The sequence below is a fragment of the Nostoc sp. DedQUE05 genome, from assembly GCF_034530955.1.
Lineage (GTDB): Bacteria > Cyanobacteriota > Cyanobacteriia > Cyanobacteriales > Nostocaceae > Nostoc.
This window is the reverse complement of the sequence record NZ_JAVRCB010000038.1, coordinates 1-85,141: the sequence shown is the minus strand read 5'-3', so window position 1 is coordinate 85,141 and position 85,141 is coordinate 1. Positions and strand designations below refer to the sequence as shown.

General features: G+C 40.5%; 57 protein-coding genes and 1 pseudogene. 25 read left to right on the top strand and 33 right to left on the bottom strand.

Annotated elements, in window-relative coordinates; all coding sequences use genetic code 11:
* Positions 1-191: 191 nt before the first annotated feature.
* The 6 genes from RMZ42_RS25055 to RMZ42_RS25030 all read left to right on the top strand — a co-directional run bounded on the left by RMZ42_RS25055 (position 192) and on the right by RMZ42_RS25030 (position 9,677).
* The gene (locus tag RMZ42_RS25055) at positions 192-599 is read left to right on the top strand and encodes a thiol-disulfide oxidoreductase DCC family protein (protein ID WP_322673958.1); all 408 of its coding nucleotides are present in this window, start codon (positions 192-194) and stop codon (positions 597-599) included.
* A gap of 385 nt (positions 600-984) precedes the next feature.
* Entirely contained in the window at positions 985-2,832 is a 1,848-nt protein-coding gene (gene treZ / locus RMZ42_RS25050) for a malto-oligosyltrehalose trehalohydrolase (RefSeq protein WP_322673957.1), read from the top strand.
* A gap of 636 nt (positions 2,833-3,468) precedes the next feature.
* Entirely contained in the window at positions 3,469-6,267 is a 2,799-nt protein-coding gene (gene treY / locus RMZ42_RS25045) for a malto-oligosyltrehalose synthase (protein WP_322673956.1), read from the top strand.
* A gap of 174 nt (positions 6,268-6,441) precedes the next feature.
* Positions 6,442-7,953 carry a trehalase family glycosidase gene (locus tag RMZ42_RS25040; RefSeq protein ID WP_322673955.1) on the top strand — a complete coding sequence of 504 codons (1,512 nt, stop codon included), beginning with the start codon at positions 6,442-6,444 and terminating at the stop codon, positions 7,951-7,953.
* Positions 7,954-8,122: 169 nt separating this feature from the next.
* Positions 8,123-9,046 (top strand): DUF6615 family protein, encoded by a 924-nt coding sequence (locus tag RMZ42_RS25035; RefSeq protein WP_322673954.1) that lies wholly within the window; start codon positions 8,123-8,125, stop codon positions 9,044-9,046.
* Positions 9,047-9,107: 61 nt separating this feature from the next.
* Positions 9,108-9,677 carry a Uma2 family endonuclease gene (locus RMZ42_RS25030; RefSeq protein ID WP_322673953.1) on the top strand — a complete coding sequence of 190 codons (570 nt, stop codon included), beginning with the start codon at positions 9,108-9,110 and terminating at the stop codon, positions 9,675-9,677.
* A 184-nt stretch (positions 9,678-9,861) separates the two neighbouring features.
* On the opposite strand, the gene RMZ42_RS25025 is transcribed toward RMZ42_RS25030, so the two are convergent.
* A complete protein-coding gene (locus RMZ42_RS25025) occupies positions 9,862-10,014 on the bottom strand; it encodes a hypothetical protein (protein ID WP_194041182.1) in 153 nt (50 codons plus the stop codon).
* A gap of 454 nt (positions 10,015-10,468) precedes the next feature.
* Between RMZ42_RS25025 and RMZ42_RS25020 the strand changes: the two genes are divergently transcribed.
* From RMZ42_RS25020 to RMZ42_RS25000, 5 genes are all read left to right on the top strand, one after another.
* A complete protein-coding gene (locus RMZ42_RS25020) occupies positions 10,469-11,884 on the top strand; it encodes a nicotinate phosphoribosyltransferase (RefSeq protein ID WP_322673952.1) in 1,416 nt (471 codons plus the stop codon).
* A gap of 4 nt (positions 11,885-11,888) precedes the next feature.
* Positions 11,889-12,488, top strand: coding sequence for a nicotinate-nucleotide adenylyltransferase (locus RMZ42_RS25015; RefSeq protein WP_322673961.1), 600 nt, complete (start codon positions 11,889-11,891; stop codon positions 12,486-12,488).
* Positions 12,449-13,195, top strand: coding sequence for an NUDIX hydrolase (locus RMZ42_RS25010; protein ID WP_322673951.1), 747 nt, complete (start codon positions 12,449-12,451; stop codon positions 13,193-13,195). Before RMZ42_RS25015 ends, RMZ42_RS25010 begins: the two co-directional genes overlap by 40 nt.
* An 87-nt stretch (positions 13,196-13,282) precedes the next feature.
* Positions 13,283-15,001, top strand: a complete 1,719-nt coding sequence (locus RMZ42_RS25005; protein ID WP_322673950.1) for an NAD+ synthase — start codon at positions 13,283-13,285, stop codon at positions 14,999-15,001.
* 462 nt (positions 15,002-15,463) lie between these two features.
* On the top strand, positions 15,464-16,357 hold the full coding sequence (locus RMZ42_RS25000) for a peptidoglycan-binding protein (protein WP_322673949.1): 894 nt from the start codon (positions 15,464-15,466) through the stop codon (positions 16,355-16,357).
* Between the two features lie 451 nt (positions 16,358-16,808).
* Here the strand turns inward: RMZ42_RS25000 and hemJ are convergent, their stop codons facing one another.
* The 4 genes from hemJ to psbQ form a co-directional block, all read right to left on the bottom strand.
* Entirely contained in the window at positions 16,809-17,390 is a 582-nt protein-coding gene (gene hemJ / locus RMZ42_RS24995; RefSeq protein WP_322673948.1) for a protoporphyrinogen oxidase HemJ, read from the bottom strand.
* 343 nt (positions 17,391-17,733) lie between these two features.
* Positions 17,734-18,585, bottom strand: a complete 852-nt coding sequence (locus tag RMZ42_RS24990) for an alpha/beta fold hydrolase (protein ID WP_322673947.1) — start codon at positions 18,583-18,585, stop codon at positions 17,734-17,736.
* Between the two features lie 199 nt (positions 18,586-18,784).
* Positions 18,785-19,897, bottom strand: a complete 1,113-nt coding sequence (locus tag RMZ42_RS24985; protein ID WP_322673946.1) for an FAD-dependent oxidoreductase — start codon at positions 19,895-19,897, stop codon at positions 18,785-18,787.
* Positions 19,898-20,005: 108 nt separating this feature from the next.
* Entirely contained in the window at positions 20,006-20,473 is a 468-nt protein-coding gene (psbQ, locus tag RMZ42_RS24980; RefSeq protein ID WP_322673945.1) for a photosystem II protein PsbQ, read from the bottom strand.
* 359 nt (positions 20,474-20,832) lie between these two features.
* Between psbQ and RMZ42_RS24975 the strand changes: the two genes are divergently transcribed.
* On the top strand, positions 20,833-21,261 hold the full coding sequence (locus tag RMZ42_RS24975; protein ID WP_322673944.1) for a hypothetical protein: 429 nt from the start codon (positions 20,833-20,835) through the stop codon (positions 21,259-21,261).
* A 377-nt stretch (positions 21,262-21,638) separates the two neighbouring features.
* Here the strand turns inward: RMZ42_RS24975 and RMZ42_RS24970 are convergent, their stop codons facing one another.
* The 22 genes from RMZ42_RS24970 to RMZ42_RS24865 all read right to left on the bottom strand — a co-directional run bounded on the left by RMZ42_RS24970 (position 21,639) and on the right by RMZ42_RS24865 (position 62,566).
* Entirely contained in the window at positions 21,639-23,321 is a 1,683-nt protein-coding gene (locus tag RMZ42_RS24970; RefSeq protein ID WP_322673943.1) for a GUN4 domain-containing protein, read from the bottom strand.
* A 30-nt stretch (positions 23,322-23,351) separates the two neighbouring features.
* Positions 23,352-25,382 (bottom strand): ABC transporter ATP-binding protein/permease, encoded by a 2,031-nt coding sequence (locus RMZ42_RS24965; RefSeq protein ID WP_322673942.1) that lies wholly within the window; start codon positions 25,380-25,382, stop codon positions 23,352-23,354.
* A 306-nt stretch (positions 25,383-25,688) separates the two neighbouring features.
* A complete protein-coding gene (locus RMZ42_RS24960; RefSeq protein WP_322673941.1) occupies positions 25,689-27,083 on the bottom strand; it encodes an MFS transporter in 1,395 nt (464 codons plus the stop codon).
* A 76-nt stretch (positions 27,084-27,159) separates the two neighbouring features.
* Complete coding sequence (locus RMZ42_RS24955; RefSeq protein WP_322673940.1) at positions 27,160-31,797, bottom strand: non-ribosomal peptide synthetase; 4,638 nt, start codon at positions 31,795-31,797, stop codon at positions 27,160-27,162.
* 188 nt (positions 31,798-31,985) lie between these two features.
* Entirely contained in the window at positions 31,986-32,348 is a 363-nt protein-coding gene (locus RMZ42_RS24950) for a hypothetical protein (protein WP_322673939.1), read from the bottom strand.
* Positions 32,349-32,380: 32 nt separating this feature from the next.
* Positions 32,381-32,884, bottom strand: a complete 504-nt coding sequence (locus RMZ42_RS24945; protein ID WP_322673938.1) for a hypothetical protein — start codon at positions 32,882-32,884, stop codon at positions 32,381-32,383.
* 61 nt (positions 32,885-32,945) lie between these two features.
* The gene (locus RMZ42_RS24940) at positions 32,946-34,295 is read right to left on the bottom strand and encodes an MBOAT family O-acyltransferase (RefSeq protein WP_322673937.1); all 1,350 of its coding nucleotides are present in this window, start codon (positions 34,293-34,295) and stop codon (positions 32,946-32,948) included.
* A 185-nt stretch (positions 34,296-34,480) separates the two neighbouring features.
* Positions 34,481-35,590 (bottom strand): hypothetical protein, encoded by a 1,110-nt coding sequence (locus RMZ42_RS24935; protein WP_322673936.1) that lies wholly within the window; start codon positions 35,588-35,590, stop codon positions 34,481-34,483.
* 9 nt (positions 35,591-35,599) lie between these two features.
* Positions 35,600-36,088, bottom strand: coding sequence for a GtrA family protein (locus RMZ42_RS24930; RefSeq protein WP_322673935.1), 489 nt, complete (start codon positions 36,086-36,088; stop codon positions 35,600-35,602).
* A gap of 25 nt (positions 36,089-36,113) precedes the next feature.
* Entirely contained in the window at positions 36,114-37,757 is a 1,644-nt protein-coding gene (locus tag RMZ42_RS24925) for a glycosyltransferase family 39 protein (RefSeq protein ID WP_322673934.1), read from the bottom strand.
* A 138-nt stretch (positions 37,758-37,895) separates the two neighbouring features.
* Entirely contained in the window at positions 37,896-38,828 is a 933-nt protein-coding gene (locus RMZ42_RS24920) for an isopenicillin N synthase family dioxygenase (RefSeq protein WP_322673933.1), read from the bottom strand.
* A gap of 16 nt (positions 38,829-38,844) precedes the next feature.
* Positions 38,845-40,638: an ABC transporter substrate-binding protein gene (locus tag RMZ42_RS24915; protein ID WP_322673932.1), complete on the bottom strand. Its 1,794-nt coding sequence runs from the start codon at positions 40,636-40,638 to the stop codon at positions 38,845-38,847.
* Positions 40,639-40,660: 22 nt separating this feature from the next.
* Positions 40,661-41,827 carry an aldo/keto reductase gene (locus RMZ42_RS24910; protein ID WP_322673960.1) on the bottom strand — a complete coding sequence of 389 codons (1,167 nt, stop codon included), beginning with the start codon at positions 41,825-41,827 and terminating at the stop codon, positions 40,661-40,663.
* 29 nt (positions 41,828-41,856) lie between these two features.
* The gene (locus tag RMZ42_RS24905; protein WP_322673931.1) at positions 41,857-42,873 is read right to left on the bottom strand and encodes a fatty acid desaturase family protein; all 1,017 of its coding nucleotides are present in this window, start codon (positions 42,871-42,873) and stop codon (positions 41,857-41,859) included.
* A gap of 52 nt (positions 42,874-42,925) precedes the next feature.
* On the bottom strand, positions 42,926-47,875 hold the full coding sequence (locus RMZ42_RS24900; RefSeq protein ID WP_322673930.1) for a non-ribosomal peptide synthetase: 4,950 nt from the start codon (positions 47,873-47,875) through the stop codon (positions 42,926-42,928).
* Between the two features lie 231 nt (positions 47,876-48,106).
* A complete protein-coding gene (locus RMZ42_RS24895; RefSeq protein WP_322673929.1) occupies positions 48,107-48,901 on the bottom strand; it encodes an SDR family oxidoreductase in 795 nt (264 codons plus the stop codon).
* A 13-nt stretch (positions 48,902-48,914) separates the two neighbouring features.
* On the bottom strand, positions 48,915-49,601 hold the full coding sequence (locus RMZ42_RS24890; RefSeq protein WP_322673928.1) for a cupin domain-containing protein: 687 nt from the start codon (positions 49,599-49,601) through the stop codon (positions 48,915-48,917).
* Positions 49,594-50,202 carry a LysR family transcriptional regulator gene (locus tag RMZ42_RS24885; protein WP_322673927.1) on the bottom strand — a complete coding sequence of 203 codons (609 nt, stop codon included), beginning with the start codon at positions 50,200-50,202 and terminating at the stop codon, positions 49,594-49,596. Before RMZ42_RS24885 ends, RMZ42_RS24890 begins: the two co-directional genes overlap by 8 nt.
* 141 nt (positions 50,203-50,343) lie before the next feature.
* Positions 50,344-55,278, bottom strand: coding sequence for a non-ribosomal peptide synthetase (locus tag RMZ42_RS24880; protein ID WP_322673926.1), 4,935 nt, complete (start codon positions 55,276-55,278; stop codon positions 50,344-50,346).
* Positions 55,279-59,511 (bottom strand): SDR family NAD(P)-dependent oxidoreductase, encoded by a 4,233-nt coding sequence (locus tag RMZ42_RS24875; RefSeq protein WP_322673925.1) that lies wholly within the window; start codon positions 59,509-59,511, stop codon positions 55,279-55,281.
* 266 nt (positions 59,512-59,777) lie between these two features.
* On the bottom strand, positions 59,778-60,173 hold the full coding sequence (locus tag RMZ42_RS24870; protein WP_322673924.1) for a hypothetical protein: 396 nt from the start codon (positions 60,171-60,173) through the stop codon (positions 59,778-59,780).
* Between the two features lie 266 nt (positions 60,174-60,439).
* Positions 60,440-62,566: a patatin-like phospholipase family protein gene (locus RMZ42_RS24865; RefSeq protein ID WP_322673923.1), complete on the bottom strand. Its 2,127-nt coding sequence runs from the start codon at positions 62,564-62,566 to the stop codon at positions 60,440-60,442.
* 1,380 nt (positions 62,567-63,946) lie between these two features.
* On the opposite strand from RMZ42_RS24865, the pseudogene RMZ42_RS24860 reads away from it, so the two are divergent.
* Positions 63,947-64,225, top strand: a pseudogene (locus tag RMZ42_RS24860) (AMP-binding protein); the annotation flags it as partial.
* 53 nt (positions 64,226-64,278) lie between these two features.
* Here RMZ42_RS24860 and RMZ42_RS24855 read toward each other — a convergent pair.
* Positions 64,279-64,500 (bottom strand): hypothetical protein, encoded by a 222-nt coding sequence (locus RMZ42_RS24855; protein ID WP_322673922.1) that lies wholly within the window; start codon positions 64,498-64,500, stop codon positions 64,279-64,281.
* Between the two features lie 234 nt (positions 64,501-64,734).
* On the opposite strand from RMZ42_RS24855, the gene RMZ42_RS24850 reads away from it, so the two are divergent.
* Together RMZ42_RS24850 and RMZ42_RS24845 are read left to right on the top strand one after the other, a co-directional pair.
* Positions 64,735-66,000, top strand: a complete 1,266-nt coding sequence (locus RMZ42_RS24850) for a bifunctional sterol desaturase/short chain dehydrogenase (RefSeq protein ID WP_322673921.1) — start codon at positions 64,735-64,737, stop codon at positions 65,998-66,000.
* A 465-nt stretch (positions 66,001-66,465) separates the two neighbouring features.
* Positions 66,466-66,849: a nuclear transport factor 2 family protein gene (locus tag RMZ42_RS24845; RefSeq protein ID WP_322673920.1), complete on the top strand. Its 384-nt coding sequence runs from the start codon at positions 66,466-66,468 to the stop codon at positions 66,847-66,849.
* A 230-nt stretch (positions 66,850-67,079) separates the two neighbouring features.
* Here the strand turns inward: RMZ42_RS24845 and RMZ42_RS24840 are convergent, their stop codons facing one another.
* A complete protein-coding gene (locus RMZ42_RS24840) occupies positions 67,080-68,420 on the bottom strand; it encodes a cytochrome P450 (protein WP_322673919.1) in 1,341 nt (446 codons plus the stop codon).
* Between the two features lie 48 nt (positions 68,421-68,468).
* On the bottom strand, positions 68,469-69,110 hold the full coding sequence (locus RMZ42_RS24835) for a TetR/AcrR family transcriptional regulator (RefSeq protein ID WP_322673918.1): 642 nt from the start codon (positions 69,108-69,110) through the stop codon (positions 68,469-68,471).
* A gap of 115 nt (positions 69,111-69,225) precedes the next feature.
* On the opposite strand from RMZ42_RS24835, the gene RMZ42_RS24830 reads away from it, so the two are divergent.
* The 6 genes from RMZ42_RS24830 to RMZ42_RS24805 all read left to right on the top strand — a co-directional run bounded on the left by RMZ42_RS24830 (position 69,226) and on the right by RMZ42_RS24805 (position 77,968).
* The gene (locus tag RMZ42_RS24830; RefSeq protein WP_322673917.1) at positions 69,226-70,689 is read left to right on the top strand and encodes an HlyD family secretion protein; all 1,464 of its coding nucleotides are present in this window, start codon (positions 69,226-69,228) and stop codon (positions 70,687-70,689) included.
* Positions 70,686-72,683, top strand: a complete 1,998-nt coding sequence (locus RMZ42_RS24825; protein ID WP_322673916.1) for an ATP-binding cassette domain-containing protein — start codon at positions 70,686-70,688, stop codon at positions 72,681-72,683. The genes RMZ42_RS24830 and RMZ42_RS24825 overlap by 4 nt, the downstream gene beginning before the upstream one ends.
* A 93-nt stretch (positions 72,684-72,776) precedes the next feature.
* Complete coding sequence (locus tag RMZ42_RS24820) at positions 72,777-73,883, top strand: ABC transporter permease (protein WP_322673915.1); 1,107 nt, start codon at positions 72,777-72,779, stop codon at positions 73,881-73,883.
* A 39-nt stretch (positions 73,884-73,922) separates the two neighbouring features.
* Positions 73,923-75,044 carry an ABC transporter permease gene (locus tag RMZ42_RS24815; protein WP_322673914.1) on the top strand — a complete coding sequence of 374 codons (1,122 nt, stop codon included), beginning with the start codon at positions 73,923-73,925 and terminating at the stop codon, positions 75,042-75,044.
* Positions 75,045-75,404: 360 nt separating this feature from the next.
* The gene (locus tag RMZ42_RS24810; RefSeq protein WP_322673913.1) at positions 75,405-76,472 is read left to right on the top strand and encodes a DMT family transporter; all 1,068 of its coding nucleotides are present in this window, start codon (positions 75,405-75,407) and stop codon (positions 76,470-76,472) included.
* Positions 76,473-76,792: 320 nt separating this feature from the next.
* Positions 76,793-77,968 (top strand): peptidoglycan-binding protein, encoded by a 1,176-nt coding sequence (locus tag RMZ42_RS24805; protein ID WP_322673912.1) that lies wholly within the window; start codon positions 76,793-76,795, stop codon positions 77,966-77,968.
* 306 nt (positions 77,969-78,274) lie between these two features.
* On the opposite strand, the gene RMZ42_RS24800 is transcribed toward RMZ42_RS24805, so the two are convergent.
* Together RMZ42_RS24800 and RMZ42_RS24795 are read right to left on the bottom strand one after the other, a co-directional pair.
* Entirely contained in the window at positions 78,275-78,730 is a 456-nt protein-coding gene (locus tag RMZ42_RS24800; protein ID WP_322673911.1) for a DUF2141 domain-containing protein, read from the bottom strand.
* A 256-nt stretch (positions 78,731-78,986) separates the two neighbouring features.
* A complete protein-coding gene (locus RMZ42_RS24795) occupies positions 78,987-80,540 on the bottom strand; it encodes an ammonium transporter (RefSeq protein ID WP_322673910.1) in 1,554 nt (517 codons plus the stop codon).
* Positions 80,541-81,351: 811 nt separating this feature from the next.
* On the opposite strand from RMZ42_RS24795, the gene RMZ42_RS24790 reads away from it, so the two are divergent.
* The 4 genes from RMZ42_RS24790 to RMZ42_RS24775 all read left to right on the top strand — a co-directional run bounded on the left by RMZ42_RS24790 (position 81,352) and on the right by RMZ42_RS24775 (position 84,572).
* Complete coding sequence (locus RMZ42_RS24790) at positions 81,352-81,837, top strand: glutathione peroxidase (protein WP_322673909.1); 486 nt, start codon at positions 81,352-81,354, stop codon at positions 81,835-81,837.
* A gap of 146 nt (positions 81,838-81,983) precedes the next feature.
* On the top strand, positions 81,984-82,808 hold the full coding sequence (locus tag RMZ42_RS24785; RefSeq protein ID WP_322673908.1) for an SDR family oxidoreductase: 825 nt from the start codon (positions 81,984-81,986) through the stop codon (positions 82,806-82,808).
* Positions 82,809-82,830: 22 nt separating this feature from the next.
* Complete coding sequence (locus RMZ42_RS24780) at positions 82,831-83,760, top strand: alpha/beta hydrolase (RefSeq protein ID WP_322673907.1); 930 nt, start codon at positions 82,831-82,833, stop codon at positions 83,758-83,760.
* A 77-nt stretch (positions 83,761-83,837) separates the two neighbouring features.
* Entirely contained in the window at positions 83,838-84,572 is a 735-nt protein-coding gene (locus RMZ42_RS24775; RefSeq protein ID WP_322673906.1) for a glutathione peroxidase, read from the top strand.
* Positions 84,573-84,950: 378 nt separating this feature from the next.
* Here RMZ42_RS24775 and RMZ42_RS24770 read toward each other — a convergent pair.
* A partial coding sequence (locus RMZ42_RS24770) for a hypothetical protein (RefSeq protein ID WP_322673905.1) occupies positions 84,951-85,141 on the bottom strand: 191 nt, incomplete at its 5' end.

The window sequence follows — 85,141 nt, the reverse complement described above, 5'->3', positions numbered from 1 at the left end:
GATATAGCAGTTGCCAGGTAGATTAGGACATAATGACAAGCGTAAATCTCAGGAATAGCAAGGTTTTTACCTCCTGCCTCCTGCCTCACTTCTCTACGAGAGGCTGCGCCAACGACTACGCTCAGTGACCACCTGCCTCCTGCCTCCTGCTATACATCCGATAATTCAATTGCCAAAGAGCCATTATTTTTATGAATTACTTTGTAATCTACGACGGGAATTGTAATCTCTGCGTTACCCTAGTGCAATTGCTAGAAACCTTAGACCAAGGAAAGCTGTTTCGCTACAGTCCCATGCAAGATGAGCAGACAATTTTACAGTGGGGAATTTCAGCCCAAGATTGCGAACAGGGAATGATTTTAATTGATGGCAATGCCCCTCAAAGACGTTGGCAAGGCAGTAATGCAGCAGAAGAAATTGGGCGGTTATTGCCAGCAGGAAGTATATTTGTAGACGCTTATCGAGCATTACCGGGGATGAAATGGGCAGGCGATCGCTTTTACGAGCAAATCCGCGATAACCGCTACGCAATCTTTGGTAAACGTTCTAATACATATCAATCATCGTACTGTGCAGATGGTAGCTGCAAGCCAACTTAAGCTCAAATGCTTGCCCCACATACGCTTTACCCCACCCCAACCCCTCCCCTTGGCAAGGGGAGGGGCGGTTTTGGCTTTAGATAAAACCGGGGTGGGGTGACGCGGATATTGATGGTAAACGAGTGGATTTAATATCAGGTGATTATAGAGCTTTCACGTGAAGTTGACACCAATGCTTCTGCCCCCTGCCTCCTGCCTTCTGCCCCTTTGGTCATTAGACAGAGTTTATTTTAGTCAAAAATCCCCCTCCAGATGCTAGCAAAATGTCTGCTAGACCAACCATTATGCTATCTGGCGTCTTTGTAAACATTGTGCAATCAATGACATTTGCGATCGCGCCATACCATAATTTGGCACAACAAAGAATCTGACGGGAGGATACTGCGTGAAAATTGGTGCTCAATACTTAGGTAACGGAGAGTGTGAATTTACAGTTTGGTCTCCGCTATTAGATAGCGTCACGGTAAAAATTTTGACGCCAGAACAGCAGTTAATTCCCCTCAAGCCTCAATCTGAGGGATACTGGCACACGAAAGTCAACGATGTGTATCCGGGTACGCTTTATCGGTATGTCTTGAATGGCCAAGACAACTTTGCCGATCCGGCGTCGCAGTATCAACCGGAAGGGGTACATGGGCCGTCGCAAATTGTCGATCATGACTTTGAGTGGACTGATGAAGGATGGGCGGGCATTCCTGTAGAGTCGATGATTTTCTATGAAGTTCACGTTGGGACATTCACGCCGGAAGGAACTTTCACCGCCATTATTCCCCGTTTACCAGAACTGAGAGAACTGGGAATTAACGCCATTGAAATCATGCCGATCTCCCAGGTTCCGGGAGACACTCATATTGAAGCATCTCTGGCATACCGCAACTGGGGCTATGATGGCGTTTATCCTTATGCTGTCCAAAATTCCTATGGTAGTCCAGCCGAACTCAAGCAACTGGTAAATGCTTGCCATCAAAATAATATCGCCGTTGTGCTGGATGTGGTGTATAACCACTTTGGGCCGGAAGGCAACTATATGAGTCAGTTCGCGCCCTACTTTACTAAAACCTATAAAACGCCGTGGGGCGAAGCAATGAATTTCGATGATGCCCATAGTCAGGGTGTGCGAAATTATTTTATCGAAAATGCGCTTTACTGGTTGGGCGAATTTCACATTGATGCATTGCGGCTGGATGCCATTCAAGCAATTTATGACTTGGGAGCCAAGCATTTTTTATGGGAATTGGCGGAAGCAGTTCATCATTTCTCACAACAAGGACAAAGATGGAAACGCCATCTGATAGCCGAAAGTGACTTGAATAATCCGCGAATAATTCGTCCAGCAGAATTGGGTGGATATGGACTCGATGCTCAGTGGAGTGATGATTTTCACCACGCATTGCATACACTGTTGACAGGCGATCGCCAAGGATATTATCAAGATTTTGGGAAATGTGCCGATCTAGCAAAAGCTTATAGCGATACTTTTGTCTACGATTGGAAATACTCGCCCGATCGCAAACGATTTCATGGCTTATCTTGCCGCGATCGCCCTTTGTCACAGTTTACAGTCTGTATTCAGAATCACGATCAAATCGGCAATCAAATGAAAGGAGAACGCCTCGGCCAGAAAATCTCTTTTGAGGGATTGAAATTAGGTGCTGGGGCTGTGCTGCTATCGCCCAACTTACCCCTGTTGTTCATGGGAGAGGAATACGGCGAAACTGCACCCTTTATTTACTTTGTCAGTCACTCCGATCCAGATTTAATTCAAGCAGTTCGAGCCGGACGCAAACAAGAGTTTGAAGCATTTCACTTCGCAGACGATCCCCCAGATCCAGAATCATCAGAAACTTTCCTCAAGTCTAAACTTAATTGGGAATTACGCAATCAAGGAAAACACAAAATTCTCTGGGATTGGTATCGTCAGTTAATTAATTTACGGAAGACACATCCAGCCCTGCTCAACCAAGACCGCAATTTCATCGAAGCAACTAGCGATGAAGAGAAAGAGATAGTCATCGTGCGGCGTTGGTGCGAATCGAGTGAAATAATATTTGTGATGAATTTCAATTCGTCGGCAGTGACAGTAACTTTGCCGTTTGAGCAAAATGCTAATAAATTGTTGGACTCTGCTGATACCTCATGGTCTGGGCATGGTTCTGAAGCTGCTGAACATCTGTCTGCGGGCCAAGAAGTGAAATTGCAACCTACTAGTTTAGTACTCTATGAAAAAGGATGAGGGAGATAGTTAGAACTTAAAGTTTCAGCCTTATAACCTCAAGGTTCGAGCAAAAAGGCTTAATGTTTGAGCATAAAGGCTTAAGGTTCGAGCATAAAGGCTTAAGGTTCGAGCATAAAGGCTTAAGGTTCGAGCTAAAAGGTTGTTTGAATAATGGTTGGCTGCGATCTTAGGCACTTATCGATCTCCCCTAACCCCCCTTAAAATTTACCCCACCCTAACCCCCTTTAAAATTTACCCCACCCTAACCCTCCCCTTGTAAAGGGGAGGGAACTAGATTTTCTGTTTCCCCCCTTTACAAGGGGGGATTAAGGGGGGTAACACCTTTTTGCTACCGAGAAGAGGACTTTTCAAACATCCTCTAAACTCGACTTTATCCAAAATTAAGAACTTGCTTATCTTGATACGGCAAAAACCCTAGCTTTTTGGCAAAAACTTTTTCCATGTCACTGATTATCGGTTAAATCTAAAAAGTAAAACTACCGTCCCACAAAGGTTTCAGTGTCAGGTTTTGGGTTTCGTAAAAATGGATAAAGTCGAGCTAAAAGGTTCAACGTTTAACCTCAAAACCTCATCTTCCACCCTGCGGGAAGCTAAAGCTACATCCCCCTTACTCCCCACTCCTACTAAAAAAATATGCGAATTCCCACCGCCACTTATAGAATTCAGTTTACACCTCAGTTTGGCTTTGACAACGCCAAAGCGATCGCAGCTTATCTAGCAGATTTAGGTGTTTCCGATTTATATGCTTCCCCCATTTTCAAAGCACGATCCGGGAGTACGCACGGCTACGATATAGTAGATGCGACTCAACTTAACCCAGAACTGGGAACTAATGAGTCCTTTGATGCATTAGTTGCTGAAGTTCAATCCCTTGGTATGGGCTGGTTACAAGATATTGTGCCCAACCACATGGCCTATAGCAGCGAAAACGATTACTTGATGGACGTATTGGAACACGGCCCGGATTCCAGCTATACCGACTACTTCGATCTTTCTTGGAATGCTCCCTTTGGCGATCGCCAAGAGCGAATTCTGGCTCCTCTGCTGGGAGATTTCTATGGTACATCCCTGGAAAACGGACACATTCAACTGCAATACGAACAAAACGGTTTAACCGTCAACTATTACAGCTTAAAACTGCCACTGCGGCTAGAATCTTATACAAAATTTATCAGCCATAATTTAGGTAAACTCACGCGCACACTGGGACGCAATCATCCCGATTTTATTAAACTATTGGGGATTCTCTATATTCTCAAAAGTGTACCCTCAGAAGTTGCCGGAAAACAGCGACAAGACCAAATTGCATTTATTAAAGGATTGCTTTGGGAACTCTACACCACAAATGATACCATCCGCGAGTTTATTGACGAAAATCTCCAAACATTCAACGGAGAACCCGGTAATTCAGAAAGCTTTAACCTCCTAGATGAATTACTGAACGACCAGTTTTACCGCCTCGCCTTCTGGAAAGTTGGGGCGGAAGAAATGAATTACCGTCGTTTCTTTACTGTCAATGAACTGATTTCCGTTAAGGTTGAAGAAGTGCGGGTTTTTAATAATACCCACAGCCTAATTCAGAAACTAGTTGAAGAAGGCAAATTTACTGGTTTACGGATTGACCATATTGATGGACTTTATAACCCAATCCAGTATCTCGAAAGACTGCAAGAAAAGATGGGAGATGTTTATATCACCGTCGAGAAGATTTTAGAACTCACCGAAGAGTTGCCGGAAAACTGGGAAATAGAAGGTACGTCTGGATATGACTTTTTAAATTATGTAAATGGCGTATTTTGTCAAACGGAAAATGAATCATCCTTCGATAAAATTTACCAAAACTTTATCAGTTCCAGAGCAGATTATGCATCGGTAGTAAAAGATAAAAAGCACCTGATTTTAGAAAAGAATTTAGCAGGTGATATTGACAATCTGGCTCTTTTGTTAAAGAACGTTTCCAGCAAATATCGCTATGGCAATGATTTTACACTGAATGGATTAAAAAGAGCGATCGCCGAAGTTTTGACACTGTTCCCAATTTACCGCACCTACATTACGCCCGATGGAATTGGAGAAAGCGATCGCGCTACCATTCAAGAAGTAATTAGCCAAACCAAAGAACAAGTGCCACTGTTGCAGAATGAACTGACCTTTATTGAAAAGTTAATGCTGCTAGAGTTTGATAATTCTCTGACTCAAACAGAACGCGAACAGTGGATATATTTTGTCTTGCGAATGCAGCAATACAGCGGCCCGCTAATGGCCAAAGGCGTAGAAGATACCACATTATATGTTTACAATCGGTTGCTGTCGCTGAATGAAGTCGGCGGAAATCCCGGCCACTTTGGCATCGAATTAGCCAAATTCCATGCCTTTAACAAACAGCACCAAGCAACCTGGCCTCACACAATGAACACCACAGCCACCCACGACACCAAGCGCGGCGAAGATGTGCGGGCAAGGTTGAATGTCCTCTCAGAAATCCCCGATGAATGGGATCAGCAGGTAAATACCTGGAGTGCCATGAATCGAGGACATCGTAGCCATCGCCACGGGTTTGCGATGCCCGATCGCAACGACGAGTATTTTCTCTATCAAACCCTAGTAGGGGCGTTTCCCTTTGCCGAACACGAACATGCATCCTTCGTGGAACGGGTGAAAGACTATATAATAAAAGCAATACGAGAAGCGAAGGTGCATACAGCCTGGTTACGACCTGATAGTGAGTATGAAGAAGCTTGTACCTCCTTCATTGAGAAAGTACTCGATCCTGCTATATCCGGGGAATTTCTAGAAGCGTTTCGTCCATTTCAACAGCGAATTGCAGATTATGGGATATTCAATTCCCTTTCCCAAACTTTACTGAAGATTACCGCACCCGGCGTACCCGATTTATACCAGGGAACAGAACTTTGGGAACTGAGTTTAGTCGATCCAGATAATCGCCGTCCTGTGGATTTTGAACAGCGACGTACTTACTTAAGCGCCATCCGCGAACAGGTCAAAACAGACATTTTGGGACTAATTCAGGAGTTACTAAACGACAAAACAGACGGCAGAATCAAACTGTTTTTAACGGCTCAATTACTCCAAGCCAGAACAAACTATGTCTCATTATTCCAGGACGGCGATTATTTACCGTTAGAAGTTCAGGGAACCTACGCCAATCATATTATCGCCTTTGCACGGCGGGAGGGGAATCAAACAGCGATCGCGATCGCGCCCCGCTTTTTAACCAGCCTCATCCAGCCAGGAGACAATCCTTTAGGCGAGTCAGTTTGGCAAGATACGCACCTGCAACTACCCCCTGGAACTTCCCCCACTTGGAAAAACGTCCTAACTCAGCAACCCTTACAAACTACAGAAACCCTATCAATCGCAACAGCCCTTACCCATTTCCCAGTTGCCCTCTTAATTAGCACTGCCGAGTAAAAACAAAAATCTTGTCCCACGCAGAGAGAACCCTGTAAAACCTCAGCGTTCCTCTGCGCTTCCCTTGGCATAGATACGTAATCGAGTACTCAAATCACTCCCACCTGTAAAACCTCAGCGTTCCTCTGCGTTTCCCTTGGCGTTCCTTTGCGTTAAAAAAACAATTCTGTAATTATGACCCCAACACTTACCACAGCACAGATTGAAGCTGTGCGCCTCCACATTAAAAAAATGTGGAAAACTTTAACGCGATCGCACGAACACTTATTACAATCTGCCAAGGATACCAAACTAGACCATAAAAGAGAAACTCCCTGGATTGTCTACATTTCCCCTTCAGAAGATTGTCCCAACATTCAGACTGTATTGGAGCGATCGCTATCTCCAAAAGATATGCAACAGCTAGAAATTCGCACTTTGCCAGCAGAAGCAGAAGCGATTAAACAGCATGGGTTACTATACCTACCAGGGCCTTATGTCGTACCAGGTGGTCGCTTCAACGAAATGTATGGCTGGGACAGCTACTTTATATTGCTAGGACTTTTGCACGATGGAGAATTGGAGCTAGCACAAAGTCAAGTCGATCAATTGTTGTACCAAGTACAACATTACGGCATTATTCTCAACGCCAACCGGACTTATATGCTGTCGCGATCGCAGCCCCCTGTCCTGAGTATGATGGTCTTGGCGTTATTCCAGCACACCCAAGATGAAGAGTGGTTAAAAGCAACCGTACCTCTGTTAGAGCAATTTTATTATTACTGGGTAGTACCGCCCCACCTGAATGCTGCAACCGGCTTATCCAGATTTTATGCCTTTGGGGAAGGCCCAGCGCCAGAAGTTTTGTTTTCCGAGCGAGATGAAGAGGGAAAAAGCCACTACGATCGCGTCAAGGAATATTACCAAACCTTTGAGGTTGAAGATTACGATGTCAATCTTTACTACGATCGCGAAAATGACAAACTGACCAATCTATTTTACAAAAGCGATCGCACCATGCGCGAGTCTGGTTTTGATATCACCAACCGATTTGGCCCTTTTAGTGCTGATATTCTCCACTACGCTCCTGTGTGCCTCAATAGTTTCTTGTATCAGGTGGAACAAGACATGGCGCAAATTAAGCATATTCTGGGGAACGAACAATTGGAACAAAAATGGAGCAATCGCGCAGATATCCGCCGCGACCGGATCGATCAATTTCTCTGGGATGAAGAACAAGGATTATATTTCGACTATCATTTCCAGAATGGAAAACGCCGCCGCTACGAATTTGCTACCACGTTCTATCCTCTCTGGCTGGGAATTGCTTCTCCAACTCAAGCCAAACGCGTCGTAGAAAATCTCTCTTTGTTTGAAGCCCCAGGCGGAATTTTTACCAGTACTCGTGTCACCGGCAATCAGTGGGATGCTCCCCTTGGCTGGGCACCATTGACATTAGTTGCAGTCCTTGGACTTCACCGCTATGGGTATCATACAGAAGGCGATCGCATTGCCAACAAATTTTTAGCTATGGTAGTTAAAGAATTCGAGCGTCACAATACCCTAGTTGAGAAATATGATGTTGAACGCTGTTCTGCCAATGTTTCTGAAGAAATCTGTTTTGGATATAGTTCTAACGAAGTTGGTTTCGGCTGGACAAATGGAGCGATTCTGGAACTCTTAGCAATCGGCGATCGAAAAGTTTAAATAAAAGGGTGTGAGAAAAACCTCACGCCTTAAACTTACTTGCTTTTTTCAATGTCATTTTTTTGCCCACCATAGCAAACACCCTACAATGAATCTCCAAATATAAATGATTAAGTTTAGGCTTGTTTAGGGAATACTAAAACTGTCTATTACTTTTTGAATTTTAAATATGCTCCCAACCTTATGTGATACTTTCAGAAACTGCTCAAAAGAAACATGGGATATGCTTGCCAAAGGACGTGATTTAGATCATCAGATTGGAGAAGAAACTTTAACAGATATAAATATTCTTAAACTAAAATCTGAGAAAAAACTGGAAATTTATAATCATAAATTTACTAAACATAAAGAAGGATCAAACGGTGCAGATTGGGAGTGGTGGTTTACTGGTGCTAGCAATAAATGGATAGGTTTTCGAGTGCAAGCTAAAGTTGTAGATTTTAAAAACAATTCTTTCAATCATCTGTATTACTACAAAAAAACTAAAAGTAAAAATAAGGTATATCAATGCGATCTTCTTATAGAAAATGCTTCAAAAGAAAAGAATTCACCTATCCCTTTATATTGCTTTTACTCTAACTGGAATGACTCAAAATCTAGTAAAGAGTATCTAAAATACAACCCTATAGAAAAAGAAAATAGCTATGGTTGTTCCATTATTTCTGCTTTCATAATTCAACATTTACGGAGCAAAAAAAAAGAACCAAAACATCTTACAGATTTACTAAAATATATGCAGCCGTGGCATTCTTTAGTATGTTGTCATGGAGATAGCTCAGACGATTTACCAAGTAGAGTTTTGGAATCTTGGAGAAACTCTATTCTCCAAACTGAGAGTTTATTTCTCAAAAGATTTGACGTAAGTATTTCTCAAAAATTGAAGAGTATGCCAAATAATTATCAAAGAATTTATGATGATTTGCATCTAAGTGATGTGCCACCTAAACATGTACAACTACTGCTTAATAACGATTTAGTAGAGCTACCTGACTCCAATCTGGGACAGGTTACAATCATAAAAGAACGGAAGCAACTAACATATAGTAGATATGAGGGAGAACGTATACGAAAGGAGCTACTTGAACTACTTTAATATGTTGGGTGAAAGAATTACTTGGGAACTAGCAAGCACCAAATCATGAGGAATAATCACAATGGTTCAATCAGTCTCAAAAGTTCTAACCGTTGATGAATTTATTAGCCTTTACAGTGAGTGCGATCGCTATGAACTAATTGATGGTGAATTAATCGAGATGGAACCAACCGGGCCACACGAGCAAGTATCTGCATTGATTGGGCGAAAGCTGAATGTAGAAATCGATCGTCAGGATCTAAGCTACTTTATTCCCCATCGCTGTCTAATCAAACTCTTAGGAACAGAAACCGCTTTTCGTCCCGATGTGATTGTGTTAGACCAAACTCAATTAATTAATGAACCATTATGGCAACAACAACCTGTAATTACATCAGGAAACTCAATAAAACTGATTGCTGAAGTTGTCAGCACAAACTGGCAGAACGATTATGCCCGTAAAGCCGAAGACTACGCCCTGTTAGGAATTCCTGAATATTGGATTGTTGATTATTTAGGTATTGGTGGCAGAGAATATATTGGTAAACCCAAACAGCCAACGGTGACAATTTGCAGCCTAAGAGAGGATGAGTATCAAAAACAATTATTTCAAAACAACGATCGACTTATCTCTTTAATCTTTCCCAACTAGCAACTAACGGCACAACAAATATTTTCGGCTGGACAATCTGTTATTAAGTAGTTTATGTCAATCGCAACGCAACTATAGCAATCCTATTTGATTGCTTCTCCACCGAGAAAATCAGATCCCCGATTTATTGAAGAAGTCGGGGATCTTTTTGTTCATAAATATTTTTCACATACCGGATCGGCATCTACCAATTATCATCTCTATCTTCGTCGTAAGGCTCACCTGTAAAAGGTTGTACGCCAACAGCAGGATAAGCATCATCCGTAGGGCCAAAAATCCGCATTGCAGCTTCAGAAATATACTGGGTTATGTTCGCAATGATTTTGGAAATATCCATAATATTGGACTCCTTCTTTTTGAGTCGCTTTAATAGTGATGCTTATACTCTAATCCTAATACTCAAGCCTTGCTCATATTCTCAATATATTGAGAATATATGCAATGTTTATTCAGATAACTTTGCAATACTTTAGCTTGTCAAAAAGTCAAACTTTTCTCTTCGATTCTAATTGTAACATATTTGTTTCTTTCAACCCATTTGGAAAAAGAGCGAAGCAAAACAAACTTTCTCTGACTGGATATTATTTCCCTTGATTAGCCACCCGATTTAATTAACATTATTGCTAGCCATTACTATTAAAAAATATTAAGTATTTGATGAAGTTAGTATTAAGCTACCGATAAATCTACTGTTATACGGCAATCTCAGACAATATACTTGCAGGGAGTTGACATTATTTATGGTAAATATTACCATAAATAAAAGAAGCATCTTGTAAGGAAGCTCTTGCATGACCACTTTGCCAGATTTGGACTATGTATATAAACAGCAAAGCCAGCAGAACCCGGAACTTAACCTTTCTGCCGATGACTACAGCTTGCTGACCGACCTTTACCAGTTGACGATGGCAGCTTGTTACACAGGCGAAGGTATAGAACAACGACGGGCAAGCTTTGAATTGTCTGTCAGACGGTTGCCAGAGGGTTTTGGTTATTTAATTGCAATGGGGCTGACGCAGGCATTGGAATATTTAGCCAAAATCCGCTTTAGTTCCGCGCAAATTGCGGCATTACAGGCAACGGGAATTTTTGCTCACGCAGGCGATCGCTTTTGGTCGCTTTTAGCTGAGGGAAAGTTCACGGGTGATGTTTGGGCAGTACCAGAAGGGACAGCTGTGTTTGCCAATCAACCACTGTTGCGGGTGGAAGCACCCCTTTGGCAAGCGCAACTAGTAGAAACTTACCTGCTGAATACGATTAATTACCAGACTTTGATTGCCACAAAAGCAGCCCGGTTGCGGGATATAGCAGGGGAATCAGCAACACTTTTAGAATTTGGCACCAGACGAGCATTTAGTCCCCAAGGGTCTTTGTGGGCAGCACGGGCGGCGTTGGCGGGTGGGTTAGATTCCACTTCCAATGTGTTAGCAGCGCTACAACTGGGACAACAGCCAAGTGGTACGATGGCACACGCCTTAGTGATGGCATTGTCAGCAATAGAAGGCACTGAAGAACAAGCTTTTATTGCATTTCATCGCTATTTTCCGGGCGCGCCATTGCTGATTGATACTTACGATACCATTGCTGCTGCCCAGCGCTTGGCCGAAAAAGTAAATTCCGGGGAAATGCAATTAACAGGAGTGAGATTAGACTCAGGAGATTTAGTTACCTTATCAAAACAGGTGCGATCGCTCCTTCCCGGTGTGCCAATTTTTGCCAGTGGTGATTTGGATGAGTGGGAAATTGCCAGATTAAAAGCTGCTGGGGCGCAAATTGATGGTTACGGATTGGGGACGCGATTAGTTACAGGTTCGCCTGTCAATGGAGTTTATAAACTTGTAGACATTGATGGCATCCCAGTCATGAAGCAATCGAGTAGTAAAGTTACTTATCCAGGACGCAAGCAGATTTTTCGCTCGTTTACGGGAGGTAAGGTAAAAGCAGACAGGTTGGGACTCTTAGATGAAAGTTCCCTGGAAGAAGAACCTTTGTTGCAGTTGGTAGTGCAAGAAGGTGAACGGGTGCAGCCGTTGGAATCGTTGGCAACAATTCGTCAGCGTACCGCCGCCTCAGTTGCTAGTTTGCCACAGGAAACACGGCGTTTGCACGATCCTGTCTCGGTGCAGGTGGAAATTTCTGAGGGGTTATGGGTGTTGACGGAGGAGACTAAGAAACGAACCGCAAAGGACGCAAAGGACGCAAAGTAAGATGATGAGAGTTGCTTTGTTTGGTACTAGTGCTGATCCACCAACTGCTGGACATCAAAAAATTCTGAGTTGGTTGTCTGAGCGTTATGATTGGGTAGCGGTTTGGGCGGCGGATAATCCGTTTAAGTCTCATCAAACACCCTTGGAACATCGGGCGGCAATGTTGCGACTGTTGATTGCGGATATAGACACGCCACGGCACAATATTGCTTTGGAACAAGAATTGAGTAGTTTCAGAACGCTGGAAACAGTGGAAAAAGCCAAGCTTACTTGGGGTGAAGACGCTGAATTGACGTTGATCGTTGGTTCAGATTTACTGACTCAGCTACCACGTTGGTATCGCATTGAAGATTTGTTACAGGAAGTGCAACTACTGATTGTACCGCGACCCGGATATGTAATAGATGAGTCTAGTTCAGAGGTAGTGCAAAAGCTGGGAGGGAAAATTGCGATCGCTAGTCTGACCGGTCTAGATGTTTCCTCAACAGCGTACCGCGAACATAGAGATCCCCAAGCCCTCACAGCCCCTGTAGTTGCCTATATTAATCGAGAGCATTTGTACGAATGCCAGGACGTTCACCAAAAAAGATACCAACTCCGTTAAACCAACAACCTTTGGCCGATTTCAAGGTTGGTGTGGATAATGTAATTTTTTCTGTAGATACTGTACAAAATCGGCTGTTAGTTCTACTAGTAATGCGGCAGCAAGAACCATTTTTAAATCATTGGAGTCTTCCCGGTACTTTGGTACGTCCAGGAGAGTCTTTAGAAGATGCCGCTTATCGCATTATGGCGGAGAAAATTAAGGTCAATAATCTCTATTTAGAACAACTCTATACATTTGGCGGGCCACATCGCGATCCACGGGAAGCAACTGATAGTTATGGTGTGCGTTATTTATCAGTTAGTTACTTTGCCCTAGTGCGATTTGAAGAAGCCGAATTGATTGCCGATCGCATGACTGGCATCGCTTGGTATCCGGTCAAACAAGTGCCGCAATTAGCTTTTGACCATAACGAAATTCTGGCTTATGGGCATAGGCGGTTACGAAATAAATTAGAGTATAGCCCAGTGGCTTTTGAAGTCTTGCCAGAGATGTTCACATTGAATGATTTATATCAGTTATACGCCACAGTTTTAGGTGATAACTTTTCCGATTATTCTAATTTTAGAGCGCGTCTACTCAAGTTAGGTTTTTTATGCGATACCGGAATTAAGGTATCACGGGGTGCTGGTCGTCCGGCTAGCTTGTATAAGTTTGATGCGGAAGCTTTTGCTCCCTTAAAAGATAAACCTTTAGTGTTTATTTAATCAATCACTTTTCAGAGTCAAAAGTCCTGAGTAACCTATTTTGACCCTTGACTAATGACAAATGACCAATGACTAATAACAAATAATATGAAAATTGCGATCGCTCAAATTAATCCGACAATTGGTGATTTGCTTTTAAATGCCCAAAAAATCCTGGAGGCGGCACAACGAGCAGCATCTAGCGGTGCGCGTTTGTTGTTGACCCCAGAACTTTCTCTATGTGGCTATCCACCAAGAGATTTATTACTAAATCCTAGTTTTGTGGAAGCGATGGGCATCACTTTACAAAATTTGGCTGAGGATTTACCACCAAATTTAGCTGTGTTGGTAGGAACTGTTGAATCGAATATCAAAGCAGATATTAGTGGCGGTAAAAGTTTATTTAACAGCATGGCTTTGTTAGAAAATGGTACAGTCAAGCAAGTTTTTCACAAGCGACTTTTGCCTACTTACGATGTCTTTGATGAACGCCGTTATTTTGAAGAAGGCTTGCAAGCCAATTATTTCACTCTCGATAATATCCATATTGGCGTAACTATTTGCGAAGATTTATGGAACGATGAGGAATTCTGGGGCAAACGTAGTTATGCAGTAAATCCGATTGCTGACTTAGCAATTTTGGGTGTAGATTTGATTGTAAATTTGTCTGCTTCTCCCTACACGGCTGGTAAGCAACAGTTTCGTGAAACCATGCTTAGGCATAGTGCAATACGTTTTCAACAACCAATGATTTACGCTAATCAGGTTGGCGGAAATGACGATCTAATTTTTGATGGGCGTAGTTTTGCCTTAAATCGTCAAGGTGAAATTATCTGTCGCGCCCGTGGTTTTGACACTGATTTAGTAGTAGTAGAATTTGATGAAACGCTGCGTGATTTGCAGTTGGGTTCTGTAGAACCGATGTATGAATCGGAAGATGAAGAAATTTGGCAAGCTTTGGTTTTGGGTGTGCGAGATTACGCTCGTAAGTGCCGCTTTTCTAAAGTAGTGTTGGGTTTAAGTGGCGGGATTGACTCGGCCATAGTAGCTGCGATCGCCACGGCTGCACTTGGTAAAGAAAATGTCCTCGGTGTTCTCATGCCTTCCCCTTACAGTTCCGAGCATTCCATCAGTGATGCTGAAGCATTAGCCGAAAATTTGGGAATTAAAACTCATCTTTTACCAATTGGCGAGTTAATGCAAGGCTTCGATCGCACTTTAGATGATTTGTTTGCGGGTACGGAGTTTGGACTAGCTGAAGAAAATATCCAATCTCGGATTCGCGGTAATTTATTAATGGCGATCGCTAATAAATTTGGCTATCTGCTTTTATCTACCGGTAACAAGTCAGAAATGGCAGTTGGTTACTGTACTCTCTACGGCGATATGAATGGCGGTTTAGCAGTAATTGCAGATGTACCTAAAACCCGTGTGTATTCACTTTGCCATTGGTTAAATCGCCATAATGAAATCATTCCGCAAAACGTCTTGACTAAAGCACCCAGCGCCGAACTCAAACCAGGCCAAGTCGATCGAGACTCTCTACCGCCTTACGAAGTTTTGGACGATATTTTGCAACGCCTGATTCACAACCACCAATCAGCAGCACAAATTGTTGCAGCCGGTCACGATGCGGTAATTGTAAACCGAGTAATTCAAATGGTGGCGCGGGCTGAATTTAAACGGCGACAAGCACCCCCCGGTTTAAAAATTACCGATCGCGCCTTTGGAACCGGTTGGCGAATGCCAATTGCTAGTAACTGGGTTGGTATCAAAAATGCTTACCAGACTAAAACCACAGCTACACCTAACCTTAGTTTGTTGTGATGGACAAAATGCTCATCCACAAATCAAGTAATTAGTTATCAAACCTCTTCCTGTCTTGAACTTTTATTAAAGTCTGTCCTTCTCTGAGGCGAAGAGGGACAGGTTTTACATTCTTCGTTAAAAGTCGTGTGATTTATCCGTAAACGGTAATGATTTTGATTAATGGACGAGAGGGATAGCTACATTGAAGGTGAAATTGTCTAGTTAAAAGGGCGTAAATCTAGCTGTCGGAGACATTGCTCAACCTCTGAACTCGAACCATATTACCGAAAAAAATTTAATAGATGTCGCCAATAAATAGTTTTTTCTTCAGTGTAATATCTGTGAATTTTTGTGTGCTTAATCATAAATTAATAGTAAAAATTGTGACATCATCTTTTAGTCAAGAGTATAGTTTCAAACAACATCAATTTTAAAAATGATGTTTATACTTAGAAGTAAGTAAATGAAAGCAGGTGCATAATGAAACTACAAGATTTCTTGGGAAAAGATGAGAAATGGTCATTTGATGCGATCGCAGAAGATGCAGACTTGGCTCGTCAGATTCAGATATTGTTAATCGGCTTAGGTTTGCTGGAACCTCCAGCTGATGGTAAATTTGGCCCTGTTTCTGTCATATCTCTCAAAAAATTTCAAGAATTAATAAAGACTGAAGAGAGTGGTTTTTTAGGAGCAGTCACAGCCAAGAAACTAATCGAAACCAAAATAGACGATCTTCCTCAACCCCCCTTAAAACTAGGCAATGACATCGCTAGTAAGATTGTGAAATATATGTTAGCCAAAGGTTATCAAGTATTTACCAATCCCAAAGAATACAACATTGTTTATGTAGAGGGTATCAATGGAGACTGGACTCTCAACAGTGATACACCCAATCAATTTAACGATCGCCGGATTGTAATTGAAGTAGTAAATGGCGTTCCCAAAATCGTAGATCACTGGGAAGCTACTACAGAACCAGGGAAGTACTACACTTACAATCCGATGAATCCCAAAGGAGCAGCTAGGATTCAGTTTGGACAATACAAAGCTTGGGCTGTGGGTACTCACGGTACAGCCGAGCCTCATGAAGCATTAGTGCAAGTTGGAGATATAACAGTTTGTAGAGATTTCAACCAAGATTTTAAACGGACTGGCGACAAACTTGATACAGGTGATAATTTTTATGTGAATCAACACTACGGCTTTGATTTCCCCCGAAATGATATTCGCCTTGCTAGTGCAGGTTGTTTAGTGGGACGTAGCCGTGAGGGACATAGAGAGTTTATGGCAATTATTAAACAAGACCGACGTTATGTCGCTAATCGCAAATATACTTTTTACACTACCGTCATTCCTGGAGATGATTTACTGTAAACGTTTACAGGATGAGGTAATGATTATATTAGTAGCATTCATTAGACCTGCCTTGAAAATAAGGCAGGAGGCAGGAGGAAAAGACATTTTCATTGTTCCTTGTGAGCGCAGATCATGAAGTTTCTTGCAAAAATCCTTGAATCACGCCCTACAGTGTACACAACAAGTCTAAAATAGCTGAAAAACCCAAGGTTTTACCCCACCCTAACCCTCCCCTTATAAAGGGGAGCCACTGCGTTGGACGGGTTTCCCGGCTTGAAGCAAGTGGCGTGAGGGAACGAGATCAACGAGAAAACAATGGAAAATCAAGCTTTTTTCGACTTGTGTGTACACCGTAGGGATAAGGGGAGGGTTAGGGTGGGGTATTTTTGTACTTCATTAATTTACAATCTGCTGTATTGTTGTGATGCGAGATAAAGTAAGGTAGCACAGCTGGGCTACCTTACTTTGTCTAACTTTGTTCTTGTGGTTGCCCTATCTGTGCCGTCAATTTCTCTTTATCCTGCCTGCGTTTTTTGGCGTAAAGTTGAATAGTGACTGCCATCAAAATAATCATGGCGAAAATAGCCCAAGCAGCCATATCTGTAGGTAGATTATTCTTAAACACAGCCAACAAAACGATCGCTACTAACATAACTGTAGGCGCTTCATTTAAAGCACGTAATTGCTGACTATTCCAGCGACATTCATCTACTGCTAATTTCTTCATCAGCCGAGCGCAGTAATGATGATAGCCAATTAAAAGCGCCACAAACAGCAGTTTGATATGCAACCAACCCTCTTTTAAAACGTCCGGTTCAGTGGTTAATAAACCGATGGCCATTGCGATCGTCACAAACATTCCTGGGTTAGTGATGATAGAGTAAAGGCGCTTTTCCATAATTTGATACTGATTTTTCAGTATCGTTCGTGCTGGTTCAGGTTCTTCGTTCGCTTCAACGTGATAGATAAAAAGACGTACTAAGTAGAATAAACCAGCAAACCAAACTACAAATCCGACAATATGAAAGGCTTTAAACCATGAATAAGCCATGAATCATAATTTCCTTTACTTGTAATGGTAATAACAAAGTAGTCAGGAGCCAGAATTCAGAATTCAGAATATTCCACCTGAAAAAGGATGGACTTTTAACAAGAAATAACATTTGAATTCTGCCACTCAATCTTCTATTTAGTGGGCTACAATGATGATTTTGCATCCTCTACTAATTAATTCTGACTCCTGAATTTTGACATTCATTTTTATAATATCCATTTTTGCCAAAGCTATAGCAATCCTAAATCATTCGTAAGACAAAACCAAGAACAAATGACCAATTGACAAAGGACAGTCAACACCAAAATTCTCACAAATCAAATAGAATTGCTATATATTGTCAATGAGCATCTTTACGACGCACAAAGGGTAAAAGGTCTTGCAAAATCGTCTCGTGGTAGTGTTCTTGAGGATAATGTCCGACGTTATTAAGTTTTATTAATTCGGTATTTGGTACGGAATTGGCAAAGTTTTCGGCAATGTCTATAGGTAGCCAAGGGTCAATCATACCCCATTGAATCAGAATTGGTTGTTGCCATTCTTTAAAGCCAGTTTGGATTTCGGTCATGGCTGAATCAAGCTGTAAATTGCGAATACTTGCTAAGAGACTTCGACCAGACGAAGAAGCAGTTAAAAATGGTTTTCGATAAACATCTAAATCCTTGTCTCCTATGCGATAACGGCTTCCGCCTTCTAGCGTTCGATCGACTAATAAGGGGTCTTGGGTCATGACTTCACCTGCTAAAGGTAAACCCATTTGTTTAATTTTCCAGGGTAATTTAGCAGCAGTTGAAATTGGTGTATTTAAAATAGCTATATTGGCAATTTGTTCTGGATGACGCAAAGCATATTGTAGTCCTACAGAACCTAAAAAACCTTGGACAACTAAAGAAAAATGTTCAAGTTTTAAAGCTTTAATAAATCCTTCTAAAGCTGTGATAAAAGCATCGGGAGTGTAAGCAAAATCCCGTTTTTCTGGTTTGAAAGAATTGCCGTAACCAATCCAATCTGGAGCGATCGCTCTTGTCCCCTGATTCGCCAAAGCAGGTATAATATGACGCCAACTGTAACTTTGTGAAACTAAGCCGTGTAGCAATAACACAGGCGCTAAGTCACTTCTGCCGATTGGTAAAGATTCCCGATAAAACCATTCCAGTGAATCTACATTGATTTTATGTTCTTTTATTGACACGCTATTTTCCTATATTGGGCATTGGGAATTGGGCATTGGGCATTGGGCATTGGGCATGGAGAAGAGACAAGGTAGACGAAGAAGAGGGGGGAGACAAGGGAGAGACTTGTTCAATAATTCCCCCTTGTCCCCCTTGTCCCCCTTGTCCCCTTGTCCCCTTGTCCCCTTGTCTCCTCTGCTCCCCTGCTCCCCTGCTCCCTCATTCCCCAGTCCCCATTCCCTGAGAAATAATCATCTCACGAATCGCATAAGCTGTAGCGGGTGCTAATAAAACGCCGTTGCGATAGTGTCCGGTAGCTAGGAGGACGTTACTAAACCCTGGTAGCTTACCAATAACTGGGGCTGGGCGACCTTCAGGGCGGGGACGTAAACCCGACCAAGTGCGGAGAATATTTGCTGTGGCTAATTCTGGACAAAATGCGATCGCTTGTTCTCTAAGAGATTTCAGCAGTTCTTGATTTGGCGGTATCTCATCGCTATTGCTGGGAAATTCCACTGTTGCGCCTACCCAATAATCTCCACCGCCCACAGGAACAATATGGACATCATTACCCGTTATCGCTGGCTGGAAGTCGGGATTTCCTAATGGATGCCCCACACGCATTTGCAAGGCTTGCCCAAGTACGGGGCGGATATCAATTATCTGATTTAATTTTGCTGTTAGTGGGGTTGAACCTAACCCTGCTGCAATTACAAACCAATCAGCGGTTATTTTTCCTTCTGTAGTCTCTAGTTGATGGCAAAATTCAGGTGTTGAGGTTGGGGCATCCAAAACAGTCACACCAAATTTGAAAGTTACACCATTTTGCTGGGCAGCTTCAACTAAAGCCAATGTCAGGGCAGTTGGATCGAGCTGGCGGTCTTGCAAAGAATAGACAGCGCCAGTAATTTTTTCGTTATTAATTTGAGGACAGATATTCTGGAGTTTAGCCGTGTCCCAAATTTCTAAATTCCAGCCTTGAGAGTGGCGAATTTCTACTAACTTTTCCCATGCTGACATCCCCTCTAGGGAGGAATCAGATAAAAGCATCAGAATTCCCTGACGATTAAAAGGAATTTTGCGACCTGTTAAAGCTTCGAGTTCAGGAATCAAGGTTTCATAGCGTTGGATGCTAGTTTGCCGCATCTGCCAAGCCTTGCCCTTGATTTTTTGGCTGATTGCGCCCATCAAAACGCCAAGTGCAGCGCCCGTGGAAGCTTGTGCTGGTGGTTGGCGATCGCAAACTGTAATTTTCAGCCCTTTTACTAAACTCAGTTCGTAAGCGATCGCAGCCCCAACTACACCACAACCGATAATAACTACATGACTCATTGCTGTTTTGAGGCAAAAATCGAGAGATGTGGGAGATGAGGGAATAGGGGGAGAAATTTTTTCTCTCCTTCATCCTCCTCATCCCCCTTTGCTCATCTTACCTTGGGCTTAACTTGCCTCTGCTTCACTGCTGGTATTAGGAAGCAAGTCGAAGAATTTGTCAATCTCTGCAAAAGCATCTTGGGATTGATTCAAGGCAACTAGAGGATTGCCTGCACTAGTAGCTTTATCAAGCTTAACCAAGTCATTAAACAAATCTCGTGTTATTTGACGTGCTTTGGGTTGGTCATTGGGTAGAAGGTTGGAAGTGACATAAGTCAGGTTCAGCCTTGCTTCTGTCATGGGCCCATGTATAAAGTTACGCACATTGATCCAATCACCTCTTTTAATCAGGGTTGTTAACTCTTGTGAGCGATCGCGCACAGCCTGAATTTCAGGAACATAAGCCTGAATTTTTTCAAGTTGTACTGCTGTGTAAGTCGGAGGTGCTACCGCAACACCAGGGCCACCACAACTAATCAGGAATGTGGCCAATAATACTAGGAAAAATGAAAAAATCGAGCGTTGACGCACCATATATTGAACTTAATTGCTTTTGGTTTACCGATTAACAGTGTCATTTTAGATCGCTAGCGGAGTTAATCGTTCTTGTCAGCCAAGGATTTTGCAGAAAATCTTGATATTTTCTTCAAAGAACAGAGTTTCATCTGCTTTGGAGTAATTTTTAAGTACAATTACTTAATAGGTGTTAGGCAGTCCCAACAAGAAGCGATTTTTGGCTTCTGTTAGTAACGAGGATTGTTAGGAAAATATGATTTAGAGTTGCTAAATCTCAAAGGTCTTGATAAGCTGAAACACCAATAATATAAGCCTTCTGGCGGTTTTTATGTCTTCACATCCTTGAAGATGGCGACGCAATATAGGAGTGTTTTTTAGTGAACGCAGCTGAACAGGCAACGAACCTTGAACTCGCCAGCAACATTGCCACGGTAGTTAATTTGTTCAAATTTGAGTTTCCTGATGCCAAATCCGATCTCAAACCCTGGAAAAATGACCCGGAAACTAGGGAGTTAGTCGATCCAGATTCTATAGATATTGGCTTTCACTTTCCTGGTATTAGCAAATCTTGGCGAAGTCGCAGTATTTTAATTCAAATCCGATTTTATCAAGATCCCATCAATAATTCCCGGCGTGCGATCGGCGTGGAGGTGGCGGGATTCGATCATCGTGGTGAGGCGTGGCGACTTTCTACGGTAGAAAACTGGAGTGTTGTCGGCGCATCTTCGCCTTCTGGTGAAATCGAGGAAAAGCTCAAGCAGATTTGCCGACAGATTTTAGAAGTTTTTAATAAACCAAGTGAATAAAATCAACAATGACAGCACAACTAGAAGTTGTTGCTGCTTTTGAATTACAGCAGATTGCAAGTTAATGAAGTACAAAAATACCCCTCCCTAACCTCCCCTTGGAAAGAGGAGGGAACTAGATTGGGAATTTTCCCCCAATACATCGGAGGGATTAAGGGGGGTAAAAGATGTACTTCATTTAGATGCAAACTGCTGTAATTTTAGAGGATGTCTGAGAAGTATTAAATATTTCGCTTGATCCCCCCTAGCCCCCCTTAAAAAGGGGGGAACCGGAATCAAAGTCCCCCAATTTATTGGGGGATTTAGGGGGATCTACAAGTCTCAAATACAACACCAAAAAGTTTTCAGACATCCTCTTAGAATTACTAAACATCCTCTCAAATTATCTTTAGAGAACTACAAATTTTTGTACGAGAAAAGAATAAGTGCATCTGCCAAACTAACCAAGATTTTACCCGCCAGGCTCCCATTGAAAGGTGTTCTGTAGATGATAGAGATAAGTCAGAGCTATGTTGATCGTAGTGTAACCATTTGGCTGGTAAGTGTCCCATCGGTGTCATCGGGGACAATTTAAAAGTTAGTTGCTCATAGTCTAACCAGTTTCCCTCTTTTCGCCAACCAAGGCGATCGCCTAGTCGCTTTTCTGTTTCATAATCTACTTGACCACCCATTTCACTCCAGATAGTTTGCTGAACACTGAAACCGAAATAACCATAACTATATTGTTCCCAAAGTTCATCAATGGTATGGATGTCTTGACAACAAAAATTATCAATATCTTCCTTATAAACTTCATTCCAATAATTCTTCTTCATGGCTTTTAGCATTAATTTAGCTGTTTCAATGTCAGCTTCTTTCCACTTATGCTGCGATAGGAGATATCGCAATTGGGTATAATCAATATCTTTATTGCTAAAAAATTCTTTTGTCAATGTAAGATTGTTATCAGTCAGTTTCATCAATTCTGTTTCTTCAACATTAGATAGAGAAACTGTAGAGACAAAATCTACTTCTGCTATTCCTAGCATTTTTCTTTGATCGGTAAGTTGCTTAGATATATAGTTAGCTATTAAATCAATACCCTTGTCTAAAAAGACAAAATTTTCGCTCGAATCTAAATTATAAATTTGCCAATCTAATAATTTAGATTGAATAAAAGCATCTTTTAATCTAGTTTTTTTATCATAACTTGTCACCATAAAATCGAGAAAAGTTTCAGAAATTATCTTGGCTTCTTCAAGGTTAAATAAATTTGACTGATACTTTAAAATATTATCCCCTAAATTTTTAATATCTCCGACAGTTGCATAAAAATATTCATCTATTTTTACGAATTCATCGATTAAAGATTGAAAAGGACTAAAGTAATCTTGTAAAGAATTCTCAAAATTGATTGCTGTTTGGGCAATTTTTGCTATTTCTTGACGAATTTTATAGGCTTTACTTTGATACTCATAAAGCTCTTGATAGGTATCTAAATCTTCAACTATTTGCTGAACAATTTCTTTTTGTTTTTTTAAATCTTCTGCAAGTTTTTTAATTCCTTCACTAAGCAAGCTAATTTTTTCTAACATCAAAAAATAAGCATTACTTAATAATAAAACTGCTTTAAAGTTTTCTTCTTTCTCCCATCTTAGTTCATTAAGTATTTGGGGATTTTTATAATTCTTTAGCTCTATCTTGCTTCTTTCATCTTCTAAATTTTTTATTGTCAAATATTTCTGTTTGAATAATTCCTTCAAATCATTAATTAAGTTTAACAAAAAATTGTGATAACTATCTTTATAACTGTTTAGAAAGACAATAATCTGATTGTAGTCTTTAATAAATAATTGAATTTCATCAAAAATCTCTCCCTGACTAATTTTTTCTTTTCGCTTAATTATTCCTCCAAGTTTATGATGATATCGAACACCTTCTTTAATTAATCTTTGACGTTCTCTAATTTTTTTTTGAACCGTTTCTATACCGTGATTTTTGAGAATTGGTAATTGATAAGTTCGCTCGTAGATTGAAATACCTTTATAAGTAATTAGTTGTCTTTGCTGTTTAGTTAACATGACCTTAATTTTCACAAACATTAATAGTTATTAAGTTATTACCCATTTCAACACATTGGGGTTTTTGTCATAGCGATAGGTAAAACCATCTTTGGTAGTAATGGATTTACCAAGGCTAGCTTTACTTCTGATAGTGTTAATGGGAGAGTTTGTTAATGTCTGCATTTCTTTATGAGAAAGTCCTACAATTGTGTCTATCTCTATCGATATTTCTGGTTGGCTTTGGGATTGATTATCGGGTAAAATATCTATTGTAGTTTCAGGATTTACGGAACTATTAGTGACAATTTCTTTTGCTTTTTGCAGCCGATAATCTTGCACAGTCAAAAGTTGCCAACTGGAATCTTGTGAAAGTTCCAAAACCCATTGATGATAGTTAAATAGACTTTCTCGGTGTCCAACACTGATAAAAGTTGTTTTTGTTTCTTGCAACTGTTGATATAAATTGCCTTCATTATTCAAATCCAAAGCGCTAGTTGCTTCATCTAATATCGTGAAGCTAGGGTTAGTAACTAATAATCGTGCAAAAGCCAGACGTTGTTGTTCTCCCAGCGATAATATATTCTCCCAAGGAACTTCTGTATCAAAGCCTTCAACTCGATTTAACAAGTTTTGCAGATTTACTTGTTGTAAAATGTCTTTGAGTTCTGGGTCGGTCATTTGACGATTTGTATTAGGATATATTAACTGTTCGCGCAAAGTTCCTAAGATTATGTAAGGACGTTGGGGTAAAAATAAAACTTCTTCTAGGGGAGGTCGCACCAGGCGACCAGTTCCCGCATTCCACAAACCAGCGATCGCTCTCAATAGAGAACTTTTACCTCGACCACTAGGGCCAATAATTAATAAACCTTCACCTGGTTGAATAGACACTGACAAGTCTTCAACAATCACCTGCTCATAGTTTGGCGTTTGTAAGGTGACATGCTCAAAAGCAAGATGGTTTTCTTCTATTGTTTTAATCGTACTAACGTTCTCTGGTTGTTTGGTAACAGCTTCTAAGGCATCTGAAAATTCAGATAAACGCTCAACATAACTAGAAAATCGTCCTGAATTCCCAAATTCTCTAATTAATGTTGCCATAGCATTGGCAAACGAATTACAAGCTATACTGGCTTGAACAACTTCTCCAAAATCAGCTTGACCACTCATATATATAGGTGCGAGTACCAAATATGGGAATATTTGGATAGCAGATTTATATGCTCCGTCAAATAGTTCTTGATTGTTCTCCCAATTAATCTTGCGTTCGATATTTTTTAGGAGATTAATAAATCTTCGTTGAATTATATTAGATTCTTGATTTTCTCCCTGGAAAAAAGCTATTGATTCGGCATGATTACGAACATGAGTCAGACAATAATTGTATTCTGCTTTCAGTTCTAATTCCTCTTGATTAATTTTATTCAATTGTTGACCCAAATAAACAGCAATCAAATTGCCTACAATCGTATAAACAACCAGAACAGTTGCAATAAATTGGGAAATTGACCAAATGATTACTAAAAAAGTCGTCATTTCCAGCACTTTTTCTAGAAAAATAGCTGAAAACGAGAGAGCATTACTGGTAATGGGTTCTATTTCTTGAGATATTCGTTGATCTGGATTATCAACATCGGATCTAAAGTTGATTCTATAATAGGCACGATTGCTAAAATATTTTGATAATGTATGATTATTTAACCATTTGTACCAATCAAGAGCAATTTTTTTTCTAACAAGTTTAGAAAATCCGCTTAATAGTGTTATGCAGATCAGAGCAGCGCTGAAAACTACTATCGTCTTAATAAAGTTAGGATAATCTTTCTCTTCAATTACATCGGTTATATAGCGAGTAACAAAGCTATTAAAAGCCGTTACACCCACTAGTGCGATTATTAATAAAATCAGGAGAATGAGCATCCCCCATATCCGAATCACGTCTGAAAATGCTCTTTCCCCTGACTTTGTTGGATACCAGTAAGGGCCAGCGATCGCTCTGACGCTCTGCCAAAATTTATTAAAATCCGAAGGAGAAGGATCGTTCATTAAGGATCGATCGCGAGAAACTTTAGTTTGCATATTCTAAAATAAACTGAACATATTTTTGGGATTGAAATATAGAAAAATTCAATGATTAAACAACATAAGCAGGATTTACGCAAAATTATAAAAAACTAACTGCAAATGACATAAATTCAATAGGTCTCAAAGAGATATTGGGTAAGTTATAACAGGATTGAATGTATATCATAAATTTTGAATATAGATATAAATTATGAACTCAATTAACAATTAGCTATTTCAAAAAATAGCTAATTTAAAACATCAAAGAATAATTTGAAACTAGTAGAACTTTTAATCAACTTTCACTATGCAACGCTAAATTTAGGATACCAAAGAAACTGCATCATTCTTGCTAGAAGGTGTATCAGTAGCGATCGCAACTGCATTACTAACATTAGGGAGTTCATCTTCCACAAACCGTAGGCGAGGGTACAAATAGGCAATAGAGGTTTCTAAAATGGTCAAGACTCCCATAATAATCAGTAGAAGTCCCATACCACGACCAGACCCAACACCGATGATTTGTCCGATGCTTCCCGCCAAATAACCATCAGTAGCCATTAAAGGTTCAAAAACCTTCTCAGCTAAAGGCCCAATCGTAATGTAGCCTAGAGGTAAAGCAGCCGCTTCAATCGCGCCTTTGATCGCAAAAACTCTACCTTGCACACTAGGTTCTACTTTTTTTTGCATGACAGCTTGCGTGGAACTGGAAACGATCGGTTGTGTCAAAGAGAATAAGAAAATGCTAGCAGTGAAGATGACAAGAGAGGGTTGCAAACCGGCGGCGATAATAAATACACCATTTAACAGCATACACCCGTATATTGCATAGATGTTGCGTTCTAGTCCTCCCCAGATACTCACGAGCAAGCCGCCTGCTAGAATAGCAATGCCAAATAGTGAAAGAATAGTTCCCAGAACGCTTACTGAAACGAAATTCAACACTAGCGGAACAGTAATGACATTAATACCTCCCACAAGATAAAGACTGGAAGCTGAGAATAAAATTAGTCCCAGCAGTCCGGGTCGAGCGGTCAAATATGTAAATCCGTAAGTTGCTTCACTGAGAAATGAACTTTTTGCAGTTGTAACAACACTTGTGTTGACTTGCGGGAACCGAACCAGCATCAGGGAGACAACAGCGATAGACACACTGGTTACGTGAAGCAAAATAATCCCTTGGAAATGAACAATGCTTAGTAGAATACCTCCGAGAGTTGGTGCAATGATTATGGAAATGCCATACATCAGACTCATCAGACCGTTAGCACGATTGAGGTGCTGTTTTGGCACAAGTAAGACTGTTGATGCTGTATAAGCTGGCATGTGAAAAGCCATGAAAACAGCAGTGAAGGTATTGGCTAAGTAAATATGCCAAACTTCCAACCGACCCATGACAAATAAAACGCCGATCGCGATCGTTCCCAAACACGCCAAGACATCAGCGAAAATCATCGTCTTTCGGCGATCCCACCTATCTACCAAAGGCCCAGCTATCGGGGAAATTAAGATTAGCGGTAAAGTATTAAACAGGGAAATTAAAGCAAACTGGGTGACTGAGCCAGTGCGATTGTAAACCCAAATATCTAAGGCAAAGGCAGTGGTACTGGAACCAATCAAAGCGATCAACTGTCCTATCCAAACAACGAGAAACAGCCGCATTTCTCGCAAAGCAGTCAGTCTTGTTTTTTCTATCATCTGTACGTTTGACATCATAATCTGGTATTTTCTAGCTTTTTACTGTCTAAATCTTTTAATTACGAATTACGAATTACGAATTACGAATTACGAATTACGCACGGCATTGAGAATTATGCTTTTGAAATAGTAAACCAAGGTCACTCAGGCGGCATTCGGGATTATTAATTAGTAGCTCAAGCAACACTAGAAACTGAGTTACCACACGGCTAATAGTAGTAGCATCAAACAAATCTATTTTGTAGCACCATTTTCCTTCAATACTTCCTAATGTTGTTTGTTGAAGATAAATATCCCAATCAAATTCTGCTGTTTTACTTTCAATTGACCAGGGATGAACAGTTAAATTTGCCAGTTGTAAATCTGATGGAGGCAAGAAGTTAAACATTACTTGATATAGCAAAGAGTGGCTTGGTTCTCGTTTTGGCTGTAGTGCTTCTACTAACTTCACGAAGGGAATTTGCTGGCGATCGCAGGCTGCTAAAAAACATCCACGCACCTGATATAGCAATTCACTCAGACTTGGATTGCCCCCCAAATATGTACGTATTGGTAGTGTGTTAATAAAGCATCCAATAAGTCCTTTTGTTTCTACTTGCTGGCGATTGGCAAAAGGAGCGCCCACGATAATATCTGACTGTCCGGTGTAATAGAACAGCACTATTTTGAAGGCTGTTAGTAGAGTCACGAATAGAGTTACATTGTGCTGTTGGCTCAAATGTTTAAGAGCATTTGTTAGGCTTTTAGAAATAATGAAAGTTTGACTTGCACCTTGAAAAGTTCGCACTGGTAAGCGCGGGCGATCGCTAGGTAACTTTAGTAAAAGTGTACTATTACTTAGTTGCTGTTTCCAGTAGTCAAGCTCAGACACGAAAGCCGGACGAGCAACCCACTGCTGTTGCCAATGGGCAAAGTCAGCATATTGAATGGGTAAATCGGGAAGTGGTGAGGGCTGACCATGACAAAATGCTGCGTATAATTTTGTTAGCTCCTGTAAAAACACACCCACAGACCAACCATCAAAAACCAGATGATGGATAGTTATTATGAGTAAATGCTCGGCATCAGAGAGCCGCAGCAGTTTAATGCGTAACAATGGGCTTTGTTCTAAATCGAAAGGCTGGTTTTTTTCCTCAGTTACAAATCTTTGAGCCAGAGCCTTTCGCTCAGTTTTAGATTCAGAAAGTTTTCGCAAATCTATCACTGAAAATGGTAGGATAGGCTCCTGAATAATTTTCTGAACAACTTGTCTATCCGTAATAGTAAAAGTAGTTCGCAAAGCTTCGTGACGACGGACAATTTCCACGAGGCTTTGCACCAAGGCATTGACGTTGAGTAAACCCGTCAAGCGATAAGCCAGGGGAATATTGTAGACGGGAATGCCCGGATTTAATTGAGCTAATATCCAAAACTCAAGCTGAGTCAAAGAGATTGGCAACTCTTTTGTATTCCGAGGTACTGGTTTGAGAGATGGAGTCAACTCATTTTGACAATTAGGCAAAGGGGAAAAAGGGGATAAGAAAGAATGATTATTTCTCCCCCGCTCCCCTGCTCCCCTGCTCCCCCGCTCCCCTGCCTCTTTTTGGCGGTATTCTGAAATCTGCCGATCTAGTTCGACTATTGTCGGGTAATCAAACAGCCAGCTTATGGGTAACTCCATCTTGAAGGTTTCTCGCAACCGAGCAATGACTTGCATTGCTGATAAAGAATGCCCTCCTAATGCAAAAAAGTTGTCATGGATACCAACTTGTTCCAACTCTAAAACATCGCTCCAGATTCCTGCCAGAACCTCTTCACTCGCAGTACGGGGTGGGATCAAGTCTGTAGAGATGTTACGTTCCCTACTCATAGGTATTGGTAAAGCGCGGCGGTCTGTTTTGCCACTGCTGGTTAAAGGTAGAGCATCCAGCAACTTGACAAAAGCGGAAGGCAGCATATATTCTGGTAGCTTTTGTTTGAGGTAACAAAGCAGTTCGCTGGTATCTAGGTGCTGTTTGGGGACAATGTAGGCGACTAGACACTTGTTCCCCGATCGCTCAACTCTTGCAATAACTACTGCTTCTCTTACCTGTGGGTGCGCGGCGAGTACGGTTTCAATTTCTCCTAGTTCAATGCGAAAGCCCCGCACCTTTACTTGATTGTCAATACGACCGAGAAATTCGATGTTGCCATCAGGTAAATAGCGAGCGCGATCGCCTGTTTTATACAAACGACTTCCATCCTTGGTAATGAATTTCTCAGCAGTCAATTCCGGGGAATTAATATAACTTCTGGCGATCGCCACGCCGCCAATATACAGTTCTCCGGGAACTCCAATCGGTAATGGTTGCAGATTGCAGTCAAGAATGTAGATTTGCGTATTTGCGATCGCCCGACCAATGGGCGGAAGTGGCGACCAATTGCTGACAGCATTGTTTAGAGTAAAACTTGTTACTACATGGCTCTCCGTCGGGCCGTACTGATTTTGCAGCGTACAATCAGGAAGCTCTCTAAAAAAGTTGACTAAAACAGGAGTAACTTGTAACTGTTCTCCTGCCGTGATAATTTGACGCAAAGATGCAGGATAGGATTGAGAAATAGAAGCGGCATGAGCTAATTGCTGAAGGGCGACGAAGGGCAAAAACAGTCTTTCTACCTTTTCTTGGGCAATTAATTGTAATAATGCGAACCCATCCTTTTGTACTTCTTCGGCGATTAAAACTAAGGTTTTGCCGTTACACCAGGTAGAGAAAATTTCTTGAAAAGAGACATCGAAACTGATAGAAGCAAATTGCAAAGTTTTGGCACAACTAAAAGCACTTTCTTCTATTTGCCAATGTAAAAGGTTCGCCAAAGAACGGTGACTCATGGCTACACCTTTGGGTTTGCCGGTTGAGCCTGAAGTATAAATAACATAAGCCAAGTTCTCTGGTGTTACTTTACTAACAGGATTCTCCTCGCTGTTTTGGCAGAAATCTGATTTATCTAAACAAACTACTGTTAATGGTAGCTGGGATAAGGCATTGGATGAATCTGTAAGTAACACCGACGCTTGAGAATCACTCAACATATAATTTAAGCGTTCTTGGGGCGATCGCGGATCTAAGGGTACGTAAGCACCACCAGCTTTGAGGATTGCCAACAGTCCTACTGCGATCGATAAAGAACGCTCAACGCAAATCCCTACCCGCACTTCTGGCCCTACCCCAAGTTTTTGTAGGTGGTGTGCTAACTTGTTAGCCTGACAATTTAACTGTTGGTAAGTCAGTAGTTGGGATTGGAAAGAGACTGCTACCGCATCCGGTGTTCGTTCTACCTGTTCTTCAAACAACCGAGCGATACATTTTTGAGGATAATCTGTTTGGGTATCATTCCATACCAAAAGTTGTTGCTGCTCGGCAGCAGTTAGCATAGGTATCTCGCTTACTGTCTGCTCGATATTAGCGCCCATACCCTCTAATAAAGTCACAAGATGCCCCATCATCCGGTGAATCGTTTCCCCATCAAAGCGGCTACCATCATAAAGAATGCGTAGGGATAACTCTTGTCCCGGTACAGCGATGACTGTAAGCGGATAATTAGTTTGTTCAATGACTCGCCGTTTAGTAATCTGGATGCTGCTACCTGGATTTGATAAAAACGTATCTTGTGGATAGTTCTCAAACACCACGATGCTTTCAAACAAAGGTAATTCTGGGGGAATTTCACTAATAGCCTGAATTTTGACTAACGGACACCAAGAATATTGCGATCGCTCTACCTGTTGAGTCTGCAATTGCCTCAGCCATTGCCATAAAGGAGTCGCTGTTGGGACTTTTACCCTTACTGGTAGAGTATTAATGAATAGTCCCACCATAGATTCCACCCCCGATAAAGTGGGAGGACGGCCGGACACAGTTGCGCCAAATATCAGCTCAGACTCATCAGTGTAGCGACTGAGTAAAATTGCCCAAGCTGCTTGTACGAAAGTTGAAACTGTCAGATGATATTGCTGTGCTTGGGACTGTAAAGCAGCAGTTATGGGCAACGATAAACAGTAGTGCTGTTCGTGGTAGGTTTTTAGTTGTGGAGAATTTTGCACCTCACCCCGATTTAGTAGCAAACGGGTAGGACTAGTAAATCCTTGGAGTTGTTGCCGCCAAAAAGCTTCTGCTGCTCTCAAATCTTGTTGTTGTAACCAATTTATGTAATTTTGGTAAGGAGGAGGAGTATTTAAATATAAATATTTGCCTTTAAGTAAAGCATTGTAAAAAGTAAAAACCTCTTTGCAGAGAATCGGCCAACTCCAGCCATCAATCAGCAAGTGATGAAAGCTCCAGATAAATTCGTAAGTATCATCAGCAACTCGAATTAACGTGAAGCGCATGAGTGGAGCTTTGTCAAGAACAAAGCCTTGGACTCGATCTGCTTGTAAGAAAGCTTCTAGGCGCTCTTGTTGTTCTTTTGCAGATAAGGAACGCCAATCATAGTTCTGCCAAGGTAACTCTACTTGCTTACATACTACCTGGAGAGGCTTTTCCTGCTTTTCCCAAACCACAAGAGTACGCAGAACTGGGTGACGCTTCAATACTCGCACACAAGCCTGCTGAAGTACTGTAATATCTAGATTTCCAGAGAGCGTGAGACAGAACTGCTCAAGATATACTCCTGATTCTGGCTCGTGCAGAGTATGAAAAAGCATACCCTCCTGCATAGGAGAAAGAGGGTAAATAGATTCAATATTTTTATTTTTAATTATTTGCAGTTTGCTCATATAAGGCTATTATTTTATGTTTGAAAAGATAGGTACGCCTCTTTATCCAATTTTTATTGTTCGCCATATGATATTTAATTTCCTACGCTCAACTTATGAAATCAGATTTATTTATATAACTAGGAAGAATCGCCAAATAATACTCCATCTTTTTGCCCTAAATACTTATAAGCTATTTGACTATTTAATTATTGAAATTGTCTCCTAATATCTTCTTTTTCTTTCGGCAAGAGAAGTAGATCGTCAATTAAAACATTTGGCAGCATTGATACTAATTTACATATTGTTTTATTATCAGATAAAAAGCTCAAAAATTTTTGATAGTTTGACCAATAACTATCATCTAACTTTATAAATCTAGCTAAAACTCTTTCATTTAAATTATTTATAAGTAAAAGCATCTCGATCGTTTTCCCTGAAGGAGACACATTTATTTTTGCACCATAGTCAACTTTATAATCACTTTTATTGTTGAATTGATTAATGACTCCTAAAAAATCAGCAAAAATATGATTTTTTGTATTTGATTTTGCAAACAGTCGAACAATCATATTGTCATATCCAAATATATCTGCCCAATTCTCTAATATTTGATAATAGTTAAAGATATATTGATATTCATTAAATAACTCTTTCCTACGCTACATGCTCCTAGTTTGACCATGTAACAGTAAGAGGATTCTAAAAAATCATCTTGTTTTCTTAGATATATAACTACCTTAATTTCGTATTCTTTTAACAAATCTTTTATTTTTGCAAGTGTTTCAGGTTGATAAAAGATTTCAAAAGAAGTAAAAGCTTCTGCGGAAATTATCACATTTTTAGGGTTAATAAAGTCTATTTCTGTTTTCAGTTCTTCCCAAATTGACATTGAAAGTGTATTATCCTTGTCTTCCAAACCCATTAAACAATGGGCTAAAGTATTATGACAGTAACGGTTAACTATTTCTTTGGCATTATGTTTTATACCAGACATAGGATACAAATAACCGTTTTCTAAAAATTTATCCCTATTGTTAAACAATGCTTTTTGTAGACAAGTTGTTCCGGTCTTGGGCATTCCAATGTGTAAGTAAATTGTTGTCATATCTCTCTAATCGATGGCGTAATTTAAAAGGTATTTTTTATAAAAGTTGAGCGATCGCACACTAAAACTGAAAGTATACAAAGGGTTGAGGACTAATTGCTGTCATCCGAAATATTGTTGAAACCAACACCCCAAATAAAACAGCAAAACTCCAATTAGGAATTTTACGCCACCAATCAGCAAACCAACCCTTATAAGCCGCCCAGTGGAGGATAATTAAAGGTACAAAAATCCATGCAATTTGGAGATTTAGGTTTTCATAACCAAGAGAATTAAAGAATAAAAATGATTTTTCTATTTTTACAGCACTGCTGAGATCGTTACTCCGAAAGAAGATTGCAGAGGCACAAAACCAATACAATGTTAGGGGGATACCTAGCATCTTTCTCAATGGTACTAATTCCTTATAGGGAGCAATCCGAGATGACCATTGCTTGTGAACAACTAAGGCGATTCCATTTAATCCACCCCAAACTACAAAATGCCAAGCAGCCCCATGCCACAGTCCTGATAAAAGCATCAAAATGAGAAGATTTCTATAGCCAAACAGCTCTGTGCGTTCAGCTTTTGGCCGCTTTCTCATTAAAGGAATATAAACATAGTCTCGCAACCAACTGTAGAGAGTTATGTGCCAACGTTGCCATAAATCAGTGATATTACCGGAAAGGTAGGGAAAATTAAAGTTTAAAGGTAGTTTGTATCCAAGTAAACCGGCTGAAGCGATCGCCATATCAGAATAACCAGAAAAATCGCAGTATATCTGGATGACGAAAGAAATAACAGCAATCCAACAACTCAAGAAAGTATAATTTTCTGGATTCGTGAAATACTGTTCTACTAAAGGCGAAAGATTATCCGAAATGCAGGCTTTCTTAAAATACCCCACGAAAAAAAGCATTAAACATCCTCGAAAATCAACCTCGCTTAAGTTTTTTGGGGTTAGCAGTTGAGGTAAAAAGGTAGATGCACGGACAATTGGCCCTGCAACCAGTTGAGGGAAAAAAGTTACAAATAGAGAAAAATCCCAAAAACTTCTAACAGGCTTTAGTTTACCTAAATACGCATCAAGGGAATAACTCAGAGTTTGAAACGTGTAAAAACTAATGCCTGCTGGCAGAATAATTTTAAGGGTTGTAAGGCTTATAGGTAAACCCAAAAAAGCTAATAAGTTTGCAGCAGACTCAGTGAAGAAGTTATAGTACTTAAAAAACCCTAATATTCCTAGATTTGCTACTAAACTAAGTACCAACCATGCTTGGCGCTGTTGCTGATTGATTGGCTTATTCAGCAAAGCATCCCAATTTCCAAAACTTGTAGCTTTTCTCTTATCTACTATATCGCTTATTGAGGTTACTGGTTCTGATACAGAGCGATCGTTTTGGAAATCATTAATCTGTGGTCTAGACAGCATTAAACCCACAAAGTAATCAATGACTGTCGATAGCAAGAGCAAAAAAAGGAAGCGCCAATCCCAAGCACTATAGAAAATATAACTACAGACTAGCAGCCACAATTTTCGATTATTGTGTTTCTCCAAAGCCCAATAGATGCAGAAAACAATCAGAAAGAAAAATAGAAACCGAAATTCTGTAAATATCATAAATTATTTAAGTATTGAGCAAATTTTGATGCTAATAAAAGTGTGAATTCTTGAGCGCCTTGATAATTGAGATGGGCGCTATCAATTCTGCGATCCACTTCATATAAATTACTAAATTTCTTAGGATTATTAAAAGCAAAAAGGGTATCGATATATCCTGATTGATATGCTTTGTAAAGAGCAGATGGGTTGGAATCAGTCTCTAGGAGTGGCGGAATAAAAAAGACAGCTTCAATTTTCTTGTTGTTAATTTGCTGTTGTTCAATTCGGGAAGCAATATTTTTCACCATTTTCGCTCCATATATTATAGATGTATTACTAAATACACTTTCTGAATTTAAAGGGGCTAATTTTATTTGTTCATCTTTGAGATTTTTTTGATAAGTATTCAACCCATTTGTTCGGAATATAGTCTTCCATTTATCAGCTTTTTTTTGCCAATCTATTGCGTAATATCCAGATTCTTGTATGAGCCTATCCTCAGATACTTTTGCTAATGGATCTGTATTTGATAAATCTAAATTTAATATTCTCTCCTGCCACAAAGTAGAAAGCTGACCAATCCCTAGCCATCGGTAGATAAAGCTTTGAAAGTTAGCGTATATATATGGAACTTTTACTTTCCAGCTATCGATTGATGATTCCAAAATTAATTGGAAATTTTCTAACGTTTTCTGAGGAGTATGCCAATATATTTCTTGAGCGGAAGTAGAACCAATATTTGTAAATAGGTCAACGGAACAATCTAGAAATATCCACTTTAAGTTTGCTGGTTCTAAAGCCAGAATTTTTTGTAAGTAAAAATCTAGTTCTGATACATTTGCACCTGCGATCCCAAAGTTGAAAGATTTTACACTTTTACCCTCTGTTGTCATGTATTTATCAAACAATTTCGGGATTACCCCAAAGTACGTAGTACTTGGCCCTAGAAAAATAGCGTCATAATTATCTTTGTGTTCAGTCAAATATTGCCATTTAACACTGATTTCACCAAGGTTTTGGATAGTCTTGTAATAGGGTAAAATTAGATTCAAGCATCCCGAAGAAAAAAATATAGTAATAATAAAAATTAAGCTATAGCCAAACATCACTAATGGTCTTAACATGATTTTTTCTTAAATATCTACAACTACATCTGTCTTTGTTAATTGCCAGTTCATCTTCAGGTTGAGCCAGAAATTCCAAAGTGTCACACAAGCGATCGCTACCAATTTAGCTATGTATTCATTCACTTGAAATTGATAAAACAGCAAATTTACAATTACGCTATTGAAAATAAGTCCAATTAAACAAATAAGATTAAACTTGACAAAGCGTTGCAACTTTTGACTGTTTTTTTGCTCAAAAGACACATCACCAAATGTCCATAAATCATTCCACAGAAAGTTATTAATAATTGCTATTTCTGTGGAAAGCATTGCACTCGGAGTTAACGCCAAACATAACGAGCTATGAAAGCAATAGAATGCTCCTAAGTCTACAAATACTCCACTAAAACCGACTACAGCAAAGCGGATAAACCGACTAAAAAGCGCTAAATTGAGATAAAAGTAGATTTTATCTCTCAGATAATTAATATTGAAATAGTCAAGATATTGCTTCATTCAACTTCTAATTTTTTAATGTTTTTTATGTTTTCTGATTTTTGTCGAGTTGCCAAAATCCTTCAAGTGGGTAGACTAATTTAAGTGAGTTAGTTTTATCTTGCTGGAGTTGATGAGCTAAACTATTTTCTAGGTCGTCAACAAAGAAGATAGATTTATAATCTTGAGGCATTATTGGTAATTGGTTGTTTTGGATGGGAAGTAAGGAAATTTTTGGTTCTAAACTATGACTTAATGTGAGGATGACTCCCAAGTTATAATCATTTTTATTACTTATTAATAAAACATTATTATTAGATTGGTTAATACGTTTACTCATTGCTAGTAAATTCTTGCCACCTATTTGTGGCCACCAAGTTTCAGCCTGAAAAAATCTGACATCAGAAACTAGCCCAGAGATAAGTAATCCCACCAAAATGAGTTGCCAAAAGTTTTTCTGCCAACTCTTAGCTAGAAAAAGATGGAAAGCTAAAATATAGACTACAGCAATTTGAATGCTGAGATATAACGGTATCTGATAGCGAAAATGAATAGAGCGAATTCCCCCAAAAGCTAGGTCATATAAAAGCAATGTTAAACCTGGAAATCCGCCTAATAAAGCAATAAATAAACTAGTGTTAGTTGGTAAAAATTTTGTTAAAAAAATAATAATATAAATAATTAAAAATAAACTAAATATTATTGTAATAATACTATAAAACAAAGGACTTTCATAACTTAAATTATTGACCCAAGCATCATCAGAAGTCAAATTAAAATCAAAAAATATTCGGCTAATCCGACTGAGCCAAATTCCAATCAGGTCAAAAGGACTATCTGTTTTAAATGTTATCCATGACAAAAGATTTGTTGCTGTCTCAGCTTTGGTAATAAGCACCGTTAGCCAGGGTAAAAACATTAAGCAAGCTGCTATTGAACTCAGTAAATAATTACGCAGGGTTTTTTGAAAGCGAAACTTTTGCCTAATAACTATATAAATACCATGAGCGATCGCAACCATTACTGTTAATAAATGGGTGTAGAATCCTAAGGCTAGGGTGAGAGCATACACAGCCCAGGTAAAGAAACTTTCTCGGCGAATGGCTTGCAACAAAGCAGCACTTGATACTAGGATCATCACCATCCACAGACCGTATTCTCGTGCATCTTGGGCAAAGAAAACTTGCAAGGGAGAAATCCCCATCACAGCCATTCCCACCCACCCTACTAGTGGTGATTCAAATAACTCTAAACACAACCAATACACACTAGGAAATATTAACAGACTGATGACTGCTGATAAACTCCTGACTCCCGCCGGAAAATCCCCAAAGACTTGCGCCCACAATCTCACCATTACATAATACAAAGGTGGATGCTGCGGGTCTGAAGTTATTAAGTAGCGAACTGTATCAGCCACAGATCGATCTGGGTTAATGTGTTGATATTTGTCTAAAGTGATGGCAGTAATTATGCCTTGATTATTGCCCCAATTGCTAAAAACCTCTTGTTTAACCTCAGCTAGCGTATGACCAGATATTGCCAGCGATGTAGCAATTTCATCGTACCAATACACTTTTTGCCCTAAATGGGTAAAGCGAAAGAAAATACCCAACCCAATTAGGCTGATTACCAGAATTTTTAACCAAGTTGGAGGATTTGACTTTGCTAAGATTTGTAATTTGTCCATTTATTGCACTAATACCTAATTAGCAAAGGATGTATTGTCTGAGGAAGAGATTAGCAAATATAAAACAGCCCATATCAAGCCTTTTTGAAGTGTCTATTAATTAAAAATTACGAATTACGAACTACGAATTAGTAACTATCATTTTGGCTGCTTGAAATATTCCTGTGCAAGAATTGGTGGATACTTAGGAACTTCATCTATGTCTAAGCAAGTCTTAATAGAGTTAATTTGAGCATCGTAATTAGGGCCTGTAAAAAAGGCGCATGAGTATCTTTGTTTAGCACTGTGAGATTGAGTTGGAACTATAACTCGATGTGGTGTAGCGCGAAATTTATCGTTTGTCCATCGCTGCATTAAATCTGCAACCAATACTATAATTGCATCAGGAACGAAGGGCGCTACAACCCATTCTCCAGCATTTGTATATACTTCTAACCCTTCTGAATCTTGAAATAAAAATGTCAGTGTCCCGATGTCAGTATGTTCTGCAAGATAAACTTTTCCTAGTTCTGGAGGCTGATATATAGATGGGTAGTGATGCCAAACTATGCCGTGGTTTTGTTCTGAATATAAATTTGTAAAGTAATCTTCTGGAATTCTCAGAGAAATAGCCAAAGCTTGAAATACTTTCAGGGCGCTTTCGTGACAACCCGTGAAAAATTCCATCATCACTTCACGAAACTGAATCGGATTTTTAGGCCATTTATTCGGTTCAAAAAAAGGATCTTCGATTGCACCAACTTCATCGAGAGTAATTTCCTTTCCAAAATGAAAGCCTTCAGTCATTAGCTCATTGGCGTTATGTTTATCTTCACTCTTTTTAAAATTATGATATCCGCGAAGATTCCGATCTGGAAAGAAAGATACTTGTTCTTTTTCATCCTCCGGTAGTGCAAAAAAGGACTCGGTTTGTGAAAAGACTTGAGCGATTAGAGTCTGAGAAATACCATAATTTTTCAGATAGAAACATCCGACCTCATGAATAGCAAGAGAAATTTGTGTAGCAACAGCTTCTTTTGCGGTTGAGTCACCTATAAGAAAAGGATTGAAATCAATGATAGGAATTTGCATACAAACGATATCCTCTTTAGTTAATCTCAGTCAGTTTCAAGTTGTAAGTGTTCCAAAATGTCCCTAGTAGGGGAGAGTGTTCAATACCTTGGATACGATTTCGTACTGCTACCATTGAGAAAGGGTTAACTAGATAAATAAATGGCAGATACTCCTGAGTAATTTGTTGAGTTTCTACATACATAGCTTTACGCTTTGCTTCATCCACTTCGGAGGCTGCCTGAATGTATAAATTACCAATTTTTCGTTCCCAATCTGCAACCTGTCGCCCTATTATCGGCATTTGTCCTGCTTGGGATTCTTGATTAAAAAAGTGCCAACCAGCTTCAGGCAACCAAACATTAGCCCAATCATTTGGTTCTTGACCGACAGCAACCTCAAGTAATTGACACTCCCAATCGAAAGTTTGAGTCAGTTTGTTGATGAAAATGCTAGCAGCTACGGGATTAAAATCAACAGTTATGCCAAGGTTACTCAAATTTTGTTTTATGTGTACTCCCATCGCCTGCAAGGCATTATTGGTACTATTAGTCATTAGGCTAAAGCGGACAATATTTCCTTGCTCGTCTAATAGCTGACCTTGATTGTTGTATTTAAAGCCTGCTTTTAGAAGTAATTTTTTCGCTTTTTGAAGATTGTATTCATAGACAGTTTGCACAGGAGAATAATACTTGCTCTGTACAGCAATCGGCGAATTTTGCAGTTTACCCAATCCTTTATAGATATTGTTGAGTATTTGTTGGCGATCGATTCCATAGGCAACTGCTTGTCTAAATTCTACTGTATTGAACCAACGAGACTTTATGGGATCGACCAGTAGTTGACCATTCCTACTGCCTTGATTGAGATTAAAAGTAATAGCAGTTGATCCAACAAAAAGACCGCCATTATAGATAGTAAACTTTCCTTTGCTTTCTTCATGTTTTAATAATGAAAAATAATCAGTATTGACGTTGATGTAATCCAATCCTCCAGAACGAAATTGGATCAAAGAAGTATCTTGATTAGGAATAATTTGCCCAATCACACGCTCAATATATGGTTGCGAATTGCCTTGAATATCTTTACGCCAGTAATAAGGATTTTTGCGGAAAATTATTCGCTGGCTCGGAGTATAAGATTCTATTGTATAAGGGCCGTTGACAATAATATTTTTTGAGGGAGTATCAGTCCCCCAGGTAGACATAAATTTAGGTATGCCATCCTGCTCTTTTGTTTTGACGCTTTCCCGAAAAACATGGGCTGGTAAAATTTCTAATTTTGTAGCCCGAATAAATGGAGCAAATGGTTCAGGTAATGTAAATTCAACTCGCAGATTATCAAGCTTTCGCACAGTAGGAAAGGTACGATTTTTACCAATCATGAAGAAGTCTTTAGCGTAAGTAGGAATGTCTGGATTACGGTAAATTTCATTATAGGTAAAAACGACATCTTCAGCCGTTAGTGGTTTCCCATCTGACCATTTTAATCCTTTTCTGAGGGTGTAAATTACTTTTTTATTGTCTTGGGAAGTTTGCCAAGATTTGGCTAGATCGGGTTCAATTTCTCCACGAGCATTTTCTTTAACTAGCCCTTCATAAGTATAGTTTAAAATATAAGCCGATTCTACGATTAAAGCCGGATTGAAAGTTGTGGGTTCAGTTGGGAAAGGGACGATAATTTCAGATGTTGGTATTACGTTGGTTTTTAAGGTAATTTGATGATAGATAATTATTGCGATCGCAGTTACAAAAGCCAGCAAAATTACTAGCCAACGATGGCGAATTACAGTATATTTTTTATTAACTTTTAATAACTTATAATTCAACATCGTGAAACCACTCCGCAATTTATTATTGACTAGGTTGAGATAACAACCTATGAGCATCTTCTAATAAAGCTGGTATTTTGTCAGCATGGGGACTATGACGCAAACAATCACTTAGATCGAATTGTCTAACTTTTTCTGCTGTCAGACCAGGGAACCAAGGATCGGCAGTATTTAAGTGGTTGTAACGCCTTGTAGCATATTCAAACATATCAAAAGCGATCGCTAAATTTCGCAACCATAAAATAACTGGAATATTAATCTCACCAGGGGTTTGGGGATATCTGGGTAAACCAATATGCCAAGTGCGATACCAGTCTTTTCCGAGTGTGGCGATCGCTGCTTTCTCTAAACGGTTTAAAATTGGCGGTAAAATTTCATCCGCTTGCTCTAAAAGTTCTATAACCTTCAAGTGTTCATCAAAATCTGATGGTTTAGATGCGCCCAAACTGAGAGTATGTACTTGAGTATGGCTCAAACAAAACAGATCGTTAAATACCATCGGGCTAAGAGGATAGCACAAGTCTAATAACTTTTGTGGAGGCTTATAAAGCATACCACCTTTATCTGATGGGCTAATGATAAATACACCCATATCATGATGTTTGGCGGCTTCAATGGCGGGCCAATTGAATTGATTAATGTAGTACCAGTGGAGATTGACATAATCAAATTGATTGGTTTCAATGGTTTTGATAATTAAGTCTGTTGGAGCGTGGGTAGAAAAGCCAATAAACTTTACCTTACCCTGAGCTTGCAATTGTCGCGCTACATCAAGACATCCATTGAGACGAATGCTATCTTCAAGATGTTGGTAATTATTAATGCCATGCAGTGTTAATAAGTCAATGTAATCTAGCTTTAATAAAGCCAAAGATTTCTCACATAAATGGCGGAAGTCTTCAGAGTCAGATGTAGGAGTAACCTTAGTCTGGACAATAATTTTTTCTCTAGGGAACTTAGGTAAAATAGCTCCTAATTGCATCTCAGAAGTCCCATACATTCGGGCAGTTTCGATGTGATTGATGCCAACTTCTAAAGAACGGCGAATAGTGGCTTCTAGATTCTGTTGATTTTCATCGGGAATTTGTTCTTGAGTAAGCTCTTTATACTCAGTATAGACGTAGCGCATTCCGCCACAAGAAAATACTGGCATTGGCAATTCTGTACGCCCGAATCTACGATATTGCATCATAAATGTATTTTGATTAGAGCGATTCATTAATGACTTTTTGCCGCAATCAAGCCTTGCATTATTTTTAGATGAAACATTAAGTATGATTTTTCAATATGCTGAAGGTGATGTTGAATTAACTCATGTATCTTGGAGTAGTTACACGGTGGCATACTTGGGTATAGATGATGCTCTACATGGTAATTATTATTCCAGTAATAAAACCTAATTATCGGGTTAGAAATCATTGTTCGTGTATCATTCCATAGGTTGTGATTTAAGTCAGACTCACAGCCATAGTGATCTGTAATACTGAAAAGAAACCCGAATGGAGAAGCAAAAGTTGCTAATGGTATCCAGTAACCAAAGAACAAAATCCCAGGAAAAATTACGGTCAATCCTGCCATTAATACAAACCAACCCAATAGTAGCCAATTATTTTGTAAGACAAATTGGCGTTGTTCTGGTGTTTTAAAATAGCTCAAATAAAAGTTAGCTGGTAAGGCTGATTCCTCTTGCGTCTGTGTTTTCAAAGAATCTAAATATAAATCTTTGGTTACTATCCACCAATTTTTACATGCCGCAAGAGGATAAAAATATGTCAAGGCAAAGAGATAAGTATTAAGATTAGGAAAGGTTTGCCATGCTGAGGTATCTCCTACGATTTTACCTTTGATTTTTGCTTCTCGATGATGTCCAATATGAATATATTTGTGAAACGAAAAGTTCATCAACAATACTAATGATAAGAAGGTTCCCATGAATCGGTTAGTATTTTTTGACTTATACAAACTATAGTGAGAGCAATAATGTATTGCTGCAAAAAAACAGACAAATAAGAATCCTTGAACCAACCAGACTAGTAACCATACTGCCCAGTTATTCAACCAGAACCCAATAGCTGAGAGGATGAAATATGTACTAATGACAACAAATGTTTGAATAATCGGTCTAAATGTAGGAATCTCATGCAATATACGAAGTTCTTCGTTAGATATTTGAGTAACTTCTTTAATACTAGGTCTGGCATTCTCAATTATTTGATTGTTTTTTGTAAGTTCCATATTTTTCATTTCTACGTTGACAATAACAATTGACAAACCAGATATCAACCTATTAATTGTTTAATTGGTCTTGGATGGCTGCTGCTAGCTGAAATACAGTAGGTTTTTCAAACAGGTAAATCAACGGCAGTTCGACTTGCAAAGCTGACTGTATTTTGCATATAACTTCAAGAGCTTGAGCAGAATGTCCTCCCAGTTCAAAAAAGTTGTCTTGAGTGCTAATCTGCTCTAGTCCTAAAATGTCTTTCCAGATAGTTAACACAACTTCTTCGATATAATTTTGAGGTGTAACAAAATCCTCTGATATTGGGGAGACAATAGTTTGAGTGGGCAAACTTGGAGGTTCCGATATTAAGATAAGTTCAGTTAAACGCTGGTTATAATTGGTCGTTATTTTTTCCAGCAAGGTCTGAAAATTCTCGACCATCTTGGTAATAGTTGCAGGTTCAAATAAATCGGTTCTGTATACGAGCAAACCTTCAATACCTGTTGATGTTTCTTCGAGCGTTAACTCTAAATCAAACTCTGCGGTATCTTTTGTATCTCTAGCAATAAACTGCTCCTTCAAAGTGAGATTTGCAAATTCTAAATTATCCTCTGGAGTATTTTGAAAGACAAACATTACTTGATTTATTAATGTGTAACTGGGATCTCTGACTGGCTGGAGTTCTTCTATTAGCTTAATCAGGGGCATTTCTTGATGAGCGTAAACACCCAAGGCTACCTCGCGTACTCGGCCAAGTAGTTCCCGAAAGCTGGGGTTTCCTCCTAAGTTGGTACAAAATGGCAGTAAATTGACAAAGAAACCAATCAATCCCTCAGTTTCTACTCTGGTGCGATTTGCTAGGGCACTGCTGACAATGATGTTTTCTTGTCTTGTATAAGAGAAAAGTAATGCCTGGAATGCTGCCAACAATGTCATAAACAGGGTTACGCCTTCCTGTTGACTCAGCACCTTGAGTGCATCGGTTAACTTCTGGGAGAGAACTACCGATTGGCCTGCACTTTCAAAGGTTCGCGCTGGTGGACGGGGACGATCGCATGGTAGCTTCAATATTGGCGGACTAATGCCTAAATGCTTTTGCCAAAACTGAAGCTGAGATTCTAAAACTTCTCCTTGTAACCACTGCCTCTGCCATTGAGCAAAGTCGGTATATGCGATCGGTAACTCAGTCAGAGGTGACGGCTTACCTTCACAGAAAGCTTCGTAAACTTTTGCCAGTTCTTGGGTTAGGACACTAAAAGACCAACCATCAGCAACAATATGGTGGGTGACGGCAACGAATAGATACTCTTGTTCATCCAAACGCCAAAGCTTGCTGCGTAATAAAGGGCCTCGTGCCAAATCGAAAGGATGCTTAATTTCCTGTTCAGCCTGTTGTGTGGCTTGAGCTTCGCGTTCAGTTTCGGGGAGGTGCTGAAGATCGATTACTGAAAAGTCAAAGACAGGCTCGTTAATAACAGCATAAACGACTTGTCCATTCTTAACCTGAAAAGTCGATCGCAATGTCTCATGTCGCCAGACAATTTCCCTTAAACTCTCTGATAATGCTTTTTCGTTGAGCGCACCTGTGATGCGATAGACCAAAGGCAGGTTATAGATGGAATTACCTGGATAAAATTGGTCAAAAAACCACAACTCTAGCTGGGTTAAAGAAATTGGGATTGGCTCGTTTTGCGAGGGAAACCGTTTTAAAGATAACTCCTGATGGTCTGGCGCTTTAGCTGTGGCGATTTTTTGGGCTAAAGGTGCGATCGCAGGAGACTCAAACAAACTTAACAGTGGTAATTCTATCCCAAATGCTTTGCGCGTTAAAGCAATCACCTGAGTTGCTAGTAAAGAATGTCCCCCCAAATCAAAGAAGTTATCGTAAATACCAACTCGTTCTAACCCTAAAACATCTCTCCAGATACCAGCCAAAATTTCTTCGGTGGGAGTACGCGGCCCAACAAAAGTTTGACTTAATTCAGGTCGGTTTGTTGTCGGTTCTGGTAAGGCGCGACGGTTTACCTTACCGTTGGGTGTGAGCGGAAAAGATTCCATTTCGACAAAAGCCGATGGAATCATATAATCTGGCAATTGCTCAGTCAAAAAAGCCCGCAGTTGTTCGACTGTGATTGTCTCTCCTGCAATGGGGACAAAGTAAGCGACTAAATATTTTTCCCTAGCACTTTCCCCATGCACTTTAGCTACGGCTTGATTAATTTGAGGATGTTTGCTCAGAACGGCTTCAACTTCTCCCAGTTCAACGCGAAAGCCCCGAATTTTTACTAAATCATCTATCCGTCCCAAAAACTCGATATTGCCATCTGGTAGATATTGGGCTAAGTCCCCAGTTTTGTACAAACAACTTGATTTTAGATTTTGGATTTTGGATTTTGGATTATCAGAACTTTCAGCAGATTGGAAATTTTCACTTGTGTCCCTCAATCTAAAATCTAAAATCGGCAATCCAAAATCGGTAAACGGATTTGGTAGAAATTTTTGATTGGTCAAATCTGCACGGTTGAGGTAGCCACGAGCCAAACCATCACCACTAACGTAGAGTTCCCCAGGAACGCCAATCGGCACGGGTTGAAGGTTGCTGTCTAACAGATAAACTTGCACATTGACAGCAGCTTTACCAATGGGTGGATAAATCGGCCATTCATCTGGCTTTTGGCTAAAAGTATAAGCTGTCACTAAGTCTGCTTCCGTGGGGCCATAGAAATTGTAGAGCGTACAATTTTCCAGACGCTTAAACAGCTTGATCGTAGGCTGAGTAATTTGGAGTTGTTCGCCACAAGCGATCGCTTCCCTAATATTCTGAAATAGATGTGCTTGCTCTCCGTATATTTCCGCTAATTGCTGCCACAGAGTAACGGGCAGAAAAACTTTCCCAATTGGGTTGTTGCCAAGTAAGTGGATTAATTTATCTAAATCTTTGCGATCGCATTCAGAAATCATATACAGCGTGCCTCCCAAGCCCCACGCCACGGATATTTCGTGATAGCTGACATCAAAACTGAGGGAAGCAAACTGAAGCACACCAATACCTGTGGCCATTTTTGCCTGATGGTGTGCTACTAAATTGCCGAGCGATCGCTGGGTAACAAGAGTGCCTTTAGGAGTGCCAGTAGACCCGGAAGTATATATGATGTAGGCTAAATTATCAACTCCTACTTCAACTTGCAGATTACTCTCAGATTCTTTGGCGATTTCGTCTTCATCTTCATCTAACACAATCAGACGATGAGCCAAGTTGCCATTAAATAATGACTGCAAATGTGTTTGAGTTAAGACGACTGGTACTTGAGAATCCTTGAGCATGAAGGCTAAACGCTCTGGCGGATAAGTAGGATCGAGGGGAACGCAAACTCCTCCAGCCTTGAGAGTTCCTAAAATGGCGATCGCAGCTGCTAGCGATCGCTCTACACAAATACCCACTGGAACATCTGGTTTCACACCGAAGCGTTGCAAGTAGTGGGCGATTTTATTCGCTTGCTGATTTAACTCCTCATAAGTCAAACTTTGGTTTTCATATACCACCGCCAAGGCTTGGGGTGTTTTTTCAACTTGCTCCTCAAATAACTGATGGATGCAACGATTGATGGGATGCGCTGCTGAGGTAGCATTCCACTCGACTAAAAGCAAATCTTGCTCTGCTGGAGTTAGTAGCGGTAACTCGCCTGGGGTGCGATGAGGATTGATGGTAATTCCTTCCAACAGGGTGAGGAAATGACCAGCCATGCGATCGATAATATCTGCATCAAAGCGATCGCGATCGTAGTAAATTTTTACAGTCATTTCCTCGCCAGGAATTGCCAGCAGTGTGAGAGGATAATTAGTTTGTCCTCTGTCTTGTAGTTCCCCAATGCTTAAGTTTCCAGGAAGTTGTTGCAACGTTACATTTACAGGATAGTTTTCAAATACAACGAGGCTTTCAAACAAAAGTTGAGTGCGAGGAATTTCACTTACGCCTTGAATATCTACCAGTGGAGTGTATGAATACTGCTCCCGTTCTATGTACTCTTGTTGCAACAATTGCAGCCAGGTTAACAAATCGGTTGTATCCGGGATTTTCACCCGTGCGGGTAATGTATTAATAAACAATCCAACCATCGACTCCACACCAGATAAAGTAGGTGGGCGACCAGATACAGTAGTGCCAAAAACCACATCAGACTCACCACTGTAGCGACTTAGTAACAGCCCCCAAGCAGCTTGTACCAAGGTGGCAAGTGTCAGATGATGTTGTTGGGCAAAAGATTTTAAGGTAGTTGTCGTCTGGGCTGATAGATGTTGCGATCGCACCTCAATATTTTGCTGTTGGTGAGAACTCTGTCCTAGCGATCGCTCTACTATCAAAGGCGTAGGTGCAGTGAAACCCTCAAGATTTTGTTGCCAGAACGCCTTCGCACCAGCCAAATCTTGCTGCTGCAACCAATTAATATAATCTCGGTAAGGACGACTGGGAGCTAAATATAACTGTTGACCGTTCTGAATTGACTCATATAAAGCAAACAATTCTTTGAAGATAATCGGCCAGCTCCAGCCATCAACTAATAAGTGATGAAAACTCCAAACAAACTCATAATTCTCATCAGCTACCCGAATTAAAGCAAAGCGCATTAATGGAGCTTTGTCAAGTTCAAACCCTTGTTTTCTATCTGAATCTAAGAAAGAATTGAGACGTATTTCTTGCTCCTGTTGAGGAAACATTCGCCAGTCTAAATTAGACCAAGGCAAATTCACCTCTTTTCGCACCACCTGAACTGCTTGTTTGCGATTCTTCCAAACAAAAAGAGTTCTCAAAGCCGAATGTCGCTCTACCAAAAGTTGCCAAGCTCGTTCAAATACACCTGAATCTAAATTGCCATGAATAGTTAATTGAAACTGCTCAAAATATATTGTCGATTCCGGCTCATAGAGAGTATGAAAGAGTATCCCCTCTTGCGTAGGTGAAAGAGGATAAATAGATTCAATATCTTTATTTTTACTTTGTTTTTGTACAACTACCATTGTTTTTTAAAGATGATATTAATTAGGTTATTGCGATTTTCATTTAAGTGAGGTACAAAACCAATGTTTTTTAACGCAGAGGAACGCAGAGTCAAGCGCAAAGGTACGCAGAGGTTTGCCCAATTTTATTAGCAATGTATTAATAACCTCTGGGCCTCTGCGGTTCGTTTAAAAAAAGTAATTTTCATAAATCAAATAGAACTTGTATAAACTAAAAACTTACCAAATTTTTTAAAAAGCAGATGTTGACAATCCGCCATCTACTGGAATAGTAACACCCGTAATATAACTGGCACATTCTGACGCTAGAAAAGCTACCAAATTAGCAACCTCACTAGAAAAACCGCGACGACCAAGAGGAATCATTTTATTAGTTCCTTCAATGATTGAATCAACCGTTCGACCTTCCTCTTCGGCAAATACTTCTAAATATTCTCTATGCCTGGGAGTATCAATCAGACCAGGATTGACACAGGTAACTAAAACATTCCACTTAGCAACTTGTGAAGCAACAGTTTTAGTAAAATTGATTAATCCAGCATTCGCCACTCCCGATTTCACAAGACGACTAGAAGGTTCTTTACCTGATGTCCCAACAATATTGATAATGCGTCCCCATTGCTGATTTTTCATCGTCGGTAGCACTAAATTCGTCATGCGAATATAGCCCATTAACTTGCCTTCAAAGACAGACAACCAATCTTCATCAGATAGGTTTTCTACTGCTTCATTAGAAAAACTAGCCCCTTCTGAATTATTGACTAATATATCAAGTTTTCCAAATTGCTTGATAGCTTCTTGGACTAAGTTTTGAGAATCACTTGGATTTTGCACATCAGCACAAATCGGGATAATTTTTGCTTGAGAACCAATCAAACCTTGATAAGCTTGTTCTAACCGTTCAGAATTTCTCCCACAAATTACTAACTGACAACCTTCTGCTGCCAGCTTTTGGGCAACGCTATAACCTATGCCAGCACTTGCTCCGGTCACTAAAGCTACTTTTTGTGTTAATCCTAAATCCATGATGAATATTCCTTTAGGAAGTAGTTAGCGCTGTCTTAGAAAAACTATCTTTGAGCGAAAAATGAGAGCGAGGTTTAATCACAAGTTCAATCAAAGATACTGTTTCATCAGAAGAATTATATCCTCCATAAACAACATCAGCAGGAACATAATAAACACTACCATATTCTACCTGTTGCTGTTGTTCTGCAACTGCGATCGTCAATTTATCATTCAGGACTATTCCCATTATTTCATCAGCCGATTGGCGAATTGGAATTATTCCTTTGGGAGGAATTTGAGTGATAATAATCTCAAACCAAGAACCAACAACAGACTTACACTCAAAACCTGTAACTTCATCTTGAGTTGATGTAACTTTCAGAATAGCCTCCTCAGCTTCCTCAAAATTTGTGATGCGTTTCACATCAAACGCTAACGCTGTTTCTGAGAAAGGGTTGATAGAACCATGAAGAACATTAGAACCAGCTACATAAACTTGCTCAAATGGCTCCAGAATTTCTTTAGTACCGTTGAGGTTAAATTCCAAACGTCCCGCAATTTGCATTCCAATTTGGCTTTCGGGATGTCGATGCAATTCAAAAATAGCTCCTGGGGGAATAGAAGCTAATTGCACAACTGTGTCTTGACATTGAAATGCGATTAACTCTACATCTGAATTAATTTTGATGGTTTTTGGCTGAGGAAAATATTTAGACATAATTTTCTGCTAATTTTTTCTGAAAAATTGACCAACTCATCTGGATATTTCCGTAGGTTGAAATAAACTCTAAATCGTAGGCTTTCACCGCATTCTCATTAGTAATAGCGAAATCAGCTAAACCCTGCATTACTTGAATTGCTGAATCGCTGGTAGAAGGAGACAAATCCACTTGTATTTGTGTTCGATCTTGAGAGTCTGGCAATAGTTTTGTTAACAGAGGTAAAGGAGCAGGATGAGTAACAATTCTAGAACCGTTGAAAACTGCCTCTTTATTTTTTTTCTTAGCCAATCCATAAACTGGAGTAGGAAATATAAAAATGAAGCCTAGCTCAAAACTTGGCTCCATATAAAACTCATTAATTCGGTCGTAAGCATGAGGGACTAAAGCCATATTTACTTTGTCTTGTAGCAAAGCTTCTTTGACATCTGTAAAAGTATCAAATAACTGAGTTGATACAGTAAATTCTTCTGAGATAAGATGGTTATTTATGTGCTTGGCAGCGTAGTCACTACTAGTAGCATTAGGCCCCAAAGTACCTATGACTAAATTTTTTGAAGGAGGGATACGAGGTTGAAATTCAATCTGAAATTCCAGCATAGTTTTTCCTGAGTAATCATCATGATATTTTTTGGTAGTGAATCATTAGTAGCTTTGTTATAAATTACCTCCAGAAATTTAGTTTATTTGCAGAAAACTTTGTTAAAACAGAAACCGGGTTTATAGTATGAACGACTTTATTTAATTAATTTCTGCTAGTAGTTCGTCCAAAGCTTCTTGGCTAAACTCAACTTCCGGGAAATCTGAAGGAGTATAGCCACCTGCCTCTGGGGATAAACAGTGGGCAATAATAGCTTCTAAGGCTTCTATATATTCATTAGCTAGATTTTCTACAGTGGCCCGGCGATGGAAATGCTCGCTATATTGCCATTCCAGTTTCAGCCTTCCTTCAACAACTAATCCATTTACAGTTAACAAATGGCGGCGCTGTCCTTTGAGACTGTGAATGGAACCGCTAGACTCTTGAGCATATTTCCACCCAAGGGTTGCTAACTGCGTTTGGTCAAATTGACCCAAGTAGTTAAAGCTCACCTCAGCTTGGGGTAGGACTTGTATAGGTAGTTTTTCTCCTCTGCTCGACGGCAGTTGCTCCTGGGGGAAACCCCCAAGACCGCACTGCCTCCCCTGCTCCCCTGCCCCCCTGCTCCCCGCTCCCTGCTCAAGAGCTTTTTCACTGCGATCGCTCTCATCCAGGCTAAGATAGCGCCAGATGCCATAATCAATACCTCGGTTGGGAATACGTCGCAGTTGCTCTTTTACCGACTTGAGAACCTCTCCGGGATCGAAACGATCCTCCAGTTTTAACAGCACGGGGAATATAGTAGTAAACCAGCCTACAGTACGAGACAAGTCCACATCCTCAAACAAGTCCTCTCGTCCGTGACCTTCTAAGTCAATCAGAAGGCAGTGAGAACCTGTCCAACGAGCGAAAGTCTGCACCAACGCTGTCAGCAGCACATCGTTAATTTGAGTATTGTAGGCTCCGGGGACATCCTGTAATAGAGTGCGAGTCTGTTCTACATTCAGGTATACAGATACAATCCGACTGGAAGCTACAGTATTATCTTGGGCAACAGCAGCATAATCCAACGGTAAAGGAGCAATTGGGAACTGGATTGAGTCCAGCCAGTAATCTAACTGTGAGTAGAGTTGTTGACTGCGGGCATAATCCTGCAATCGCATTGCCCAATTCTTGAAGGAAGTTGTTTTTGCAGGTAGTTGGATACTTTTGCCAGTTTCTAATTGTTTGTATGCTCCAGATAAATTTTCTAGCAAAATTCGCCACGAGATCCCATCTACAGCCAGGTGATGGATGATAATGAGTAAACGTCCGGGGGAATTGCCTAAGTGAAACAGAACGACCCGCATCAGCGGCCCATCTGCTAAGTTCAGCGTTCTTTGTTCTTCCTCTGCCCTGGCTTCAATTGTCCTTAACTGTTCTGCTTGGGGCAGATAGGACAAATCTGCAATACTCAACGATACGCCATTGCTCGCATCACTGTTGTACTGCTGCCATTGCCCCTCCTGCTGCACAAACCGCAGGCGTAGAGCATCGTGATGGTACAGTAACTTTTGTAGTGCCTGCTTTAATAACTCCGGTTGCAAATTTGCGGGAACTTCTAGCAGGAAGGATTGGTTAAAGTGATGAGGTTCTGGCAGATTTTGCTCAAAGAACCAGTGCTGAATCGGTGTTAGAGGGACAACCCCTGTAACTAAACCTTGTTCTGATTGAACCGAATTAATTGTACCAGCAACAGCAGCTAATTCAGCAATTGTTTGATGTTGAAATATTTGTTTGGGAGTAAGTTTTAGTCCGGCTTGATTAGCTTTAGCAATAATTTGCATACTAATGATAGAATCTCCGCCCAATTCAAAGAAATTGTCGTGGATACCGACTTTTTTTAGAACTAAAACCTCCCGCCAAATCTTTGCCAAGACTTCTTGAGTGTGGGTGTGGGGAGAGACAAAGCCAGTTGATTCATCGAACTCGAACTCTGGTACTGGTAATGCACGACGATCTACTTTGCCGTTGGGGGTAATCGGCAGAACTTCTAGAACTATGAAGGATGCAGGTATCATGTAACTGGGGAGCTTGGACTTGAGAAACTGACGTAACTCATTACTGTTCGGCTGTGTCAGTTCTGGGATGATATATGCTGCCAAACTCTTAATACTGGGTTTATCTTCTCTTGCAAGCACAACAGCATCGCGTACCTGTGGGTGTTGAGTCAAAGCCGCCTCAATTTCGGAAAGTTCAATGCGAAAGCCACGAATTTTAACTTGGCTATCAATGCGACCCAAGAATTCTATATTGCCATCGGCTTGGTAGCGAACCAAATCGCCTGTTTTATATAAAAGTGCTGAGTGCTGAATTGTCCTCCTACTCCCTGCTCCCTGCTCCCTGCTCCCCTGCTCCCCTGCTCCCCTGCCTCTCTGGAAAGGGTTACGAATGAAGCGTTCTGATGTCAGGTCGGGACGGTGGAGGTAGCCTCGTGCCAAGCTCTCACCACCGATGTACAATTCTCCAGTCACACCAATGGGTACAGGTTGCAACAGGGAATCGAGTATATAAACTTGGGTATTAGCGATCGCCCGCCCAATCGCAGGTGGTATATAGTCTTGTTGTCTTTTCGGAACAGTACCAGATGTTGTGACTACAGTATTCTCTGTTGGCCCGTAGTTATTCACCACCTTAAAGGGATGGGAATCTGAAGGATACTGATGCAATTGATCCCCACCTGTGAGCAAAGTCCGCAAAGCAGCATTCGCCGGCCAATTTAATGATAAAATTTTCTCGGCCATTGGTGTCGGTAGGAAACTAATGGTTATTGCTTTTGACAACAACCAGTCTCGTAGTTGCTCGGGGTAAAGTCGGGTTTCATCGTTAGGAAAGTGAATGCTAGCTCCCGCCGTCAGATAAGACCAGATTTCCCAACCACAAGCGTCAAATGCGACTCCCGCAATTTGTGTTGCTCGGTCAAGCGGCGACACTGCAAAAGCTTGTTGATGCCAAAAGACGAGATTTAACAATCCTCGATGTTCAATTTGCACTCCTTTGGGTTTGCCAGTGGAACCGGAAGTGTAAATCACATAAGCCAGATTGTCAGTTGTTACTGTATGAAGTAAATTCTCTACACTGGTGCTGAAGATTGCTGTGTCGCTATCCAGACAAATCACCTGCACTTGATGTGACGGTAGCATTGCGACCAAGCTTTTCTGGGTCAACAGCACTTTAACTTGGGCATCTTCTAGCATAAACGCCAACCGCTCTTGAGGATATGCTGGATCAAGCGGTACATAAGCCCCACCAGCCTTGAGAATGCCCAGGAATCCTACTATCATTAGGGGAGAACGCTCAACACAAATTCCTACCAATACTTCTGCACCAACACCTAAAGATTGCAGATAGTGCGCTAATTGATTGGCGCGGAGGTTCAATTGCTGGTATGTCAGAGACTCATCCTCATAGACCACAGCCACAGCATTTGGTGTTTTTTCCACCTGTTCTTCAAACAACTGATGGATGCATTTGCTGTCAGGATAAGGCGTATAAGTATCATTCCACACCACTAGTAACTGATGTCGCTCCTGCTGACTCAGCAGTGGTAATTCACCAATGGTTTGATTCGGATTAGCAATAATCCCTGCTAACAAAGTCTGGAAATGACTTGTCATCCTCGCAATGGTATCTGGCTCAAAGAGGTCGCTGTTATATTCCCACGAACCGATCAGCCCCTCTTTTGTGTCCCAAACTGCCAAGGTCAAATCAAACTGAGATGTTCCACGTTCTATAAATTGAGGAGTCAGGGTAACATCAGGCAATTCTAATGTATCCAACAAGAAATTCTCTAAGACAAACACCACTTGGAATAGGGGATTGTAGCTGAGAGAACGTTCTGGTTGCAAGGCTTCTACTACTTGTTCAAAGGGGACATCTTGATGAGTGTAAGCAGACGTTGCAACTTGTCGCACTTGAGAGAGAAACTCACCGAAACTCGGATTTCCCTCGATTTGGTGACGCAGTACCAATGTATTGACAAAAAAGCCCATCAATGTTTCTATCTCTGTGCGGTTGCGGTTGGCAATAGGGCTACCAATGCAGATATCATCTTGACCACTGTAACGAAACATTAAAACTACGAAAGCCGCCAGTAGGGTATGAAAGAGGGTAGCTCCTGACTGTTGGCTGAAAATTTTGATTTGCTGGCTCAAATTTTGGTCAATTTGAAATTCCTGGGTAGCACCACAGAAAGTCTGAACGGCGGGACGTGGTTTGTCTGTGGGTAGTTCTAATAAGGGTGTAGCACCAGCTAATTGTTGCTTCCAGTAATTGAGTTGCTGTTTTTGAATTTCTTCGGTTAACCATTGTCGCTGCCAAACTGCAAAATCAGCATACTGGATGGGCAACTCAGCGAGGAGTAAAGGAGAATCAAGAGTAAAAGCTCGGTAGAGGCTGGACAACTCTTTGATGAATATCCCCATTGACCAGCCATCCGTGATTATATGGTGCATAATCAACACCAGCACATTCGACTCTGACCCCAGTCGCAGTAAAGTGACTCGCAACAAAGGGCCATTATCCAAATCAAAAGGTTGCCGAGCTTCTTTTGTGACAATCTGTTGTACTTCTGATTCTTCTAAACCTTGCAAGTCCAGCACTGGCATAGCAATCAGCAAGCTAGGAGAAATTACCTGCACGGGTTTTCCATCTATTGCTGGAAATGTTGTCCGTAAAATCTCGTGGCGGCGAATGATTTCGTTGATACTCTGCTGAAGAACTTCTACGTTGAGTACACCTTGAACGCGCAGCTGGAAACCCTCGTTATAAAATGGGCTTTGGCTCTCTAATTGATAGAGAAACCACATCCTCTGCTGGGCAAAGGATAAGGGCAACTCTGTAGAACGCTCTATAGGCAGTATTGGTGCAAAGGAGGAGTCTGTGGCAGTCTTGGCTTCTTGTATAAAAGCCAGGATTTCTGATTTGCGTTCTAGCAATTGGTTTTTCAGGTCTGGGTTCATCACTCCCTTGGGAGCGCGATAGTTTAAGCGATCGCCTTCTAACCAAATTTTGATGCCTAAACTATTTAAATAAGAGACAAATTCTATTGTTGTCATTTATAATACGCCTCCCTCATATTCTTCCTCTGCGTCATCAATAGCTACATTCCACTTGCTGACGACAGTTTGTAGCGCCTCAAGACTTTCTCCCAAACCAGCTACAGTTGGGGATGCAAAAAAACGATTGGGCGACAACTCAACAGAAAAAGTCTCACGCAACCGAGAAATGACTTGGAAGGCTAGCAAGGAATTTCCTCCTAATTGAAAGAAGTTATCATGAATGCCGATTTGAGGTATGCCTAATACTTCTTGCCAGTTTTGAGCTATTTGCCGTTCTGTCTCGTTTCGGGGAGCGATCGCTCTTTGAGTCATACCCCTAGCCAATAAGTCTCGATTGATTTCACCATTAGCGGTGAGAGGCATTTGGGATAGTTGCACGAAGTCACAGTTAACGGTTGTTGTGAAGCGATCGCGCACCGTCAAATCTGATAACTCTGGTACGGTAGAACCGTTACTCGTAGTGAAATAGGCAGTTAATTTCTGTAGCCCTGGAAACTCAGAGGTGAAACGCCGAATTTTGGGATTGCTGCCATCTAAACCGACTATTAGCTGTGCTTGGTTGTGATATAAACCAGCCAAAAAGGAATATAATCCTTGTTGCAAACTCATCTCATAATAGCCTTGAGCGCGGGTGATTTCTTGCCTCTGATAACCCTTGTTAATCCCTGTATCACGCCAATTTGTCCAAGCAAAGCAATAGCTGTGCAACCTGCTAACAGAACGTTGATATTGATTAAAGCTTTCCAAAAAGTTGTTAGCAGCAGCATAAGCAGAAATTGTCGCTCCACCAAAGAAACTTGCTAAAGACGAAAAGCTAATGAAAATCCCCTGTCCTTGCTTCTTAAGTACCTGATGTAGTACCCAAGTGCCTAACACTTTGGGTTGCAGAATTGCAGCTAAACTCTGTGGTGTTTCATTCACTAGCATTTGTTCGTGATAAGTTCCCGCCAGATGAATCACGCCATCCAATTGACATCCCCAGTTAGCCTTGGCTTTTTCCACCACTTGTTGCACTGCTTGAAAGTCGCAGATATCCACTGCTTCATAAACCACGGAACCAAGCTGCTTTAATTCCTGATAAACTTTGACTTTTTCTAATGAGACATTTGGTAAACGAGTCCGACCTACTAATAACAATTTGGCATTAAAAAATTTAATTAGATATTTAGCAATTTCAACTGCAACGCCTCCAAGCCCACCACTTATGAGATACATTCCCCCCATTTTCAAAGTAAGTTCTTGCTTTGGTTTGTCTTGCAGATTAACTTTTTCTAAACCTGCAATTAAACGTTGTCCATTGCGATAAGCTATTTCTTGGTCTTTTGAGAAAATCTGGAGTTCTTGTAGAAGATAGTTACCATCTACTTGTACTGAATTTGGTGTCAAATCTATGTGACGACAAGTTAACCAAGGTATTTCTTGGGGAATAGTTTTAATTACACCGAGAACTGGAGATTTTTCATAAGCAATCTTGTCTGTTACTTGCGTAGATTGGGTGTAGCTAGAAACAAATAATAACTGTAAATCTGGTAAACTTTGAGTTTTTGCTAGGGCTTGGACAAGAAATAACAAACTGTAAATTCCCTGTTCTTGCACTTTTTCCAGAGCTGCTAGGCTTTTGATTTCTCCGCCATACTCTTGATAATTCCACAGATGGAGAATCTGACCAATGGTCTGTTTATCTGCCTTGATTGTGTCAAGCAAAAGCTGATAATGGTCTGCATTTCCAGGATTTAAAAAGAAGTGATTGGAATCTTTTTTAGCAAAATCAGAGCCGGGTGAAACACACAGATATGGCAGGTTTTGCTGTTCTAGTTGCTGACAAACAAATGTCCCCAATCCTAACTCGTCGAGGAAGACTATAGTTAGACAACCTTGGGGTAAAGCTTTTATAAGTTTGGCTTGCTTCCGCCGCCAGACTTTTTGATAGAACCAATCAGGAATAGTATTAGTATTATTTAGTAATATATCAACTTGTTTGATAATGTGGTTAAACTCACCTGCACCGAAGCGATCGCGAAGTTGCGATCGCTGAATTTTACCAATGATGGTTTTAGGAATATCTTCTTTAGGTAATAAAATTAAATAATCAGGATTTAACCCGATTTTACTGACGACTGTCTGCCGAATTTTATTTAGCAGTTCTAATAGTTTTTGATCTTCCGTAACAGGCGAACTGAAGAAGATAGCCAGTTTCTCTGTTGCATCATCAGCATCGCAGACTGCACAAGCGGCTGTGTAGGAAACTTCAATTTCTGCAATTTCTTCAACTACTGCTTCAATTTCATGACTGTAGTAGTTAGCTCCATTGATAATGATAGTTTCTTTGGCGCGACCAGTAACAACTAATTGTCCGTTGGCAATGAATCCTAAATCTCCAGTATCAAACCAGCCATCTTTTAAAAATGATTGACTGTTCGCATCGTAGTTGTTGTAATATCCCGGAGAAACTGCATCACCTTTAACTTGCAAACGACCGATAGTGTCTTCTGTTAATACAGAGTTTTGCTCGTCTACTATGCGAATTTTAACCCCAGGAATAACTGAACCTAAATCAGTAAAAGTATGAGGATTTGGATGGTCTATTTCTACTCGTTTAATAGTACCTTCTAAGATAGATTTATCTATCCTATGGAATAACAAAGGTGCTTCTTTTTTGGGCTGATAATATGTAATTCCCGAACCCATCTCTGCCATCCCAAAAGCTGGTCTAATTGCTGTTGCTTCGAGTCCATAAACAATTAAATTTTCTCGAAAATCTTCCACAGCTTTACTAGATACTGCTTCGCCAGCTGTTAGGAGAAATTTTACGCAAGATAAGTTCCAGTTCTGTTCTGGTTCTTGTTTGAGAGAGTCATTAACTATGGCATAAGCAAAGTTGGGGGCCCAGCTATGAGTAATCCGATATTTATGGATCAAATCCAACCAGTTGAGGAGGCGACCTAAGATATATTCTTTTTGGGCATAAACTAGGGTGCAACCGATTTCTATACCACGAATATGCCAGTCGGAAATGCTGCCAATATGATCGAACGGCAGCCAATTTAAAACTATATCTTCTCGCTGGTGTTGATTGAGTTGGTTAGCCCCTCTGGCACGAGCAATGAGATTTTGATGAGTCAATTGAACGCATTTTGGGATTCCTGTACTGCCAGAAGTCAGATTGAAAAGAGCCACTTCATCTGGTTGACTCTGGTGATATTGTTTGCTGGCAGGATTGTCTTTTAATGCTTCAATCGTGTCTGTTTTTAGGCGTTCTGCTGGTAGCCATTGCGATAGTAATTCTACCTCTTGTTTGAGAGCTTCTGTAGTTAAGATGACTGGACTATCTAAGAACTGCCAAATATGACAAAGCTTATCCACCACCTTGTTTGATTCTCTATAAGTTGGTGGTACTTCCACGATCGCAGGTACAAAGCCTCCCAATATGCACCCCCAAAAAGCTGGAATAATGTCACAGCTAAGTTCCATCTGCAATATGACTTTGTTTTTTGGCTTGAGTCCCAACTTTCTCAAACCAGCAAGAATTCGCTCGGCAACTTCCAGTAATTCAGCGTAGGATTGGCGTAGTTCTGTGCCATCGGGCAACAGGTAAATAATACCCTCACCTGTAACCTTTTGAGCAGCTCTTTGCAAAACTTCCGGCAAGGTAATAGGTGCATTGCGATCGTTCGGGAGAATATCACCGTGGCTGATGGCAAGTGGCTTCGGCTGTGTGAAATGTTGTGGTGTATTGGGCTGAGAGGCTTTGAGGATTGGAGAAAAGTTTGCGATCGCATTTTTGTTTTGCCAATCTGGGAGCAAATCTGACAAATGGAGTGAGGGAATTTGCTTTCTCAACTCCTGTACTACTACCACTGCCTGTTCGATTTTATAATGAGAATTAAGTTGTTTTTCTACTTGCTCTATTAAACTTTCATCAATAACAGGAATGTTACTCAAAGCTAATTCGTCTACCTCTCCTGTGGCAGTTAAAGGTAGATTTGACACTGATACAAAAGCTCTTGGTAGTAATGCTTCATCGCATATATCTTGAAGATAAAAGCGAATTTGTTCTAGCAAAATATTTGAGCTTGAAACAATATATAGTATGACTTCTAGCGGAGATATTTTCTTGACAATTACTGTACATTCGTTTATTGAAGTTTTCTCCAATAAAACTAATTCAAAATCAGTTTTAATTTGCTGTATTTTCTCCAAATCTAAACTTTTTTTTTCTGAAAAATTCATTTGATTATCAACCCATACTGTATATAAGTGGTGGTTAAAAACTATAAATTGAATGAATTAGTGCAGAACAAGTTTTTAGGTTTTAATCTGTTCCTATTTAAATATACTTTCATGCGGCATTGCATAATTTTGAATAATGGCCTTTGAGTGTTTAATCCGGTATAAATCGGACTCAGAGGCCATTTTATTATTTGAGAGCAATTAAGCGCGATCGCACTTAATTTAGTAACATTTTGTTGGCAGTCTCAACAAATGTAACAGGAAAATTATTCCTCGACGATTTCAATTGTCTTTGGCGGCTGAACCTCTTCAAAATTATCAGTGATTGTTGGGTTAAGTTCATTTTTTAGTTTGAGTTTTAGATCCTCTGTAATGGGTAAATCTTTAATTTCTTTGAGGAGATATCTCACAGATTCGGTTTTGCGACGTTCTGCATAAATATTCTTGAGAACTGCTTCAATTCCAAATCCCGCTATAGCCTCCCCTACAAGCGTTGTCAAACCAAGCACACCTAGACCGCCGATGATGCCAAACGGGCCTCCCAACCCCGCCAGGGCAGCTACAACGCCGTAACCACCCGCCAAACCTGTTGCAGAAATTGCAATTACCAGAAGTATGCCAGGAAGACCCAAAGCAGCGATTTTTTTAACGACTTCATCCATTGGAATTACCTCAAATCCTTACATTCTTGGTTAAATCTTGATTAAGGGTAATAGAATTTATTCACCCTTACTTGCTAGCTTAGTACTTAATCGAGATGGTGACTAATTTTTACTTTTTCAAAACTGAGTGCTGAGTGAGGAGTGCTGAGTGCTGTTAGCAAAAAGCTAAGGTTTAGCCCGTGCTGAGTTAGGAGTTAAGAGTTAAGAGTTTTGTTTATCTCCTTGTCTCCTCATCTCCCTCATCTCCCTGCTCCCCTGCCTCTTTTTTAGGCTAACAAAATACTACATAACTCATCGATTTGTTTACTTTTTTCTGTAATCAGTCGATGAGCTATAGTTTGTAACTGACGAATATTTTCTGATTTGACATTATCTATGTCTTCTAAATCACCTGTTAAAAATGTTTGAAATCTATAATAAGAGCCTCTGATTTCCTTGTCAGGAGACTCAAATAAGTGTTCTAATTCTCCAGCTACAACTTCACTACCACCGTCCATAACAATGTTTAAAAGAGGTTTTACCCATTGCAATTGTCCCCAATTTTTCACATCGTTATACTTGTAAACACTCGTCAGGGAACCTGTACCCAAGGAAACTAATAAGATATCGTTGGTATGTAGCACTGCTTTTTGAGCTTGTCTACTGATTTTCGCTTCTGTAATCGCCAAGCTTGCTGGATTATTAGCAACCAATCCTCCGTCTACTAAATTATAGAAGCCACTAGGATTATGGGAAGTCGCAACTCGATAGGGAGGAAAATAAGTAGGTGTCGCACTAGTTGCCATTGCCGCATCTTTGAGCGTAAAACCGACACTCACCTTCCGAAATTTTTTAGATTCTATCTGTTGTTTTTCGATTTGGTTGGTAAAGAATATCGGAATTCGCTGTTCGATATCGTAGCTAGTGACGAAAACTTCTTTAAGATTATTTTCTAGAGGGGTATTACCAAAATATTGGTTGATAATTTCTTCTCTGCCGTCAGACGCATATTTGGGTTGAGCAAACATATCTTCAAGAGGGCCGAGCAAATGTTCAAAAAATGGCTCGTAAAATATCTCAGCCCCATATTCGACATATAATTTGACCATCTGTTCGGCACTGTACTGAGCTTGTGGCTCACTTTCAGATATAGATGGATCTAAACTTAATTGGGGTTTAGTCAATCCTAGTGCCAGAATTCCTCCGGTTGAAGTGCCTGCAATTAAGTCGAATAAACTAAAAATCGGTTTTTTTGTGCGCTTTTCAATTTCTGCTAATATTAGCGCTGGGATAATGCCTCGAATACCGCCTCCATCAATGGAAAGAATTTTATATCTAGGATTGGCTGTAGTAATCATAGTTTTTTGCGATCGCTCCTGAGTTAATTTTTGTGGTTTTTTGGGCTGTTGGATATCGGCCAGAACTTGACTTTCAGTTGCTTGAGCTATTTCGACTTTCTCTTCTTGCTTTGGCTGGGAAGTTTGAATGTTGGTATTTTCACTCTGCTTCTTTGCCCCTTTTTTTCCCTTTCCTGTAGTTGAGGCTACAGGAACGGGAGTTACAAGAATGTCGTTTTCTACATCTGGGGAAACCTCAATGGATTGCTGCGAGTCAGCTTTGCCAACAGCAGTTAGTTCAGTGGAGGAAACCTCTGCAACTGACTGGTTCTCTTCTGGGGAATTGCTTGTTGTTTGACTCTGGTTCGATGATTGGGTAATTCCAAATGGAATTTGTGCTAAACCCCAACTGGGATTACCATGCAAAGTTCCATTATGAGTATTTTCAGTCTGGTCTTTTACGGTCGTTCCTTCTCCTTCGTTTAAAATCCAATAAGCGACTAATCCTTGTTCCTTGCCGACTAGAGGCTTAATGCGGTGTGTTTGGATTTCCACTGGCGGACAGGGGTAATTCCAGACGCTAATATTAGCTAATTGACCTGTGAAATATATGTTGTTGTGTAAAGTCGCGCCCAGAGTCACAGGACTAGTTGCTTTGTTTAAAGAGTCACCTGTCAAATAGCCAAAATACTCATGCTCGTCAAGGTGTATAGTCAGTTGACCCCGATTAAAAACAATAGCAAAGAAGTGCCATTGTCCGACAGTTAATTCTCCATTGCCAAAGGTTTTGATAACCTTCTCAGCCTTTTCATCAATATATATATCTAAGTTTCCTGATTCATTGATGCCAAACTCAAAGTTATCACTATATCGGTCTGAGGAACGGGCAAAAAAAACATTGTGCGTTCCGTATGTAGTGGCTTGATTTTTTAGTTCTTGAGGATTAATCCATCCAGAAATTGTAAAGGCTGAACTCCCCTCAGCAAAAACACCACCAATATCATTTCTGCCAAAATTTATATAATCATCTTGACCATCAAATGTTATAACTGATTGGCTATATACCTGGGTTGTCACGATATTTTAATCTCCAAATAAGAGTAGAACTGAAGAAAGTCCTTAGCGACGATTAAAATTTATGGCGATCGCTTGAATTAATAGGGTGTACTCGGATTCCTATCATCGTCCATCGTCGCACTCTCTACGACTGACTATACCAGTATGGCTGCGCTCTTTGTTAGTTGCCATATCTCACTCACCATTAAGATTTTTCCAATTCAAATCTTGACAAGTATTAAACAAAATTACTAAACCTTTATAAACTTATAACTTATTCAAAACTATAATTTATTACAATTTTGAAAACTTTTAATTATTGCCCAAATATTCAAAATTTATGTTCATTGTATCAGAAACATAGTTTATCTGAATTTTTTAGTCAAGATATTTATCTAAATATTTACTTAAATTTATAAAATTATTATGCTTTAAATCTTTGCGAACAACATTACTTGTTGGCGATTAATTTCTTAACTGTCTTAACTGTCTTAACTGTCTTAACTGTCTTAACTGTCTTAACCGAATTGTTTGAAATGCTGTTGCATTTTATTGAGAAAAATGAGATGATTCTTTAACTGAAATTTTCAGTATGTTAATTTAAAGAAAGTAAATTTGTTTCAACGATATAGGAATCTGTTTTTATTTCTGAAATTATTTGCGTGGTGCGCGTTGGCGTTAGCGTTGGCGTTGGCAAAGCCTCTCGTAGAGAAGCGCAGCGCAAGCGCGATAGAAAGGAAACTCTTAACAGGGAACAGGTAACAGGAGAGAAGAAAGTTAGAGGTCTACTGAGTTTTTTCACGCAATCAAATATGAGTCCTATAGATTAGTTTTTATCAAAAAAGAGTAAAATCATCAGTTACATTAGGGGTAATTCTGCTGCGGTTGAGCTATTCTTACACCATTGGGAAATCCGTTTAGTATCGTAGGAGGTATCGGGCTATTTGGTCTAATAACGGTTGTAGGGGGATGCTGTAGCAGGATATGGACTTGAAGCTATTGTTAAAGCTATTTATAAAGTAACAAAACTGAATTTGTTCAATTTTTCCTTAAATAAATTAAAGATTTACCGATTACAATAGACTTAGCTTGGAGTTAAGTATTACTTTTTAGGAAGTAGAGACTACAAAAACAATTGAAATTGTTGAGAAATGATTTTGATGGCTAGTTGTTACCTAATGCCAACCCACTTTTAGCAAAAGTTTAGTTAGGTAATATTAATTATTGAAGAGCGGACTTTAAGAAGGATATATAGCATTTCCTAGTCTGTTGAGGTACAAATCTCTGCGTACCTCTGCGCTTTACTTTGCGTCCCTCTGCGTTTCAAAATATTATCTGTACCTCACTTAACAGGGAATCGCTATACAAGCTAATGCGGTTAGATAATCATAGTCAGCTTTTAGATTACGCGATCGCTGCATTACCCATATCACACTACCACCATCAGCGTTAGCGGTTATGCCCGTGGAGGAACTCCCGGCACTGCAAACAATAATTGTCGCCGGAGAGTCTTGTTCTGCTGAATTAATCAAGCAGTGGTGTGTTGGCAGAAACTTCTTCAACGCTTACGGCCCGACGGAAGCTAGTGTCTGTGCCACGATTGGCAAAGCCACGCCGAAGGCGAACGCAAAATGCCATAATAGCGAGAAAATATCTATTGGTAAGGCGATCGCCAATACATCGGCAGAAGAACGTAATCGCTCATTACCAGCACAAGTAGTAGTTTGTCTGAATTATTGCTCTTTAAGTTGAGGACAAGTAGGCAAGAGTGATTGGGAATTTGCTGATGTGTCTGCATCAGTACTTTGGAGTTCTGGAACTGGCTTGGACTGAGCAATATAGCACTGGCGCATGGTTGCTTGTTTTTCTAATCGGGTAGCGATCGCTTCTAACAATTCCTCTACTGTCGAGGGCTTGGTAAGATAATAGACCATTTTCGGCTGCGATCGCTTCAAACCCTTCTGCTTCTAAACTGTCTACGAGATAGAATTATTAATTTATCATTAGCAGATGTGGCTGCAAGTGCAGGGGCAGAATTTACCTAAATACGCTGTAACTAATTCGTAATTGGGCATTGCTTATTTCTCCTTGTCCCCCATTCCCTTTGATTTGAATTTGCTCTAAACTCGACCTGAACGCACCTTTATCAGATCGTGAAGAATGATTAACAAAAACGAGTATAGACAAACATGATAAAAATGCTAGCTGAAAACTTGATAGGAATTGAGACAAGCTTACAAATTAATTGGGTTTGGCTAAATGTCAGCTTACAGTTTGCTAGTTGGGCACTCTTCTCACTTTTACTTGCTGAGATATTAAGAGACAGCTATCATGCTTTGTGTCATCAAGTCAATTGGCTTGCTAAATGGCACAACAAGCACCACATGGCTTATCGCCGCGATTTATCGATAGTTTCTCTGAAAGTTTATCAAGAATCGCAGCTTTATCACGACATTTTAGAGTCGAGTCTACTGCTGCTGGTATTGATAGTCATTGCCTTAATTGGTAAGCAAATGGGGTTATGGCTAGGAGTAGCTTACGCTTGTACCTTTTTGTATGGTGCGTCTGTGCGATATTTTCTAGGAAAAATTGATACAGATTACAACCACCTACCCGGCCCTTTAGAAACAATTCCATCCATTTGGTGGGTGAATCGGTCTTACCATTGGCGACATCATTTTGATGATGTTAACGCCTACTACAGTGGCGTCTTTCCCTTAGTTGATAAAATTCTGGGTACAGGACTATCTCTCAAAGGTAAAACCATCGCTTTAACTGGAGCATCAGGAGCGTTGGGGCAAGCGTTGGCGGCTGAACTTGTCAAGAATAATGCTAAAGTCGTGGCATTAACCACTAATCCAGAAAAATTAGTAGAGCAAGTTGGGGTAAAGGTAGTTTCCTGGCAGTTGGGCAATGAAGCCAATCTGAAGGATAGTTTAGAGAAAGTAGATATTTTAATTATCAATCATGGAGTCAATGTCTACGCCAGCCGCACATCCGAGGCTATCAATTCCTCTTATGAAGTGAATACCTTTTCAGCATTGCGGTTGATAGATATATTTTTGACAACTGTAACAGGGCCACAAGCAAAAGCAACCAAGGAAATTTGGGTAAACACTTCTGAGGCTGAGGTTTCTCCAGCACTGAGTCCGCTTTATGAACTCAGCAAAAGAGCGCTAGGAGATATTGTTACGCTCAAGCGTTTGGATGGGGATTGTGTAATTCGCAAGTTAATTCTTGGCCCGTTTAAGAGTCAACTAAATCCTTATGGAGTGATGTCTGCACAGCAAGTTGCTCGTGCAATCTTATTTTTGGCACGGCGTGACTTCCGAAATATTATTGTGGCAATAAATCCTCTCACCTATCTGCTGTTTCCCTTAAAGGAAACGAGTACGTCACTATACTATCGAGTCTTCAGCCGGACAGCAAAAAGTGAACAGGACTTACACAAATAATAGTCAAAAAGAATGATTTTCAGGTAGTTTGTCAAGTTTAAATTGAGAGGTAAGCAAGTTTGTAGTAAGGACTTTATTCCTTATTTTCTAAGCACTAAAGTGCTTACTACAAACCCTCAAAAGTGAAAGTGATATCATGTCCGGCTAATCACTTATGATTACCGTATCTGTGCAAAAATCCCAAAAATCTCTTTCCCCCAGCAAGAGCTGCCCTTTAAATGATAAGTCTTCAACCAGAGATTAGATGAGAGCCTTAGCCGTATCGGTATCGAACACCTACTGCTTCAAAGATACAAAGGTGGAGACTATATATAAAACAATTTTCTTTACAACAGAAGAATTAAAAACGGGAAATCCTCTAAATAAACCTGACATCAGGCATGATAGTGTCGATAAAAAAAGCTTCAGCTAAACTCTGTACAATAAATTATTAGTCCTTACTGCATCTGGTTCACCATACCTCTTATGTCAGATCAAAGAGCACCAGAAATCGAACTGCTCCGTGCGGTTTACGCAGCTTTCAACGCGCGAGACATTGACGCTGCCCTTGCCCTCATGACTCCGGACGTGGTTTGGCCGAGAGCGTTTAAAGGCGGTTTTGTTCATGGGCCTGAAGAAGTTCGCGCTTACTGGACGGAGCAATGGAGCGAGATCGATCCGCACGTCGAGCCGGTTTCCTTTTACTTGGAGGAGGGCGGGCGCATTTTGGTCGATGTGCATCAGGTCGTGCGTGACAAGGCTTACGCAGTTCTTGCCGATGAACACGTGGGCCATCGATTCACCTTTGAACACGGCTTGATTCAAGCTATGGAAGTCTGTCCACTTCCATCGTCCACCACAAAGACCTAACCATGCGCAAAGAGCAAACAGGCATTTCTAGGGCGGCCTTCTTCTGTATCCGGGGTGAAGTAAGCATCCGTACAGAAAGTTACGCCCTTGGATTTGATGAGCCGCTTTTAATCCAAGCGTGAGCCACGGAGAAACCTGTACCAATTAATTAAAGTGTGATTTGAATTTTGCCAATTTTTTTGATTTTATTTTCTTATCCTACTCGCACCCCAAGTTCCTCCCAAACAAGTTTATCGTTTTTTAATAGCCATCATCCGAACTCCACCATTAGGAGCAAGGGTAAATCCACGTCGTTGCAGTTTAATAGGTTTATTTTCTACTAAGGTAAGTTGATAATTGGATAAAACTGTTGCAAGGACTAATTTAATTTCTAACTGAGCCAAGGCATATCCTAAACAGCGCCGAATTCCACCACCAAAAGGAATAAACTCCCAAGGGGAATACTGGCGTTCTAAAAAACGTTCGGGATTAAATTGTTGAGGATTAGGATATAAGTCTTCCCGGTAATGCAAGAGGTAGATACTTGGCATTAAAGTTGTATCAGGAGGAAACTGATATCCGGCAATATTTATGGATGATTTGGTAATGCGTGGGAAAAGCCCTGGAAGGACTGGATACATCCGCAGGGTTTCTTGGCAAACTGCGCTTAAGTAAGGAAGTTGGGCAATTTCCATCGGGTTTGGATTTTCTCCCAAGCTGTCAAGTTCCTGCTGCAATTTTAAGAGAACATCTGGATTTTGATGAATTTGATAGAAAGCCCACGCTAGCGTTGTTGCAGTAGTTTCATGTCCAGCAAATAAAATTGTCAGCAATTCATCTTTTAATTCATCGTCGGTCATTGCTTGCCCATTTTCATCCCGCGCTGCCATCATCAAGCTCAGAACATCACCCTGGTGATTGTTCTTTGTTCTTTTCTCTTCAATTTCTGCTTGAAGTAGCTGATAAATATGGCTTTGTCTACTTTTCATCTGCCCCCAAGGAGTCCATTTTCCCCAATCTTGTTGTAAGAATCGGAAAAATAGCATACTGGAGCGCAAAGGAGAATCAGTCATATCCAACCAACTAGTAAGTAGAGGTAAAATTAGTTGATAGCGTTTCCCTTCACTTAAACCAAAGACAATTTGTAAAATTACTTGTAGACTAACTTTCTGCATGGCAGAACGAGCCACAAAAGGTTGACCGATTTGCCATTGACTGGCGATTTGCTCGGTAATTAAGCAGATTTGTTGAGCATAAGTCTGTAGCCTTTCTCCATGAAAAGGGGGCATTAATAATTTTCGTTCTCGTCGATGGCGGGCACCATCTATTAACATGAGAGAATTTCGCCCAATCAAAGGTTCTGCAATTTTATTACCACGACCAATATCAAATTTAGAATCTTGACTGAAAATTTCTTGAATGGCTTGGGGACGGCTAATAATTACATAAGAACCGAGTCCACTCAGTTGCATGGAAAAAATGTCTCCATACTCTTGACTATACTTTTGCTGAAATCCAATCGGATCGGCAATCCATCCGATCAGTTGCCACCACGAAGGGCTAATAATGCAATTCGGTAATTGACTAAGCATAATATTTTACCTGTGATTCCACTTGATAATCTCAAACAAATACACCCATTATCCCTGAGTAACCATATTTAGGGACTGGCTCATGACTGCATTGATTAAGCTATCTAGCAAGCGATCGCGTGATAAAGATGTAAGTTCTTTTCCATACAACATTTCTTGTAAAATCACGTACGATACCAAAGAACCAAAAAAAATCTGAGCCATTGCTTCTGGGTCGGTGATTCCTAATTCTGGATGAGATCCGAAATACTGACTCAGCATTTGCCGACCGCGTAGCACAACGGTTTGAGTATAAAGTTTGGCTAGTTCGGGAAAGTTTTGTGACTCGGTGATAATCAAACGCAATAATGCCAAATAATCGGGATTATCAGCGACTTCGGTTAAATAAATTTTAGCAATTTGACGCAAAAAAATCGCTGGTTCGCCATGTAAATTTTCTGTACAAAAAATACTTTGAAAACAAGCGAGGGTCAACCGTTCTATCAACGCTTTAAACAGCCCTTCTTTATCTTGAAAGTGACTGTATATTGTTTGCTTAGATACTCTAGCCGCCGCACTAACACGATCCATACTTGTTCTAGCGTAACCCTCCTTCAAAAATACCTGTATAGCTCCTTGCAAGATTTGCTCCTGCTTGGGAGCGATCGCAGGTAAAGTATTTTCTAGTTGAAAAGTAGGGTTTATAAACATGAAAAGTAAACTTTTTGACTTATGTCTTGTCTTATCATACTAGACAGTCTAGTATATGACACAGAATTCAGAATTTTCAATTTACAAAATATTTTTCACAATCCAGGGTGATATCATGACTCAGACTATCCCAACATCCCCGGAAAATTTCAAAGATGCAGTATCGAAGCAGCAAAACCGCAAGAAACCGATCCTTTTAACGATTGGGGTGCTGCTGGTGGCTGGTGGTATTGGCTACGCGGTGTGGCGCTCTCAACCGCAAGTATCACCAAATGTACTGCAAGTTAGTGGACGGATTGAGGGTTATGAAACCGAGATCGGGATCAAGCGTTCTGGAAGAATTGAGACAATTGGCGTGCGGGAAGGGGCAGCAGTTAAAAAGGGGCAAGAGTTAATTAAATTAGACGACACAGACGATCGATTGCTGCAACAACAACTACTTGGTAGTCAAGCGAGAGTGACATCTGCGAGATATGATGAACAGCAAGCAGTTTCAGATGTAGAGCGAGTCACCAGAGAAATTCAAGAAATTAACAGCCAAATTAACGAAGCCAAACTGAATTTACGGCAGTCTCAAGGGGATACCCAAGGAAGAATTGAGCAGGCAAAAGCAAATGTCGCAGCAGCCAGAGCCACATTAGTACAAGCACAGGCGCAAGTTAAACAGGCAGCAGCAGAAGTTAATTTAGCAAAAATCAACCGCGATCGCTACGCCCAATTGGTAAAAGAAGGGGCGGTAAATCAACAACAATTCGATCAAGCCCAAACTACTTTAGATACTGCAATCGCAACCCTAGAAGCACGAGTTGCAGCAGTTAATGCCGAACGCCAGCAATTACAAGCTACATCAGGAGCGTTAACTCAAGTTAAAACTACAGGTTTCAATCCAGATATTCGGAACGCTCAGTTAACAGCATTAATCAGAAAGCAGCAGCAAAGTTATGCTGAACTTAAATCTGCACAGGCAAAAGTCAACTCTGCCCGTGCCAAAGTGAAAGATGCCCAAGCATCAAATCAGCAAATCCTCACCCAGATTGCAGACTCCAAAAAAGATTTAAATGTAGTTAGTCCTTTAGATGGAGTAGTGACAGCCCGTAATGTCGAACCAGGTGCAATAGTTAGCAGTCAGACTAATATTTTGACAATTGTTGACCCGAAAACAGTGTATTTTAGAGGTTTTATTCCCGAAGGCGATATTGGCAGAGTGCGTTTAGGACAAACAACAAAAATATTCATTGATTCTGCACCAAAGAAACCATTAGAAGGTAAAGTAATTGCCATCGATCCGCAAGCTTCATTTACACCAGAAAATATTTACTTTCAAAAAGATCGAGTCAGGCAAGTAGTAGGAATTCGGATCAAAGTTCAAAACCCTGATAGTTGCTTTAACCCCGATAAACCTTATAGGGAATCAGATTTACCCTGCGCCAAAATGGGGATGCCAGCAGATGCCGAAATTAGTTTGAAGGCAGGGGACGGGGAGCAGGGGGCAGGGAGCAGGGGAGCAGGGGAGCAAGGGGGGCAGGATAGCGCAGTGGTAGCGAGTCCACAAGCGGTGGCAGGAGGTAGAAGGGAATGAAACAGCAAATTACTACTTTTTCTCGAAACTTACCTCCATCATCTAGTTTGCCAACTACAGCAATTGAAGTTCGCGGTTTGCACAAGCACTATGGAAACTTAGCTGCTGTGCGAGGAATTGATTTGAATGTCTACAAAGGTGAAATGTTTGGACTAATTGGCCCTGATGGTGCGGGGAAAACTAGTACATTTCACATTTTGGGCGGTGTGATGGAAGCAACGGCGGGGGAGGTGCAAATATTTAATCAACCTGCACGAGATGCCCGATTAATTACAGGTTATCTTACTCAACAGTTTTCGCTGTATTTGGATTTGAGTATTGATGAAAACTTGCGTTATGCAGCAGGGTTGCGGCAAGTAGCAGATGATTTATTAAGGGAACGCCGCAATAAATATTTAAAATTAATGAATTTAGAGCGATTTGGCGATCGCTTAGTGGGACAACTTTCTGGTGGGATGAAACAAAAACTGGCCCTGTGCTGCGCTTTGGTTTCGCAACCAGAAGTATTGTTACTAGATGAACCTACCACAGGTGTCGATCCAGTTTCTCGGCGGGAGTTTTGGGATGTGCTGGGGGAATTATCAGCCGAGGGGATGACAATTGTAGTTGCGACACCATATTTAGATGAAGCTGAACGCTGTCACCGCGTGGCTTTGATGTACAGTGGGCAAATTCATGAAATTGGTACACCTAAAGAGTTACGGGCTAACTTAGGCTTGCATCGCTTAGAAGTGCGAACAGCCAACCTGGAAGCTACAGAAGAAATACTCTCCCAGGCTACTCAGACAAATATAGTAGATGTGCAAACTTTTGGCGATCGCTTGGATGTCCTTGTTGAAGATATAAATTCTGGCGAAACCCAAGTCCGCGAACTACTGCAACAACATCGCTTACCTTCTCCCAGTATCGAACATGGCGAACCCACATTAGAAAACGTCTTTGTCACGCGCCTGCGACAACAAGGTTCCGCGCCGCAATTTTTCCCGTTTCCCCGTTATCGGAAGAGGGGACAAGGGGACAAGGGGACAAGGGGACAAGGGGACAAGGAGACAAATGCTTTATTTGCGTCTTCACTGGCTATATATGCTCGCAATCTCAGCCGGGTTTTTGGCAAGTTCCAAGCTGTTAAAGATGTCAACGTCGAAGTTCGCTATGGGGAAATTTTTGGGTTGTTAGGTGCTAATGGTGCTGGCAAAACTACCACCATTAAGATGCTGTGTGGATTACTAGAAGCAAGCGGCGGTGAAATTTCTTTGGGTGGTGAGACAGGAAATCTGCGTAGTGCAGACTTACGGCGACGCATTGGTTACATGAGTCAAAAATTCACTCTTTACGACGATTTAACTATTCTGCAAAATCTTGAATTTTATAGCGGAGTTTATGGCGTACCTCGCAAACTTCGACGGGAAAAAATTGATTGGGTAATTGCTACCTGTGGCTTAGAAGGACAAGCAAATATGATTACAGGGCAGCTACCAGGTGGTTGGAAACAGCGAGTTGCTTTCGGTGCTTGCGTGATGCACGAACCAGATATTTTATTTTTAGACGAACCAACATCGGGAGTAGATCCGTTGGCGCGTCGCCAGTTTTGGAAACTGATTAATGACTTCGCCCGCAACGGTACAGCCATATTAGTGACAACGCACTATCTAGAAGAAGCTGAACAGTGCAACCGGATGAGTTTTATGGTTGCAGGAGAAACCGTCGCCGAAGGTTCACCCAGTTCTGTCAAAGCCTCGCAACCGGGACAACTAATAGAAATTATTGTTAATCAAAATCAAGTAGCTTCTAAAATACTAAAACAACACTTTGAGTCTTGGCGCGTCTCGATTTTCGCTGATAGTTTACACGTTGTTCTCGATTGTCCCGAACAGGAAATAAATCAACTCACTCAACTTTTAAAAGCTAATCAAATTACCATCAATTCTTTACGTCCGATTCCTTTTTCATTAGAAGATGCCTTTATTGGTATAGTACAGCGATCGCCAAAATAGAAAAACTCTGTAATAAAATTATACTTCAAACTTCTTGGCGTTTAAAAACACTATGATTTTAGCCAAAGTAATATTTAATATATATGAAACTATATGAAACGAATTCTTGCTCAATGTGTAAAAGAAATAGCTCAATTTCGCCGCGATCGCCTGACGTTGGCACTAGCATTTTTATTGCCATTCATTACCTTAATAGTTTTTGGATTTGCTATTAGATTAGAGAGTAAAGATATTCCTTTAATTGTGCAAGATTTTAACCGCACAAACCTAAGTAATAGCTATATTGAAAGATTGTATGCCACCAATCAATTTGTGCCAAAACAATGGTCTGGTGGCAATCCTACACGCGATGCTATAGATAAAGGAATTGCTAAAGTCGCAGTAATTATTCCGCCGGAATTTAGCCGTGATATTCAAGCAGATAGAAGTACAAATGTACAAGTATTGATCGATGCCACTGATGTTAATAATGCTCGTGTAATTAGAAATAACATTCAAAGAGTGACGAACTTTTTTATGCAAGAGCATGGACTGCTACCTGCTACTAATAGCATTACAGCACGAACGCGTCTATGGTTTAATCCTGGGAGATTAGAATCGCTGTATATTGTGCCAGGAACTTACGGAGTTATACTGTGGATTTTTCCTTCATTGCTCTCTGCGATCGCAATGGTACGGGAAAAGGAAAAAGGGACAATTTTACAAGTCTACGCTTCTAGTATTAGTGGCACTGAACTTTTACTTGGTAAAGGATTAGCATATCTATTAATTGCCATCCTTGAAACATTAGTAGTTATGGTATTAGGCTCAATTATTTTCCAAGTCGGTATAGTTAGCAACCCCATAACATTAGTAGTTGGCACTTTATTATTTCTGACAGATAGCGTTTTTTTTGGATTACTTTTAGGAGTCCGTAGTAGTAACCAAAATGCTGCTGTACAAGGCGTTTCCCTCGTAGGTTTTATCACATCATTATTACTTTCAGGTTTTATTTATCCCCTCAACAATATTCCTTTCCCTTTATCACTACTACCTAACATAATTCCGGCGCGTTATTACATCGATATCACTCGTGATGCCTTCGTGCGTGGTACGGGATTTGGCGGAGTTTGGTTTGATTTACTCATGCTTGCAGCTTTGGGATTAGTGTTTTTCAACGTATCACGCCGAGTTTTAAGCCGAATGCAATTACCAAATTAATCTCTCTGTCTTCTCTATGGTTTGATAAAAAGTAACTTTATGAAACTTATTCAGCGATTATTTGATAGTTCATTTTGGGCATTAGTGCGGAAAGAGATTAATCAAATTCTCCGCAATAAGCAATTAATTGTTTTATTAGTTGTCCCGCCAACAGTCCAATTATTGTTGTATGGTTTTATCCTCAATCCCGACGTTCATAACTTACGATTAGGTATCATTGACTATGCCAACGTCAGCGCTAGTCGAGAATTAGTTTCAGCCATGACATCAAATCGAATTTTCACCTTAGAATCTGTACCAAGCAGTGAAAAAGCATTGAGTCGTCAGGTAGAAGAAGGAAAGCTAGATGTCGGGGTAGTAATTCCTCCTAATTTTTCGCGTCAACTGGCACAAAAATCAGCAGAAATTCAAGTATTTATTGATGCAGTAAATGCGAATACAGCCGGAATTGCCGGAAATTATATGAATCAAATCATCCAGCAATATAATCTGCAATTAGCCCAAGGTCAAGCAAGTCCCCCAGTTTCACCTGAAGTTGTATTCCTTTACAATCCTGGACTGACAAGTAGTTGGTTTTTTGTCCCAGGAGTTATGGGTTTAGTTTTAACATTAATTGGCACATTAGTATCAGCAATTACAGTTGTTCGGGAAAAAGATACCGGAACTTTAGAACAATTATTAATGACTCCGGCTGCTAACTGGCAAATATTACTATCAAAAATCGTCCCTTTAGCATTTTTATTAATGGGAGATGTTTTATTAGCTATCACTTTAGCAACAGTAATATTTCATGTACCATTTCGAGGTAGTTTTCTGCTATTTTTGGCTCTATCAAGTATGTATGTATTTGTCGGGATTAGCTTGGGTATTTTGTTAGCTACTGTGAATAGTTCGCAACAACAGGTAGTTTTGACAGCTTTCTTTATTAATTTACCAATGGTACAAACTTCTGGAGCGATCGCACCCATTGAAGCCATGCCACCTTTGTTTCAACTTTTATCCCTACTTAATCCCCTGCGCCATTACATTGCGATCGTTCGAGGTATTTTGCTCAAAGGTGTTGGCTTAGATGTACTGTGGATGAATGTTTTGGCTTTAGTCGCTTTTGCTGTTGTTTTATTAACTATTAGTGTTAGTAAGTTTCGCAGTCAATTAAGCTAAAAAACGATTTACAGCGTATTTCTGGTACAAGCGATCGCACTACTACAGCATGGCGTAAATAAACATACCCTTCGGGTGACGCTCCTGCGTCGCTAACGCTACGCTAACACCAGTCGCCTGCGGAGGGAAACCCTCCCGCAGCGCTGGTTCACCATTTCAAACGGCGCAAAAAGCTCAGAATATAATTCTTTTGACTTTTGACTTCCGCCTTGCGTAGGCTCAGGCTGGAGAGTTTTACCGTCTCCAAAACGCTACGCGATGGTGCAAAACACCCAGCAAAGGCGATCGCAAAACTACATAATTCGGTAAAATTGGGTAAAGCAATTTTTGCGCTTGTTAAACAAAGGCATCAGCAAACCCATGCAACTGAAACTCAGTGCATCTCGACTTCCCTTCGCCCCCCTGTTGTTAATCGCCCCCTTTTTCCTATGGGGGACGGCAATGGTAGCCATGAAAGGAGTGATACCCCATACCACACCGCTATTCATGGCAGGTGTGCGTCTGATACCAGCAGGGATGTTAATTCTGATTGCAGCAGCATTCATGGGTAAACCCCAGCCGAAGGGTTGGGCTGCATGGCTGTGGATTGCCTTATTTGCCCTAGTAGATGGGACGCTGTTTCAAGGTTTTTTGGCAGAGGGATTAGTCAGAACTAGTGCAGGGTTGGGGTCTGTGATGATTGACTCGCAACCCTTGGCTGTTGCCTTGCTGTCGTTGTGGCTATTCCAAGAACAGATTGGTTTTTGGGGATGGCTGGGGCTAGGCTTGGGAGTCACAGGCATTACTTTAATTGGCTTACCTGATGAGTGGATTTTACATTTTCTCGACTCAGGCGCAAATATGACAATCGGCAACTGGCAAGATTTATTTGCTAGTGGCGAGTGGTTAATGCTGTTAGCAGCACTATCAATGGCAGTGGGAACAGTGTTGATTCGATTTGTGTGCCGACATGCTGACCCTGTAAGCGCTACAGGATGGCACATGATTTTGGGCGGATTGCCACTATGGGGAATTTCATCAGTTGTTGAATCTCAGCAGTGGGAAAATCTGGGAGGATCTGATTTCATGGCCTTGGGTTATGCTACCGTATTTGGCAGCGCGATCGCTTATGGGTTATTCTTCTACTTTGCTTCTAGTGGCAGTCTCACGAGTCTTAGTTCTCTCACCTTCCTAACACCCGTCTTTGCGCTACTATTCGGCAATCTTTTCCTCTCAGAAGTCCTCAGTCCGTTGCAGTGGGTAGGAGTATTTCTCACTTTAATCAGCATCTATCTCATCAACCAACGTGATACTTTAGGAGGACAAAACGACAAAGTTACTGTCGGCGAGATAGCTAATATACAGCAACCAGTTTTAGAAGCATCTGCTAACAAATTGAACCCCATCAGCCTAGCAGTTAGAGAATCGGAACCAGAAATTTTACCCTAACTTGTTAAAATAATTCTTAATTAGTAATTAAGTAAGGGATGAGGGAGAAATCAATTAAAAATGACGCTCTCTACGAGACGCTGCGCGAACGCAGACTCGCTAACGCTGCGCTAACAAAATTTAAAATTTAAAATTAAAGAACTTCTGCCTGGTTGTTGAGTTTCGACTACGCTCAACTGCCGCGTAGTCGAAACACTGCCTTCTGACTCTTTTTTCCCAATTCCCAATTCCCAATTAAAAATGACAGTTAACATTTGGTCGTCTAGAAGCTATTGTGGTATCGAAGATTTAAAAAGCACGTTCAGGCTGGAACTTGCAATATGAGGCTATGCCGTTCCTCAATTCTGATATTTACCTGTTTTTCTTGCGTGGGTTTTTACCCAAATCGCTCAAGTGCAGCTACACCTAACCTAGCGCCTGAAATTTTAGAACTTGCACAAGCTAGTTCGACAGTTACTGCTAGTCCGGCTGTTTTGAGATATGGTAGTCGAAAATCAGATGTGCAGAGACTACAAACCCAATTAAAGCAGTTGGGGTACTACAGGGGCGTGGTAGATGGACAGTATAACGCCAGTACAGAAATCGCTGTAGCTAAATTCCAGAAACTAAAGGGTTTAAAATTAGATGGGATTGCTGGCCCGGCGACTCAGGAGAAACTGCAAGCAGCTTTGGCAGCGAAAAAGCAGTTTTTCACCTCTCCAATAGTTACTCCTCCAAAAGTTACCTCTTCAATAGTTACCTCTATTGCTCCGACTTCGGCAAATCCCAAAGCACCTGAGAGAGGTTTTGTCTGGTGGTTACTATTGGCCATTGGAGTTTTAGGATGTAGTGGCGCACTTTTTTATCTGCTGAGGTCGTTTCAAAAGGCCAAGCAAGTGCAAAAGTCCGAAATATCAGAGCCTAAAAGCTTGAGTGAAGCTAACAAAGAACCGATTACACCACCTTTACTGGAGACTGTCACTATTCTACAAACACCTCCTCCACCACCAACATTTTCCACAGAATTACTGTTACCAGAAAAAACTTCCCGTCTTGCTAAACTTAATATCGTTGAGGAATTAATTCAAGATTTGCGTAGTTCTGACCCAACGAAGCGGCGCAAGGCTATTTGGAATTTGGGTCAGCAGGGAGATTCGCGGGCAATTCAACATCTGGTTGACCTGATAATTGATGCTGATTCTCAAGAAAGCAGCTTAATTTTGGCAGCTTTGTCAGAAATTGGCATCCGCACACTCAAACCAATGAACCGTGCTTTAGCAATTTCAATTCAAGATGAAAGTCCACAAGTGCGGCAAAATGCGATCCGTGACCTGACGCGCGTTTATGACATGATGGGTCAAATGACTCAGATGTTGCACCATGCGCTAGAAGACCCAGATGCCGATGTGCAAGCAACAGCACGATATGCTTTGACTCAGATGAATCGAATACAAATACGTGACTTGCCAAAGCAACAGAGTCTACAGGAAGATTCTGATAATGATTCACAACAATAGAGATTGGTAGTGTACCCAATACTTCTGGCTTTGTGCATTTTTAATTAAGAATTGGATTTTGGAAAAGTTTACTGGGTTTGGGTTATATCATGTCCGCATAATTAGTTATGCTAACCACAGTCATTACACCCCACCCCCAACCCCTCCCCGCTCTTCGGGAGGGGAGACAAGGCGTAGCTTTGGCGGGGTGGGGTTCTTCGGGTTTAATAAGCAATCAAGCGGACATGATATTAAAGATTTTTTCTTCTCCTTTTTCCCAAAACCCAAGAAGTATTGGCAGTGTACCAAGCTGAATCTGCTGTCAGCTTAAAAATATTTCAACTGGATGTGGATACTAGTATCTGGCCCTGCCACTAAAAATGCTGCTTCGTTAAATTTAGGCGCTCTTGTGCGAATTTCTGGGTTGCTGGAAAATCCAAAACCTTCCCTTGGTATACCAAAAAGATTGGTATTGAGAGTGCGGTCATTATTTTGATCGTGGAAGACAGCAACGGCGTAACTACCTGCTTTCAAGTTATTAAAGGTAAGTGGTAAAGGATTTTCAGTAATCTTGGTACACTGCTTTTGTAAGCCGCGATCGCCATCGCTAGGAAATCCTTCACTGCTAGCAAATATACTGGCACATACTTGTCCTTGTTCATTCTTCAAGCCATCAATTTCCACGGTGAGTTTGCCGTTAAAATTTGCTTTGGCACTAAATGACCATGCCAAATTTCCCATAACTGCCAATAGCAGCAGACTAACTCTTAAGCCTTTAAGCATAAAATTTTTACAAGGTAAAATGCGATCGCTAAATTATTGAAGCAGGCAGAGGACAGGAGGCAGTGTTTCGACTACGCGGCAGTTGAGCTTAGTCGAAACTCAACAATCAAGCAGGAGGCAGAGGGCAGGAGGTTTTATACTCCCTACTTTCCCTCGCTTGGGTAGAGAATTTTGCAAAATCAGTTCAATCAACTAATGGTGTATTGGTAGCTCAAATTAAGAATATGCCAGAGGGTGAGCTAAAGAAATATTTTCCCTAATATTTCCCAATTGAACTTTGTTCATCAGAAAATACCGTTGCATCACCTTCTTTAAGAAATCCACTATAGGCTTCCATACCGTGTTCGCCAATATCCAAACCTTCTAATTCCTCTTCTTTAGATACTCTAATACCTAAAGTAGCTTTTAGTGCCAACCAAAAAATACTACTGAGTAAAACAGTAAAGCCACCTACTGAGGCAACGCCTAGCAACTGAACGCCAAACTGTCCAAAGCCACCACCGGAAAATAAACCTTTTTCTGGCCCACGTGTATACCAGGTAAAAACACCAGGGCCAACAGACCATAGACCAACTGCTAGAGTTCCCCAGATACCACAAACTAAGTGAACTGAGGTAGCTCCCACTGGGTCATCAATGCCAAGTTTGTCAAAGAATGTTACAGAGAAAACTACCAGTACCCCAGCAATGAAGCCAATTACTAAAGAACTAGCGACACCTACGTAAGCACAAGATGCTGTAATCCCAACTAAACCAGCCAAAATACCATTGATAATCATTGAGAGGTCTGGTTTACCTAAGTACAACCAAGCTGTGATGGTGGCGGCAATTCCACCGCCAGCAGCAGCCATGTTAGTAGTTAGAGCAATATGAGCGATCGCACCAGGATCGGCAGCCATGACAGAACCGGGGTTGAAACCAAACCAGCCCAACCACAAAATCAAACAGCCCAAAGTAGCAATACTCATGTTGTGACCGGGCATTGCTACAACTTGCTTGTTTTGATATTTTCCAAAACGGGGGCCAAGAAATGCTGCTCCCATCAAAGCTGCCCAGCCACCTACAGAGTGAACCACCGTGGAACCAGCAAAATCCCAAAAGCCTCTATCTGCTAGCCAACCACCACCCCAAATCCAATGTCCGGTAATGGGATAGGCAATACCTACAAGTAAGAGGCTAAAAATTAGGAAGTTAACAAACTTAATCCGTTCGGCGACTGCACCAGAAACGATTGTTGCTGCTGTTCCAGCAAATACTAGCTGGAATAAAAACTTGGCTGCTAAAGGTACACCAGCCCAATTAATGGCACTGAAGACACCTTTATAAGCGTCTGCTGTGGCGGGACTGTTATCTACTCCTTTTAAGAAAAACCCATTCAATCCAATGAAGTCATTGCCATCACCGAACATTAAGGCAAAACCGATTGACCAAAAGGCAACGGTAGACAGAGCAAATACAATCAAGTTTTTGGAAAGAACATTGACAGCATTTTTCTGGCGACAGAAGCCAGTTTCTAACATACAAAAACCAGCGTTCATGAAGAATACTAAAAAAGCAGCGATCGCTACCCACAATGTGTCAATAGCAATTTTGAGTTCTGCTGTCGTTGGCGCTGCGGCTGGAGTTTGGGCAACTGCGGCATAACCCCAACCCAACACAATCAGACAAGCGATAGGTAAACAAGCTTGCCAACTGGGAGAAAGTCGCTTAATCAAATTAAATAGCTTGACTTTAAAGTTGGATTGTGAATTGATAACGTAACTTTTTGCAGACAAATGCCTATTTTTTGTTTTCGATTTTTGTTTGTACATGAATTTGAGCACCATCCTCCAAACCATTCTTAAAAAAGGTAAAAAGCAGGTTAAACAGAAAAAAATTCTGTCCGAAATTAGATCCAATGGGTTTTGATGTTTTTCCTTTAGACAACTTGTTGAAAAACCATAAACTCAAATAACCTTAGTAGGAGTTTAAAAAATTATTGGCACATCTGTAAATATTTTTTATAGTTCTTCGTAAGAAATTTACGATCTATTTTCGGAAAGAGTCAAGTCTTCTTCACTTAATCTTTAATGTTTGAAAAAAGTTGACTGAGAAAGCGCCCAAAATTGTCTTGAATAATGCCAATAAAAAATCAGGTAGAAAGAACTACCCTAAAATGGCTCTTTTAAGCTAACAATGTGATTTTTAGCTCTATTCACTATCAAAACCAAAAAACTGTATTTTATGATACAGTTTTTTGGTTTTTGTGATGAAATATAATTCATGATCCAACAAAAAAGTAACTATATTCTTTCTAGCTACCTATTTTCCAAAATCATAAATTGGAGAATTCAGGATGTTGTTAACTTTTGATACAAAGAGTCAATTCTTTGTGAGTTTCAACCTAGATCGATTCATCGCTGCACTCAAAACTTAGTATTAAAAGCAACGTAAATTTAACGTATTTATGCTGAAACAGTAGCTTTACCGAGCTATTTATCCAAGATACAGGGTTTTGCAACTACACGACTCACATAGAATTGTTACAACAAGTCTAACAAACCTAATTTCCTTAAAGAAACCGAGTTTAGAGTACCTGTAATATGGGAAACTTGGCAATATTCCCTATCAATCAGATTTCAGATGAATAACACAATTTCGGATATTGCAGTCCAGACCATCAACGGTGAAGATAAGCAATTAAACGACTACACCGATAAGGTACTCTTAATTGTAAATGTGGCTTCCTTCTGCGGTTATACTTCTCAATACGAGGGGTTAGAAAAGTTGAACCAAAAGTATGGAGAAGCAGGTTTACGTATTTTAGGGTTTCCTTGTAACGATTTTGGTGCGCAAGAACCAGGAAGCAATGAAGAAATTGTGCAATTCTGCACGAGTAAATATGGTGTTACCTTTGAACTATTTGATAAAGTTCATGCCAAAGGTTCACAGCAGCATCCACTTTATGAGCGACTTACTAAAGCTGTTGAGCCAACGGGAGCTGTTGCTTGGAACTTTGAAAAATTTTTAGTTAATAAGCAAGGTGAAGTGGTAGCTCGATTTAATAGTAGTGTCCAGCCAAATTCACCAGAAATAATTGCCATAATTGAGAAAGAATTAGCGAAATAGTCATTTGTCATTTGTCATTTGTCACTAAATCAAAATTTTTGTACTATTGACTGTTAGCTCTGGACTGTTAAAATTATTTACTTCCAGACAGTTAATTGAGAAAATCGGCTCAATGAGTAGTTTAATTTATTTGTGTCTAATTTGTCATGAACGTTGCAATCATTGGTTGTGGTTATGTTGGTTATAAAGTTGCTCAATATTGGCAGCAAGATATGAATTTTGCTGTTAGTGTAACCACAACTTCTCCTGAGCGTGTCCCCGCCCTACAATCAGTATCTCAAAGAGTTGTAGTTACCAGTGGTAATGACATAGATGGTCTAAAATCAGTTTTGCACAATCAAGATGTTGTACTTTTAAGTGTTGGGGCAAAAAATAGGGAAGTTTATGAAAAAACTTATCTACAAACTGCCCAAACTTTAGTTTCGTGCTTACAGCAGATTAAGAGTGTAAAACAGTTAATATACACAGGTAGTTATGCCGTATATGGTGACAGGAATGGTGTATGGGTAGATGAAGAAACACCGCTTGCACCCGCTAATTTAAATGCCCAAATCCTCTGCAAAACAGAAGAGGTGTTGCTATCGGCATCTAGCGAAAATCTCCGTGTTTGTATATTCCGCTTAGGAGGAATCTATGGAACTGGTAGAGAACTGTTGAAAATATTTGGTAGCTATTCTGGTACAACCCGTCCGGGCAATGGTGAGGATATCACAAATTGGGTTCATCTAGATGATATTGTTAGTGCGATAGAATTTGCCCGTCACCGTCGTTTGCAAGGAATTTACAATCTGGTAGATGATGCACATCTCACCAGTCGAGACTTGCTAGATAGCTTATTTGAAAAACATAATTTACCCAAAGTAGAATGGGATACATCTATCAAGAGTACTCGTCCCTATAATGCTTGGGTGTCGAATGAAAAGCTCAAAGAAGCTGGATACGAATTGATTCATCCACAGATGATTTTTTAGTACGTATTAAAAACTAGGAATTATGCAACCATCTGCTGTAGCTAACACAACTAATTTGACAGCATCTCCTAGCCAGTTTTACAGTTGGCAGAATTATCGTTGTGCCTACGAAGTACATCAACCAATTAATACAACATCTGAGGGCATTCCCTTACTATTAATTCATCCGATTGGTGTGGGATTGTCGCGGCGATTTTGGCAACGATTTTGTCGCGAGTGGTATAGTACAGGTCAGCGTAATTCAATTTATAACCCTGATTTACTAGGATGTGGTGAAAGTGATATGCCCCGTATAGCTTACACTCCTAGTGATTGGGCAGAACAGTTGCAGTTTTTTTTACAAACAGTAGTCCAAAAACCTGTTATTGTTGTAGTGCAAGGCGCTTTATTGCCAGTTGCTATTCAATTAGTCCAAAAGGAATCAAATTTAATTGCCGGATTGGTACTTTCTGGGCCGCCAACGTGGGCTTTGATGACAAATAAACCACCAAAATGGCAGGAAAAATTTCTTTGGAATGTATTAGATTCGCCTTTTGGCAGTGCTTTTTATCGCTATGCACGCACTCCAAAATTTTTACGTTCTTTCTCGATTCGCCAACTCTTTGCTTCTGAAAATGCTGTGGATGCAGAGTGGTTAAATACATTGCTTGCAGGTGCAGAAAATCCTGCAAGCCGCCATGCAGTGTTTTCTTTTTTAGCAGGGTTTTGGCGAGATGATTATACTAGTTTTATAGCCTCTATTCATCAACCAACATTAATAGTTATGGGCGAAACTGCATCGAGTATTAGCCAAGACAATAAAAAAGAAACGCCAGATGAACGCTTGGCTCATTATCTTGCTTGTTTCCCTAAAAATAGAGGTATAAAAATAAACGGACGTAATGTTTTACCCTATGAATCAACCACTGAATTTGTAGGAGCGATCGCGACCTTCATTAATGAAGTTTCTTAGACGATTGATAGTTACATTGTACCAGTTCTCCCATGATAGGTTATGACTGGAATTGATTACTAAAGGCAAGCAAAATTATGTTACCCAATCATCGAGGACAAAGAGTACCCAATGTCACTTTTCATACTCGCAAGAACGACCAGTGGGTGGATGTGACAACCGATCAGCTATTTGCTAATAAGACAGTAGTTGTCTTCTCTTTACCAGGTGCTTATACTCCGACTTGTTCATCTACTCATCTTCCTGGCTACAACGAATTAGCTCCAATTTTCAAACAGAATGGTGTCGATGACATTATCTGTATTTCTGTTAATGATGCCTTTGTGATGAACGAATGGGCAAAGGATCAAGAAGTAGAAAATATCACACTAATTCCTGATGGAAATGGGGAATTTACTGAAGGGATGGGTTTATTAGTAGATAAATCAGACCTGGGGTTTGGGAAGCGATCGTGGCGTTATTCTATGCTGGTGAGAGATGGTGTAATTAACCAGATGTTTATTGAACCAGAGGAGCCAGGAGATCCCTTTAAGGTGTCCGATGCTGAGACAATGCTCAGATATATCAATCCCCAAGCAGTTAAGCCCGAAGTAGTTTCCCTGTTTGCGAAAGTGGGTTGTCCTTACTGTGCCCGTGCTAAGGCAATGCTCAAGGAACATGGCATCAATTACGAAGAAATTACCTTGGGCAAGGATATCACCACGCGATCGCTAAAAGCAGTTGCGGGTGCAACAACAGTTCCCCAAGTATTTATCGATGGTAAATTAATTGGTGGTTCTGAGGCATTAGAAGCCTACTTCGCTGCTAAATAGGGTTGAGTAGGGTTGCAATACTGCATAGGTTTTGCCTCAAAAATAGAAATGTGTAGTGGCGTGGCAAGACTAAAATGTTGCAATAAATTTTCTTGTGGGGCGGGCATCTTGCCCGCCAATTAGGACGGGCTAGAAGCCCATCCCACAAGAGTTTGCTAATGCACAAATTTAGCCTTGCCACGCCAGTAGTAGCGTGGCAAGCTTGAAATAATGTATTAGATGTAGGTTGGGTGGAGCGGAGCGCAACCCAACATATATAAGGATATTGGCTTTGGCAAAGCCTCCAACGCCACTTGCTACAACGCGGGGAACCCGCAAGAGCGCTGTGGCTTCCCAACCTACAATTTTTTTGCAACTCCCCCTAAACCCTTGTCTTCCTTAACTGAACCATATTGCTATATAAGCAGATACCTCGAAATCGTTTTGAGGTACTTCAAAGTCGTTTCGAGGTACTTCAAAGTCGTTTTGAGGTACTCCAAAGTCGTTTTGAGGTACTCCAAAGTCGTTTTGAGGTACTCCAAAGTCGTTTCGAGGTACTTCAAAGTCGTTTTGAGGTACTCCAAAGTCGT

Excerpts from the sequence above, each read along its gene's own strand:
- RMZ42_RS25055 (WP_322673958.1), top strand. The coding sequence starts at position 192 with ATGAATTACTTTGTAATCTACGACGGGAATTGTAATCTCTGCGTTACC.
- treY (WP_322673956.1), top strand. The coding sequence starts at position 3,469 with ATGCGAATTCCCACCGCCACTTATAGAATTCAGTTTACACCTCAGTTT.
- RMZ42_RS25040 (WP_322673955.1), top strand. The coding sequence starts at position 6,442 with ATGACCCCAACACTTACCACAGCACAGATTGAAGCTGTGCGCCTCCAC.
- RMZ42_RS25035 (WP_322673954.1), top strand. The coding sequence starts at position 8,123 with ATGCTCCCAACCTTATGTGATACTTTCAGAAACTGCTCAAAAGAAACA.
- RMZ42_RS25030 (WP_322673953.1), top strand. The coding sequence starts at position 9,108 with ATGGTTCAATCAGTCTCAAAAGTTCTAACCGTTGATGAATTTATTAGC.
- RMZ42_RS25025 (WP_194041182.1), bottom strand. The coding sequence starts at position 10,014 with ATGGATATTTCCAAAATCATTGCGAACATAACCCAGTATATTTCTGAA.
- RMZ42_RS25020 (WP_322673952.1), top strand. The coding sequence starts at position 10,469 with ATGACCACTTTGCCAGATTTGGACTATGTATATAAACAGCAAAGCCAG.
- RMZ42_RS25015 (WP_322673961.1), top strand. The coding sequence starts at position 11,889 with ATGAGAGTTGCTTTGTTTGGTACTAGTGCTGATCCACCAACTGCTGGA.
- RMZ42_RS25010 (WP_322673951.1), top strand. The coding sequence starts at position 12,449 with ATGCCAGGACGTTCACCAAAAAAGATACCAACTCCGTTAAACCAACAA.
- RMZ42_RS25005 (WP_322673950.1), top strand. The coding sequence starts at position 13,283 with ATGAAAATTGCGATCGCTCAAATTAATCCGACAATTGGTGATTTGCTT.
- RMZ42_RS25000 (WP_322673949.1), top strand. The coding sequence starts at position 15,464 with ATGAAACTACAAGATTTCTTGGGAAAAGATGAGAAATGGTCATTTGAT.
- hemJ (WP_322673948.1), bottom strand. The coding sequence starts at position 17,390 with ATGGCTTATTCATGGTTTAAAGCCTTTCATATTGTCGGATTTGTAGTT.
- RMZ42_RS24985 (WP_322673946.1), bottom strand. The coding sequence starts at position 19,897 with ATGAGTCATGTAGTTATTATCGGTTGTGGTGTAGTTGGGGCTGCGATC.
- psbQ (WP_322673945.1), bottom strand. The coding sequence starts at position 20,473 with ATGGTGCGTCAACGCTCGATTTTTTCATTTTTCCTAGTATTATTGGCC.
- RMZ42_RS24970 (WP_322673943.1), bottom strand. The coding sequence starts at position 23,321 with ATGTTAACTAAACAGCAAAGACAACTAATTACTTATAAAGGTATTTCA.
- RMZ42_RS24965 (WP_322673942.1), bottom strand. The coding sequence starts at position 25,382 with ATGCAAACTAAAGTTTCTCGCGATCGATCCTTAATGAACGATCCTTCT.
- RMZ42_RS24960 (WP_322673941.1), bottom strand. The coding sequence starts at position 27,083 with ATGATGTCAAACGTACAGATGATAGAAAAAACAAGACTGACTGCTTTG.
- RMZ42_RS24955 (WP_322673940.1), bottom strand. The coding sequence starts at position 31,797 with ATGAGCAAACTGCAAATAATTAAAAATAAAAATATTGAATCTATTTAC.
- RMZ42_RS24950 (WP_322673939.1), bottom strand. The coding sequence starts at position 32,348 with ATGATTGTTCGACTGTTTGCAAAATCAAATACAAAAAATCATATTTTT.
- RMZ42_RS24945 (WP_322673938.1), bottom strand. The coding sequence starts at position 32,884 with ATGACAACAATTTACTTACACATTGGAATGCCCAAGACCGGAACAACT.
- RMZ42_RS24940 (WP_322673937.1), bottom strand. The coding sequence starts at position 34,295 with ATGCTGTCTAGACCACAGATTAATGATTTCCAAAACGATCGCTCTGTA.
- RMZ42_RS24935 (WP_322673936.1), bottom strand. The coding sequence starts at position 35,590 with ATGTTAAGACCATTAGTGATGTTTGGCTATAGCTTAATTTTTATTATT.
- RMZ42_RS24930 (WP_322673935.1), bottom strand. The coding sequence starts at position 36,088 with ATGAAGCAATATCTTGACTATTTCAATATTAATTATCTGAGAGATAAA.
- RMZ42_RS24925 (WP_322673934.1), bottom strand. The coding sequence starts at position 37,757 with ATGGACAAATTACAAATCTTAGCAAAGTCAAATCCTCCAACTTGGTTA.
- RMZ42_RS24920 (WP_322673933.1), bottom strand. The coding sequence starts at position 38,828 with ATGCAAATTCCTATCATTGATTTCAATCCTTTTCTTATAGGTGACTCA.
- RMZ42_RS24915 (WP_322673932.1), bottom strand. The coding sequence starts at position 40,638 with ATGTTGAATTATAAGTTATTAAAAGTTAATAAAAAATATACTGTAATT.
- RMZ42_RS24910 (WP_322673960.1), bottom strand. The coding sequence starts at position 41,827 with ATGCAATATCGTAGATTCGGGCGTACAGAATTGCCAATGCCAGTATTT.
- RMZ42_RS24905 (WP_322673931.1), bottom strand. The coding sequence starts at position 42,873 with ATGGAACTTACAAAAAACAATCAAATAATTGAGAATGCCAGACCTAGT.
- RMZ42_RS24900 (WP_322673930.1), bottom strand. The coding sequence starts at position 47,875 with ATGGTAGTTGTACAAAAACAAAGTAAAAATAAAGATATTGAATCTATT.
- RMZ42_RS24895 (WP_322673929.1), bottom strand. The coding sequence starts at position 48,901 with ATGGATTTAGGATTAACACAAAAAGTAGCTTTAGTGACCGGAGCAAGT.
- RMZ42_RS24890 (WP_322673928.1), bottom strand. The coding sequence starts at position 49,601 with ATGTCTAAATATTTTCCTCAGCCAAAAACCATCAAAATTAATTCAGAT.
- RMZ42_RS24885 (WP_322673927.1), bottom strand. The coding sequence starts at position 50,202 with ATGCTGGAATTTCAGATTGAATTTCAACCTCGTATCCCTCCTTCAAAA.
- RMZ42_RS24880 (WP_322673926.1), bottom strand. The coding sequence starts at position 55,278 with ATGACAACAATAGAATTTGTCTCTTATTTAAATAGTTTAGGCATCAAA.
- RMZ42_RS24875 (WP_322673925.1), bottom strand. The coding sequence starts at position 59,511 with ATGAATTTTTCAGAAAAAAAAAGTTTAGATTTGGAGAAAATACAGCAA.
- RMZ42_RS24870 (WP_322673924.1), bottom strand. The coding sequence starts at position 60,173 with ATGGATGAAGTCGTTAAAAAAATCGCTGCTTTGGGTCTTCCTGGCATA.
- RMZ42_RS24850 (WP_322673921.1), top strand. The coding sequence starts at position 64,735 with ATGATAAAAATGCTAGCTGAAAACTTGATAGGAATTGAGACAAGCTTA.
- RMZ42_RS24845 (WP_322673920.1), top strand. The coding sequence starts at position 66,466 with ATGTCAGATCAAAGAGCACCAGAAATCGAACTGCTCCGTGCGGTTTAC.
- RMZ42_RS24840 (WP_322673919.1), bottom strand. The coding sequence starts at position 68,420 with ATGCTTAGTCAATTACCGAATTGCATTATTAGCCCTTCGTGGTGGCAA.
- RMZ42_RS24835 (WP_322673918.1), bottom strand. The coding sequence starts at position 69,110 with ATGTTTATAAACCCTACTTTTCAACTAGAAAATACTTTACCTGCGATC.
- RMZ42_RS24830 (WP_322673917.1), top strand. The coding sequence starts at position 69,226 with ATGACTCAGACTATCCCAACATCCCCGGAAAATTTCAAAGATGCAGTA.
- RMZ42_RS24825 (WP_322673916.1), top strand. The coding sequence starts at position 70,686 with ATGAAACAGCAAATTACTACTTTTTCTCGAAACTTACCTCCATCATCT.
- RMZ42_RS24820 (WP_322673915.1), top strand. The coding sequence starts at position 72,777 with ATGAAACGAATTCTTGCTCAATGTGTAAAAGAAATAGCTCAATTTCGC.
- RMZ42_RS24815 (WP_322673914.1), top strand. The coding sequence starts at position 73,923 with ATGAAACTTATTCAGCGATTATTTGATAGTTCATTTTGGGCATTAGTG.
- RMZ42_RS24810 (WP_322673913.1), top strand. The coding sequence starts at position 75,405 with ATGCAACTGAAACTCAGTGCATCTCGACTTCCCTTCGCCCCCCTGTTG.
- RMZ42_RS24805 (WP_322673912.1), top strand. The coding sequence starts at position 76,793 with ATGAGGCTATGCCGTTCCTCAATTCTGATATTTACCTGTTTTTCTTGC.
- RMZ42_RS24800 (WP_322673911.1), bottom strand. The coding sequence starts at position 78,730 with ATGCTTAAAGGCTTAAGAGTTAGTCTGCTGCTATTGGCAGTTATGGGA.
- RMZ42_RS24795 (WP_322673910.1), bottom strand. The coding sequence starts at position 80,540 with ATGTACAAACAAAAATCGAAAACAAAAAATAGGCATTTGTCTGCAAAA.
- RMZ42_RS24790 (WP_322673909.1), top strand. The coding sequence starts at position 81,352 with ATGAATAACACAATTTCGGATATTGCAGTCCAGACCATCAACGGTGAA.
- RMZ42_RS24785 (WP_322673908.1), top strand. The coding sequence starts at position 81,984 with ATGAACGTTGCAATCATTGGTTGTGGTTATGTTGGTTATAAAGTTGCT.
- RMZ42_RS24780 (WP_322673907.1), top strand. The coding sequence starts at position 82,831 with ATGCAACCATCTGCTGTAGCTAACACAACTAATTTGACAGCATCTCCT.
- RMZ42_RS24775 (WP_322673906.1), top strand. The coding sequence starts at position 83,838 with ATGTTACCCAATCATCGAGGACAAAGAGTACCCAATGTCACTTTTCAT.